The following is a 112,963-nucleotide window of genomic DNA, read 5'->3' on the forward strand; positions in this document are numbered from 1 at the left end:
AATCGGCCAGGGCATCCGGGTTCACTTCCGGAATGACCAGAGGCACATCGTCTTCATAACGGAAACAGGAGGTGTTATCGATGACGATACACCCCTGTTCGGCGGCGATAGGCGCCCACTTGGCGGACACCTCGGATCCTGCGGAGAAGAGGGCTAGCTCGACCTTGCTCCAGTCGAACTCTTCCACATCCAGAATATCGAGGTGCTTGCCACCAAAACGCACTGTGTCACCGGCGCTGCGGCTGGAGGCCAGGGGATAGAGGGTGGCGACCGGGAAGTTTCGCTCTGCCAGGATCTCGATCATGGCTTGACCCACGGCGCCACTTGCGCCCAATACCGCTACGTTAAACTGCTGGCTCATCATTCTCTCCTCTTAAATGATCAGGAGGGCTCTGAGCCCTCCTGCGGCAGGACGAGTCCTGCTTATCTATGACTGTAAATCGGTGGTACTTGTCATTCGCGCTGGCAAAAGCCAAACGCCCGGCATGGGGTCAGGGTTGGCAGTCAAATCCCAGTGCCACCAGGGCTGGGGATGCGGCAAAGGGACCGCTCAGACGCAGGGCCGACAGCTCACGCCGCTCCGGGTAGTCCTTTCGCTGACCATCGAAGCTGCCCTGAATGCCGAGTCGGTTCCGAAAGCGGGCATCATCGCGGCGCACATCGTAAATCAGATGGACCAACTGCTTGATCAGGCCCTGATCAAGCTCTCGTCCAGGCGTGAGCTCGCTCACCTCCGGGGCGGGCAGCAACTTGTGCAGATCCCCGCGCGGATTGCGTCCCGTCTGCTGGCAGAGAGCCTGATAGAGCATCCAGGTACCGCGCGCCTTGCCCTCCAGGCTGTAACCGGCAATATGGGGCGTGGCAAGCTCGGTATGCGCCACCAGCGCCGCCAGAATATGGGGCTCGTTTTCCCACACATCCATCACCAGCCGCAGCGGGCGTTCACCGCGCTGGCGGGTGAGCAGGGCCTGATTGTCCCACACCTCACCCCGTGACGCATTGATGAGGATCTGCCCGGCTGGACAAGCGGCTATGTGGGCGGTATCGAGCAGGTGGTAGGTCGCATCGGGCCCCTCAGAGGTGATGGGCACATGGAAGCTGACGATGTCGGCCGACAGGGCTGTCTGGTAGTCGACAAACTCGTGCCCCTCACCCGTCTGCGCCCTCGCCCGGGGGGGATCGCAGCGCAGCACCTTCATGCCGAGCGCTTCGGCCTTGCCCGCCACGCACTCTCCCGTGTTGCCCGCCCCTATCACGGCTAGGCTCATGCCCGCCAGGGTCAGCTCATAACGCTCGGCCAGCACCAACAGGGCGGAGAGCACATAATCCCCCACCGACTGCTTGTTGCAACCGGGGGCACTGAAGAAGGGGATATTGCGCGTCGCCAACAAGGCCTTGTCGATATGATCCGTGCCTATGGTCGCGGTGCCAATGAAGCTCAGCCGCGGGCAGTCGGCGAGCAGGCTGGCATCCACCCGGGTCACGGATCGCACCAGCAGCACGTCGGCATCCTGCAGATCCGCCGCGCTGATATGCCGCCCGGGCAAGGGGACCACCTCGCCAAATTCGGCAAACAACTCGCAGGCATGGGGCATATTTTCATCGACGACGATCTTCATTGGGCTCTCTTCATGTTCAAGACTGATGTGCGCAATCGGCCAGGGGCGCGCCATTCTAGCCCATACAGGCCAAGTGGTCAGACACTTATTCGTCTCTCTTCTGCCGCCACAGTCGCTTCGCCCCCCTGACCCGCACAGGGCAACTGACTGATGGTGCCCCTGATTTGTAACACCATGTTGTTGGCCGCCTCTCGCGACTTGACCGCCAAGCCGGGGCTGGCACAATGTCGCCTCTTTTTATCTGCCGCTCCACGGCACCGTTACGAGCCTTGTTATGTCGACGCACTCCTCTTCACTGCCGCGCAGCCAGGCGCTTGCATTCAGTGCCGCCCTGATCCTGCCGCTGGTGCTGCTGGTCTGCCTGCCCTGGCAGCCTTTTAGGCTCAATGCCCTGCAATCGGAGTGGTTGTGGTGGCCCTACGCCCTCACCCGTATGGTGGATATTCCCGGCCTCGCCATCAGTATCCTGGCCCTGCTGCTACTGACCCGCTACAAGCTGGCCCTGAGCCTGCCCGCCCTGCTGGCCTTGAGTGGCGCCCTCTTTGCCGTGCTCGCTGGCGACTGGGTCATCAAGAGCCTGATCAAGCACCTGACCCAGGAGCCGCGCCCCTATCTGCTCTGGCTGGAGAGCCAGCAGCTGATCCCCGCCATCGAGCAGTTCTACGCCAGCAAGGTCGAGGTGCGCAGCGAACAGGTACATGCGGCGAGCCAGCTGCTGGCCCTGCCCCAGTGGCTCGGCAACCACTGGCAGGCGGAGGTGAATTACGCCTTCCCCTCCGGGCACAGCATCGCCGCCATGAGCCTCGCCCAGTTCTTCGGTCTGATCTGGCTGGCCCGCGCGCCCCGCGGCGTCTGGCTGCTGCCGCTGTGGGCCCTCGCCATCGGCCTGTCACGCACCCTGATCGGCATGCACTGGCCGCTGGATGTGCTGGCCAGCGCCCTGCTCGGCAGCCTGACCGCCCTGTTTGCCGCCCGCTGGTGGCTACGCCACCACTGATCCCTCTCCAGATGCTGCACTAGGGCGCGGCGCATGCCCTGTCACAGACCTCACCCTGCATGGGTTGACGAGCACTCTGCTCGGCAACCTGACACGCTGTTTGCCGCACCGTCTGCGGGTGGCTACGCCACCACTGATTGCCCGTCGCCATCGGCGGCCCACACTGCGGCGAATATGAGCACGGGCACCCCTGGGTGCCCGTGCTCATATCAAACCATCCGTCATGGGGGGTCGGCTCACCCCTTGTTCTGCCCCTGCCAGCCTTCGGGGTATTTGTAGCCAGCGAAGCGCTTGGCGGCATAGGCCTTGAACTCGGGGGAGTTGTAGGCGGCGATCACATCCTTGGCGAACGGCTTGTCGGCATCGGCGCTCTTCACCACCACCCAATTGATGAAGTCGTAGCTGCGCTCGAGGAAGAGCCCCTCGCTGAACGGGATGCCGCTGGAGGCGGCGAAGTTGCCATTGATGACAGAGAAGTCCACATCCTCCCGTGAGCGCGGCAGTTGCGCCGCCTCCAACAGCACCAGCTTGATGTCGTGCGGATTCTTCACCACGTCGAACTCGCTCGCCTTGAGCGGGTTGATGCCCTCCTTCAGGGTCAGCCAGCCCAGATCCTGCAGCATCAGCAACGCCCGCGCCTGGTTGGTGGGATCATTGGGGATGGCTACTGTGCTCCCCTCTTTCAGCGCTTTCAGATCGCTCAGCTTGCCCGAGTAGAGCCCCATGGGACCGGTCGGCACCTGGGTGATGGGAGCCAGCGACAGTCCTCTATCCTTGGCGAAGCTCTCCAGATAGGGCTTGTGCTGGAAGCAGTTCACATCGAGGGAGCCATCGGCCAGGGCGAGATTCGGGCTCACATAATCGGTGAACTCCACCAGTTTCACTGTGTAGCCTTTGGCTTCCAGCTGCGGCTTGATGGAGTCGGTCACCATGTCGGCAAAATCCCCGACCGTGGTGCCAATCACTATCTCTTGCTTGACGGGAGCCGCCGCATCGGCGGCAGTGGCAGAAAAGGCGCTGCTGGCGGCCAGCAGGGCAAAGGCGGAAAGTGTGAAGAAGGAACGACGCTGCATGGGGACTCCTTGTCAAAATGATCATCGAAACGGTGGCCGGGTTGCGACGTCTGCCCTGCGAGCAGAATCACCACAACCATCTAGCCATCCAAATGGCTAATTAAGATCACCATAACAGAGCCTCCGCCCTTCGCCAAGCGACAAAATCGGCTGAGCTTGCGCAAAGATGGCGAGCACCAGTGCCGATGCCGAGGCGCGGTCCGTCACCGCTCCTCGCGCGAAAATCTTTGATAAGCCACACAATAATGATGAGCAGGATCTCGCCATCCCGGCCTCATCCGGCATAGGATGGTCATTTGGTGCCCTTCCGTCTGGGCGACGAGTAGCGCAGTCCGACCGTGCGGGCGCCATGCCCTCCATAGCAAAAAGCCCCGGCGTCATCGACACCAGGGCTTTGGGAATACACCGACGGATTGAACCGACAACGCCTTACTTGACCGCCTTGCTGGCGTTCTCCATCGCCTGCTTCTCGGCGGCGCCGAGGATGGCAGTCTGGCGATTTTGCTCTGCCAGGTAGCAGGTATCCTTGCTGATCCCCTGCGCCTGGCAGTCCGCCATGCGCTGGGCAGGGCTGGAACAACCGGCCATCAGACCAGCGACGGACATAAGCAGAATGATTTTCTTCATGGTGATTCCCATCGTTAAGTTAATCGCGGCGCACTCTTGAACAAGGGCTGGAACTGCTTTAATAACAAGATCTTCCCACTCGTTCGGCCGGATTCGTTGCCAAATTTGGCGACACTGGTCTTAGCACTGTCAGGTGCTTTTTCATGGCCCGACTCTAGCGCCGTCCGCCCGGTGCGTCACTGGCGCTCTGGTAACAATTTGTTTCTCTCTATATAAAAAGGGGTATCGCGCCGAGCCTGCTCGCCGCTCCCCATGCCGTTCGCGGGCCACCTAGCACGCGATCCCTTGCTAAGGAGTCACCATGTTGATCACCTCCACCACAGGCCTGCTGGTCGTCGATATTCAGGGCAAGCTGGCCCGCCTCGTCGAGGGGAGCGAGTCCCTCATCGCCAACACCGCCCGGCTGGTGCAAGGCGCCCGGGCGCTGGGCTTGCCGGTGATCTGGCTGGAGCAGAACCCGGACAAGCTCGGGGCCACGGTGCCCGAGCTGCAGCCGCTGCAAGCCGGGACACAGGTGCTGCCCAAGTTCAGCTTCGGCGCCCTGGGGGAGCCGCAGGTGGCGGCGGCGATCAGCGAAACCGGGGTGACCCACTGGCTGGTGTGCGGCATCGAGGCCCATATCTGCGTCTACCAGACGGTGCAGGGGCTGTTGGACGAGGGCGCCCAGGTATCATTGGTGGTAGATGCGGTGTCGTCGCGCACTGCCGCCAACAAGGCGGTGGCCGTCGATCAATTGGCGGCATTGGGGGCACGGCTCAGCTCGGTGGAGATGTGCCTCTATGAGTTGCTGGGGGATTGCCGCCATCCGGCGTTTCGCCAGATCCTGGCCCTGGTGAGATAAGCGCCATGATGGAGAGCATGGCGCCCTTTATATTTGGGCTGATCGCTTTCCAGGTCGCACTGGCGGTGAGCATGCTCGGCATGGCGCTCACTCGTCGCTATTTGGCTTGGCTCTGGGCAGGCGTCGTGATCTGCTACTTCCTCTGGTGGATCCTGCTCGGCTGCCCCGCATTCCTTCCTCACGAATGGCCTGGCCCTGATGGGACAGCGGGCTGAGGGGACACTTATTAATCTTTGAGTAAAAAGTTTGATGGCCCCCACAGATCCTGACGATGCTGCTTTTATGCACAGCACCTCTCCATCTATCTTCATTCGGCGCCCATTTGCTGGGCGTCAAATGGCAGCGATGGTGGCGTATGCCTGATCGGTTCCCATCGTGCACGGGATCGGCGCCGGCGTCATGGCCTTCCCTGCCCCCACTCAATGAAACAGCACAGGGATCAGCATGAAGACAGTGAAAGGACTCCTCCTGCTCGCCGCCATGGGACTGGCCGCCGAGGCACAGGGCGCCCGCATTGAAGCCACGGATCATCGCCTCAATTACGAGGGACGCATCGTACGCGACTGGGTCAAACAGGACGTGCGGCTCAACTGGCCGGCGACCCGGCTCACCTTTCGCTTCGAGGGACGGGAGCTCGCCATCGCCATGGACGGCCAGCAGAGCCAGTTCGATCTGCTGATCGATGACCAATTGCAAGGCGTCATCAAGACCGGCCAGGGCATGCACACCTATCCCCTGCTGCAGTGGCCGACGCCTCGCTCGGTCAAGGTCGAGCTGGTCAAACGCACCGAAACCTATGACGCCATGCTGACCCTGGACGCCCTGGTCACCGACGGAGTAGTGAGCGGCCTCTGGCAGCAAAAGCCCCACCTGCTGTTTGTCGGTGACTCCATCAGCGCCGGCATGGGCAGCGAGTCGAGCAAGCGCGAATGCAGTTGGGAGGAGAACCTCAACAGCTCCAACGCCAGGCTTGCCTTCCCGGCCAAAACGGCGGCGCTGCTCGGGGCCACCCATAGCCAGGTCTCCTACTCGGGGCTCGGACTCTTGCGCAACTGGGACGGCAACCAGCCCCAGCATGCCCTGCCCCATTATCTGGACAAGGCAGGCGCCGTCTATCAGGGGGGCACGGATTTCGAGAGTCAACACCCGGTGCTGATCGTCGTCGAACTCGGCACCAATGACTTCAGCTCCGAGCTGCAACCCCACGAACCCTGGCCGGATCAGGAGAGCTTCCAGCAGGCCTGGATCGATGGCTATGTCGAGCTGCTGCGGGATCTGCGCCAGCGCTACGACAGCCCCCCCATCATCCTGATGGGCCAGTATCTCTGGCCCCATGACCGGCTGAACCAGACCCTGATCCGGTTGCAGCAACAGCTCGCCCTGCTGGGGGATCCTCCCGTGCTGATCGAGCAGATGCGCTCCGACAACTCAGGCTGCCTCTGGCACCCGACCGCCGCCGAGCATGACGGCATAGCGGCGAGCCTGGCCGGGCTTATCCGCCAGCAAGGGCTCTTGCCTGAATAGAGATCCGGCTGGCAACCCATAAAAAACGGCGCCCTTGCGGCGCCGTTGTATCGAGAGCGGATTGGCTGACTTAGCCGGCCTTGTGCTGCTCGGCCAGATAGAGCCAGGTATCGACGACCGTATCGGGGTTGAGCGACACCGAGTCGATGCCCTGCTCCACCAGCCAGGCGGCGAAGTCCGGGTGATCGGACGGGCCCTGACCGCAGATGCCGACATACTTGCCCGCCTTGCGGGCGGCCTGGATTGCCATCGCCAGCAGCGCCTTGACCGCATCGTTGCGCTCGTCGAACAGGTGGGCGATGAGGCCGGAATCCCTGTCCAGTCCCAGGGTGAGCTGGGTCATGTCGTTGGAGCCGATGGAGAAGCCATCGAAGTGCTGCAGGAACTGATCCGCCAACAGGGCGTTGGAGGGCAGTTCACACATCATGATGACTTTCAGACCCCGCTCGCCACGGCGCAGACCATTCTCGGCCAGGATCTCGATCACCTGCTCGGCTTCACCCACGGTGCGCACGAAGGGGATCATCACCTCGACGTTGGTCAGCCCCATCACATCGCGCACCCGCTTCATCGCCTCGCATTCGAGGGCGAAACAGGGACGGAAGCTGTCGGCGATGTAACGGGAGGCACCGCGGAAGCCTATCATGGGGTTCTCTTCATGGGGCTCGTAGCCACGGCCCCCCACCAGATTCGCGTACTCGTTGGACTTGAAGTCCGACATCCGCACTATCACCCGCTCCGGCCAGAAGGCGGCGGCCAGGGTGGCGATGCCTTCGGTCAATTTGGCGATGTAGTACTCGCGGGGGCTCTCGTAGCCGGCGATCATCTTGGTGATGGTGGCCTGCAGCGCCGGGCTCTGCTTGTCAAATTCCAGCAGGGCCTTGGGGTGTACCCCTATCATGCGGTTGATGATGAACTCGAGTCGCGCCAGACCCACACCGGCGTTGGGCAACTGGGCAAAGTCGAAGGCTCTGTCCGGGTTGCCGACGTTCATCATCACTTTGATGGGCAGGCGCGGCATGTTGCCCACTTGTGTCACCGCCACCTCGAAGTCGAGCTGGCCATCATAGATGAAGCCGGTATCGCCCTCGGCGCAGGAGACGGTGATGAGCTGGCCCGGCGCAATGTGATCCGTGGCATCGCCACAGCCGACCACGGCGGGGATACCCAGCTCGCGGGCGATGATGGCGGCGTGGCAGGTGCGGCCACCGCGGTTGGTGACGATGGCCGAGGCCCGCTTCATGATGGGCTCCCAGTCCGGATCCGTCATGTCGGTGACCAGCACGTCACCGGGTTGCACTTCGTCCATCTGGCTGATGGAGCTGATGACCCGGGCCGGGCCCGCCCCTATCTTGTGACCGATGGCACGCCCTTCGATCAACACCTTGCCCGCCTGCTTGAGGGCAAAACGTTCGAGGGTGTTGGCCTCCTGGCGACTGCGTACCGTCTCGGGACGAGCCTGGACGATGTAGAGCCTGCCATCCTGACCATCTTTGGCCCACTCGATGTCCATGGGACGGCCATAGTGTTGCTCGATGATGAGCGCCTGCTTGGCCAGCTCCATCACCTCGTCATTGTTGATGCAGAACTGGTTGCGCTCCGCCTCCTGGGTATCTTCAATCTTGACCTGACGGCCATGACCCGCATCGCTGGAGTAGGTCATCTTGAGCAGCTTGGATCCCAAGGTCTTGCGCACCACGGCGGGGCGACCCGCTTTCAGGGTCGGCTTATGGACATAGAACTCGTCCGGATTGACCGCACCCTGCACCACCATCTCCCCCAACCCCTGGCTGCCGGTGATGAAGACCACATCGTTGAAACCCGATTCGGTATCCAGGGTGAACATGACACCGGAGGCGGCCAAGTCCGAGCGCACCATGCGCTGGATGCCGGCGGAGAGGGCTACACCCTTGTGGTCATAGCCCTGGTGCACCCGGTAGGAGATGGCGCGATCGTTGAACAGGGAGGCAAACACATGCTTGACGGCGGTCATGACGGCATCGATGCCGCGCACGTTGAGGAAGGTCTCCTGCTGGCCCGCGAAAGAAGCATCCGGCATGTCTTCGGCGGTGGCGGAGGAGCGCACCGCAAAGGAGGCCTCCAGCCCGGCACTGAGCTTGTCATAGGCGCTGCGGATGGCCTCTTCCAGCTCCGGCTGGAAGGGGGCATCGATCACCCACTGACGGATCTGGTTACCGGCGGCGCCGAGGGCCGCGATGTCATCCACATTCAGACGGTCGAGCAAGTCATGGATCTGATCATTGAGCCCGCTGCGCTCCAGAAACTCATTAAAAGCAAACGCCGTGGTAGCAAACCCACCCGGCACGGACACACCGGCACCAGACAGGTTGCTGATCATCTCGCCAAGGGATGCATTCTTGCCGCCGACTCGTTCTACATCTTGCATTCCGAGTTGTTCGTACCAAAGTACGTACTGTTGCATTTGCATGTCTCCAGGTTGGTGGGCCAGGGTGCCGGTGCACCATCTGTGCCTTGTTGTGTGCTTTTTTTGTTAGTTTGTGCTGTCGCCGCCCGCCGAGAAAACGTTTTCTTCTCCCGGTCAAAAAAATCCCCACGCAAGATTTGGGGATAGGCCGAATGACACAGACATTCTACAATGCGAACACAAAAAGGTAACGATTCAGGTTTGCAACCGAGTTCACAACTTGGAAACGGCAGATCGGTTGACAATAGTCGTTTGGTATCGAGAGATACTTTCTTCGCAGCAAGTAAAAAGGGAGCGGCCAGTGCACACCGTTTTTTATGTTTCAGATGGCACTGCCATCACCGCCGAGGTGTTTGGCCACGCGGTACTCAGCCAATTTCCCATGATCTTCGAGCAGGTCACCATCCCTTTCGTGGAGACCCTGGAGAAGGCGCGTCTGGTCCGCATGCGCATCGACGAGCAGTTCCGCCAAACCGGGGTTCGCCCCATACTGTTCCACACCATCGTCGACCCGCAGGTGCGTGAAGAGGTGCTCAAAGCCCACGCCAGCAGCCATGACTTTCTCAACACCTTCGTCAGTCCCCTGGAGCAAGAGCTTGGCATCAAGGCCACCCCGCGTCTGCATCGCACCCACGGCATGGAGAACCGCAAGCTCTATGACGACCGCATCGAGGCGGTCAACTTTGCCCTGGCGAACGACGATGGCATCACCACCAAGGAGTATGACGAGGCGGACATCATCCTCATCGGCGTCTCCCGTTGCGGCAAGACACCGACCAGCCTCTATCTGGCGCTGCAATTTGGCGTGCGGGCCGCCAACTACCCCTTCATCGAACAGGACATGCAGGCTCTGGAGCTGCCCGCCGCCCTCAAAGCCAATCGCCACAAGTTGTTCGGGCTGACCATCACCCCGGACAGGCTCCATGAGATCCGCAACCAGCGCCGGGCCAACAGTCGTTACTCCTCCCTGGAGCAGTGCCAGCAGGAGCTGGCGAGCGTCGAGCGCCTCTATCGCCAGGAGGCGATCCGCTTCCTCGATACCAGCGCCCACTCGGTGGAGGAGATCAGCGCCAAGATCCTCGAGGGCACCGGCATGCGCCGCCAGCTCTATTGAGAGCGGCGCTCATCCGCAACAAAAGTCAGCCCAGCTTGCCATGCAAAGAGCCCTGTTCCCGCCAACGCGGGTTCAGGGCTCTTTGTCATAGGGCTGGCCGGGGAAACACCCCGGGTTCCCCTCCCGTTGTCAGCTCTTGGGCAGGTTAAGCTCACGGTTACTCATCAGTTTGCCGTAGAAGGAGATCAAACCATAACCACCGCGCACCCGCTCCGCCAGCCAGATCCCCAGTCCAAGGCCGAGCAGGCCAGCCCCCGCCATCACCCAGGGCCAGCTGGCCTGGGCCAGGAACCCGAGGCACAACAAGACACCCAGGGCCAGCAACAGCAGCAGTGGCGCCAGACACAGCACTCCCCACAACAGGGCCATCATGACCCAGCCCACCATCTTCATCATCCCAGAACCCGCCTATCCTCGTCATAACAGTGATGGATACCGCTCTTGCCACTGATTGCCCTGCCCCACCTGCCACTGACATGGGCAGGCAAGGCGGGAGCGGATGCAAAAAGCCTCCAATGAATCTCACCACCATTAATCACGGATAGTGCAGAAGATCAAGATCGGCATAATCAGTTGACCAGATAGTGAGCAATGACCAGAAAAAGTGAGAAGAACCTCAAGAAAAGACTGATGAGAGGCGAAAAAGCCAGCGAATGATAGCAAAAACAGGTGCAACACGGGTCGTTTATCACTATTCTGCTGCGGTTGGTAGCCACCATGAAAAACAACAAATGGCACCATGTAACGAAATAAATACAGGTTACGTCAGCTTTTGGCTACGAAATGACGAAAGCGACGGACTGACGAATCAAAAGGACTCAGTATGGATCTTCAACCACAAGGCGATGAGCTCAAGCGCGGCCTCAAGAACCGCCATATCCAGCTCATCGCCCTGGGCGGCGCCATCGGCACCGGCCTGTTTCTGGGGATAGCCCAGACCATCAAGATGGCCGGCCCCTCAGTGCTGCTCGGCTATGCCATCGGCGGCTTCATCGCCTTCCTCATCATGCGCCAGCTCGGCGAGATGGTGGTGGAAGAGCCGGTGGCAGGCTCCTTCAGCCACTTTGCCTATAAATACTGGGGTGACTTCGCGGGCTTCGCGTCTGGTTGGAACTACTGGGTACTCTATGTGCTGGTCAGCATGGCCGAGCTCACCGCAGTCGGCATCTATGTCCAGTACTGGTGGCCCGAGATCCCGACCTGGATGTCGGCGGCCCTCTTCTTCGTGCTGATCAACGCCATCAACCTCACCAACGTCAAGGCATTTGGCGAGATGGAGTTCTGGTTCGCCATCATCAAGGTGGTCGCCATCGTCGGCATGATTGGCTTTGGTGGTTACCTGCTGGCCAGCGGCAGCGGCGGCCCCGAGGCGAGCGTGACCAACCTCTGGGATCAGGGCGGTTTCTTCCCCAACGGTATCAGCGGCCTGGTGATGGCCATGGCGGTCATCATGTTCTCCTTCGGGGGTCTGGAGCTGGTCGGTATCACTGCCGCCGAAGCCGACGATCCGCAAAAGAGTATTCCCAAGGCCACCAACCAGGTGATCTACCGCATCCTCATCTTCTATATCGGCGCCCTGGCAGTACTGATGTCCCTCTACCCCTGGGGCAAAGTCGTCGAGGGCGGCAGCCCCTTCGTGATGATCTTCCATGCCCTGGACAGCGATCTGGTGGCGACTGTGCTCAATATGGTGGTACTGACCGCGGCGCTCTCGGTCTACAACAGCTGCGTCTACTGCAACAGCCGGATGTTGTTTGGCCTGGCCAAGCAGGGCAATGGTCCCAAGGCGCTGCTCAAGACCAGCAAGAGCGGTGTTCCCATGGTCGCCATCTCCATCTCGGCGGGTGCCACCTTGCTGTGCGTGCTGATCAACTACCTGATCCCGGGCAAGGCCTTCGAGCTGCTGATGGCGCTGGTGGTGTCGGCCCTGGTCATCAACTGGGCCATGATAAGCCTCGCTCATCTCAAATTCCGCAAGGCCAAGCAGGCCCAGGGGATCGAGCCTAAGTTCAAGGCGTTCTGGTACCCCTTTGGCAACTACCTCTGCCTCGCCTTCATGGCGGGTATCCTGGTCATCATGTATCTGACCCCCGGCATCCAGATCTCCGTCATGCTGATCCCGGTCTGGATACTGGTGCTCGCCATCGGTTACCAGTTCAAACGCAAACGCCTGGCCGCTGCCGCCGTGAATCCGGCCTGAGACCAACACAGGCCCGACAAGAGGCCGAGTCAAACTTGCATAAAAGAGGCGCCCGGTGGGCGCCTCTTTCCTATCTCATTTGGCTGGTCGGCGAGCGATTGAAAGGACGAGCTGTAACGGCTGCATGGCCTCTCCTCTATTCGCCATCCCCTACCCGCCTGACCTCATAGATCACCCGACGCTTGGAGATGAGGCTGCTGCACCCCTGACAGAAATAGTCGACCGCACCGCATGCCTGCAGCCGCTCCAGCGGGGCGCCACAATCGGGACAACTGGCCTCAAAGCACAACTCGGCGTGACAGACCGGGCAGCGCTGTTCGCTATGGCGAGGATCCAGGGCCGCCGCACACGCGGGGCAACTGGGCGTGGAATCATTCATGGTGATGCTCCTGATAATATGAGTCTGGCTTGAGCCTGCCGCAGACCCGCTCCTTCTCTTATCAGCATGGCTGCTGCCGATTGTCAGGGTCAAGATAACATGGGGAGCGCCTGCGGGAATTGCACTGCATCAATGTAAAACGGCTGCCCTGAGGCAGCCGCGTTGTCTTACTTCTTCATCTTGAGCAGGCGCTTACGTTGCCGCTCCTGACTCAGGGTCATGGTGTTCTTCCTGCCCTCGAAGGGGTTGACCGACTCCTGGAACTCGACCCGGATCGGGGTACCCATGATCTTCAGGGACTTGCGGAAATAGTTGATCAGATAGCGCTTGTAGGAATCCGGCAAGTCATTGAGCTGGTTGCCGTGGATGACGATGCGCGGCGGGTTGTAACCACCGGCATGGGCGTACTTCAGCTTGACCCGGCGACCATTGACCATGGGCGGCTGGTGATCTTCCTGGGCCATCTGCATGATGCGGGTCAGCATGGCGGTGCTGGTCCGGCGGGTGGCGGACTGGTACGCCTCCTGGATGGATTCGAACAGGTGGCCGACCCCGCTACCGTGCAGGGCAGAGATGAAGTGCACCCGGGCGAAATCGATGAAGCCCAGACGACGGTCCAGCTCATTCTTGATGCTGGTCTTCACCTCGGTATCCAGACCATCCCACTTGTTCACCACCAGCACCACGGAGCGACCGGTGTTGAGCACGAAGCCCAGGATGCTCAAGTCCTGATCGGTGATGGTCTCGCGGGCATCGATCACCAGCAGGCAGACGTTGGCATCTTCGATGGCCTTGAGGGTCTTGATGACGGAGAACTTCTCCACCGTCTCATGCACCTTGCCACGACGACGCACACCGGCGGTGTCGATGATGACGTATTTCTGCTCATCACGCTCCATGGGGATATAGATGGAGTCGCGAGTGGTACCCGGCATGTCATAGACGATGACCCTGTCTTCACCCAGCATGCGGTTGGTCAGGGTGGATTTACCGACGTTGGGGCGACCGACGATGGCGAACTTGATAGGCAAGTCGGCAAAGGGGGTCTCCTTGGTGTCTTCCCGGGTGTCCAGATCACCGGCGGCTACCATGCGCAGCAGGGCTTCTTCATCGAAGTCCTCTTCTTCCTCTTCCTGCACATCGTCTTCACCGACCAGGGTTTCCAGGTGCGGGGCCAAAGAGAGCTCCAGCAGGCTCAGCACGCCGCGACCATGGGCGGCGGCTATCTGATAGACCTCCCCCAGGGCCAGGGAGTAGAACTCGGACACGGCGGAATCGCCATCGATGCCGTCGGTCTTGTTGGCGACCAGGAACACCTTCTTCTGGGCCTTGCGCAGGTGCTCGGCGATCGCCTGATCCGCGGCGGTCAGACCGGCACGGGCATCGACCATGAACAGCACCACATCGGCTTCTTCGATGGCCTGCAGGGATTGCTCGGCCATCTTCAGCTCGATACCCTCTTCAGTGCCATCGATACCACCGGTATCGACCACGATAAATTCCAGCTCGCCCAGCTTCGCCTGGCCGTATTTACGATCCCGGGTCAGGCCGGGGAAATCTGCCACCAGGGCATCCCGGGTACGGGTCAGGCGGTTGAACAGGGTGGATTTCCCCACGTTGGGGCGGCCCACCAGGGCTACTACAGGAGTCATAAAAGCCTCATTCTCAAGACGACAAAGGCTCCGGGTCCGAAGACCAGGAGCCGGATAATCAAAATATCGGACAGTTAGGGACGCTTAAGGGCGTACAACTTACCGTCACGGCTCTGTACATAGAGTACATCTTCATCCACCAGAGGGGCGGCATAGAGACCACTGCTATCGAGCTGCTGCATCGCCTTGATGGACCCATCGGTACGATCCAGCCAATACAGGTAACCTTCCACATCGCCCACCACCACATAGTCGCCAAAGACGACGGGGGCGGTGACGCTGCGATTTTCCAGCTGGGTGTTGGACCACAGCTCCAGACCGTTGCGACGGTCGATGGCAAACAGGTGACTGCGGCTGTCGGTCAGCACGATGGCATCACCGCTCACCGCCATGTCGCGATAACCGGAATATTTGCGCTTCCACACCTCGTCACCTGTCATCAGCTTGCGGGCCATCAACTGGCCGTTGTAAGCGATGGCATAGAGTTCATCACCGGCGATGAGCGGAGCGGCATCCACGTCCACCATGCGATCCAGCTCGGTGGCACCGCGCGGGTCGGCAACCTTGGACTGGCGCACCGGTTGACCGTTGCTGAGCAGGGCGATGCCCACCTTGCCATCGGCGCGGCCGTACAAGACGGCGCCATTGGTGATGACGGGGGAGCCCGTGCTGCGCAGGGTCAGCGGCGGCTGCTCTTCGGAGAGTGTCCATTGCAGCTTGCCTTCATCGCTATCCAGCGCGACCAGACGACCCGAGGTCGTCAGTACCACGACCCGGCCATCTTCGACCGCCGGGCTGGCAACCACTTCACCCGGCACTGTGGTCTGCCAGAGTACGGCACCGTCTTTTTCGTCCAGGGCATAGACCTGGCCGTTTTCGGAGCCGAGGAACAGCTTGCCATAACGAGACACCAGACCACCGGAGAGGCGGGCGCTGCGCTTGTCTGCGTTGACCGGCAGATCCGCCAAGTCCACGCTCCACAGCTCCTTGCCGCTCGCACGCTCGAAGGCGGTCACGTCACCGCCACGGGCGGCGGCATAGATGACATCATCCTCGACCGCCGGGCGCAGCTGGGAGTAGAAGTTGCCAATGCCATCGCCTACCGAGCTGCTCCACAGGGTATCTGCCTGGAAGCTGGATTCAACCTGGGGCAAGGCTGCCATGGGGTTGAGATCTTCATCCTTGCTGAACAGGGAACAACCTTGCAGCGCCACGGCGATGGCGGTACCCAGCGCTACCCGTTTGAGGTCACGTTTCAGATCACGCATCCGGCGCTCCTGCATTGACGTTGGCTGGCAGCGCCAGATCGTCCATCTTCAGCTTGAGCTCGGGGCTGGCTTGCAGACCACCGGCATCGGCCGCCGCCTGATAGGCATCGCGGGCCTCTTCCGGCTTGCCCTGCTTGAGCAACAGATCGCCGCGCACTTCGGCAAGCTGCGCCTTGAAGGCCTCGCTCTTGATCTTGTCGAGCTGAGCCAGGGCCTCGTCAAACTTGCCCTGATCGCCCAGCACCCGGGCCAGACGCAGGCCAGCGATGGGCTGTACGCTCTCGTCACCTTGCGCAACCACCTGGCTAAGCTGCTGCTCGGCCAAGTCCAGCTTGCCCGCCTTGACGGCGGCAGCGGCCAGCTGCAGGGCCGCCAGCTCACTGTAGGATTCCCCCTTGTGCTCGCCGATGAAGCTCTGCGCCTGGGTAAAGGCGGCATCGTCCCCCTTGGCCAGGGCCTGGGTCAGCTGGTTGTAAGCCTGAGAAGCTGTCTCCTTGCTCGTCTGCTGATATTCGTTGTAATAGCGCCAGCCAAACAGGCCGACCAAGCCGATGACGGTCCCGGCAATCACCGAGGTACCGTTCTCTTTCCACCAGCTCTTGATAACTTCAACCTGTTGATCTTCGGTGGTATAAACTTCCACGGCTTACTCTCCTTTGACTGCCAGCAGGGCAATGACGGCGTCGACCTTCAGGGTCTGTTGTTCCCCCTGGCCACGCAGATATTTGATGGTCACTTCCCCGTTTTGTGCCTCGGACTCGCCGAGGATCAGGGCAATGGACGCGCCGCTCTTGTCGGCACGTTTGAGCTGTTTCTTGAAATTGCCGCCACCGCAGTGGCTCATCAGACGAAGATCGGGCAACGCATCGCGCAGTCGCTCGGCCAACTGGAAACCAGCGGATGCTATCCCCTCGCCGACCATGGCCAGATACACATCCACCCCAGGGCGGATGTCGGCATTGAGCTCGAGGGTCTCGAGCATCAGCACCAGACGCTCTATGCCCATGGCAAAACCGACCGCCGGGGTGGCTTGACCGCCGAGCTGCTCGACCAGACCGTCGTAGCGGCCACCGGCCAGCACTGTGCCCTGGGCGCCCAGACTGCTGGTGACCCACTCGAATACGGTGAGGTTGTAGTAGTCGAGACCACGCACCAGCCGCTCATTCACTTCATATTGAATGCCGGCGGTATCGAGTAGCCTCTTGAGCCCCTCGAAGTGGGCCAGGCTCTCTTCGCCCAGGTGATCGAACAGACGCGGGGCACCCACCAGAATTTCCTGAACGCGCTCACTCTTGGAGTCGAGCACCCGCAGCGGGTTGCTGTACATGCGGCGCTGGCTATCTTCATCCAGCTCATCCTTGTACTGCTCCAGATAAGCAACCAGGGCATCGCGATAGGCGGCACGCTCTTCGCTCTGGCCCAGGGTATTGAGCTGCAGGCAGACATGATCCTGGATGCCAAACAGGCGCCACAAACGGTGAGTGAGCATGATGAGCTCGGCATCGATGTCCGGGCCATTGATCCCAAACAGCTCGACACCGAATTGATGGAACTGGCGATAGCGGCCCTTCTGGGGGCGCTCGTGGCGGAACATGGGGCCCATATACCACATGCGGCGTTCCTGGTTATAGAGCAAGCCATGCTCGATACCGGCACGGACGCAGCTGGCCGTCCCTTCCGGGCGCAGGGTGAGGCTGTCACCGTTGCGATCCTCAAAGGTATACATCTCTTTTTCGACCACGTCGGTCACTTCACCGATGGCGCGTTTGAACAGATGAGTCTGTTCGACGATGGGCATGCGCACTTCGCTATAGCCATAGCTGGCGACGACCTGACGCAGGGTCTGTTCCACTTTCTGCCATACCGGGCTCTGCTCCGGCAGGCAGTCATTCATACCGCGAATCGCTTGAATCTGTTTTGCCACGTTGCTACTCGAGAAAAAGACGTGAAATGTGGCCGCATTATAGGGATTTTCGACCCCGAGGTAAAATCGGGGCAGTTCCAGTGCGGCATGATGGCTGAACCGGCTCAGCGAGGCACCCAGGCCTTCTCTATCGGATCTGGCCAACCGGGATCAGCCGGGTGGTTAAGCCTTGTCTATTCGGATCTGGTTAGCGGGATCCAGCATGGCGGCACGGGCACGGATACGGCGCTCCAGCACGGGGATCAGATCCTTGTTGTCCAGGCGGTCGACCCGCAGGCCCCCCTCATAAAAGGCGCTCTTGTTGGCCGCCCCCGCCAGACCGAGGTCGGAGACCAGGGCTTCACCCGGACCATTGACCACGCAGCCGATGATGGAGACATCCATGGGGGTGATGATATCTTCGAGCCGCTCTTCCAGGGCATTGACCGTGCTTATCACATCGAACTCCTGACGGGAGCAGGAGGGACAGGCGATAAAGTTGATGCCACGGGAGCGAATGCGCAGGGACTTGAGGATGTCGAAGCCGACCTTGACCTCCTCCACCGGATCGGCCGCCAGGGAGATGCGCAGGGTGTCACCGATACCATCGGCCAGCAACATGCCAAGGCCGATGGCCGATTTGACGGCGCCGGCCCGAAAGCCACCCGCTTCGGTAATACCCAGATGCAGAGGCTGGTCTATCTGCTTGGCCAGCAGGCGATAGGCCCCCACGGCGAGGAAGACATCGGATGCCTTGACGCTCACCTTGAAGTTATCGAAGTTGAGACGATCCAGGTAATCCACGTGGCGCATGGCCGACTCGAGCAGTGCCTCTGCGGTCGGCTCGCCATATTTCTCCTGAATATCGCGCTCCAGAGAGCCCCCGTTGACGCCGATGCGGATCGGGATATTGAGGTCCCGCGCACAGGCCACCACGGCCCGCACCCGCTCTTCACTGCCGATATTGCCCGGGTTGATACGCAGGCAATCGGCGCCGTATTCGGCCACTTTCAAGGCGATACGATAGTCGAAGTGGATGTCGGCAATGATGGGGATATTGGTCTGCTGCTTGATGAGCTTGAAGGCTTCCGCAGCCTCCATGGTCGGCACCGAGACCCGGACCAGGTCGGCGCCCACCCGCTCGATGCGCTGGATCTGCTCGACGGTGGCGGCCACGTCTGTGGTCTTGGTGTTGGTCATGGTCTGAACCGTGATGGGGGCATCGCCCCCAACCGGTACATTACCCACCATGATCTGCTTGGATTTACGACGAATGATCGGGGATTGGTGAGCGGACATGGGTAGAGCTTACTCCTGCGGCAACGCGAACTTGGCGGTCCGGCCGTTGTTGTAACGGCTCATGTCGATGGACTTGCCTTCAAATTCAATCTTGACGGCCATGGGCGCACCAATGATGAACTTGAAGGGGGCTGTCCCGGCGAGGGTCAATTCATCATTGGCCTTCTTGAGACCGCTGAACAGGGTCTTGCCCGTGCTGTCTTTCACATCGAGCCAGCAATCGGCGGCAAAGTTCAACTTGAGTTGCGGCACGCTGGTCGCAGGTTCAGTCGCAGAGTCAGGCACAGTGGCCACCGCGTCGCTCACCACAATCTCTTCAACCGGGGCCGTGTTGACGGCTGCACTCGCCGTGGTGTTCTGGTCAACGGCGGGAGCAGCGGGCTCCACCTCGGCAACAGGCGCTGTCTCTGCGACAGGCAGTTCGCCCTGAGTCGCCTCATTCACGTCGGTTGCAACCTGTGGTTCGGCCGGTGCGCTGATCTCGCTGGCGGCGAGCGCGTCCTCCCCTGCAGAGCGCTTGGCCGTACTCTGCCACCACCAGGCGACAGACAAGCCGATCAGCGCCAGGATCACCAACCAGGTCACCAGCTTGAGGCGACTGTCATTGGCCTGCTGACGGGAGCGGCGCGAGAAGCTCTGCATATCAATGTTGTCCGGCGGCGTCAGTCCCAACTTGGTGTAGGCAGCCAGGACTGTCTCTTCCGGTACGCTGACCAGCTTGGCATAAGTGCGCAGGTAGCCACGGATAAAGGTGTGCGACGTGTTCTTATCGTAAGTATCTGATTCGATAGCCGCAATCAGGGTCAGACGAAGATGAAGGCGTGATGCAACCTGTTCACGGGTCCAGCCAAGCTGTTCGCGAGCGGCGCGCAGCAGCTGGCCTGGGCCTGCTGCCTGAGATTCGTCTTGAGAGTCGTGTTGCTGTTCAATAGTCATTGGCTAAGTAACGCTTGGCTTGTGGCGAAGAGGGAAAGCGCTGTACCAGCTCAGTCCCGAATTGGTGAAGTAATGCCGGTTTGTCCATCGACTGGGCGAGACGCAGTCTCAACCAGAGACTCTCTTCGTTCTCATCGGCCACGGCCGCAAAACGAACGAGATAGTCCTGCACATCGGTCAGCTTGTCATCTTTCATGGAAAGCTCGGCCAAGTCCAGCAATAACCTTGGATCCCGGGGATTATACCCCAAGGCAAGATGATAGTACTCGCTCGCTTTCTCTTTTCGATTGTTTTGCAATGCACAAATCGCCGCATTCTCATAGGTATTGGCCACCTTGACGTAGTCAGGTTGCGCAATCGCCTGGTTGAATGCCTTGTCGGCCTCGTCGAAACGGCCGCGATTGCAGAGGAAGGCCCCATAGTTGTTCATCGCGTCAGCATTGGTCGGATCCATGGCCAAGGCTTTCCGATAACTCGCCTCGGCCGACTTGTAATCCTGCACCTGCTGGAAGAAATAGGCAAAGCCAACCTGGATCTGGGCATTGTCAGGATCGTACTGCAGTGCCTTGTCCAGATTGAATTTTGCCTGTTCGGCATTGCCCTGACGCAAATATTGGAGGCCCAGATCCAGTCTGGTCTGGGCTGCCGCCTTGAGGTCGGGGCCAACTTCGCGTTGTGTCGAGTTCGGGCCAACGTAGCTAGTCTCGGTCACGCAGCCGGACAGCGCACAAAGCGCCGCCACCAGTATCAATTTACGTGTATCCATTTCCCTGACTATACAATGGCTTAGCGGTTAGACCATTTTGACGGAAATCCCTTCCTGTTGCATCCGATTTTTCATGGTGCGTTTGGTGCGATCGATCACCTCCCCCACCAGCTGGCCACAGGCCGCATCGATGTCCTCTCCCCGGGTCTTGCGCACTATCACGGTGAAGCCGTACTCCATCAACACCTTGGAGAAACGGTCGATGCGACTGTTGCTCGGCTTGCCAAAGGGGTTGCCCGGGAAGGGATTGAACGGGATCAGGTTGATCTTGCAGGGGGTGTCTTTGAGCACCTTGGCCAACTCGTGGGCCTGCTGCATGTCGTCATTGATATGATCGAGCAGCACATATTCCACCGTGACCCGGCCACCGTTGGCGTTGGATTTGGCCAGATAACGGCGTACCCCGGCCAGGAAGTTCTCGATATTGTACTTGTCGTTGATCGGCATGATCTCGGAGCGCAGCTTGTCATTCGGCGCATGCAAAGAGATAGCCAGCGCCACATCAATCTGGTCGCCCAGCATGTCCAGCGCGGGGACTACCCCTGAGGTTGAGAGGGTGACGCGGCGCTTGGAGATGCTGAAACCAAAATCATCCATCATCAGCTTCATGGCCGGCACCACGTTGGCCAGGTTGAGCAGCGGCTCACCCATGCCCATCATCACCACGTTGGTGATGGGTCGTTTGCCCCCCACCACCTTGGCGGCGCGCCATACCTGGCCGATGATCTCGGAGACCTTGAGGTTACGGTTGAAGCCTTGCTGGGCGGTGGAGCAGAAGGTACAGGCCAAGGCACAACCGACCTGAGAGGAGACGCACAGAGTCGCCCTGTCCCCTTCCGGGATATAGACGGTTTCGACCTCTTGATCGCCGACTTGCAGTGCCCACTTGATGGTGCCATCGGAAGAGCGTTGCTCGCGGCTGATCTCCGGAGCCCGGATCTCGGCGATGGTCTTGAGGCGTTCACGCAGCGCCTTGTTGACGTTGTTCATCTGATCGAAATCATCACAACCAAAGTGATAGATCCACTTCATTATCTGATCTGCCCGGAACGGCTTCTCGCCTAGCTCGACGAAGAAGGCACGCATGGCATCCCGATCGAGATCCAGCAGGTTGGTTTTTGTTTCGCTCATCAAAGGCCTCAGTCCACAAACTACAAAATTATTGCTGACAGTCGTCAGGGGGCGGCATTGTACAAATAATGTGTCCGCCTTTCCACCCGCAGCATACGGGGTTATCAGCCTTTTCGCCAAAAAACGAAAGGGAGCCGAAGCTCCCTTTGCTAAATGTCACTGCCGGCATCATCAGACGCGTGGGCAGATCTCGTCATCGCTGAAGAAATAGGCGATTTCACGGGCAGCAGAAGCCGGGGCATCGGAGCCGTGCACGGCATTGCGGTCAATGCTCTCGGCGAAGCAGGCGCGCAGGGTACCCGCCAGGGCATCGGCCGGGTTGGTGGCGCCCATGATTTCGCGATTGCGACGAATGGCGTCTTCACCTTCCAGCACTTGCACCATGACAGGACCGGAGGTCATGAAGGCTACCAGTGCGTTGTAGAAGGGACGCTCTTTGTGCTCGGCATAGAAACCACCGGCCTGCTCAGCGCTCATGTGGATCATCTTGGCTGCGACGATACGCAAGCCCGCGCTCTCAAAGCGGTTGTAGATGGCACCGATCAAGTTCTTGCTGACAGCATCCGGCTTGACGATAGAGAAGGTACGTTCGATAGCCATTAGATCTTCCTTAAACTACAGAGATTTATGATGAGAATTCGTGTTCGGCGGCGATTATACGTAAACAAAAACCGGAATAACACACAAAAAGGCAACTTTTTGTTAAACAAATTCATCGTTAAAACAACATGCCCGCCTATCTTGCCGCAGCTCAAGCACAAAAAACGTGCTCTTCCCCACGATATCTTGGTAAAGGCCGTAAAAGCTAGCGTCTCTTGCTGGCATCGCAGCCCGCTATCCGGCGACGACTGCGCCCTTCCTTCCGGCTAGCAGGCGGCTATTGGCTCAAAAATGGGTAGTGTGGCTCTTGCCAAGGCAAGAAGGCGCCATCATGGCGCCTTCTGATCACAGTGCTACAGGATCCCGCACTGGACGGTGCCTCAGCGGGTCTCTTCCTGCAGGGCACGGGCTATGGTGCGCATCCCCAGGGTATTGGCCCCCGGCGCCCACAGGCCATCGCCGTTCTCGTTGAAGCACGCGGCGAGATCGATGTGCAGCCAGCCCTGCCCCTCGTTGGCAACGAAGCGGGAGAGGAAACCGGCCGCGTTGGAGGCGCCACCCGGGCCGCCACCCGGCACCGGGCGACTGTTGGCAGTATCGGCATAGTGGGACGGACACTGCTGGCTATGCCAGGGTTCGAGCGGCAACGGCCAGGCGGCTTCCTGCTCGGATTCCGCATAGACCATGGCCCGGCTCACCAGCCCCTTGTCCAGGCCGAACAGGGCATTGTAACGCCCCCCCAGCGCCATCACCGCCGCCCCCGTCAGGGTGGCGCCATCGATGATAAGCGGCGCACCGGATTCACCGGCGAGCTGCAGGCCATCGGCCAGCACCAGGCGCCCCTCGGCATCGGTGTTCACTATCTCCACCGTGGTGCCGTTCTTGTAGGTCAGAATATCACCCAGCTTGTAGGCATGGCCCGAGACCAGGTTCTCGGCGCAGCACAGGATCAGCTTTATCCGCTTGTTCAGACCGCGCAGCATGGCCAGCGCCAGGGCGCCAGTGACGATGGCGGCGCCCCCCATGTCATGCTTCATGGTCAGCATGCCCTGGGAGGTCTTCATGGAGTAGCCGCCCGAATCGAAGGTGATGCCCTTGCCAACCAGGGCCGCCGCGACCGGGGCCTTGGGATCCTTGCTCGGGTTGAAGTCCAGCTCCAGCATGACAGGCTCGCGATCACTGCCGCGCCCGACCTGATAGAGGCCGACCCAACCCGCCTGGGCCAGGGCTTCTCCCTTGAGGATGCGATGGCTCACTCTGTCCGGTGCCAGTTCGGTAATAAAAGCGGCTGCTTCGACCGCCAAGTCCAATGGCCCCAACTGCTCGGGGGTGGCGTTGGTCATCTCGCGCACCCAGCGTCCGCACAGCCAGCGAGCCTCCAGTTCGGCCCTGTCCTCCTCGCTGCAGGTGGCCCATTGCAGTTCCACCTCCCGTTTCGGGGTCTGCAACCCTTGGGCGAAAGCCCACTGCTGCTCTCTGTCCCAGTGACCAGCCAGGCTGACCTTGTAGATCCCCTGGTTGCAGAGACAACGCGCCGCCTGCTGGACATCCTGCAGAGGGCTCGCACTCACCAGATGGATCTGGGCGCCATCGGCGCGGTGGGAGACAAGCGCGCCCTCACCCCATTCGGCGCTGGCAAATTCACGACTTAACCAGATGTTCATGCTGAAACCTCTTCGAGCCAACGTGCAATGGTGCGCAGGCCATGACCCTTGGCACCGGTGGCCCACAGATCGTTACCCGCTTTCTGATAGGCGCCCGCCAAATCCATGTGCAGCCACCCCTTGCCTTCGTCACGGACGAAGCGCGACAGGAAGGCGGCGGCCGTGGTGGCGCCGGCTGTGCCCTCGGCCGTGGCCACGTTGCTCATGTCGGCAAACGAGGAGCCGAGCTGGCCCTGGTGCCAGGTCTCCAGCGGCAGCACCCAGGCTTTCTCATGCTCCGCCTTGGCGGCAGCCAGGCCACGGGCATGTTCGGCCTCATCCAGGGCGAACAACGCATTGTAATCACGCCCCAGCGCCATCTTGGCGGCGCCAGTCAGGGTGGCGGCATCCAGGATATAAGGCGCGCCACTTTCGCCCGCCGTCAGCAGGCCATCGGCCAGTACCAAGCGGCCCTCGGCGTCGGTATTCTGGATCTCGACACTGATGCCGTTGCGATAGGTAAGGATGTCGCCGAGCTTGAAGGCGTGGCCGGAGACCAGGTTCTCGGCGCAGCAGAGGATGAGCTTGACCCGCTTGTCCAGGCCACGGGCGATGGCCAGTGCCAGACCCCCGGTTACCATGGCGGCGCCACCCATGTCCGATTTCATCGGCAGCATGCCATCGGATGACTTCATGCTGTAGCCGCCGGAGTCGAAGGTGATCCCCTTGCCGACCAAGGCCGCCGCCACCGGCGCGTCCGGGTTGCCAGTCGGGTTGTAATCGAGCTCCAGCAGCACGGGTTCGCGCTCGCTGCCCCGTCCCACCGACCAGATGCCGATGTGACCCGCCTCCTTCAAGGCTTCACCGCTGGTGATGCGCGCGGTCACCTTGTCACCGGCCAGACCGCGAATGAGCAGCAGGGCTGATTCCGCCAGGCTCATGGGGTAGATCTCTTCCGGGCAGCCGTTGGTCACGTCCCGCACCCAGGCACTCGCCTTGAGCAGGCCATCGAGGGCCTTGGCATCCTCGGCCGACTGCTCGCCGAACTCCAGCGCCCGCTCGCCCTTGGCGGCATAGAAACCTTGGGCAAAGGCGAAACGGCGCTCCAGATCCCAGGCTTCACCAGCCAGGCGAACCCGCTTGATGCCGGAGGACTCCAGGCGACGACCGGCACGCTGGATGGCGCGCAACGGCTCTTTATCAAGATGCACCAGGGTCTCATCGCCATTAAAACTCAACAAGGCACCCTCGCCCCAGTGAGCGGCGGCGGCCTGGGTGGACAACACTACATTCATCATCTCAGCCATCTCTCTTGCTTCCTTTTCTTTGGCATACTCTTTTTGGCAAATTGTCGGCTTCTCGCCCTGCAATCCGAACTGGCGGAACACGGAAAATCGGGCGATAAAAAAGGCCGTCCCCTTTCGGGTCACGGCCTTCACCATATCACTTTTATGTCAGGACTGACTGCATGCTCAATTAACCAGTGCGCAATCAGTGCCGCTCGGAGGCGAGGTTGAGGGTGTACTTGGGCAGCTCCACCACCAGATCCTCATCCGCCAGACGCGCCTGACAGCTCAGACGGGACTCGGGCTCCAGACCCCAGGCCTTGTCCAGCATGTCATCTTCCAGCTCATCGCTCGGCTCAAGGGAATCAAACCCCTCACGCACCACGCAGTGACAGGTGGTGCAGGCGCAGGACTTTTCACAGGCATGCTCTATCTCTATGCCATTGCGCAGGGCGATGTCCAATATGGTTTCACCGCTTGCCCCTTCCAGGGCAGCCCCTTCCGGGCAAAGTTCGGGATGGGGCAAAATGATCAGTTTTGGCATATCACACCTTGTTAACGTCTTGGCCAGTCAGCACCTTGCGGATGGAGGCATCCATGCGACGGGAGGCAAACTCGCCACTGGCGGCATCCGCCGCCTCGATGGCATCTTTGATTTGATTGGTTGTTCCTGTGGCACGCATGGCCAGCAGGTGGGCGATGGCCCCGTCGATTTGGCTGCGTTCGGCCGGGCTCAACAGCGCCTCACCATCCACGGCCAGCGCGGCATTGAGGCTCTCGATCACCCGGTCCGCGTCCACTTGCTGCTCGGCCAGCATACGGGCGGCCATATCCTGCTCCGCATGCTCGAAGGAGGCGGTCAGCATGCTGAGGATGTCATCCTCGGCCAGTCCGTAAGAGGGTTTGACCTGAATGTCAGCCTGAACCCCGGAGGATTTCTCCATGGCACTGACCGAAAGCAAGCCATCGGCATCCACCTGGAAGGTAACTCTGATATGAGCCGCGCCTGCCGCCATCGGCGGGATCCCGGTCAGAGTGAAGCGGGCAAGGGAGCGGCAATCTGCCACCAGTTCCCGCTCACCCTGCACCACGTGGATTGCCATGGCAGTCTGGCCATCCTTGAAGGTAGTGAACTCCTGGGCGCGAGCCACCGGTATGGTGGTATTGCGCGGGATCACCTTCTCGGCCAGGCCGCCCATGGTCTCGAGTCCCAGGGAGAGCGGGATCACATCCAGCAACAGCATCTCGGCATCGGGTTTGTTGCCCACCAGAATATCGGCCTGAATGGCGGCGCCGATAGCCACCACCTTGTCCGGATCTATGCTGGTGAGCGGCGTGCGGCCAAAGAAACTCCCGACTTGCTCACGCACCAGCGGCACGCGAGTTGAGCCGCCGACCATGACCACTTCCAGCACCTCATCGGCACTGAGACCGGCATCTTTCAGGGCCCGGCGACAGGCCAGCAGGGTCCGCTTGACCAGGGGCAGAATCAGTTCGTCAAACTGGCCGCGGGAGCATTCGCCCTGCCAGCCGGCGAAGGCACAGGAGACAGTGTCTGCATCGGTCAGCCCATGCTTGATGGCGGTTGCGGCATCGAGCAGTTCCCGTTGCAAGCGCGCATCCAGCTGCCCTTCCAGCCCGGCCCGGGCCTTGAGCCAGTCGGCAAGCAGGTGATCAAAGTCATCGCCACCCAGGGCGGAATCACCGCCGGTGGCCATCACTTCAAACACGCCACGATGCAGACGCAGTATGGAGATGTCGAAGGTACCGCCGCCGAGATCGTACACGGCAATCACCCCCTCCTGCCCCGAATCCAGGCCATAGGCGATGGCGGCGGCGGTGGGCTCATTGAGCAGACGCAGCACATGCAGACCGGCAAGACGAGCCGCATCCTTGGTGCCCTGGCGCTGGGCGTCATCGAAATAGGCGGGTACGGTAATCACGACGCCGTCGAGGTCGCCGCCCAGGGTCGCGGCGCCACGGGCGGCCAGCGCTTTGAGAATTTCAGCCGAGACCTGCACCGGATTGACCAGCCCCTGGCGAGTGAGGATCTGCGGTGATCCCTTGTCGCTTGCCACGAATTCGTAGGGCTGTTGACGGGTATCCAGATCCGCCAGCGCCTTGCCCATCATGCGTTTGACCGAAATGATGGTGTTCTGGGGATCCTGGGCGGCCTCGGCTTTCGCATCGAAACCGACCCGGATGCTGTCAGCCTGATAGTGGACGGCAGAAGGCAGCAGGGCGCGACCCTGTGCGTCATTGAGCGTATCTGCCTGACCGCTACGCACCGCGGCAACCAGCGAATTGGTGGTGCCCAGATCGATGCCGACGGCACGTTTATGCTGATGAGGCGCGGCGCTCTGGCCGGGCTCGGCGATTTGCAGTAATGCCATGGGGTATCACATTTCCAGCGTTAGAAGATCAATATTCGAACAGCGAGTCTTCGAAGCGCTCCAGCTCTTCGAGCAACTTGTCGACGAACTTGAGTTTGCGCACGCAATCGGCCGCCTTGAGATCCTCGCCCATGGCGAGCGTCTCGGTCAGCTGTTGCATCAGGTGGTGATGCTCCTGGTCGATTTCGCGGCGAAAATCCGCGATGGCCGTCTCAGGTTGCGCCTCGGACTTGAGGTCTGCGAGGCGTTCACGCCACTCCAGTTGCTGCATCAGAAACCCCGTATCTTGCAGGGTTTGCTGTTCGGCGCGAATGTCAGTGCCACGCAGGGAGAGCAGATACTCAGCACGGCGCAAGGGGGCTTTGAGGGTAGAGAAGGCATCATTGATGCGAGCGGCTTGCTGCACTGAAGCCAGCCGCTCCCGTTCGGGAGCGGTGGCGAAACGATCTGGATGGAACTGAGTTTGCAGTTGGCGGTAGGTATCCCCCAGCTGGCGGATATCAAGTTCGAACCCCTGCGCCAGACCGAACAACTCGAAATGGTTCATGAGGTACCCTTAGACACTGAAACTTTCGCCACAACCACACTCGCCCTTGGCGTTGGGGTTGTTGAACTGGAAGCCCTCGTTGAGGCCCTCCTTGACGAAGTCCAGTTCGGTGCCATCCAGGTGGGCAAGGCTCTTGGCGTCGACGATGATCTTGACACCCTCTTGCTCGAACACCTTGTCCCCGTCATTCAACTCATCGACGAATTCCAGCACATAGGCGAGCCCAGAGCAGCCGGTGGTCTTGACGCCGAGGCGCAGGCCCAAGCCCTTGCCCCGGTTGATCAGAAAACTGGATACCCGCTCTGCCGCGGATGCTGTCATGGTAATGGCCATACTGCTCTCCGGACCTTAAACGAGACCTTTCTTCTGCTTGTAGTCGGCGATGGCTGCCTTGATGGCATCCTCAGCCAGGATGGAGCAGTGGATCTTGACCGGTGGCAGTGCCAGTTCTTCGGCGATGTCGGTGTTTTTGATGCCAGCCGCTTCGTCCAGGGTCTTGCCCTTGACCCATTCGGTCACCAGGGAGCTGGAGGCAATGGCAGAGCCACAACCATAGGTCTTGAACTTGGCATCTTCGATGATGCCAGCATCGCTGATCTTCAGTTGCAACTTCATGACGTCGCCGCACGCAGGGGCACCGACCATGCCGGTGGCAATGCTGGGATCGTTCTTGTCGAAACCACCGACGTTACGGGGGTTTTCGTAGTGGTCTATTACTTTTTCACTGTAAGCCATGATTAACTCCTGCTAATTCCGTTGTAGCCATTGACCTTGAGGATCAGTGGTGTGCCCATTCGACCGTGTTCAGATCGACGCCGTCCTTGTACATCTCCCACAGGGGAGACATCTCGCGCAGACGACCGATGGAGCCACGGATAAGCTCGACTGCATAGTCGATCTCTTCTTCTGTCGTGAAGCGACCCATGGTGAAACGAATGGAGCTGTGTGCCAGCTCGTCGTTCAGACCCAGGGCGCGCAATACATAAGAGGGTTCCAGGCTGGCGGAGGTACAGGCTGAGCCGGAAGAGACCGCCAGATCCTTGAGTGCCATGATGAGGGATTCCCCTTCCACATAGGCAAAGCTGACGTTGAGGTTGCCCGGCACGCGCTGCTCGAGGTCACCGTTGATGTAAACGGCTTCCATGTCTTTCACCCCGTCCCACAGACGCTGGCGCAGGGCCATCATCCGCGGCGCTTCGCTGGCCATCTCTTCTTTGGCGATGCGGAACGCCTCGCCCATGCCGACAATCTGATGAGTCGGCAGGGTGCCGGAGCGCATGCCGCGCTCATGACCGCCACCGTGCATCTGGGCTTCCAGACGAACCCGGGGCTTGCGGCGCACATAGAGGGCACCGATGCCTTTGGGGCCATAGACCTTGTGAGCGGAGACGGAGAGCAGGTCGACCTTGAGGGCTTCGACATCGACCGGGATCTTGCCCGCGCTCTGAACGGCATCGACGTGCAGGAAAATCTTGCGCGAACGGCACAGGTTGCCGATGGCCGCGATATCTTGTACCACGCCGATCTCGTTATTGACGTGCATGATGCTGACCAGCACGGTGTCGTCGCGCATGGCGCCTTCAATCTGCTCAAGGGTGAACAGACCGTTGGGCAGCGGCTCGAGGTAAGTCACCTCATAGCCTTCACGCTCCAGCTGACGGCAGGTGTCGAGCACCGCTTTGTGTTCAGTCTTGGAGGTGATGATGTGCTTGCCCTTGCTGGCATAGAAGTGTGCTATGCCCTTGATGGCCAAGTTATTGGATTCAGTCGCACCAGAGGTGAACACGATCTCGCGGGGATCGGCACCAATGAGCTCTGCCACTTGATTACGGGCCAGGTCAACCGCCTCTTCAGCCTGCCAGCCGAAACGGTGAGAACGGGAAGCTGGATTGCCGAACAGGCCATCCATGGTGAGGCACTGCATCATCTTCTCTGCGACTCTGGGGTCAACAGGGCAGGTTGCCGAATAATCAAGGTATATAGGCAGTTTCATCTTTTTCTCCGTTACAGACCCACCACACATCGGTTGGCTGTGGAAAGCACGTTTATAGTTGGACTTTCAAGCTCACATCGCCGCGTTCTACCCGATCAACCAGGGACAACACGGTCTTCATCTGTTCATCTTGCTTGTCAGCAATGCGGCGTACATCTGTCTGCCCGACCAGTTCGGCCAGGGAGATATCACCGAGGAAACTGGAGATGCGCTCACTGAGATCGCGCCACAGGGAGTGGGTCAGACACTGGGTGCCACCGTGGCAGCCACCTTTCCCCAAGCACTTGGTGGCATCGACCGACTCATCGACTGCGGTGATCACCTGGCCGACCGAGATGGCCGCCGGATCCAGACCGAGTCGATATCCGCCGCCGGGGCCGCGCACACTGCTCACCAGACCATGCTTGCGCAGGCGGGCAAACAACTGTTCCAGATAGGAGAGAGAGATGCCCTGGCGCTCGGAAATATCAGCCAGGGGCACAGGCCCCTGATCAGCATGCAACGCCACGTCGAGCATGGCGGTTACTGCATAACGTCCTTTGGAAGTCAGTCTCATATCCGTTACCGTCTTGCGAACCAATTGGCAATAATGGTCACATACCCGACTAATTCAGTCAAGTATATAGTTGACCGTTTTAGTCGGGATTAATCCTGCGGTCTTGGTTTCTGAACCGACGTCAATATGCCGCGTAAGATGTTGAGTTCGACCGCCTCGGGACGGGCCCGATTGAACAGGCGACGCAACTTGTTGATCACCTGCCCCGGATGCTCTTCGCTAATGAAGCCGGTCTGCAGCAGTGTCTGCTCCAGATGGCGATAAAAGCCATCAAGCTGTTCACCACTCGGGTAGGCGACCTCGTTCATGGGCTCTGGGACCTGCTCCTGGCTCGCCAGCCAGTGCATGCGTATCTCGTAGCAGAGGGTCTGCACCGCCATGGCGAGGTTGAGGGAGCTATATTCGGGATTGGCCGGAATGGCCACATGGAAGTGGCACTTCTGCAGTTCGTCATTGGTGAGCCCCGTGCGCTCACGGCCAAAGACCAAGGCAACCGGATGCTGGTTCGCCTCCCTCACCAGCTGCTCTCCCGCTTCGCGCGGATCCAGCATGGGCCAGCTCAGAGTACGCGAACGCGCGCTGGTACCGATCACCAGGGCACAATCGGCGATCGCCTCATCCAGGGTCGCAACGACACGGGCATTGGCCAGTATGTCGCTGGCACCCGCCGCCAGGGCGTTAGCATGGCTATCGGGCAGCTCCTGGGGATCAACCAGTATCATATTGCTCAGGCCCATTGTCTTCATGGCGCGAGCGGCCGAGCCCATGTTGCCGGTGTGAGAGGTGTTTACCAAGACGATACGAATCTTATCCAACATGCCTGGTCAATCTTTCGTGAAAAATGGCGCGCAATTGTAACATAGCCAATCCCCCTTTTGGCATCGTAAATACCGATCCATTTCACGGTAAGCGGGAACTAATCCCCCAGGGAGTCGGGACTAACAAGATAGGGAGACGGTTCAGAGGTACGCCGGCATGTTGCCACGCAGGTTATACGAAAGTTTGCCAAGCGCTTATCTGGGCGGGGGGAGCCTGCTGCTACTGCTTGGCCATCACCCCCTGCTATGGGGGGCTGGCGCCCTGTTGTTTGGCTGTGGCGCCCTGATCTGGATGATGCGCTCCAGCTACAGGCGCACCGATCTGGTGGTCTATCCGCGACATAGCTGGTTTCGCCCCGAATGGCTCTATGAAGCGCAGCCCTTTCTCCTGCTCGGGCTGGCCATTGCCCTGGGCCAGCACGAGCAAGGGCGTTGGCTAGCGCTGCTTGCCGCTGGCTGGGCCCTGCGCTGCCTCTGGGCAAGACACTTGCATCGCCACCATACCCCGGGGCTGGTGTCACAACTGAAGCGCTGCACCTTGCGCCGTCGCCACCGTTTGTTCTGAGGCTCCCTTTCCGCGCTCGATGAAGTGCGCCAGATCCAGCAAGGGGTACTTGAGCAAGGCAGGCAGGTAGGCCAGGTCCAGGCTGTCTATCAGGTTCTTGAGCTCGAGGCCAAGTTCGGTATCCCCTTCAATCTTGAGGCGACGCTGGAAGAAGAGCGTGTCCGGATCTTCCTTGCGCGCCGCGATGAGGATGAGATCCTCGGCGCCACCGCTGAAGCTGACATCCACCCGAGGTGCCCCCTTGACCACCGCCAGCTGACCTTCGCGCAGGCTGATGAACCAGGACAGTGCCAGATCCGTCACCTCAACCTTCAGCCACTTGTCCGTCAGGAAGTCGAGATCCCCGTCCGCGATAGCCTCCCGAAACACCCGGGCCAGCAAGGGTTCCATCAACCTGCGCTGCAGGGTAAAGGGCACCAGCCCCAAAGGGCGGCGCAGCAGTTGGGGGGCCCGTTCGACCAGACGGTGCTGCAGTTGTTGAAACACGGTTCACTCCTCATGAGGTTTTCGGGCATTCAAGCACAGGTCGAGGAGATGGATCCTGTTGAAAATCAAACTTGTGCGCGGTTAACCCTCTCTGGGTAAAGCCACCGAAAACTGCCTCAGGTCAAAAAGCGTGACGACAACCCTGCATACAATCGGGACACTTTTGCGTGATCGGAGCACAACCGATGGAATTACTCTGCCCGGCAGGCAGCCTGCCGGCCCTGAAAAGTGCCGTGGATAACGGCGCAGATGCCGTCTATATCGGCTTCAAGGATGACACCAATGCCCGCCATTTCGCGGGGCTCAATTTCGATGGCGGCAAGCTGGAAAAAGCGGTCGACTATGTCCATCAACATGGCCGCAAGCTGCATATCGCCATCAACACCTTCGCCCACCCAAACCAGCATGCCAGGTGGCAACAAGCGGTAGACAGAGGGGTGGAACTCGGCGCCGATGCGCTCATCATCGCCGATCTGGCCGTGCTCGATTATGCCAGCCGCCGCTACCCCGAGATGGAACTCCATGTCTCGGTGCAGGCCAGCGCCACCAATGCCGCCGCGATCCGCTTCTATCAGCAAGGGTTCAAGGCGACCCGCATTGTGCTGCCCCGGGTGCTCTCCATGCATCAGGTCAGGCAGTTGTCCCGCGAGACCGACGTCGGCCTGGAAGTCTTCGCCTTTGGCAGCCTCTGCATCATGGCGGAGGGGCGCTGCTACCTCTCCTCCTACTTGACCGGGGAGAGCCCCAACACCGTCGGCGCCTGCTCACCGGCCAAGTACGTGCGCTGGGAAGAGACCCCAAAAGGGCTCGAGTCCAGGCTCAACGAGGTGCTGATCGATCGCTACGGACCCGGTGAAAACGCCGGCTACCCGACCCTGTGCAAGGGGCGCTTCGAGGTGGATGGCCAGACTTATCATGCCCTGGAGGAACCCACCAGCCTCAACACCTTGGGGTTGTTGCCCGAGCTGTTTGGTGCCGGCGTGCAGTCAGTCAAGATTGAGGGGCGCCAGCGCAGCCCGGCCTACGTCGAACAGGTCACCCGGGTATGGCGCGCGGCCATCGACAGCTACCTGAGCGATCCCGAGCACTACAGCGTCAAGCCCGAGTGGGATGCCCAGCTCGCCCGCGTCTCCGAGGGCAGTCAAACCACCCTCGGCGCCTATCACCGCAAATGGCAATAAGGAGAGGCCCCATGTCCCGCTCTCTCAGACAAGACGGCAATATCTTCCACTGCCAGCATGACGGCAAGGAGCACAACTAATGCAATTTTCTCTCGGCCCCCTGCTCTTCTACTGGCCCAAGACCGATACCCAGGCTTTCTATCAGGCCGCCATGGCCAGCGATGCCGACATCATCTATCTGGGCGAGACGGTGTGCAGCAAACGCCGTGAATTCAAGGTCGAGGAGTGGATAGCCCTCGCCAAGCAGGTCGCGGCGAGCGGCAAACAGGGGGTACTCTCCACCCTGGCGCTCATTTCGGCTCCGTCCGAACTCAAGGAACTCAAGCGGCTGGTCGACAATGGCGAACTGATGATAGAGGCGAACGATCTGGGCGCCGTACAGCTCGCCCGGGAGGCTGGCGTGCCCTTCGTCTGCGGCCCCGCCATCAACGCCTATAACGCCGAGGTGCTGCGCATGCTGCTCAAACAGGGCATGACACGCTGGGTGATGCCGGTGGAGCTCTCCCGCGACTGGCTGGTCACTCTCAACCAGGACTTGGCAACGGATCGCCAGCATTTCGAGGTGGAACTGTTCGGCCATGGCTATCTGCCGCTGGCCTATTCGGCCCGCTGCTTCACGGCCCGCTCCCTGGATAAACCCAAGGATGGCTGCGAGCTGGCCTGCATCCACTATCCGACCGGCCGCCAGGCCCTGAGTCGGGAGGGACAACCGCTCTTCAACCTCAATGGGATCCAGACCCAATCAGGTTACTGCTACAACCTGGGCAATGAACTTGGCGGTATGGCGGGTCTGGTGGATGTGGTGCGCCTCTCCCCACAAGGGATGGATACCCTGGATACCTTGGCCCAGTTCAGGGCCAACCAGCAGGGCCTGGCTCCCCTGCCCCTCTCGGGGGATCGCGAATGCAACGGCTACTGGCACCAGATCCCGGGCATCCGCCTGGCGCAATGAGCACGGCACCAACAACAATAAAGGCCTCGCAATGAGGCCTTTATGTTAACAGCGCAACTTAGAGCGCGGCGGGTTTGCCGCTTTGCTCGCCCTGGGGCTGACTGCCCGGGGGCGGCGACTTTCTCGCCATCAACTCCAGCTCCAGCAACGCATATCTGTGCTCGATGAAGTCATAGACGTTGTTGGCCAGCGCCAGCTTGAAGTAGCTGATCGCCTCTTTGCGGTTACCCTTGAACAGCTCGAACTTGCCGAGATAGAAGTAGGTCTCGCACAGGCGCTCGGCCAGTTCACGGTTGTCCTTGACCCCTTTCACCACGCTGCCCATCAGCTGGGTCGCATTGATCTGGCCGGTGTAAAGGCGCACCAGATCCCAGTTCCAGGCACCATCACCCTGCTTGTTCAGGTGATCCCGCAGATGGCTCATGGCCGTCGACTCGTCGAGTTTTCGCTCGGCCAGATAGAACCAGAGGGCCCGGTAGGGATCTTCGGGCTGGGCATCATAGAAACGCTTCATGTCCGAGACGGACAGCGCGGCTCTGTTGCCGTAATAGAGGGCGATGCCACGATTCAAATAGGCATAGTCATAATCCGGGGCCAGCTCCAGCGCCGAGTCGAATGCCTCATAGGCCTCGTCATAGTTCTGCTGCTGAACCAGATAGACACCGATAAAGTTGTAGGCCTCGGCAAAGTCCGGCTTCTCCCGCAAGGCGCGGTTGAAGTCGAGCCGGGCCAGGGAACGCAGTCCCACCCGATCGAACACCACGGCGCGCTCGTAGAACAGCTCGGCACGTTGCTCAGGAGTCAGCTCCATCTCACCCAGCATCTGTCCCAGACGGGCCAGGGCCAGTTCGCTCTGATAGGAAACCTGTAACGGCGTCGCCAGCACCAGCGATGTGGGCTGCGGTTGGGTAACTTTAGGGGGCTCTACCTGACTACTACTGCTGCATCCCCACAGGGGCAGCAACACCAGGACACCGAGCAGGTATCCCATCCCTTTACTGACGCTCAATGAACACTCCGACCCAGACCCTTGACCTGGCATATGGTAAAGAGGAAGCAAGGCTTTGTCATGTGGCTGGCCTGCTTCTCGACAAATAAATCAGGATTCGACAGGGTATCCAGCCTCGGACCAGCCCCGAAAGCCTCCATCGACGCTGACCACATGGCGATATCCCATCTTCTGCAGGGCATCGGTCGCCAATATGGAGCGAAAGCCGCCACCGCAGTAAAGGAAGAGTTCCGTATCAGGATCCGGGTAACGGAGCTCGATATCGCGCTCGATCACCCCTTTGCCGAGGTAACTGGCCCCCGGCAGATGACCCTTGGCCCACTCGCTCTCCTCGCGGACATCAATCAGGTGAAAGGTGCGCCCCTCATCCTGCCAACGTTTTATCTGGTGCACATCGGTTTCGGTAATCTGGCCACGAATGGCCTCAACCAAAGCGAGGAAACGGGGACTGTGTTGCATGGAAGGCTCCTTGCGGTCAGGAATGGCGGATCACGGCTGGCATGGGAGCCCGCCCGGAAGATAGCAAGCCATGACCATACGGGGGATGGGCGCATTTGTCACCCCCCTCCTTGTGCAACCCATAGCGCCGCTCAAAAAAAGAGAGCGCCCGGAGGCGCTCTCTTTCATCAAGGCTGTCGACCAGCAATCAGGGCATGATCTCTGGTAGATCGGCTCCTTCTTTATCGACTTGGGTCGGCAGCATGTGCTCCCGTTTGATGCCGAAGAACATGGCGGAGGCACTCGCCACATAGATGGAGGAGTAGGTCCCGAAGGCCACCCCGATCACCATGGCGATGGCAAAACCATGGATCAAGGGTCCGCCCTTGAGCAGCAGCGCCACCACCACCACGAAGGTCAGCCCCGAGGTGATGATGGTCCGGCTCAGGGTTTCGGTCATGGAGAGATCCATGATGTAGGGGGTATCTCCTTTGCGCACCTTGCGGAAGTTCTCCCGCACCCGGTCAAACACCACTATGGTGTCGTTCAGGGAGTAACCCACCAGAGTCATCAAGGCCGCCAATACGGTCAAGTCGAACTCGTACTGGAAGTAGGCAAAGATGCCGAGGGTGATGATGACATCGTGCGCCAGGGAGAGGATACCCCCCATCGCCAGCCGCCACTCAAACCGCACCGCCACGTAGGCCAGGATACAGAGGATGGAAGCCAGCATGGCCAAGGCCCCGTCTGTCGCCAGTTCATCACCCACCGAAGGGCCGACGAATTCGACTCGCTTGAGAATGGCGCCTTCATCAACCAGCTTCGCAGCTGCCAAGACTTCGTTGCCCTGTTGCTCCACCTTGACCCCCTCTTTCGGAGTCATGCGCACCAGTACGTCACGGCTGGAACCGAAGAATTGCAGGGTCGCCCCTTCAATCTTCCGCTCTGCCAGTGCTTCGTGCATCTTGTCCAGGCTCACCGACTGCTGGAACCCCACCTCGATGGTGGTACCACCGGTAAAGTCCAGCCCCCAGTTCAAACCCCGATCGAACAGGCAGAACAGGGCGAGTATCGTCAGCAAGGCAGAGAACACCATTCCCGACTTGGCAAAGCGCATGAAGGGGATGGGCTTTTCAAAATGTAGAATCTGAAACATGTCTCTTCCTTAGATCGGCAGCTTGTCGATGCGCCGTCCACCCCAGGCCAGGTTGATAATGGCGCGGGATACCGTGATGGCCGTAAACATGGAGGCGGTCAGACCTATACCCAGGGTCAGGGCGAAGCCCTTGATGGCCCCGGTGCCGATACCAAACAGGATCACACAGGTGATGAGCGAGGTGATGTTCGAGTCGGCGATAGTCGAGAAAGCGCGGTCGAAGCCCATGTGAATGGCTTGCTGCACCCCGCGACCATTGCGGATCTCTTCACGAATACGCTCGTAGATCAGCACGTTCGCATCCACCGCCATCCCCAGCGTCAAGACGATACCGGCGATACCCGGCAGAGTCATGGTGGCCCCCGGTATCATCGACATGATGCCGACGATCAGCACCAGGTTCATGGTGAGGGCCAGGTTGGCCACCCAACCGAACGCACGGTAGTAGATCCCCATGAACAGCACTATCACCAGCATGGCCCAGCCGATGGCTTCCATACCGTTGTCGATGTTCTGCTGACCGAGGCTCGGGCCTATAGTGCGCTCTTCCACTATCTGGATGGGCGCAATCAGGGCACCGGCACGCAGCAGCAGCGCCAGGTTGTGGGCTTCGTTGGCGTTGTCTATGCCGGTGATGCGGAACTGGCTTCCCAGCCGTGACTGGATAGTCGCGACGTTGATCACCTCTTCCTGCTTGCGGAACTTGCGCTTGCCGTCCGGACCGGGTTGACCCACCGGCTTGTATTCGATGAATACGGTGGCCATGCCTTTACCCACATTGTCCTTGGTAAAGTTGGCCATCTTGTTGCCACCCTGGCCATCGAGCTTGATGTTGACCTGGGGACGGCTGTACTCGTCGAAGCCCGACTGGGCACCGACAATATGGTCACCGGTCAGGATGATGCGTTTTTGCAGCACCACGGGGCGGCCATTGCGATCGGTATAGACCTTGGAGCTCGGCGGTACCCGGCCATCGGCGGCAGCCTGGGGATCGGCGGTCTCATCCACCATGTGGAATTCCAGGGTCGCGGTGGCGCCCAGAATTTCCTTGGCACGGGCGGTATCCTGGATACCGGGCAGCTCGACCACGATGCGCTCGGCACCCTGTTGCTGCACCAGCGGCTCGGCGACGCCCAGCTCGTTGACCCGGTTACGGATGATGGTGATGTTCTGCTCGAGAGCGTACTTCTTCACCTCCTTGATCTTGGCTTCACTCAAGGTAGCCAGGATCAGGAAGTCATCACCCTTCTGCTCGCTGTTGAAGGTCAGATCCGCATTCTGGCGGCGCAGATGGGCGATGGCCTTCTCTTGATCCGCTTCATCACGGAACAGGATTTCAACCTGATCGCCGCTGCGGCGCACCCCAGAGTAACGGATCTTCTGGGTACGCAGCTCGGTACGGAAATCCTGCACCATCTGATCTTGCTGCTTGACCAGCGCCTCGGCCATGTCCACTTCCATCAGGAAATGCACACCACCGCGCAGGTCGAGACCCAGCTTGAGGGGAGCGGCACCGATCGCCTCGAGCCAGGCGGGCGTGGACGGCGCCAGGTTCAGCGCGGTGACAAAGTCATCACCCAGCTTGGACGCAACCAGGTCACGGGCCTTGAGCTGATCTTCGGTATTGGTGAAACGGACCAGGATCTGGTCATGTTCGAAGGCGGCATGTTTGACCGGAATAGCGGCCTCATCCAGGATCGCTTTAACCTGATCCAGCGTCTTGAGCTGAACTTCGGCACCGCGACTGGCGGAGACTTGCAGAGCCGGATCTTCACCGTACAGGTTGGGGGCTGCATATAGAAAACCGATGGCGATCACGATGATCACCATCAGGTATTTCCACAGCGGATAGCGGTTTAACACGCTGTGCTCCTTGGGAGATTAAAGGGACTGGATAGAACCTTTGGGCAGAACGGCGGTGACGAAATCACGCTTGATGGTGACCTGGGTCTGATCGTTCAGGGCCAGTACCAGATAGTCGTTCTCGGTGGAGACTTTGGCGATTTTACCGACCAGGCCACCGGAGGTGAGCACTTCATCGCCCTTGGCCAGTGAGCTCATCAGGTTTTTATGTTCCTTCACACGCTTGGCTTGCGGACGATAGATCATGAAGTAGAAGATCAGGCCAAACACGGCCAGCATGATGATCATTTCCATGCCGCCACCCTGGGGACCGGCACCGACGTCTGCATAGGCCTTGGAGATAATGCTCATTTAACAACCTCTTATTGATATGGATTTAAGACACAACGCGCTGATACGTTGTTGTTATTACACGTTTTCTTCAGCTAATGGAGGCACGGCCTTCCCTTGCCGACGATAAAACTCAGTCACAAAGTCGTCTAATTTACCCTGCTCGATCGCGTCCCGCAAACCCTGCATCACTCGCTGGTAATAACGCAGGTTGTGAATGGTGTTCAAACGGGCACCTAATATCTCGTTGCACTTGTCCAGATGGTACAAATAGCTGCGGGTGTAGTTCTTGCAGGTGTAGCAATCGCAGTCCGCATCCAGGGTGCTGGTATCCTCGCGATACTTGGCGTTGCGGATCTTGACCACCCCGTCCGTGGTAAACAGATGACCGTTGCGGGCGTTGCGGGTCGGCATCACGCAGTCGAACATGTCGACGCCGCGGCGCACCCCTTCCACCAGATCCTCCGGCTTGCCCACCCCCATCAGGTAGCGCGGCTTGTCGGCCGGGATCCGTGGGCAGACGTGCTCGAGGATGCGATGCATGTCTTCCTTGGGCTCACCCACCGCCAGGCCGCCGACCGCGTAGCCGTCAAAACCTATCTCGAGCAGGCCGTCGAGGGAGACATCCCGCAGCGGCTCGTAGACGGAGCCCTGGATGATGCCAAACAGGGCATTCTTGTTGCCCATCTCATCAAACTTGTCACGGGAGCGCTTGGCCCAGCGCAGGGACATCTCCATGGACTTGCGGGCTTCTTCATAGGTCGCCGGGTACGGCGTGCACTCGTCGAAGATCATCACGATGTCGGAGCCCAGATCGTACTGGATCTCCATGGACTTCTCGGGGTCGAGGAAGATCTTCTCACCGTTGATGGGGTGACGGAAGTGCACGCCCTCCTCGGTGATCTTGCGGATGTGACCCAGGCTGAACACCTGGAAGCCACCGGAGTCGGTCAGGATAGGGCCCTGCCAGTTCATGAAGTCATGCAGATCCCCGTGGGCGCGCATCACCGCCTGCCCCGGCCGCAGCCAGAGGTGGAAGGTGTTGCCGAGCAGGATCTGGGCGCCGGTCTCGCGCACCTCTTCCGGGGTCATGCCCTTGACGGTGCCGTAGGTGCCGACCGGCATAAAGGCCGGGGTCTGCACAGTGCCGCGCTCGAAGACCAGTTGGCCGCGACGGGCGCGACCGTCAGTGGTTTTCAGTTCAAATTTCATCACTACCTCTATTCAGTCAGAGAAACAGTCTGACAGCAGGGAGCCCGACGGGCCCGATATGGGACTGAACGCGGCTCAGCCCCGGCGACGGGTGACGAACATGGCGTCCCCGTAGCTGAAGAAACGGTACTGCTCGGCCACGGCCGCCTGATAGGCCGCCATCACGTTCTCATACCCGGCGAAGGCACTGACCAGCATGATCAGGGTCGATTCCGGCAGATGGAAGTTGGTGACCATGGCATCGACCACCTGGAACTGGTAGCCGGGGAAGATGAAGATGTCGGTGTCACTGAAAAAGGGCGCCAGCGGCTTGCCCTGGGCCAGGGTCACCTTGGCCGCACTCTCCAGGGAACGCACCGAGGTGGTGCCCACCGCAATCACGCGACCACCACGGGCCCGGGTCGCGGCTATGGCGTCCACCACCTCCTGGGGCACCTCGGCATATTCCGAGTGCATGTGGTGATCTTCAATCTTGTCGACCCGCACCGGCTGGAAGGTGCCCGCTCCCACATGCAGGGTGACGAAGGCGGTCTCCACCCCTTTGGCCCGGATCTTCGCCAGCAGGGGCTCATCGAAGTGCAGACCCGCGGTCGGCGCCGCCACGGCGCCCGGCTTCTGGTTGTAGACGGTCTGGTAGCGCTCCTTGTCGGCATCCTCGTCGGGCCTGTCAATATAAGGCGGCAACGGCATGTGGCCGATGGCTTCCAGGATCTCCAGCACCGGACGGGAGTCCAGGAAGTGGATCTCGAACAGGGCGTCGTGGCGGGCACGCATCTCGGCTTCCACACCGCCATCGAGTATGAGACGGGTGCCGGGCTTGGGCGCTTTGGAGGCCCGCACATGGGCCAGCACGCTCTTCTCATCCAGGATGCGCTCCACCAGCACCTCCAGCTTGCCGCCGCTGGCCTTCTGGCCAAACATGCGGGCCGGAATGACCCGGGTGTTATTGAACACCAGCAGATCGCCGGGGTTGAGCAGGTCGAGTACGTCGACAAATTGGCCGTGGCGCAGGGCGCCGCTGTCGCCATCGAGTTGTAGCAGACGGCTGGCAGTGCGCTCGCTCATGGGATAGCGGGCGATCAGCGCATCGGGCAACTCAAAGGAAAAATCGGATACTTGCATCGTGACTACTTGGCTTGGCAATAGGATCGGCGGCTAGTCTAGTTATCCCCTCCTGGCATGGCAACCGAAAAGGCCAAAAACACAAGGGATACAAGGGGTACAGACCGACTTTGTGAACCAGGAACCGTTAATTCGGCTATCGCCTTTCCCCTTGACTCCGATCATGTTTCGCCCCTCGGCACTGGGCTAGGGTGAAGTGAACCACACAAGGTTGGCCCCAAGGAGGTTTGCATGATGACCCTGAGCGAGATAATGACAGAGCAGCCCTTCACCCTGGGGCCGAACAACAGCGTCAAACAGGCAATGGATCTGATGCAGCAGGAGCGGATCCGCCATATCCCCATCGTCAATGAGCAGCAACAGTTGCTGGGCCTGGTCACCCTCACCGACATACTGGCGACCCGCGAATCCAAACTGTTGCTGATTGACCCTGAGCGGGAGGCCGAATTTACCGACAGCGTGCGCCTCGAGGAGATCATGACCCGCAAGGTTTCGACCGTCAGCCCCCGTGCCGGCATCAAAGAGGCTGCCCTGTATCTGCAACGGCATCGCTATGGCTGCCTGCCGGTACAAGACAAGGGAGAGCTGATCGGCATCGTCACCGAGTCGGATATGATCACGGTGGCGATCAACTTGCTGGAGCTGATGGAAGATCGCGATCCCTCCCCCATCGGGGATACCACTGACGATCACTGAGTCAATCGCCCCATAATTTGGTAATAAAACTACAAAACACACCAAATTTGACGATCATTTCGCCACAAAGGCCTTAGTGACGCACATATTTGATATAAAAAGAACATAATGGGGTTGCAGTGTGACATGGATCACACTATTATTCCTCCCCTGCAATGTTTGCCGAGAGAATGCCAGTGGCGCGTGCAACCACCCTAGCGTTTTCTCATTGTCTGCAAGTTTGCACACCCCGTAGTGAGTCTTTATTTTTATTGCCATTCCTTTGTTTTGATACCCCGGCCCTGGCGCCGGGATTTTTTTATCTCCCCTCCCCCTGCCGTATCGCCAGACCCTTTGCCAGCGACAGGATCGATGCCGGCATTGACTCGCACCCGCTGAGGCAGCCCTCCTCAGCAAACCTCTACCGCTGCTCATCCAACCGCTCTTCCCGGCGCGACATCACGCCCACCTCACCATTCCCCTCCGACATGAGAGAAAGATGGATTGAACATCTGCCTTATCTTTATAAAACATATGTTTATTCTAAATTGATCGGTATATTCATCCTGGGTACAGGCAAGACGGTTAATCTAAAAAACAGATTTGTCCGATTCATAATTGCCGCTTTAACCGATTGGGGAATGGCCCTATCATCATCCCAGTCAACTAACCCAGGGTCGCAAATCGTTGCCCCAGGGACACACAGGAGCAAATAGATGTCTACCTATATCAATACTGAAATCAAGCCGTTCAACGCTACCGCCTACCACAATGGCAAATTCGTTCAGGTCTCCGACGCTGATTTGAAAGGCAAGTGGTCCGTGGTGTTCTTCTACCCGGCTGACTTCACTTTCGTTTGCCCGACCGAGCTGGGTGACCTGGCTGACAACTACGCCGAATTCAAGAAGCTGGGCGTCGAGATCTACTCTGTCTCCACCGACACTCACTTCACCCACAAAGCGTGGCATGACACCTCCGACACCATTCAGAAGATCCAGTATCCGATGATTGGTGACCCGACTGGCGCCATCACCCGCAACTTCGGCGTGATGATCGAAGAAGCTGGCCTGGCTGACCGTGGCACCTTCGTGATCGACCCGCAGGGCATCATCCAGATCGTTGAAATCAACGCTGGTGGCATCGGCCGTGACGCCCTGGAACTGCTGCGCAAAGTCAAAGCTGCCCAGTACGTTGCTTCCCACCCGGGTGAAGTGTGCCCGGCCAAGTGGCAAGAAGGCGATGCCACCCTGGCCCCGTCCCTGGATCTGGTAGGCAAAATCTAAGCCTCCCTCCTCCAAGACCGGCCCACTCAAGGGCCGGTCTGCTTTCTGGCCCAGTGCTTTCTGCATTCGGTGTTTTCTGTATCCCGTACTTTCTGTTTTCAGTAATGGCGCCGACCCGCAATCAGTAAGAAGGAATTCGACCATGTTAGATACCAACCTCAAACAACAACTCAACGGTTACTTGCAGTACATCGTCAATCCCATCGAGATCAGCGTGTCCGGCAATGACAGTGACAAATCCGCAGAGCTGCTGGCCTTAGGCCAGGAAATCAGCGAGATGTCCCCCAAGATTTCCATGACCGATGGCACTGCTACTCGCAAGCCTTCCATGAGCGTGGCACCACAAGGCCAGGCACCGCGCGTGCATTTTGCCGGCATCCCCATGGGTCATGAATTTACCTCCCTGGTGCTCGCCCTGCTGCAAAGCGGCGGCCACCCCTCCAAGGCCGATCCGGCCGTGCTGGAGCAGGTCAAGAACCTGAAGGGCGAGTTCCACTTCGAGACCTATATCTCCCTCTCCTGCCACAACTGCCCGGACGTGGTGCAGGCCCTGAACCTGATGGCCACCCTGAACCCCGGCATCACCCACACCATGATCGACGGTGCACTGTTCCAGGACGAGGTGAACGAGCGTCAGATCATGGCGGTGCCGAACGTCTATATGAACGGTCAGCCGTTCAGCCAGGGCCGCATCTCGCTGGAAGAAATCGTCGCCAAGCTCGATACCGGCGCGGCCGAGCGCAAGGCCGAAGAACTCAACGAAAAGGCCCCCTATGACGTGCTGGTGGTGGGCGGTGGCCCGGCTGGCGCTGCTGCCGCCATCTATGCCGCCCGCAAGGGGATCCGCACCGCCATCGTCGCCGAGCGTTTCGGTGGCCAGGTGATGGACACCGTCGGCATCGAGAACTTCATCTCCGTGCCCTACACCGAGGGCCCCAAGCTGGCCGCCAGCCTGGAGCAGCACGTCAAGCAGTATGGCGTTGAGCTCATCACCGAGCAGCGTGCCGCCGCCATCAGCAAAGACGGCTATGTGAACCTGGAGCTCGCCTCCGGTGCCACCTTGAAGAGCCGCGCCGTGATCCTGGCGACCGGCGCCCGCTGGCGCGATCTGAACGTGCCGGGCGAGCTCGAGTACCGCACCAAGGGCGTGGCCTACTGCCCCCACTGCGACGGCCCCTTCTTCAAAGGCAAGCGGGTGGCGGTCATAGGTGGCGGTAACTCCGGCATCGAAGCGGCCATCGACCTGGCCGGCATCGTCGAACACGTTACCGTGGTGGAGTTCGCCGACACCCTGCGCGCCGACGAGGTGCTGCAGAAAAAAGCCCGCTCCATGGGCAACATCGACATCATCATGAGTGCCCGCACCACGGAAGTGATCGGTGACGGCAGCAAGGTGGTCGGCATGGATTACGAAGATCGCACCACGGGCGAAATCAAGCATCTCGCGGTGGCTGGTATCTTCGTGCAGATCGGGCTGGTGCCAAACACCGAGTTCCTGAAAGGAAGCGAAGTGGCACTGACTCGTTTCGGCGAGATAGAGATCGACGCCAAGGGCGCGACCTCCCTGCCCGGCGTCTACGCCGCGGGCGACGCCACCACGGTGCCGTTCAAGCAGATCATCATCTCCATGGGTGCCGGTGCCACCGCCGCATTGGGGGCCTTTGATTACCTCATTCGCACGCCTGAGCCCACTCAGGTGCAGCAGGCTGAGCCTGCTCTGGCCTGAGCCCCGCCAACCTGATCGCAAACCGGTGCCTTGGCACCGGTTTTTTTATTTCCATTGTCGGACAACGTTGCCGACCCCATGATGGCAGCGCCCCTGTCAACCGCGCGGGCCGAGCCGCTTGCTCATGGCGATATTGGTCACCTCATAACCCAATCTGCGATAGAGGGCCAAGGCCGCTGGATTGTTGGCGAACACATTCAACCCAATGCTAATCAGCCCCAAGTCGCGGGCCAGAGGTTCGAGCAACTCGAAGGCTCGCTGACCATGCCCAAGACGCCTGGCTTGGGGCAAGATGGTGATGTCGAACACGAAGCCAGTACGAGTCTCCCCGGATCCCCGCAGGGCAAACCAGAGGCCCCCCACCGTCTCTCCTTCCCCGTCGAGGATTTCGAACAAGCGATGATCGGCAGTCTCCAACCCTTGAGGCAGCAGTGCCTCGTATTCGGCCTGGGCGCGTGCGAGCGCCCCCACCAGTGGCCAACGGCCGGTCGCCACATTCTCCTCGGCGTAATCACGCCAGGATTGCGCCACATAGCGCTCATAATAAGCCTGGCTCATGGCCACCAGCTCGGTCTTCATAATGGACTCCTCCATGATCTGTTAGCCTCCCTTGTGCCTGGGTTCCCCGTGGCATCAGGATCCCTCCCCCCTCGGTGTCACTGCTCGGTTCTGAGCCAGACGCTTTGTCAACGTCCGGCTAACTCGTCTGCCCATGGGGCTCGGCCAGCTCCACATCGGGTCTGGGCTCGAGCTCGGCGCTCATGGGCGTATTGGGTGGCACCGGCATAAACTGCTGGTGCTCCGCCAGGGGAACCGGTGCTCGCACCCGCTGGCGCCATATCAGAAACAGCGTCAACAGCGCACCACAGAGGCAGAAGTAGGCAAACAACCCTTGCGGGCCAAACAGGTGGATGGCAGTCGGCGCCAAGACGGGTCCTATCATGGCTCCCAGGCTATAGGCGAGCAGCAACCCCTGGTTGGCACTGAGTACCTGATCCGGCTTGAGCTCATCACAGGCATGACTGAGGCTCAGAGGGTAGATGGAGAACGCCAGGCCCCCAAACAGGAAGATGAGCCCGGTCATCAGCCACTGAGGCTGCGGGGCTGGCAGTATCACCATCAGCAAGGCGATGACGGAGAGCAAGGCGGCAAGGACCCCGATGATGAGTCGCCGATCGAAACGGTCCGATATGCGGCCTATGGGGTACTGCAGACACATGCCCCCCAGGATCACCACGGCCATCATGTTGGCAACCCGCTCGATGGGATAGCCACTGTCGGTGAAAAACAGCGGCAGCAACCCATAGATGGCCCCCAGAATGAGACCCGAGGTCACGCTGCTCCACATGCCCGCCGGGGTGAGGCGGAACAACTCGAGAAAGCCCACCTTCTGGGGCTGGATCATGGCTGGCATGGCCACCCGGGAGAGAGCAAGCGGGATCACGGAGAGGGAAGCGCCCATGGCGCACAGGGCGAAGGGCACCAACATCATGGGATCGATGACCTTGAGCAACAGCTGACCCGCCGCCAAGGCGCCATAGAGCAATATCATGTAGAGGGACATCAGCTTGCCCCGGTTGGCCGGGGTGCTGGAGACCAGCATCCAGGATTCGAGCACCACAAACAGGCCGCCGGTGGCAAAGCCTCCCAGCAGCCTGAGTCCGGCCCAGACCCAGGGATCGACAATGAGGCCATGCAGGATGGTCAGGGTGCAGATAAGGGAGGCATAGGCGGCGTAGGCACGGATATGGCCCACCCTGATGATGAGGCGGGCATTGGCGAAGGAACCGAGCACCAGTCCGGCGAAATAGGCGCCGGACACCAATCCTATGGCCTGCGCATCCACCTGCTCGGCCGAGAGCCGTACCGTCAGCAGTGTGCTCATCAAGCCATGACCCAGAATGAAGATCACCAGACTGATCAGCGGGGAAATCACCCCTTGCAACCGCGTTGCCACCATAAACAGGCCACCCTCATTTTCAAGCCAGAACCACACAGGCTACGGATAAATGGCGCAGGCTTCAACCCGCACGGCGCCACCCAGCTCGGTTGAACGGCCGCCATGGTTCACTCAGCCCCGGATAATCTGCCCATGGGCAGAGACAAGCTCGCCCGCGGCTTCGTTGCCAGCACCGCCTGTTTCAGACGCTGGTCGAGGGGGAGATCCCCTTGGTCATGACCCCATAGAGCAAGGCCAGCAGTGCCAACCCGAAGCCAAGGCAGCCCACCCCCATCCAACCCGCCTGCTGCCAGGCCAGCATGGCACCGCTGGAGCCCAGGGTGCCCCCCAGGAACATCGCCACCATGAACAGGGTATTGATCCTGCCTCTCGCCTCGCCCCTCAGTCCATAGATCAGGTGCTGATTGGCGATCAAGGCACTCTGTACCCCCAGATCCAGCAAGATAACCCCCATCGCCAACCCAAACAGCGAGTGCCATGCCTCAAAGAGGCCCCATGCCAGTACCACCAGCAGCGCCCCCGCCAGCACCACGGGCTTAGCGCCCACTCTGTCCGCCATCCGCCCAGCAAGCGGCGCGGCCAGCACGCCGACGATGCCGATCACCCCGAACAGACCGGCTGCCTCAGCCCCGAGACGGTACTCGGAATGGGCAAGATAGAATGCCAGCACCGTCCAGAATGCGCTGAACGAGCCAAACAGCAGCGCCTGGATCAGGCTAGCCCTGCGCAGAGAGGGCTCCTCCCGCCACAGGACACTCAGTGAACGCAGCAAACGTCCATAGCTCATGGTGGAACGAGGCAGATGCAAGGGGATCATCCTGGCCATCAGCACAGCCCCCAGCAGGGCAAGCGGCGCCCCCAGCCAGAACATGGCGCGCCAGCTGGCGTAAGCGGTAATGAAACCCGCCAGGGTACGACTCAAAAGGATGCCGCTTAACAGCCCGCTCATCACGGTGCCGACAATGGCCCCCCGCCTGGCTGGGTCGGCCAGCGCCACCGCGACCGGCACTATCTGCTGGGCCGCCGTCGCCCCCACCCCGAGTATCACTGACGCCACCATCAATCCGACGGCCCCCGTCGCCATCGCGGCCATCACCGAGGCGGCTGCAATCAGCCCAAACTGCCCCACGATGAGCCAGCGGCGCTCAAGTACATCCCCCAGTGGCACCAGAAACAGCAAGCCGGCGGCATAGCCCAACTGAGTCAGCATGGCAATCATGGGAATGGCAGGCTGATCGGGGAAATCCCGTGCCATCACCTCCAGCATCGGCTGGTTGTAATAGATATTGGCGACGGCCAGGCCACAGGAGAGCGCCATGGCGAAGATAAGCGAGCGGTTGATGGCAACCTTGGGCAAGGTTGTCGACCGGCTTGATGGCGATGATGTCATGACACTCTCCTGGTAGATGATGGGCACACCGTGGCGCGCACGAACCTGATGAAGAGAGCATAACGATGGCCAAGAGACTCCGGTAGACGAGTGATCGCCATAACACTTATTCCACCGAGGAATGGCCCTGTCCCTTGTCGGCTGTCCGCTGAAGGCCAGCCAAGGCGGCCACGAATGCCACAAACGCGCGGGACTTGGCGCTTGACTGACGACCCGCAGGAAGCAACGCCCACAATGAGAGGCGGGGAAGCTGCCACTCGGGGAGAACCCTGATCACCTCGCCACTGGCCAGCTCGGGGGCAAACATCCACTCGGAACCTATGCCTGGTCCCACGCCAGCTAGCACAGCGGCGCGAACACCCTCGGCGGCAGACACGGTCAGCCGCCCCTGGCCGGTAAACACAACCTGCTCTTCCCCACGGCAAAAGAGCCACTGCTGGCTCATACCGGGCTGGGGGCTATAGAGCACGAGTGGATGATCTTGCAGCTCTCGCGGGGATACGGGCAGACCTCGGCTCGCAAACCAGGCTGGCGTGCCCACGACGCTCATTGCGCAGTCAGCCAGCTTGCGAGCGACCACCCCGGAATCACTCTGCTCCCCCAGCCGCAGGGCCACATCGATACCCCCCGAAATGAGATCCACGTTGCGGTCATCGAGCTGGATCTCGATCGCCAGATTGGGATGGGCAGCCAGGAAAACCGGAAGATGAGGAATAATATGCAGGCGGGCAAAGGTCACGGGGGCGCTGATCCGCAGGCGGCCGCTCACACCGGTGCGGCATAGCTCAACCGCGGCTTCGGCCTCCCTGATATCATCGAGGATCTGCCTCGCGCGCAGATAGTAGGCCTCTCCGGCTTCGGTCGGTGTCAGGCCCCGAGTCGAGCGCAGCAGCAGTCGGCAACCCAGCTTCTCCTCCTGCTGTGCAATCAGCTTTGATATCGCGGGCTGGCCGAGATGGAGTCGACGTGCCACCGCCGAAAAAGAGCCCGTCTCCACCGCCAGCACAAAGGCCTCCATAGCCCCGAGTCTATCCATCTGTTATCCCCTTCTCGCACAGGCGCCGTGAGACCATGTATCTGATATGCAACGGCCATGGTCGCAGCCGAGTGTACCGCGAAACAGGGCCATGCCTAACAACCCTGGAGATAGATACAGACAGACTCGCTCACCGCCTTATGGTGACGCCTGACAAGCCCACTGCCGCTCAGCATGGGGACGGCGGCAAACAGACATAAAAAAGGCCGCTCGATGAGCGGCCTCTTGGCATGGTGTCAGCGCTTAGCTATCGCGGCGCTTACCAGCAAATTTACGATCTTTATTGAAGCCACCTTCACGGCGCTCTCCACCCTTGTTGAACGGGCGGTCACCGGCTGGACGACGATCCTTGTTGAAAGGACGGTCGCTGCGCTGCGGGCGTGGCGCTGTGTTGCTGCCGGCAGGCACTTCGGTATAGCGAGTGATCTGCAGCGGACGCTGGCAAACACGGGCCTTCTTGATCACTTCCAGTACATCGGCGGTCATGCCCTTGGGCAGGTCGACGGTGGAGAAGTCATCGGCGATGTCGATGTTACCGATGAAACGGCTCTCGATGTTCGCTTCGTTGGCGATGGCACCGACGATTTGACCCGGCTTGACACCGTGATGGGCACCCACGTCTACACGGTAGCGCTCCATCTCCACATCCGGGTTGTCTTTGAGCGGACGCGGCTCCAGGGACGGCATGCGACGGGCTGGACGATCGCCACGGTCACCACCATCACGGCTGCCGAAATCACGGCCACCGTCACGACGCTCGAAGTCACGACCGCTGCCAGCATTGAACTGCGGCTCAGGGATGGAGTCATCCAGCAGCAGCGGTTGGTCGCCCTGTACCAGCTTGGCCAGTGCGGCAGCCAGTTCCAGCGGATCGACAGAGTCTTCCTGGATCAGCTCGTTGACCAGGTTGTGGTACAGCTCAAGCTCTTCGCCCATCATGGTTTCCCGGATGCGCTCTTTGAACTTGGTCATGCGATGCAGGTTGATGTCATCGGTGCTCGGCATCTTCATCGGCTCGATGGCCTGACGCGTTGCGTGCTCGATGGCGCGCAGCATGCGGCGCTCGCGGGGAGCCACGAACAGGATGGCTTCGCCTTTACGACCGGCACGGCCAGTACGGCCGATACGGTGCACGTAGGATTCGGTATCGTAAGGGATGTCGTAGTTCACCACGTGGGTGATACGCTCAACGTCCAGACCACGAGCGACGACGTCGGTGGCGATCAGGATGTCCAGCTGGCCTTGACGCAGCTTGTCGACGGTACGCTCACGCAGTTTCTGCGGAATGTCACCGTGCAGGGCTTCACAGGCGTGGCCACGGGCGGCCAGCTTGCCAGCAAGCTCTTCGGCAGCGTTCTTGGTGCGTACAAACACCAGAACAGCCTCATAGGGCTCGACTTCCAGCAGACGGGTCATGGCGTCCAGCTTGTGCAGACCGGTTACCTGCCAGTAGCGCTGACGAATGGTCGGTGCAGTGGAGGTCTTGGAGACGATCTTGATCTCTTTGGGTTGCTTCAGGTGCTTCTGGGCAACGCGACGGATCTGATCTGGCATGGTGGCAGAGAACAGCGCAACCTGGCGACCGGCCGGGCACTGATCCATGATCCAATCCACGTCGTCGATGAAGCCCATGCGCAGCATTTCATCGGCTTCGTCCAGTACCAGTGCTTTCAGGCCGGAGAGGTCCAGGTTCTTGCGACGGATAAGATCCATCACGCGACCCGGGGTACCCACGACAACCTGAGCGCCACGGCGCAGGGCACGGGTCTGGGTTTCGTAAGAAGAACCACCGTAGATGGGCAGTACGTGGAAATCAGGCATGTGATGGGCATAGCGTTGGCACGCTTCTGCAACCTGCAGCGCCAGTTCACGAGTCGGTGCCAGCACCAAAACCTGGGTGTTGCGGTTACCAGCTTCCAGACGAGAGAGCAAAGGCAAAGCAAAAGCAGCGGTCTTCCCTGTACCGGTTTGCGCCTGCCCCAGCAGATCGTGTCCCGCCATCAGGTGGGGGATTGCTGCGGCCTGGATTGGTGACGGGCGCTCATAGCCCACGTCCTGCAGCGCTTTCAATACAGGCGCGGCCAGTCCAAGCTCACTAAAAAGGGGCAGTTGTTCGGTATCAGACATAGATTCTTCCAGATTAAGGCAGGCGGCTAAACACCGCGGAATAGCAAAAGGCGGCGATTATAGCGCCACTTTGTTCTGCTGTCTTGAAAAATGTGATAGGCCTCTCAAGACGTTGGCAATTATAGAGGGATCTTGCGACTATGGCTTGCTTATTTTTCAGCCATGGTGCGTGATAGCAGATCGCAATGCTCGCTAGCCCTTGTCCCGCTTGTGTTTGAGCACGGCAACCGTTAAACGGCTGGTACAGAGTAAACGTGCCCTTTCATCCCGAATTTCTATCTGCCACACCTGAGTCGTCGCGCCCAGATGCAACGGCGAGCAGCGCCCCGTCACTCTCCCTTCCCGCTTGGCACGCAGATGATTGGCATTTATCTCCAGACCGACGCAATAACTGTCGCTGCCAACCGACATATTGGCCGCCACCGATCCCAGACTCTCCGCCAAGACCACAGAGGCGCCACCGTGCAACATGCCAAAGGGCTGATGGGTGCGCGCGTCCACAGGCATGGTCGCTTCCAGCCAGTCGGGCCCGAAATCAGAATACTGAATATCAAGATGAGCCATCAGAGTGTTGGCCGATGTCGCGTTGAGCCGCGCCAAACTTAGGGGCTGTTGCCAGATGGCGGCTTTATCGTCGTTCATGAAATGCAGATCTCCTTAAATGAGGGTGGACCTCATGGGGGAAACAAGATGACGGATGCCCCCTGTCTGAGCGGGTCGGCATCCGCCTTACCAGGGGTAACTGATGCCGGGCCAGTCAGACCAGGCAACGTCTCGCCCTGGTAAACGGGGATGGTGCCACTGCCACACCTTGCCCAGCCAGGCACGTAGCTCGGCCTCCAGCACGGCGTCAGCGAGGGGCGCCTCGGCCACCTTCCAGAAGAAGAGCTCCACCTCCACCTCCGGCAGCACCGAGGGGTAGAGATAGACGCCGCCCCAGAACTCGGGCTCCCGACTCGGGCTCCAGAGGCCATAGGCGAAGGAGCGCTTGGCCAGGAACTCCGATTGCTGCCAGGCCAGATCCTCCTCATGCTGGCCGAGGCTGAACTGGGCGGAAGGCCAGATATCCTGGGGGCGAAACAGCTGATGCAACTGCTCCCGCTCGCGCAACATGGCCACGAACTCCACCACAGCCTGAGCCGGGTTGACCGGTAACAACAGAAAATCCGGGTGCCGCAAGGCTTGCGGCACCCGAAACCGCTTGGGCAAGCTCAGCATCAAAGTAATTCCAACAGCGCCTGCAGTGGATGTTTGAGTTTCTCCCCCTCCATCCGTTTCACCTGGCTGCGACATGAGTAGCCCGTGGCCAGACAGCGGCCCTTGGGTAGGCGAGAGAGCGGCTCGGCCCAGCTCAAGGCGTAGATCCCCTTGGAGTTGTCCACCTGTTTGGCATCGTGACCATAGGTGCCGGCCATGCCGCAGCAACCGACCGACACGGGCTGCAGGCGGGCGCCAAAGCGGTCAAACAGGGTGCTCCAATCGCCATGGGTAGTGGGCTTGGCGGTCTTTTCGGTGCAGTGGGCAAACAGATACCAAGGTTCAGCCGCCGTCGTCTCCTCGGACGCCTTGGGCTGCGGCGCAGGGATGGACAATAACCACTCCTGAGGCAGTAGTACCTGGAAGTCGCCACGGGCAGTACCCAGCGCCTTCACATACTCATCGCGATAGCAGAGTACCAGTGAGGGATCGACCCCCACCAGAGGCACATCGAGACGGGCCAGGCTGTTGAGGAATTGGGCGCTGTTGGCCGCGGTGCGGGCGAAGGCGCGCAAGAAACCTTTCACATGCTGAGGCTTGCCGTTGGGCAAGAAGGGCAGCAGATAGGGCTGATAGCCGAGCTTGGTCACCAGTCGGACCAAATCGCGCACCACGGGCGCATCGTAATAGCTGGTAAAGGGATCCTGCACGATGAGCACCACTTTTTGGCGCTGCTCGGCACTCATAGCTTCCAGTCCGGCCAGGTCGAAGTAGCGGGCACGGTCGTCGCGCAGCGCCTCGGCCAGGGTCGGGACACTCAGTAGCGGCACATCCACCATGCCGATGCTCTTGGCACTCAGACGCTGAGCCCACTCCTTCTCCAGGAAGAAGTTGACCAATTTCGGCACCTTGGCCAGCCAGGGGGTGTAGCTCTCGACGGTGCCGACGAAGTAATCCTTGGGGCCACGCAGGTAGCGCGCGTGGTAGAGCTGAATGAAACGAGCCCGAAAGCTCGGCACATCCACCTTGATGGGGCACTGGCTGGTGCATGCCTTGCAGGCCAGGCACCCCTCCATCGCCTCCATCACCTCGTGGGAGAAGTCATACTGGCCGCGAGCGCGGGCCAGGGTGTTGCGCGTCTTATCGATGATGGCCTTGATAGACAAGCCACCGCTTTGCAGCGCCACCTCTTGCGCGAGGGGATCGAAGCCCTGCTCCGCCAGCTGGCGCAGCCATTCGCGCATCAAGCCCGCCCGCCCTTTGGGCGAGTGGCGACGGTCGCGGCTGATCTTGACCGAGGGACACATGGGGGAGTCGGTCTCGAAGGTGAAGCAGAGGCCGTTGCCGTTGCAATCCATGGCGCGGGTGTAGCTCTCCCGCACCGCAATCGGGATCTGGCGGTCAAACTTGCCGCGCTTGGGCCCGTCAACTGACACAAGCGAAGCGCCGCTGCCATAAGGGATGCAGATCTTGCCGGGGTTGAGGCGGTTGGCGGGATCGAAGGCTCCCTTGACCCGCTGCAGCTCCTCCCACAGCTCGCCAAAGAAGGCGGGGCTGTATTCGGAGCGAAAACCCTTGCCGTGCTCCCCCCACATCAGGCCGCCATATTTGGCGGTGAGCGCCACCACCTGATCCGAGATGCGGCGCAGCAGCACTTCCTGTTCGGGGTCGCACAAGTCCAGGGCCGGGCGCACGTGCAGCACCCCCGCATCCACGTGACCGAACATGCCGTAATCGAGGCCATGACCATCGAGCAGGGCGCGAAACTCCATGATGAAGTCCGCGAGGGATTCCGGCGGCACGGCGGTATCTTCGGTGAAAGCCACCGGCTTCTTGCGCCCCTCGGCGTTGCCAAGCAGCCCCACGGATTTTTTGCGCATGCCATAGATGGTCTCGATGCTCGGCAGGTGGTCGCACAGCTGATAGCCGATGATGCCCGCCTCCCCTTTGGCCAGCAGCTCATCGATGCGTCGGCACAGCTCGGTCACCTTGATCTGGTGCTCGCCCTCGTCGGTGTCGGCAAACTCGACGATGTTGAGTCCCTGCAGATCCTTGCCGGGCACGTCCTGGATGAGGTCTTTCACCGAGTGCCAGATGATGTCGGCGCGAGCCAGCCCCAGCACCCGTGAGTCCACGGTTTCCACCGACAGGGCATGGGCCGCCACCATAAAGGGGGCATTGCGCAGGGCCGACGGGAAGCTGTCGTACTTGACGTTGACCAGGGTGCGATAGCGGGGAATGGGGGTGATGTTGAGGCGAGCCTCGGTGATAAAGCCGAGCGACCCTTCAGAGCCGCACAGTACCCGACTGACGTCCAGGGTATCTGTCTCAGGGGTATAAAGATGCTTGAGATCGTAACCGGTCAAAAAGCGGTTGAGCTTGGGGAAGATGGCCTCTATGTCGGCGCGGCGCTCGCGGCCGATGCGATAGAGGGTGCGATAGATCTCCCCCTCGCGGCTCTCGAGGGCCAGCTTGTCGGCGAGGCGGGCTCCCGTGACGGGCTCACTGGCCATGATGTCGCCGTTTTCCAGCACGGCCTTGAGGCCCAGCACGTGATCCGAGGTCTTGCCGTAGACCAGCGACCCCTGACCGGACGCATCGGTGTTGACCATGCCTCCCAAGGTAGCGCGGTTGGAGGTGGAGAGATCCGGCGAGAAGAAGTAGCCGTGGGGTTTGAGGTAGGCGTTGAGCTGATCCTTCACCACCCCGGCCTGGGCGCGCACCCAACCCTGCTCCAGATTAATTTCCATGATCTGGTTCATATGGCGGGAGAGATCGACGATAATGCCGCCGCCCAGGGACTGGCCATTGGTGCCGGTGCCGCCGCCGCGAGGGAAAAAACTCAAGGTGGCATACTCTGGCCCCTGAGCCAGCGTGAGCATGACTGCAATATCATCCGCGCTGCGCGGATAGAGAACCGCCTGAGGTACTACCTGATAGACGCTGTTATCCGTCGCCATCGCCAACCGGCTTGCATAAGACTTTTCGATATCACCACGAAATGCGCTTCGCCCTAGCAACTCAAGAAACTGCAGGGTTGTGGGTGACAAACTGTCCTGGTAATCGAGTCTCGGGATCATGAATCCTTGTTGCCTTCCATTGCTTGATGCCGGCATACCGGCGACTACGACGGCCCGACACGGCTGCGTTGGCCGAGTCGTGGGCGGTCAGCTCACATGTGGCGGCCAGTATATCAGCTAGAAAACCGCTTGCGATCGGCAATATTCACCATTTGAAAGGAGGATTGTTATGGCTCACCTCAGCCATGTTATCAGTACGTTTATCACCACCGAGAAACAGGCGCTGACCCTGTCACTGTTTGGCTGCATCAGCTTCGCCATCTTCGGGATCGGCTATGGCCTGTTCGCCGGTTCCAACGCCATCATGCTCGACGGCATCTTCACCCTGTTCAGCATGGGTATGACGGGCTTAGGGTTAATCACCGCCTACCTGGTGACCCGCCCCTCCGACGCGCGCTTCCAGTACGGCTACGCCCATTTCGAGCCCATCACCAACGTCATCAACGGCACCATCATCTTGCTGCTCTGTCTCGGCGCTCTCCATAGCGGCATCACCTCCCTGATGGAAGGGGGACGGGAGATAGACCTCGGTCACGCCCTCATCTATGCCGCCGTCTGCACCTTCTTCTGCGCCATCATTTACCGCGTCGAGGCGGCGGTGGCCGAGCGCGTCGATTCCGAACTGGTGCGGGTCGACTCCAAGGAGTGGCTGGTCGACACCCTGCTCAGCGCCACCCTGCTCATCGGTTTCGTGGTCGCCATCGGCCTCGACGCCCTCGGTTATGGCCACTACAACCGCTACATAGACCCCGTGCTGGTCACCCTGCTCGCCCTGTGCGCCACCCTGATCCCCATCAAGGTGCTCGGTCGCAACCTGCGGGAAGTGTTGAAAATCGCCCCCAAGGGGGATGTCTCGGCGCGGGTCGAGCGCGAGATAGACGCCCTGCGCCAGCGCCATGGCATAGAGTGCTACAGCCATCTGGCCAAGAGCGGCCGCCGCTTCGATCTCGAATTGAACATACTGGTGGCCCCGGATCAGGAGTGGCCCATAGAGCGCCAGGATGCCCTGCGCCAGGAGCTCTGGTCCCGCCTGGGCGATACCCTGGGGGATGCCTGGCTCTCGGTCTGCTTCACCCGCGAGAAACGCTGGCTCTGATCCGGCGCTTGCCATCCTGATGCAACGCGGGGCCCCGTCGCCCCGCGTGACAAGGGCCCCAAACAAAGCCCCAGGCAACCCGCCCCGCTGCCTCGCCCAGCGTCACGCTCGCCGCCCCTCTCCTGCCCGTTATTGCTCTGTTTTTTTTAATCTTTAAACCATTGACAGGGAAAACCGTTTGTCGAGTCCCTTGAATCAATAACCATTTCCAGTAGCACAAAATGTTACGAAAATTTCGTTGCTAAAATTAAGTAGGCCAGCTATTTATTTTCGCCAAGGACAAACGGCAGACTGCGCGCCGAAATACAGTGATGTTGTTATCCACCGAACAATAAAAACAAATACACTTATTCCACTTTGTTAAACAGTTAAGGTAAGTCCCATGAAAAAGGTGTTGATCACAGTATTTGCATTGACCATGGCGGGCACCGCCAGTGCTGCCCTTCCCCAGCTTAATTACGAGTGCCCGGGTAAGATCCAGATGCACAGCGATGAGGGTGGCCCCGTCTATATCAATGGCAAGGAGGCCAAGCTCAAGAAGTTCAACGACAACTTCTATGAGGCCAAGGGCGCGGGAGTCACCCTCTCCATCAGCAACACCGGGGGCCAGTACGATGTCTCTTACACCAGCAAGCAGGGCTCGGGCGTCTGCCAGCCGACTGCAGCTGCTGGGCAAGCTGCCCCAGCCAATAAAGCCAGCGCCGCCGAGACCGCCTGTCTGAAGGCCGTAGCAAGCAAGACTGGGACAGCCGTCAGCAAGCTCAATGTGCTCGAGGTACTGGATTCCGAAGCAGGAGTGGGTGTCACCATTGAGGTTCCAGGTAGCCAGGCGCCCTGGTCCTGCCTGAGCGACAAGCAGGGTCATGTGCAGGGCGCCGCCTCGACCGGGTCCTGAGTCGGCCACTGTGCCCGAGTGTGAGGCGGACACGCAGCATCGGGCTGGTTGGCTCACAACATGGGAGGCATTGCCTCCCTTTTTCACTCCTCACTGTCATCCTCATTGAGAGAGACGGAATATAATGACACCGGGAAACATACTCCTGCATGATTAAGAATATCTTTTCATGGGTTTAATTGATGCAGATCAACACTGCCTGTATCAGTGAGTGTATTCCAACGCTGAATGCAATACCCGGCGCCAATATAGTGTTCTATGTGAATGGGTACCGGTTGTTACATTGAGCTCTGCCCATATAAATAATTAATAAAGACTCCACGCTTATTCATACCAGGCGATGATGAAGCGCTCGCGCTCTGGGATCATGCGCTATCACGGCTCCCATTCTTGACCCCTATTATTGTCTTAAACGCAGCACTCTTTTGAAAATATGCTGGTTTATCTCAATGATATGCCGCGCTAGAGTGGCCCCATTCACCCGATGAGGACACCCGAATGAGCCACGATCCCCTGTTTTGTCCGCTGCGCCTCGGCCAGTTGCACCTGAACAACCGTATCGTCATGCCCCCCATGACCCGCTCCCGCGCCAGCCAACCGGGAGATGTGGCCAACGCCATGATGGCGACCTATTACGCCCAGCGTGCCGAAGCGGGTCTCATCATCAGCGAGGGCACCCAGATAGATCCCCTTGGCAAAGGCTACGCCTGGACTCCTGGCATCTATAGCCCAGAGCAAATTGCTGGCTGGAGACAGGTCACCGACGCCGTACATGCCAAGGGAGGGGTCATGTTCGCCCAGCTCTGGCACGTGGGTCGGGTGACTCATCCGGATAATATTGGCGGCGCCCAGCCCATCTCGGCTTCCGCCATCCGCGCGGCCGGGGTCAAGGTGTTTGTCGACAACGGCAGCGATACCCCCGGCTTTGTCGAGAGTGCCCTGCCCCGCGCCATGACTCAGGATGACATAGATGCCGTGGTCGGCCAGTTCCGCCAGGGTGCTCGCAATGCCATGCTGGCTGGCTTTGACGGCATAGAGTTGCACGCCGCCAACGGCTATCTCATCAACCAGTTCCTCGACTCCGAGTCCAATGACCGCACCGACGGTTACGGCGGCTCCCTTGAGAACCGTCTGCGTTTCCTCAAGGAGGTAACCGAGGCAGTCTGTGCCGAGATAGGTGCCGATCGGCTTGGGGTGCGTCTTGCGCCGCTCACCACCCTCAACGGCACCGTCGATGCCAATCCGCAAGCGACCTATCTTGCCGCCGCGACCCTGCTGGGGGAGCTGAATGTCAGCTATCTGCACATCGCCGAAGCTGACTGGGAAGACGCCCCCCTGATACCCGTCGATTTCAAGCAGGGACTCAGGGCCGCCTTCCCCAACACCCTCATCTATGCGGGCAAGTACGATGGTGCACGGGCACGGGCCGCCATCCATGAGGGCTGGGCCGATATGATAGGCTTCGGGCGACCCTTCGTGGCCAATCCGGACTTGCCGATCCGGCTGCGCCACGGTTATCCCTGGACGCCCCACGATCCCGCCACCCTGTTTGGTGGCGCCGAGCAGGGCCTCACCGACTATCCCGTCTACGGCCCGCAGGCTGAGCCGCAGCCCGCTTAACATGTTCAAATAGCAGAGGGCCCAGCGGGGCCCTCTTCGTTATGCCATTTTCCCCTCACCCGGGCCTCAGCTCAGACTGACCCCCTGGCAAGCCGCATAACCGAGGATGCTGCGAGTCAGCCGCGCCTTGGCTGCCAGATTGAGCCAGCTCGCCTCCACCGCGTTCAGACTGAGACGACACAGCTGCTCGCGGCTGGCACCGAGCGCCTCGACCAGGGCGCGCATGTTGGCGTCCATATAGCCCCCGAAGTAGGCGGGATCGTCCGAGTTGATGGTGACGCAGAGCCCCTGCTCGAGCAGGGTCAACACATTGTGGTTCGCCATGGAGGGGAAGACCCCGAGCCGCACATTGGAGAGTGGGCAAACCGTGAGGGGCAACCGGGTGTCGGCCAGAAAGCGCAACAAGTCGGAATCGTCGGCGCAGCGTACCCCGTGGTCGATGCGCCGTACCCCGAGCTGACGGATGGCCTGCCAGATGTAGTCTGCCGGCCCCTCCTCCCCGGCGTGGGCCACCAGCCCCAGTCCCAGCGCCTTGGCACGGGCAAACAGGCGGGTGAACTGCTCAGGCGGATACCCCAGCTCGGACGAATCGAGCCCGATCCCATGGATCCTGTCCAGCCAGGGGTCGGCCTCGGCCAGAGCCGTCAAGGCCGCCTCCTCCCCGAGGTGGCGCAGAAAACTCATGATAAGCCGGTAACTGATGCCCAGTTCGCCCTCACCACGCAACAACGCCGCCTCTATCCCCGCCAGCACCGTCTCGAATGGTACACCCCTGCTGGTGTGCGCCTGAGGATCGAAGAACACCTCGACATGCACCACCTGCTCACTCGCACAACGCTGCAGATAGGCCCAGGTGAGATCGAAGAAATCCTGCTCCTGGCGCAACACATCGCAGCCCTGATAGTAGAGGTCGAGGAAAGATTGCAAGCTGTCGAACTGATAGGCAGCCTTCAGAGTGGCCGCCTCGGTCCAGGGCAGGGTCAAGCCATTGCGCGCCGCCAGACGCAGCATCAGGGCGGGCTCCAGGGTGCCTTCCAGGTGCAGATGCAGTTCCAGCTTGGGCAAGCCCGTGATGAAGTCATCCATGATGTTACGTCCTTGAGTAAAGTAGTGGCTGGCCAGGTTTCATTAGGTGCCATGGCTGCCCGGCCAGCGACACAGACAACAGCGGAGGCAGCTTGGCGCAATTGCTGTCACACCTTGTCATCAAAGGGGCATATAATGGCGGCACAAAAAAGATAACCGATTGAAGACATTTAAGAATGTCTGTGCCTCATCTCTGCCCCTGCAAGGAGTTTACATGAAGAAAAACGTCATCTGTGATATCGACGGTGTCATATTGCACAACAACGATCTCATCCCGGGGGCCGATCACTTCGTCCATCGCCTGCTGGAGCAGGGCAGCAAACTCCTGTTCCTCACCAACTATCCGGCCCAGACCCAGAAAGATCTGCAGAATCGCTTCCGCTCCGCCGGCATCGACGTGCCCGAAGAGAGCTTCTATACCTCCGCCATGGGCACCGCCGATTTCCTCAAGCGCCAGGATGGCAAGAAGGCCTATGTGATAGGCGAAGGGGCGCTGACTCACGAACTTTACAAGGCGGGCTTCACCATCACCGACATCGACCCCGACTTCGTGGTGGTGGGCGAAACCCGCAACTACAACTGGTCCATGATGCAACTGGGCGCCAAGTTCGTGGCGCAAGGTGCCCGCTTCATCGCCACCAACCCTGACACCCATGGCCCCATGATGCATCCAGCCTGCGGCGCCCTCTGTGCCCCCATAGAGCGCATGACTGGCAAGAAGCCCTTCTATGTCGGCAAGCCGAGCGCCTGGATCATCCGCGCGGCACTCAACCGGATGGAAGCCCATTCGGATAACACCATCATCATCGGCGACAACCTGCGTACCGATATCCTGGCCGGCTTCCAGGCGGGACTGGAAACCGTGCTGGTCCTGTCCGGGGTGAGCAAGGTGGCCGACATCGATCAGATGCCGTTTAGCCCCAACCACATTTTCAACTCCGTGGCCGATATCGACATCATTTGAGGCAGTTGGCGGCGGTCCAGCGTACCGAGTCAAGGGCGCCGCCCGGAAAATGGTAATTGTATGGAACCTGTACTGATCGCCGTGGCTTTCGCCTGCGGCATGCTGGTCAACCTGATAGGCCTGCCTCCCCTGCTCGGCTTTCTCGCAGCCGGCTTCATCCTCAACGGCATGGGCTATGAAAACAGCCCGGCCCTGAGTGAGCTGGCGGATCTCGGGGTCACGCTGCTGCTGTTCACCATAGGGCTCAAGCTGAATGTGCGCACCCTGCTGCGCCGTGATGTCTGGGGTACCGCCAGCCTGCACATACTGCTCTCCACCTTGCTGTTCACCCTGGTACTCCTGGTGTGCAAGGGGCTGGGCATGGCCCTGGCCATGTCCCTTGGCTGGCAGCTCGCCGTGTTGCTGGGCTTTGCCCTGTCATTTTCCAGCACGGTGTTCGCGGTCAAGGTGCTCGAGGAGCGCAGCGACATGAATGCCCTCTATGCACGCCTCGCCATCGGCGTGCTGGTGATGCAGGACATTTTCGCCGTCGCCTTTCTCGCCATCTCCAGTGGCAAGCTGCCGAGCATCTGGGCGCTCTGGGTGCTGGGGCTGCCTCTGTTGCGCCCCCTGCTTTGCAAATTGCTGGAGCGGGCAGGTCATGGAGAGTTACAGGTGCTGCTTGGCATCTTCCTGGCCCTGGTAGTGGGCGCCGCCGGTTTCGAGGCGGTTGGACTCAAGCCAGATCTGGGGGCGCTGATCATCGGCATGATGCTGGCCTCCCACCCGGCCGCGGCGGGCCTTGCCAAGGCGCTGTTCAACTTGAAAGATCTCTTCCTCATCTGCTTCTTCCTGACCATTGGCCTCAACGGCCTGCCGACCCAGGACGCCATGTGGATAGCCTTTGCCCTGGTACTGGCCCTGCCATTCAAGAGCGCGCTCTACTATCTGGTCTACAGCGGTGCCCACCTGAGGGTGCGTACCGTGCTGCTCTCTACCCTGGCGCTAACCAACTTCTCCGAATTCGGCCTCATCGTGGCCGCCATCGCCGCCAAGGCGGGCTGGCTCTCCCATGAGTGGCTGATTGCGCTGTCGCTGGCACTGGCGGCCAGCTTCATGATCTCGGCCCCCCTCAACAGCCAGAGTGAACGCATCTATCACAGACTCGGCAACTGGCTGCGCGGCTTGCAGGCCCGGGAACTGCATCCGGAAGACAGGCCCATTGAACTCGGCGATGCCGAGGTGATCATCCTCGGCATGGGGCGCATCGGCCAGGGCGCCTACTTCGAACTGGAACACAAATATGGCCCCGTCATCCTGGGGGTGGAGAATGACGCCAGCAAGCTGCCGGCCCTGCGCGAGCGCAACATGAACGTCATCGAGGGCGATGCGACCGATACCGACTTCTGGGACAAGGTGCTCATCTCCAACCAGATCAATCTGGTGCTGCTGGCCATGCCCCACCATTCGGGCAACCTCTATGCCATCGAGAAGCTGCGCAGCCATGGCTTCACCGGCCAGATAGCCGCCATCGTCCGCTTCGAGGACGATATCGAATCCTTGCGCGAACAGGGGGTGGATGCGGTGTTCAACGTCTATGACGAGGCTGGCAGCGGCTTCGCCCGCCATGTCATCAAGGGGGTAAAAGGACCTGAGGATCTTGGCAAGGCGCGCTCGATCGTTTAGTTTACTTTTCCAACTGTTAAATAAAACGAACAAGGGGCCAGGATGGCCCCTGCTAGCCACCGCCATAGACCCGAGTCACTGCCAAGGAGGCACAATGCTGACCCTCAATCGATCCGAATACCCTGCGTTGACCCTTCATCAACCGGCGCGCTCTGCCAAGGGGGTTTCATGCTGAGCCTGAAAGATTGGACCCTGCTCGACCGCCAGAGCGTCACCCCCTCCTCCCTTCTCCCCTCAAGGGACAAAATCAAAGCCGGTCACCCTGAGCAGACACTCTGGAACCACTACTCGGATCCGAGCCAGCAGTTTCACGTCGGCTTCTGGTCCTGTGAGCCGGGCCGCTGGGCCATTCACTATACCGAGCATGAGTATTGTCAGCTGATCGAAGGGGAGGTGTGCATCCACGACACCCTGGGCGGCCAACTGCGCCTCTCCCCGGGGGATCAGTTCGTCATTCCGGCTGGCTTCGTCGGAGAGTGGGAGACCCTGACCCCTTGCCGCAAGCTCTATGTGATCTTCGAACCAACGGGTGGGTCAGCCCCCCAATAAACGAGCGGTGAAATGGCGTCAGGGACAGCGAAATCCAGCAGGGTGACGTATACGTCAACCAACTTGACGCAAAGGTCAGGTTCGCGGCTCATGGAGAAAGCGGCCAGAGCCCTGATTTTGTGCGGTGTTGCCGCTTGCAAAAGGTTTTGGCGCTAGGCATTGTGAAAGACGAGGAATGTAAATGGAATTTCGAGCCCAAACGTGGGGGGCTCAATAAAATCAAAGAGGATTTACATCAATGTGTTCAATATTCGGCATTCTGGACATCAAGTCTGACGCAGCCAGCTTGCGTAAATCGGCGCTTGAAATGTCCAAGCGACTACGTCATCGCGGACCCGACTGGTCCGGCGTCTACAGCTCAGACAAAGCCATTCTGGTCCACGAGCGGCTGGCCATCGTCGATCCGGGCAATGGCGCCCAACCCCTCTACAACCCGGCGCGCAGCCACGTGCTGGCCGTCAACGGCGAGATCTACAACCACAAGGAGCTGGAGCAAGAGCTCAAGGTGGACTTCCAGTTCCAGACCAAGTCTGACTGTGAGGTATTGCTCGCGCTCTACCAGGAGAAGGGCCCCGCCTTCCTGGATGATCTCAACGGCATCTTCGCCTTCATCCTCTATGACGCCGAGCAGGATGCCTACCTGATTGGTCGCGACCACATGGGGATCATCCCCCTCTATACCGGCCGCGATGAACACGGCAACTTCTATGTCGCCTCCGAGATGAAGGCCCTGGTTCCCGTGTGCAAGAGCGTGGAAGAGTTCCCGCCCGGACACTATCTGTGGAGCAAGGATGGCGAGCTGACCCAATACTATCAGCGCGACTGGCGCGAGTTTGACGTCGTCAAGGACAATCCTGCCTCGGTAGAGGAGCTGCGTGCCGCCCTGGAAGCGGCCGTCAAGCGCCAGCTGATGTGTGACGTCCCCTACGGCGTACTGCTCTCCGGCGGGTTGGACTCCTCGGTCATCTCGGCCATCACCAAAATTTATGCCGCCCGTCGCATCGAAGACGATGGCAAGAGCGAGGCCTGGTGGCCCCAGTTGCACTCCTTCGCCGTCGGCCTGGAAGGCTCGCCAGACTTGGCCGCCGCCCAGAAGGTGGCCGATCATCTGGGCACCATTCATCACCAGATCCACTTCACGGTGCAAGAGGGACTCGATGCCCTGCGGGACGTCATCTATCACCTCGAGACCTATGACGTCACCACCATTCGTGCCTCGACCCCCATGTATCTGATGGCACGTTACATCAAGGCGATGGGTATCAAGATGGTGCTGTCGGGAGAGGGATCGGACGAACTGTTCGGCGGTTACCTCTATTTCCACAAGGCGCCAAACGCCAAAGAGTTCCACGAAGAGACAGTGCGCAAGCTCGATGCCCTGCATCTGTACGATTGCCTGCGCGCCAACAAGTCCATGGCAGCCTGGGGCGTGGAAGGCCGCGTGCCCTTCCTCGACAAGGAGTTCATGGACGTGGCGATGCGCATCAATCCTGCCGCCAAGATGTGTGGCAACGGCAAGATCGAGAAACACATCTTGCGCCAAGCCTTCGAGGAGCTGTTGCCCCACGAAGTGGCATGGCGCCAGAAGGAGCAGTTCTCAGACGGTGTGGGTTACTCCTGGATAGACAGCCTCAAGGCCATGGTCGAGGTCGAGGTGACGGATCAGATGTTCGAGGCGGCGGCGTATCGCTTCCCCATCAACACCCCGCTCACCAAGGAGGCCTACTACTACCGCAGCATCTTCGAGGAGCACTTCCCCCTCGAATCTGCCGCGCGCTGTGTGCCCTACGGCAAGTCCGTCGCCTGCTCCACCCCCACGGCGCTTGAGTGGGATGCCAAGTTCAAGGAGATGGCCGACCCGTCCGGGCGCGCCGTGCTGGATGTGCATCAACAGGCTTACTAAGCCGGTGCCTATCCGCCCCGATAACGAAAAAGCGCAGCCAAGGCTGCGCTTTTTTATGGCTCCCGTTTGATGAAGCGGGAGCCCTGACCCAGCCTAGCGCCCCTGACAATACTCGCTGAAGGCGTCGATCACCTCGGCCACATCATCGTCGGTTATCTGCAAATGGGTCACCAGCCGCATCTCGCCATAGCCGGAGAAGAGAATGCCGCGCTCCTTCATGAAGGCCAGCAGCGCGCTGCTGTCTCCCTGGGTGAGCTGCAAGAACAGCATATTGGTCTGCACCTGGCTCACATCCAGCTTGATGCCGGGCAACCCGGCCAGCCCCTCGGCCAAACGGCGGGCCCGGCGATGATCGTCTGCGAGACGCGCGCACTGGTGCTCCAGGGCAAACTGGCCGGCGGCGGCGAGGAAACCTGCCTGACGCATGCCACCCCCCACCATCTTGCGCAGCCGTCTGGCACGCTGGATCAAGGCGCCATCCCCCACCAGTACCGATCCCACCGGTGCCCCCAACCCTTTGGAGAGGCAGAGCGAGACGCTATCAAAGGGGGCGGCAATCTCAGCAAGGGAGACCCCGCTTGCCACGGCGGCGTTGGCAACACGGGCACCATCCAGATGCAGCTTGAGACCATGTTCATCGACAAAATCACGGGCCTGACGCAGATACGCCAGGGGCAGCACCTTGCCATTGTGGGTATTTTCGAGGCAGAGCAGCCGCGCCTGGGCGAAATGGGGGTCATCGGGTTTGATGGCCTGTTTGAGATCGCTGAACGCCAGGGTGCCGTCTGCCTGCATGGGCACGGGATTGAGCGCCACCGACCCCAGCACGGCACTGCCCATGGCCTCATAGCGGTAGATGTGGGCGCCATTGCCAAGCAAGGCCTCTTCGCCCCGTTGGCAGTGAGACAACACCCCGAGCAAGTTGGACATGGTGCCCGAGGGGACAAAGAGCGCGGCCTCCTTACCCAGACGGGTGGCGGCATAGGCCTCCAGAGCATTGACGGCGGGATCCTCGCCATAGACATCATCGCCCACCTGGGCGTGCAGCATGACTTGACGCATGGCGTCTGTCGGTTGGGTTACCGTATCACTTCGTAGATCGATGTAGCGCATCCTGTCCCTCCAATGGCAAGAGCCTGACGTTAAGCCAGCTGAGCCCTGTTTGGCAAGGAGGATGGCCTATGAAAACCCTACTACCAGGACAGGTGATACCCTGCCAGCACCAGCCTGTCGCCCCGATGAATCGTTTTCACTCTGCAGATGGAAACCCTATTACCAGGGCAGAAGATGACCGGCCAGATCCTGAAACTGGCCCGAGTGCGCCGGCCCCAGTGTGCGAATGGCATCGAGCAGCAGTGGCGCAACCTCGGCGGGGGGACGCACCGTCTCGGCAGGCGGCATGGTCAACAGAGGATCGCGCAGGGGGGTATGCATGGGGCCTGGGTGCAGCGCCACCACCGCCGCCCGGGGGAAGCGCTCGCGCCACTCAAGCGCTAGCGTCTTGACCCCCATGTTGAGGGCCGCCTTGCTCATCCGATAGCTGTAGTGTTCCCCTTGCTGGTTGGCGGTCAGGCTGCCTTCGAGATCCGAGAGGGTGATGAGCAGGCAATCGCTCTCTGCCGTCATGCGCTGGCTCAGATAAGCGCCCAGCGCCAGGGTTGGCCAGGCATTGGTGCGCACACTCTCGCACAACCAGCGGGGATCGACCTCCTCTACCCGGCGCTCCGGCATGAAGTGCAGATCATGGAGCACTCCTATGGTGTTGATGATGACATTCGGCAACCTGTCAAAGAGGGTGAACAGAGCCTCGAACGCCAGGGGATCCACATCCAGCATGGGAAAGGTGGCGCCAGCCTCTATGCCAGGCGGCACATGACGCCCCGCCAGGACGAAGGGTTCATGGCGCCGCGTCAATTCAAGGGCCAGGGCCGTCCCCAGGCCACCACTTCCCAAGATAAGGTATTCCATTACCCACCCCATGCTCGTCGATTTCCCTTGGCTTTCAAGGGTAACAGATATCCCTGAACACGCCGTTCACGCCTCGTCCAGGTGCTTGCCAAATTGGCGGGCCATGGCGAGATCGAGAAAGCCATCGGCCCGCTTGTGGCTGCGCAGGAACTGGTAATAGGCGAGCAACCTGACCAGGGCCTCCTCATCCGGCAGGGCCATGGTCGCATCCTGCTCGCAGAACAGGGTCCGTGCACCCTGCAGCGCAAGCCTGTCGACCACTTCAGCCTGGCGATAGAGGTAACCGCAGCCGGTGGCCAGCCACTCCAGAGAGCAGTTGGCGGCCATGGCAATCTGGTTTGCCTTGGCAAAGCCGGGCTCGGCCCCTTTGAGATACTTGCGAATGAGCGCCTCGCCCAAGCCCACCTTGCGGGCGAAGGCGCTCACGCTCATCTCCCCCATCAACTCCCGCAATCGCGCAGCAAAGCCTTCCATATCTCTCCCAGTCAGAACCAAAGTACGAATGACGACGGGCGCTATTATTGCCTTGCCCGGGCGCAAGGGCCAAGATAAGCCCAGCATTTATCCCAAGGAGAAGACAATGACAGTATCCCGCCTGACCCTGCACCCCCAGGGGCCCGAATTCTCTCGCATCATCATGGGTTACTGGCGCCTGATGGAGTGGCAACTCACTCCGGCCGCCCTGCTGGATCTCATCAAGTACCACCTGGATCTCGGGGTCACCACCATAGATCACGCCGATATTTATGGCGGCTATCAGTGTGAAGAGGCCTTCGGCAAGGCGCTGCGCCTCGATCCCTCCCTGCGCACGCGCATGGAACTGGTCAGCAAGTGCGGCATCGCCCTTACCGCCAAGCCTGAACACGCCCTCAACCATTACAACACCAGCAAGGCCTACATCATCGCCAGCGCCGAAGCCTCCTTGCAGAAGCTGGCAACCGATCACCTGGACTTGTTGCTGATCCATCGCCCGGATCCCCTGATGGATGCCGACGAAGTGGCCGAGGCCTTTATCGCCCTCAAGCAGGCGGGCAAGATCAAGCACGCTGGCGTCTCCAACTTCACCGCGCGCCAGTTCGAGCTGCTGCAATCGCGTCTGCCCTTCCCCCTGGTCACCAACCAGTTGGAGATCTCCCCCCTCAACATGGATCTCACCCTGGATGGCACTCTGGACTTGTGCCAACAGTTGCGCATCAGCCCCATGGCCTGGTCTTGCCTGGGAGGCGGCAGCCTGTTCCACGATGGCCGCTTTGAGAATCTTCGCCATGAACTGGAGCGGATCCGCGAAGAGTGCGGCGCCCAGACCATAGAGCAAGTGGTCTACGCCTGGGTGATGATGTTGCCAAGCCGGCCGCTGCCCATCATCGGCTCGGGCAAGCGCGAGCGGATCGCCAGCGCCGTCGCCTCGGAGGCGGTGCACCTCAGTCGCCAGCAGTGGTTCCGCATTCGCAAGGCGGCCTTGGGCTACGACGTGCCCTGATCCTCATCGACAGGCTACATCAGGCACAAACAAAAACGGCATGGGGGAACCCATGCCGTTTTGCCTTATCGAAGCACCTCAACGATGACGCTGGGGGCGACCACGTGGTGCATCTGTCTTCGGTTTGGCCTGATTGACCGTGATGGTTCGTCCACCTATCTCGGTGCCATGCAAATCGGCGATCGCCTTCTCGGCCTCACCGTTTACCGGCATTTCAATAAAACCGAATCCCTTGGACTGACCGGTATCGCGGTCGATGATGATATCGACCTTCTCTACCTGTCCAAACTGGCTGAATACGGTTGTCAGTTCGTCGGCCGTCATCCGGTACGACAGATTTCCTACGTAAATCTTCATGCCATCCACTCTCGAGTCAGGGTGCCTTCTCTATGCAATCACCGACGCAGCAGCAGGGCACAACCGCTACGCCGGACTGGCCAGGGCATCATGTCCTGGCACTCCCCGCCTGACCACTCAAGCCATTGATCTCTCGAGTAAGTCCGGCGGCAAGTTCAATTCAAGTAACAGGCAGTATCTGAGCTTAACCCCAAATTGTCTAGAAATTAATCAGCCCGATTCGGCACCAATTTAGCCAATATTCGGCTCAGTGCCGAGTGGCTGTGCCAGGCCCGTTTAAAGCCAAATCGATAGATCCCCGGACTTATCTCGTGGGCCGTCTCACCAGTCAAACCCAATACCTCGGCGGCCTCATCGAGATCATCCGGGGCCAGAGCCAGGTCCAGACTGAAGGCGAGCCACTCCCCGTTATGACCGACCCGCCGTTCGCGATCCACCTCAACCAGCGCCCCTCGCGCTATCGCCTTGGCCCTGTCTTGCGAGCCGTTGATGAGGTAGAGATATTCTGCATCCCAAGCAAGTTCCGCCATGCGCCAGGCTTGCCAGTGGCGGGGCACCAGCATCATCAGCAGCACTATGCCGCCAAAGATGACGCCGACCCAGGGCAAAAGACCCATCTGGGGGTAGCCCTGCCAGAGCGCGACCCCGACCGCTCCCAGGCTCAACAGCAGCAGGCTCACCATGGCGGGATAGAAGCGCCCGGCCGGTGGCTGCAACCAGAAAATGCCATCCTTACCGACCAGCTCACTCGCTTTCATCATCTTGTTCCTCTATTCAGATCCCCTTCGAGGGGCGCATTGTGGCAATAAGGTTGGAGCCGATGCAAGGTCGTGGTCCCCACTGGCCCTGCCCCCCGCTCTATTGCTATGCTGGTGACGCTCAAAGGACACCCCTTTTCCCGTTCTCCGAGAGGGCATCATGCTTATCGCCACCCTGCTCCTGCTGACCAGTACCCTGCAACCCGAAGCCATTGGCGGTTATGCCGGGGGCTGCCTGAAAAACGGCATGGCCCTGCCGCTGACCGGCCCCGGTTATCAGGTGATCCGCACCAAGCGGCTACGCTACTACGGCCACCCCGAGCTGATTCAATACCTCGAGGGACTGGCGAGCCAGACCAAGATGGCCGGTTTGCCGGATCTCTACATCGCCGATCTCGCCATGGCCCGCGGCGGCCCCTTCAGCTCGGGTCACCGCAGCCACCAGACCGGCCTCGATGCCGACATCTGGTTTCGCATGGCGAACAAGCCTATCAGCCGCTGGGAGCAGGATGCCCCCAAGGAGTGGGCGCTGATCGATGAGCCAAGCTACCGAACCCTGCCGGGTCGCTTCGGTCCCCAGCAGATGACCCTGCTGCGCCTCGCCGCCCAATCCCCCGATGTGACCCGCATCTTCATCAACCCCGCGCTCAAGGCCGAGGTGTGCAAACGTGCACCGAGCGAGCCCTGGGTGCAGAAACTCAGACCCTGGGTCGGCCACTACAGCCACTTCCATGTGCGGTTGCGCTGCCCCATAGGCAGCCCTGACTGCCTGCCCCAGGCCCCCATACCGCCGGGCAATGGCTGTGGCGCCGAACTCAGCTCCTGGATCAAGGACAAACCGCAACTCCCCAAGACCTCGACCATCTACAGCAAGCTGCCGCAACTGCCTGGCCGTTGTGAGGGGTGAGCACAGGCTGTATGGTGTGCGGGTCAATATTGAAAAATCACTGGAGAACAACAAGATGGCTACGAGTATCTGGCGCCCCTTAGGTCGGGCCTTCCTGCTGCTGTCCCTGCTGCTGACCCTGACCGGTTGCGGCATGAATACCATTCCGACCCTGGATGAACAGGTCAAGGCGAGCTGGGGTCAAGTGGAGAACCAGTATCAGCGCCGCGCCGATCTGGTGCCGAACCTGGTCGCCACCGTCAAGGGCTATGCCAGCCACGAGCAGGAGACCCTCAAGGCAGTCACCGACGCCCGCGCCCGGGTTGGCAGCCTGCAGGTAAGCGATCCGGCCCAGCTCAAGCAGTTTGAGGCGGCCCAGAACCAGCTCAGCAGTGCCCTGTCACGGCTCATGGTGGTGGTAGAACGCTACCCGGATTTGAAGGCGGATCAACAGTTCCTCACTCTGCAAGCCCAGCTTGAGGGGACGGAAAACCGTATCTCGGTGGCCCGTCGCGACTACATCGAGGCGGTGCGCCAGTTCAACACCGAGCTGCGCACCTTCCCCGGGGTGATCTGGGCCAAACTGCTCTATTCGGATCTCGAACCCAAGCCAAGCTTTAGCGCCAAGCCAGGTGCCGATGAGGCGCCCAAGGTAAGCTTCGAATGAATTCGATGATGCGCTGGCTGCTGCCCTGTCTGCTGTTGTGGACGGCGGCGCTGCAAGCCGCCCCCACCTTCCCGGCCCTCAGCGGCCAGGTGGTCGACGAAGCCCATCTGATGTCGCGCAAACAGGCTCATCAGCTGACCCAGCAACTGGCTGCCTTTGAAAAACGCAGCGGCATCCAGCTGGTGGTGGTGTCAATCGACAGCCTGGACGGCAATACCATCGAAGAGTACGGCTATCAACTGGGGCGCCACTGGGGCATTGGCCAGAAGGAGCACAACAACGGTGTGCTGCTGCTGATCGCCCAGGATGAGCGCAAGGTGCGCATCGAAGTGGGCTATGGGCTGGAGGGCGCCCTGCCCGACGCCATCGCCGCCAACATCATCCAGACCCGGATCCTGCCTGCCTTCAAGCGCGGCGACATGGTGGCCGGCATAGTCGCCGGCAGCCAGGGCATCATGCAGGCCCTGGCCGGTGAATACAAACCGGTGGAGGTGACCAAGCAGCAGGACAAGCTGGGCGGCCCCTGGCTGTTCATCCTGATGGTGATAGTGATGATCGTGCTGCACAACCTGCGAGGCGGCGGCGGGGGTGGCTCCGGTGGCCGCCGTCGGGCCGCCTATCTGGCCGGTGGCTTCGGCGGTGGTCGCGCCGGCGGTGGTTTTGGTGGCGGCGGCTTCAGCGGCGGTGGCGGCAGTTTTGGGGGCGGTGGTGCCTCCGGTGGCTGGTAATCTGGGATACAAAGAGACAACGCAATGATTTCTAAACAGTTTTATCACACCTTGCAGGCCAAGGTACGCCAAGTCGAGCAGGCCACTGACGCCGAGTTGGTCACCGTCTTGGCCCCGGCCAGTGACGGCTATCGCTACATTCCGACCCTGTGGGCCGCGCTGCTGGCCATGCTCACTCCCTTGCTGGTGTTCCAGCTCGGCTTCTGGCTCGGCTGGTACGAAATACTGCTGACCCAGTGGGCTGTCTGGCTCGCCTTGACCTTGCTGTTTCACTGGACCCCCATCAAGATGCTGCTGATCCCGAAGAAGGTCCGCCAGCACCGGGCAGCCCTGATGGCGCGGTTGCAGTTTATCGAGCAAGGCTTGCATCGCACCCACGATAGACTGGGGGTGCTGATCTTCGTTTCGGTGGCGGAACACTATGTGGAGATCCTGGTCGATGACGGTGTCGCCAAGCACATAGACAATGCCCTATGGCAGCAGATCATCGACGACTTTACCGCCCGCATCCGCAAGGGCGAGGTCGAGCCCGGTTTCATCGAGTGTGTGACCCGCACCGGTGCCATATTGGCCGATGCCTTCCCGCCCACCAATGACAAGAACGAGCTGCCCGACAGCCTGATCATGCTGGATCAGCCATGAGGTGAGAAAAACACCTATCTCGGCATAAAAGCTGTACAAATGGAAAATGATATGAAAAACAAGGGGAAAAAGGGTTGACCCGCCACCCGCTTTCCCCTAAATTACGCCCCGTTGTCGCGGCCAAGGCCATGAACAATCCTGATGATTGAACAGGTAAACTAACAGTCAAAAATTTGGTGAGCTGTCCGAGAGGCTGCCCACCGGCGAAGTCGGTAAGAAAGCACGCGTAGCGTGCTCCGAAAGCCACTTCAAAGAAGTAAAAATTTGGTGAGGTGTCCGAGTGGCTGAAGGAGCACGCCTGGAAAGTGTGTATACGGCAACGTATCGAGGGTTCGAATCCCTCCCTCACCGCCAAATTATAAAAACCGACCTCAGGGTCGGTTTTTTGCTTTGTGGCATTGACGACTCTCGCCCGGCCAGGGGCGATGTCACCGCCTCCCCCTTCGCAGCTACCCGCTCAACCCTTGTCTCTTCTCTCCCGCCATATCACCGTCACCCAGCCAGTTCGGCACAACCCCATCCCCTTAATTCCTCATGATATTGCCGCCAAGGCCGAAACAGGATCCACAGCCAACTCGGTTTTACCTCTCAATAATGGTTCACAAGTTGGATATCATTTTGAAAAACTGATAGTTAAGTACCTACACTAGCCAGAGTTAACTACACAGGGGTCTGGATACATGAGTCTGATCGGTTTGCTGCTAGCCTTGATTGCCATATTGGGCGGCAACATGCTCGAAGGTGGCCATCCCAGCGCCCTGCTCAATCTGCCCGCCTTCCTCATCGTGATCGGGGGCACTGTCGGCGCGGCCCTGACCCAATTCCCTTTCTCCGTGGTTGGCAGAACCTTCAAGCGCTTCAAATGGCTCATCACCCCCCTTCGCCTCGACATGCAAGAGCAGGCTCAACTGCTGGAAACCCTGGCAGGCAATGCAAGGCGCAGCGGCATGCTGGCGCTGGAAGCCATGATCGACGACATCAAGGATCCCTTCTTGCAAAAAGGGGTGCAGATGATGGTCGACGGCTACGAGAAGACCAAGATCCACGAGGTGCTGGAAAACGAGATCGAATTCGAGCAGGAAGATCTCGAGCAGACCGTCAAGTTTTATGAAGCCATGGGGGGTTACTGTCCCACCATGGGGATCGTCGGTGCCGTGTTTGGCCTGATCCATGCGATGGGTTTGCTGGATGCCCCAGACCAGCTTGGGGGGGCCATCGCGGTGGCCTTCATCGCCACCATCTACGGGGTGGGCGCGGCCAACCTGATCTTTCTGCCATTTGGCAACCGCTACAAAGGATTTGCCCATCAGATCAGGCACTACAAGGAGATGACTCTGACCGGCATCCTCTGCATCCTGGACGGCGAATCACAGCAACGGCTGCAAGTGACTCTGGAACCCTATCTCGGAGGTCATGATGGCCAAGAAGAAAAAGGCTGAATCCCCGGAAAACCATGAGCGCTGGCTGGTCTCCTATGCCGATTTCATGACCCTGCTGTTCGCCCTGTTCGTGGTGCTCTACTCCTTCGCCATGACCAAGCAGTCGGAAACCCGGGTGTTGATCCAGGGTCTTATTGAGTCGCTCGGCAAGATCGGGCTCATCTCTCCTCCCGCGGGCTCGCCGGTGATGCAAGGGGGCACCGGGATCCTCGAGCCCGATCCCAGCATCACGCCGGCTGTCCCCCAAGCAGAGCCGGTACTGAGTACAGAGGCACCCACGGTGGCGGCCGATCCCTTCAACGAAACCATTGGCGCCTCGGAGAAAGCCAATGCGGCGGAGTCCTGGCCCCATAAGAGCAAGGAGCAGGAGTGGGCAACCACCACCAAACAGAAACTGGATCAGCAGCTCAAGAGCCAGATTGAATCCAAAGAGCTGGAGGTAGAGCAGCTCGGCAGCCAGCTGGTGATCCGTATCGGCGAGAAGAGCCTGTTCCCTGCAAACTCGGCCTTCCTCCAACCCCAATTCATTCCTCTGGTCAACAAGGTCTCCGATACCCTGGCAGATATCCCGGGGATGGTGGTGGTCACCGGTCATACCGATGATTCACTGACGGCGATAGAGCTTTATCGCAACAACTGGGAGTTGTCGGTGCTGCGGGCGGCATCCATAGTCCACACCCTGCTGACCAACCCGAAGATCGATGCCAGACGAGTCATCGCTCAAGGGGTGGCCGACACCCAGCCTCGCTTTGCCAATGACACCCTCGCACACCGGCAGGCCAATCGGCGCGTCGAGATAACCCTCTCACAAGGCAAGGCCGCCGAACGAACCCTCCCCCTCCTCACCCCCTGATAAAATGGGGGATCTTTGTTATGCCGCGCCCTATTTCTCCTGCCACCGACAACACGCCTCCGCGTTTCACGGCGATTAAAAGTCATTCTCGAATGAGAAGTTTGACCCCGGTTGCAAAAAGCAATTTCTCCTTTCCTTGATTAATAATTGACCTAATGAAATGACATGTAAATCAGTATGGAACTGGCATACTACGTAGCACCCTTGTTAAGTCACATGATTAATTCGGTTAGGGAAAACCTATATGTTTGCTGATGTTGCTGTCCAGCATTGGGCCTTTGCTGTTTATGTCATTGGGGCCATCTGCATCTGTCTGACCATGATAGGCGTCGCGGCCTTGCTGGGAGGGCGAGCCTATGGCCGTGCCAAAAACAGACCCTTCGAATCCGGCATCGATTCCGTCGGCAACGCCCGTCTGCGTTTCTCCGCCAAGTTCTACCTGGTCGCCATGTTCTTCGTCATCTTCGACGTCGAGGCGCTCTATCTCTTCGCCTGGTCCGTTTCCGTTCGGGAAAGTGGCTGGGTCGGTTTCATCGAAGCCACCATCTTCATCACCCTGCTGCTGGTAGGCCTCATCTACCTGTGGCGTATCGGTGCCCTCGACTGGGCCCCGAAGAAGCGCGTCCTGACTGACAAGAAGCCAGACTGATTTACCGATTATCCCTTTGAGGTTGCACCATGAAGTACACCCTGACCCGGATTGACCCGGATGCGCCCGTTGAGCGCTACCCCCAGGAACAGCGCCAGACCGTCGATGACCCGCTGGCGCAGCAGGCGACCCGCGGCATCATGATCGGGCGCCTCGAAGAGGTGCTGCAAGACACCGTCAACTGGGGCCGCAAGAACTCCCTCTGGCCCTACAACTTCGGCATCTCCTGCTGCTATGTGGAGATGTGTACCGCCTTCACCTCCCCCCATGACGTGGCCCGCTTCGGTGCCGAAGTCATCCGGGCTTCGCCCCGTCAGGCGGATTTCATGGTGATCGCCGGCACCCCCTTCATCAAGATGGCGCCTGTCATCCAGCGCCTCTATGAACAGCTGCTCGAACCCAAGTGGGTCATCTCCATGGGCGCCTGTGCCAACTCGGGCGGCATGTACGACATCTATTCCGTGGTGCAGGGGGTGGACAAGTTCCTGCCGGTCGACGTCTACATTCCGGGCTGCCCGCCCCGTCCCGAAGCCTTCCTGCAAGCCCTGATGCTGTTGCAGGACTCCATCGGCAAGGAGCGCCGCCCCCTCTCCTGGACGGTGGGCGATCAGGGGATCTACCGTCCCCAGATGCAGGCCGAGAAGGATCGCAAGCGGGAAGATCGCATCCAAGTCACCAACCTGCGCACGCCGGATGAGATCTGACCATGAAACTGACTCGAGAATTCCCAAGCAACTACACCATGGCCCAGGGGCAGACGGCGGATCACGCCGATGCCCAGGTGGTCGGCGAGCTGTTTGCCCATTTCGGCGCCGAGCGCTTCACCGTCCAGACCACCCGCACCGGGGTGCCTGTGCTCTGGCTCTCCCGCGATCTGCTGCAGGACGTGATGGGCTTCTTGCAAAAACTGCCCTCCCCGTTCGTGATGCTGTTTGATCTCAGCGCCACCGACGAGCGAATGCGCAGCCACCGCCACGGCCTGCCGGGCAGCGACTTCACCGTCTTCTACCACCTCATTTCCATCGACCGTAACGCCGATGTGATGCTGAAGGTGCCGCTGATGGAGAGCGATCTGCACCTGCCGACCATCAGCCGTCACTTCCCCAACGCCAACTGGTACGAGCGGGAAGTCTGGGATCTGATGGGCATCACCTTCGACGGTCACCCCCATCTCACCCGCATCATGATGCCCAAGAGCTGGCAGGGACACCCGCTGCGCAAGGACTACCCGGCCCGGGCCACCGAGTTCGATCCCTTCATGCTCGACGCGGTCAAGCAGGATCAGGAACAGGACAACCTGCTGTTCAAGCCCGAAGAGTGGGGCATGAGCCGGGGCAACGAGAACGAAGACTACATGTTCTTGAACCTCGGCCCCAACCACCCCTCCGCCCACGGCGCCTTCCGGCTGGTGCTGCAGCTCGATGGCGAGGAGATCCGCGACTGCGTGCCCGACATCGGCTATCACCACAGGGGTGCCGAGAAGATGGGCGAGCGCCAGTCCTGGCACAGCTACATCCCCTACACCGACCGGGTCGAGTACTTAGGGGGGGTGATGAACAACCTGCCCTATGTGCTGGCAGTCGAGAAGCTGGCGGGGATCACCGTGCCCAACCGGGTCGACATGATCCGGGTGATGATGGCGGAGCTGTTCCGCATCCAGAGCCACCTGCTGTTCCTCGGTACCTATATCCAGGACGTGGGGGCCATGACCCCTGTCTTCTTCACCTTCACCGACCGGCAGAAGATCTACACCATCATCGAGGCCATCACGGGCGCGCGCATGCACCCGGCCTGGTTCCGCATCGGCGGTGTGGCCCACGACCTGCCCACCGGCTGGGCCCGCCTCATCCAGGACAACCTGCTGAGCTGGCTGCCCAAGCGCCTGATGGAGTATGAGAAGGCCGCCATGCGCAACAGCATACTGCGCGGTCGCACCATAGGCGTCGCCGCCTACAACACGGCGCAGGCGCTCGCCTGGGGCACCACGGGCGGCGGTCTGCGCGCCACCGGCCTCAACTTCGACGTGCGCAAATGGCGCCCTTATTCCGGCTACGATCAGTTCGAGTTCGAGGTGCCGGTGGGCAGCAATGGGGATGCCTACGACAGAGCCACGGTGCGCATCGAGGAGATCCGCCAGAGCATGCGCATCATAGAGCAGTGCATGAAGAACATGCCGGAGGGCCCCTTCAAGGCGGATCACCCGCTCACCACGCCGCCGCCAAAAGAGCGCACTCTGCAGGACATCGAGACCCTGATCACCCACTTCCTGCAAGTGTCCTGGGGGCCCGTGATGCCGGCCGCCGAGTCCTTCCAGATGATAGAGGCGACCAAGGGGATCAACAGTTACTACCTGACCAGCGACGGCTCCACCATGAGTTACCGGACCCGGATCCGGACCCCGAGCTTTGCCCACCTGCAGCAGATCCCCTCGGTGATCCGCGGCCAGATGGTGTCGGATCTCATCGTCTACCTGGGCAGTATCGATTTCGTCATGTCGGATGTGGATCGTTAAGTTCCCGCCGCGCCCACGCGAGGGCGCAACGGGACAAGAAGAATAAACGACAGAAGGTTAAGTTCATGAGCCAGCAATGTCAGTGCAAGAATACATCGTCCCCAGCGGGACAGAGCGCATGCCAGAGCAAGGGGGACGCCCTAGTCCCAAGCCAGAAGGACGGCTTCGTCCTGAGCCAGGCCGAGCGCGATGCCATAGAGCATGAGACGCACCACTACGAAGATCCCCGCGCCGCCAGCATAGAAGCACTCAAAATAGTGCAGCAGGCCCGCGGCTGGGTACCGGACGGTGCCATCCATGCCATCGCCGCCGTGCTCGGCATCCCTGCCAGCGACGTGGAAGGGGTCGCCACCTTCTACAGCCAGATCTTCCGCCAGCCGGTCGGACGCCACATCATCCGTGTCTGTGACAGCATGGTCTGTTACATCAACGGCCATGAGCAGCTGCTGGCCGGCCTGAAAGAGGTCATGGATCTGGCCCCCGGCCAGACCTCCCCTGACGGCCGCTTCACCCTGCTGCCGGTCTGCTGCCTCGGCAACTGCGACAAGGGGCCGGCGCTGATGATAGACGACGATACCTACGGTGGGCTCGACGCCGTCAGTCTGCTGAAAACCCTGGAGGCTTACCCATGAGCCTGCAACCAAACAAGACACTCGCCTCCCTCGGCACCGCCAACCGCATCGCCCGTGCCCCCGAGACCCATCCCCTCACCTGGCGGTTGCGGGATGACGGCCAGCCGGTCTGGCTGGACGAATACCAGAGCAAGCAGGGCTACGATGCGGCCCGCAAGGCACTGAGTCAGATGAGCCCTGATGAGATCGTCGGCACCGTCAAGGACGCCGGCCTCAAGGGGCGCGGCGGCGCCGGCTTCTCCACCGGAGTGAAGTGGGGCCTGATGCCCAAAGACGAGAGCATGAACATCCGTTACCTGCTCTGCAACGCCGACGAGATGGAGCCGAATACCTGGAAAGACCGGCTGCTGATGGAGCAACTGCCCCACCTGCTGATCGAGGGGATGATCATCAGTGCCCGGGCCCTCAAGGCCTACCGTGGCTACATCTTCCTGCGTGGTGAATATGTCGATGCCGCCATCCACCTGCGCCGCGCGGTGATCGAGGCCAAGGCCGCCGGCCTGCTCGGCAAGAACATCCTGGGCTCGGGCTTTGACTTCGAGCTGTTCGTCCACACGGGCGCCGGGCGTTACATCTGCGGCGAAGAGACGGCGCTTATCAACTCCCTGGAAGGGCGACGCGCCAACCCGCGGGCCAAACCCCCCTTCCCCGCGATCGTAGGCGTCTGGGGCAAGCCGACCTGCGTCAACAACGTCGAGACCCTGTGCAACGTGCCCGCCATCATAGGCAACGGCGTGGCCTGGTATCAGGGGCTGGCGCTGCCAGGCTCGGAAGATCACGGCACCAAGCTGATGGGCTTCTCCGGCAAGGTGAACAACCCGGGTCTGTGGGAGCTGCCCTTTGGTATCACGGCGCGTGAGCTGTTCGAGAACTATGCCGGCGGCATGAAACCCGGCTATCGCCTCAAGGCGTGGCAACCGGGCGGTGCCGGCACCGGCTTCCTGCTGCCCGAGCACCTGGATGCCCAGATGTATGCCGGTGGCATCGGCAAGGTCGGCACCCGTATGGGGACGGGCCTCGCCATGGCAGTGGATGACAGCATCAACATGGTCGGACTCTTGCGCAACATGGAGGAGTTCTTCGCCCGCGAATCCTGCGGCTGGTGCACTCCCTGCCGCGACGGCCTGCCCTGGAGCGTCAAGATCCTGCGGGCCCTGGAGCGAGGCGAAGGCCAACCCGAGGATCTCGCCACCCTGGAGCAGCTGGTCAGCTTCCTGGGGCCGGGCAAGACCTTCTGCGCCCATGCCCCCGGCGCCGTCGAGCCCCTTGGCAGTGCCATGAAGTACTTCAGGTCCGAGTTCGAGGCCGGGGTCAAGGCCCCCCATGACAATCACAAGCTGTTCAAGGGTATCCAGCCCAATCTGCTGGGCGAACGCTGGTAACACGAGGCGTCATGCCTGCTGCGAGCCATGGATTTTATCTAATTTGATGTCAGGGAAGTTGTATGGCCACCATTCATGTAGACGGTAAAGAGTTCGAGGTAGACGGGGCAGATAACCTGCTGCAAGCCTGTCTGTCGCTGGGTCTGGACGTCCCCTATTTTTGCTGGCACCCGGCGCTCGGTAGCGTCGGCGCCTGCCGCCAGTGTGCGGTCAAACAGTATCAGAATGCCGACGACAAGCGCGGCCGCCTGGTCATGTCCTGCATGACGCCGTCCACCGATGGCACCTATATCTCCATCGAGGACGAAGAGGCGAAGGAGTTTCGCAAGACTGTGGTGGAGTGGCAGATGACCAACCACCCCCACGACTGCCCTGTGTGTGAAGAGGGTGGCGCCTGCCACCTGCAGGACATGACGGTGATGACGGGCCACAACAGCCGTCGCTACCGCTTCACCAAGCGCACCCACCAGAATCAGGATCTGGGCCCTTTCATCAATCACGAGATGAACCGCTGCATCGCCTGCTATCGCTGCGTCCGTTACTACAAGGACTACGCTGGTGGCGAGGATCTGGGTGTCTACGGTGCCCACGACAACGTCTACTTCGGCCGGGTCGAGGATGGCACCCTGGAGAGCGAGTTCTCCGGCAACCTGGTGGAGGTCTGCCCCACCGGCGTCTTCACCGACAAGACCCATTCCGAGCGCTACAACCGCAAGTGGGACATGCAGTTTGCCCCCAGCATCTGCCAGCAGTGCTCGGTCGGCTGCAACATCAGCCCGGGTGAGCGATATGGCGAGCTGCGCCGCATCGAGAACCGCTTCCACGGCGCCCTGAACCACTACTTCCTCTGTGATCGTGGCCGCTTCGGTTACGGCTATGTCAACCAGGCCGACCGCCCGCGCCAACCCCTGCTTCAGGATGGCAATGACAAGCTGGCCATCACGGTGGATGGCGCCCTCAACCGCGCCGCCGATGCCCTGCGCACCGCCTCCGGCATCATCGGCATCGGCTCGCCCCGGGCGTCACTCGAGAGCAACTTCGCCCTGCGCGAGCTGGTGGGCGCCGCCAACTTCTACGCAGGGGTCGAGCAGAGCGAATGGGCCTGCCTGCAGAAGATGCTGCATGTCCTGCACCAGGGCGGGGTACGAACCCCCAGCCTGCGTGACATGGAAGAGGCCGACGCCGTGCTGGTGCTGGGTGAAGATGTCACCCAGACGGCCGCCCGGATCAGCCTTGCCCTGCGTCAGGCAGTCAAGGGCAAGGGACGTGAAATCGCCCGCAAGCTGAAGGTGGACCTGTGGCAGGTCGCCGCGGTGCAGACGCTCGCTCAGAATGAGCGTTATCCGCTGCTCATCACCAGCCTGGATCAGACCCGTCTGGACGACGTGGCCGCCGATACCCTCCATGCCCCTCACGCCGATCAGGCCCGCCTCGGCTTTGCCATCGCCCACCTGCTCGACGGTTCCGCCCCTGCCCCGCAGGATCTGGACGCCGATCAGCTGGCTCAAGCGACCCGCTGGGCCGAGCTGCTCGGCAACGCCAAGAAGCCGCTCATCATCGCAGGCTCCGGTGCCCGCAGCCAGGCGCTGATCGAGGCGGCCAGCAACATAGCCCACGCCCTCAAGGGTCGTGCCCAGGAGGTGAGCCTGGCGCTGGTGGCACAGGAAGCCAACAGCCTGGGGCTGGTCATGCTGGCCGGGGCCGCCGCACCGCTGGAAGCTGCCCTCGAGCGCATCGAAGGGAGCGAGTCCCTTGCGCTGATCACCCTGGAGAACGATCTCTATCGCCGTGCTCCCCGCAACCGGGTCGATGCCGCCATCAAGCGCCTGCAGCATCTGCTGGTGGTGGATCATCAGGACACCCGCACCGCCCAGCAGGCCCACCTGGTGCTGCCTGCCGCCAGCTTTGCGGAGGCCGATGGCACTGTGGTGAACATGGAAGGCCGTGCCCAGCGCTTCTTCCAAGTCTATGCCCCCGCCTTCTACGACGCCGACATCCAGGTGCGCGAAGGCTGGCGCTGGCTGGCCGCGCTGCAAGGCACGCTGGACGGCAAGTCCCCGCGCTGGAGCAGCTTCGACGAGGTAAGTGCGGCCTGCGCCGCCTCTGCCCCGCTGCTGGCCACCATGGGCGAAGCCGCCCCCAATGCCGGGCTGCGTATCCGCGGCATGAAGCTCGCGCGCGAGCCGCACCGCTACAGCGGCCGCACCTCCATGCTGGCGGATCAGAACGTGAGCGAGCCCCGGGTGGCGCAAGACCCCGACTCCCCCTTCAACTTCTCCATGGAAGGCTACGCCGGTGCCCGCCAACCCCTGCAACAGGTGCCGTTTGCCTGGGCACCGGGCTGGAACTCCCCCTCCGCCTGGAACAAGTTCCAGGACGAGGTAGGTGGCAACCTGCGGGCTGGCGATCCCGGCCGCCGCCTGCTGGAACCGGGTGAGGACAACCTCGGCTGGTTCGACAGCATCCCGACTCCCTTCCAGGCCCAGGAGGCGCTGCAGGTGGTCAGTTACGAGCAGCTGTTTGGCGGCGAAGAGCTCTCCGCGCGCAGCCCGGTGATCCAGGCCCGGATGGCGCAGCCAGAATTGGTGCTCAATCCGGTCGATGCCGCCCGTTTGGCCCTTCATGCCGGCAATCTGGTGGCCTTCTCCTGGGGTGGTCACCACTGGCGGCTGACCCTGCGGATCAGCGAACGGTTGGCACCGGGTCTGCTCGGCCTGCCCCTTGGCGCCCATGGTCTGCCGACCGCGCTGCACCAGGCCTATGTGACTGACTTGCAGGAGGCCATCGCATGAGCAATGAGCTGATCGATCTGTTGCTGGAGGTAGGCAAAGCCTTGATCGTGCTGGTGGGGATTGTGGGGGCTGGCGCCTTCATGAGCTTCATCGAGCGCCGTCTGCTGGCGCTCTGGCAAGACAGGTACGGCCCCAACCGGGTGGGCCCCTTCGGCCTGCTGCAACTGGCGGCCGACATGGTCAAGATGTTCTTCAAGGAGGACTGGATCCCGCCCTTCGCGGATCGCCGGATCTTCGTGCTGGCCCCCATCATCGCCTTTACCGCCTTCATCCTGGCGTTTGCGGTGGTGCCCATCACCCCCACCTGGGGCGTGGCGGATCTCAACGTGGGGCTGCTCTACATCCTGGCCATAGCAGGGCTGGCGGTCTACGCCGTGCTCTTTGCCGGCTGGTCGAGCAACAACAAGTACTCCCTGCTCGGCAGCCTGCGCGCCTCGGCCCAGACCCTCTCCTACGAGGTGTTTCTCGGCCTCTCCTTGATGGGCATCGTCATCCAGACCGGCAGCTTCAACCTGCGGGAGATAGTGGAGGCGCAAGCCGGATTGTGGAACGTGATCCCCCAGTTCCTGGGCTTTATCACCTTCCTGTTTGCCGGGGTTGCCGTCACCCACCGTCACCCGTTTGACCAGCCGGAGGCCGAGCAGGAGCTCGCCGACGGCTATCACATCGAATACGCGGGTATGAAGTGGGGTCTGTTCTTCGTGGGCGAGTACATCGGCATAGTGCTGATCTCCTCCCTCATCGTGACCCTCTTCTTCGGTGGCTGGCACGGCCCCTGGTTGCCGCCCTTCATCTGGTTTGCCCTGAAGACCGCCTGCTTCATGGTGTTCTTCATCTTGCTGCGGGCCTCCCTGCCCCGCCCGCGCTTTGACCAGGTGATGTCCTTTGGCTGGAAAGTCTGCTTACCGCTTACCTTGCTCAACATGCTGGTAACCGGCGCCGTCGTGCTTATGAACGTGCAGTGAGGCACCAATGAAAATTACGAGCATTATCAAGGGTGTTGGCACCCAACTGCGCAGTCTGGGGATGGTCTTCTCCCATGCCTGGCGCCCCCGCGAGACCCTGAGCTACCCGGAGCAGCAGGTCTATGCCGCGCCCCGTTTCCGTGGCCGCATCGTGTTGACCCGGGATCCCGACGGTGACGAGCGCTGCGTGGCGTGCAACCTGTGCGCCGTGGCCTGCCCGGTCGGCTGCATCTCGCTGCAAAAAGCGGAGCGGGACGACGGTCGCTGGTACCCGGAGTTCTTCCGCATCAACTTCTCCCGCTGCATCTTCTGCGGTCTGTGTGAAGAGGCCTGCCCCACCACCGCCATCCAGCTGACGCCGGATTTCGAGATGGGCGAGTATCGCCGCCAGGATCTGGTGTACGAGAAGGAAGATCTGCTGATCAGCGGCCCCGGCAAATACCCGGACTACAACTTCTACCGCATGAGCGGTATGGCCATCGACGGCAAGCCCAAAGGGGATGCCGAGAACGAAGCCAAGCCCATCGATGTCAAGAGCCTGCTGCCCTAGGAGTCAATCATGGAACTGGCATTTTATGCCGCGGCCCTGGTCGCCGTTTACAGCACGCTGCGGGTCATCAGCACCAGCAACCCCATGCATGCGCTGCTCAATCTCATCATCTCGCTCATCGCCGTGGCCATGATCTTCTTCTGCCTGGGAGCCTCCTTTGCTGGCGCCCTGCAGGTGATCGTCTACGCCGGCGCCATCATGGTGCTGTTCGTGTTCGTGGTGATGATGCTGAACCTGGGCTCATCCCAGGATCAGGAGCGCAACTGGCTCACCCCCATGACCTGGGGTGGGCCTGCCCTGCTCTCCCTCATCCTGCTCGGCTTCCTGGCCTACGGCATCCTCGGGGTCACCGGCGGTGAGCTCGGGCAGACCGACGTCAGTGCGAAAGAGGTCGGCATCGCCCTGTTCGGCCCCTATGTGCTGGCGGTGGAGCTCGCCTCCATCCTGCTGCTGGCGGGTCTGGTGACCGCCTATCACCTTGGCCGTGAAGACAAGAGCGGGGAAGTGCTTTCCGTCCCCAAACCCACCGCTCGCCCATCCCAGGAAGGAGGTCAGCAATGAGTGGCATACCCATGGAACACGGTCTTCTGCTGGCCGCCATCCTGTTCTGCATCGGTTTGTGCGGTCTGCTGATCCGCCGCAACCTGCTGTTTATCCTCATGAGTATCGAGATCATGATGAATGCGTCCGCGCTGGCGTTCGTGGTGGCGGGTAGCCGCTGGGCCCAGGCCGACGGCCAGATCATGTACATACTGGTGATTTCTCTGGCGGCAGCGGAGGCCAGTATCGGCCTCGCCCTGTTACTGCTGCTCTATCGTCGTTACCACACCCTGAACGTGGACACTGTGAGCGAGATGCGCGGATGAGCCTCCTATATCTGACTTTCCTGTTCCCCCTGCTGGGGTGGCTGCTGCTGGCCTTCTCCATCGGCCGTCTCGGCGAGCGCAGCGCGGCACTCATCGGTGTCGGCAGCATAGGCCTGTCGGCCCTGACCACCCTCTGGGTCGGGTTCGACTTCCTCAATCACACCCCCGAGGGCGGCGTCTATACCCAGACCCTGTGGCAGTGGATGTCGGTGGGTGAATTCCAGCCCACCTTCCGTCTGGCGCTGGATGGGCTGTCGCTGACCATGCTGGGGGTGGTGACAGGGGTGGGCTTCTTCATCCACCTGTTCGCCTCCTGGTACATGCGCGGAGAAGAGGGGTATTCCCGCTTCTTCACCTACACCAACCTCTTCATCGCCAGCATGGTGTTCCTGGTGCTGGCCGATGATCTGCTGTTCGTCTACCTGGGTTGGGAAGGGGTGGGGCTGTGCAGCTACCTGCTGATCGGCTTCTACTACCGCAACCCGGCCAACGGCGCCGCCGCCCTCAAGGCGTTCGTGGTGACCCGGGTCGGTGACGTCTTCCTCGCCATCGGGCTCTTCGTGCTCTACCGCGAGCTCGGCACCCTCAACATCCACGAGCTGCTGGTGCGCGCCCCAGTGGTCTTTGCCGAGGGCTCCCCTGCCCTGTCGTTCGCCTGCCTGATGCTGCTCGGCGGCGCGGTCGGCAAGTCTGCCCAGCTGCCGCTGCAGACCTGGCTGGCAGACGCCATGGCGGGTCCGACCCCGGTCTCGGCACTGATCCACGCGGCCACCATGGTGACCGCCGGTGTCTACCTCATCGCCCGTACCCACGGCCTCTTCCTGCTTGCCCCCGAGATCCTCCATCTGGTGGCGCTGGTGGGCGCCATCACCCTGGTGCTGGCGGGCTTCGCGGCCCTGGTACAGACCGACATCAAGCGGATCCTGGCTTACTCCACCATGAGCCAGATAGGCTACATGTTCTTAGGCTTAGGGGTCGGCGCCTGGGAAGGGGCCATCTTCCACCTGATGACCCACGCCTTCTTCAAGGCGCTGTTGTTCCTCTCCTCTGGTGCGGTGATCATCGCCTGCCACCACGAGCAGAACATCTTCAAGATGGGGGGCCTGCGCAAGAGCCTGCCCCTGGTCTATGCCTGCTTCCTGGTGGGGGGCTCGGCCCTGGCCGCGCTGCCGCTGGTCACCGCCGGCTTCTACAGCAAGGACGCCATCCTCTGGCAGGTGCAGGCCAGTGGCCAGAGCGCCCTGTTGTGGGCCGGTCTGGTGGGGGCCTTCCTGACCTCCCTCTACACCTTCCGCCTCATCTTCATCGCCTTCCACGGCAAGGCACAGACACAGGCCCACGCCGGCCACGGCCTGGCGCACAAGCTGCCGCTGCTGGTGCTGCTGGTGCTCTCCACCGCCATCGGCTCCATGATAGTACCGCCGCTAGCCGGGGTACTGCCGGCCGGCCCCGGGGATCATATCGAAGAGGGACGCCACAGCCTCGAGATCCTCTCCGGCCTCATCGCCGTGGCGGGCATCACGCTCGCCGCCTTCCTCTTCCTTGGCGAGCGTCGCCTGGCAAAAAGCATCGCAAATAGTGCTCCTGGCCGCGCGCTCAGCACCCTCTGGTTCAACGCCTGGGGCTTTGACTGGCTGTATGACAAGCTCTGGGTCAAGCCCTACCTGCTGGTGACCCGCTTGCTCGGCAAGGACCCGCTGGATCGGATGATGAACCTGCCCGCCGTACTGGCACACAGCGGTCATCAGATGCTGGCCTGGACGGTGTCCGGCAAGTTGCGCTGGTACGCAGCCTCCATGGGGATGGGCGCCGTCCTGATCCTGGCGCTGCTGCTGCTCGGCTGATCCATGAGCCCAATATGTGTGGCAGGCCCGGGGCCTGCCCGACTAGAACCTAGACGAGAGCTGATATCGTGACCTTACTCTGGATCTTGTTAATTCCTTTTATCGGCGGCTTGCTCTGCTGGCAGATGGAGCGGCTCGGCGGACAATTCGTTCGCTGGGTAGCCCTGCTCTCCATGAGCGCCTGCCTGGTGCTCTCCGGTGCCATCTGGCTCGGCGGTGACTTCTCCCTCGCCAGCCCCGGCCTCCCCGTCTGGGCGGCCGAGTGGCAGCAACCCTGGATCCCCCGCTTCGGCATCTCATTGCACCTGGCGGTAGACGGCTTGTCGCTCCTGATGGTGATGCTCACCAGCTTCATCGGCGTGCTGGCCATCCTCTGCTCCTGGAAAGAAATCGTGCAGCGCATCGGCTTCTTCCACCTCAACCTGCTGTGGATCCTGGGGGGCGTGCTCGGCGTCTTCATGGCGGTGGACCTGTTCCTCTTCTTCTTCTTCTGGGAGATGATGCTGGTTCCCATGTACTTCCTGATCGCGCTCTGGGGCCATTCGGTTACCGACGGTAAATCCCGGATCAACGCGGCCACCAAGTTCTTCATCTACACCCAGGCGAGCGGCCTCATCATGCTGGTGGCCATCCTGGGACTGGTACTGACTCACCACGCCGCCACCGGCGTCTTTACCTTCAACTACCTCGACCTGCTCAACACCCCGATGAGCATTGGCGTACAGTGGCTGCTGATGCTGGGCTTCTTCATCGCCTTCGCGGTCAAGATGCCGCTGGTGCCGCTGCACGGCTGGCTGCCTGATGCCCACAGCCAGGCGCCGACCGCGGGTTCCGTGGATTTGGCGGGGATCCTGCTCAAAACCGCCGCCTATGGCCTGCTGCGCTTCACCCTGCCGCTGTTCCCGGAGGCCTCCGCCCAGTTCGCCCCCTACGCCATGCTCCTTGGCCTGTTCGGCATCATCTACGGTGCCCTGCTGGCCTTCGCCCAGACCGACATCAAGCGACTGGTGGCCTACACCAGTATCTCCCACATGGGTTTTGTGATGATCGCCATCTATTCGGGCAGCGAGCTGGCCCTGCAAGGGGCCGTGGTGCAGATGATCGCCCACGGCCTCTCCGCCGCCGGTCTCTTCATCCTGTGCGGCCAGCTCTACGAGCGGCTGCACACCCGGGACCTGCGCCTGATGGGCGGCCTCTGGGGTCGGCTGCGCTACCTGCCGGGGGTGATGCTGTTCTTCTCGGTGGCCTCATTGGGGATGCCGGGTACCGGCAACTTCATCGGCGAGTTCCTGATCCTCATCGGCAGCTTCCAGGTGGCCCCCATCATCACCATCATCGCCACCTTCGGCCTGGTGCTGGCCTCGGTCTACTCCCTCATCATGCTGCAACGGGCCTGCTTCGGTGCCCCCAAGGACGAGAGCGTCCTCAAGGGCCTGGACAGACGGGAGCTGGCCATGATGCTGACCATAGCCGGCCTCTTGGTACTGCTCGGGGTCTATCCCCAGCCGGTACTCGATACCGCCAGCAGCAGCCTGCTGAACGTGCTGCACTGGTATGCGCTGCCGGCTACAGGAGCACTGCAATGATGCCCTCTGTTTCTCTCTCCCTTTCCTTGTCCACACCGGGAGCCTTGTCATGACGTTTACCGCCGCCCAACTATTGGCCCTGCTGCCCCTGTTGCTGACCACGGGGGCCATGGTGGCCCTGATGCTGGCCATCGCCTGGAAGCGCTGTGATGACACCGCCTTCGTGGTGACCATCACGGGTCTGAACCTGGCGCTCTTCTCCCTGCCCATCGTCATGGCGCAAGGGGATCAGGGGGTCACTCCCCTGCTGCAAGTGGACAGCTATGCGGTCTTCTACATGGGGCTGGTGCTCATCGGCGCCCTGGCCACCTGTACCTTCGGTCGCTCCTGGCTCAAGGGCTACCCGGACAACCGGGAAGAGTTCTACCTGCTGCTGCTGATCGCCACCGCCGGTGGCCTGGTGCTGGCGGGTTCCCGCCATCTCGCGTCACTGTTTATCGGGATCGAAATGCTGACCCTGCCCATGTTCGGTCTGGTGGGTTATGCCTATCGCGAGCGCCACTCCCTGGAGGCCAGCATCAAGTACATGGTGCTCTCCGCCGCCGCCACCGCCTTCCTGTTGTTCGGCATGGCGCTGCTCTATGCCCAGGCAGGCAGCCTGAGCTTCAGCGATCTCGGCCTGACCCTGGCCCAGAGCCCGGCTCACCAGCCGCTGCTGATGGGAGGCTTTGGCCTGATGCTGGTGGGCTTTGCCTTCAAGTTGTCCCTCGCCCCCTTCCACCTCTGGACCCCGGATGTCTATGAGGGCGCCCCGGCACCTGTGGCCACCTTCCTCGCCACCGTCAGCAAGATAGCCGTGTTTTGCGTGCTGCTGCGCTTCTACCTGGCGGTGCCGGCCACCTCGGATCCCATGATCCACTGGCTGCTGGCGGCCATGGCGGTCATCTCCATCGTGGTCGGCAACCTCTTGGCGCTGATCCAGACCAACATCAAGCGGATGATGGGTTACTCCTCCATCTCCCACTTCGGCTACCTGCTGGCGGTGGTGGTGGCGAGCCGCCTCGGCCAGATGCCGGTGGAAGCGGCCGGTGTCTACCTGCTGATGTACCTCTTCACCAGCCTGGGGGCCTTCGGCGTCATCAGCATGATGTCCAGCCCCTATCGCGGCAAGGATGCGGACTCCCTGCACAGCTATCGCGGCCTGTTCTGGAAGCGCCCCTACCTGACAGCCGTCATGACGGTGATGATGCTCTCCCTGGCGGGCATCCCCATGACGCTGGGCTTCATCGGCAAGTTCTACCTCATCGGGGTGACGGTCGAGGCGCAACTCTGGTGGCTCTGCGGCGCCATAGTGCTCGGCAGTGCCCTGGGGCTCTACTACTACCTGAGAGTCATGGTCACCCTCTACCTGCGCGAACCCGGCATGCAGCTGCGCGATGCCAAGGCCGACTGGGCCTTCTCCTCCGGCGGGCTGGTGGTGCTGCTCTCCGCCATCATCGTCTTGGCCATGGGGATCTATCCCCAGCCGGTCATCAGCCTGGTGCAGGGCTTCCAGCACCTGGTACTCCACTAAACCGCTCCCCCCAGCGATAAAAAAACCGGCCAGTTGGCCGGTTTTTCATTGCTGCAGAGTATCTGGCGGGATTAGCCCAGACGCACCCGAGCGTTTCTGAACATCCGCATCCAGGCGCCATCCTCGCCCCAGTTGTCCGGGTGCCAGGAGTTCGCCACGGTGCGGAATACCCGCTCAGGGTGCGGCATCATGATAGTCGCGCGGCCGTCCGTGGTGGTGACCGCAGTGATGCCCGCCGGTGCCCCGTTCGGGTTGGCCGGGTACTGCTCGGTGACCTGACCGCGGTTGTCCACGAAACGCAGCCCCACCAGACCGCTGGCTTGCAACGCGGCAAAGTGAGCGGCATCGCGCAGCTCCACCCGTCCTTCCCCGTGGGAGACGGCGATGGGCATCACAGAGCCCGCCATGCCGGCGAAGAAGGCGGACGGAGAGTCCTGTACTTCCACCAGGCTGAAGCGCGCCTCGAAGCGCTCGGAGCGGTTGCGCACGAAGCGCGGCCACAGATCGGCCCCCGGAATGAGGTCACGCAGGTTGGACATCATCTGGCAACCGTTGCACACCCCCAGAGACAGGGTGTCGCCACGCTCGAAGAAGCGCTGGAACTGCTCGCGGGCGCCGTCGTTGAACAGGATGGACTTGGCCCAGCCTTCCCCCGCCCCCAGCACGTCGCCGTAGGAGAAGCCGCCACAGGCCACCAGACTCTGGAACTCTTCCAGCTTGATGCGACCGGACAGGATGTCGCTCATGTGCACGTCCACGGCAGCAAAACCGGCACGATCGAAAGCGGCGGCCATCTCCACGTGGGAGTTGACCCCCTGCTCGCGCAGTACCGCCAAACGAGGAGAGACCCCGCGAGCGATATAGGGCGCAGCCACATCCTCGGACGGATTGAAGCTCAAGGAGGCATGCAGACCCGGGTCGGTCGCATCCTGGCGAGCGGCGTGCTCCTGATCGGCGCACTCGGGGTTGTCCCGCAGGCGCTGCATCTGCCAGCTGGTCTCACCCCAGAGGGTGCGCAGGGCGGTACGACTGGCACGATAGACCTCTTGCCCGGCGCGGCTGAACCGCAGGCTGTCCTGGTCGTCGACGCTGCCGATGACATGGACGCAGGCGGCCAGGCCATGGCCCGCCAGCAGGGTCATGACGGCTTCCTTGTCGGCACGGCGCACCTGAATGACGGCACCCAGCTCCTCGTTGAACAGCGCGGGCAACAGCTCGCCACCGACGCGATCGAGCTGGATGTCGAGGCCGCAGTGACCGGCGAAGGCCATCTCGGTCAGGGTGACGAACAGGCCACCGTCGGATCTGTCGTGGTAAGCCACAATCTTGCGATCCGCCACCAGCGCCTGGATGGCGTTGAAGAAACCCTTGAGCTGAGTCGGATTGTCAAGATCCGGCGCGCTGTCGCCCAGCTGGCGGTAGACCTGAGCCAGGGCGGAGGCGCCCAGGCGCTGCTTGCCGTTGCCAAGGTCAATCAGGATGAGATCTGTCTCGCCGAGATCGGTACGCAGCTGCGGGGTGACGGTGTTGCGCACATCCTCGACCCGCGCGAAGGCGGTGATGAGCAGGGAGAGCGGCGAGGTGACGCTGCGCTCCTCGCCATCTTGCTGCCAGCGGGTCTTCATGGACATGGAGTCCTTGCCGACCGGGATGGTGATGCCAAGGGCCGGGCAGAGCTCCTCACCCACCGCCTTGACCGCCTCATAGAGACCGGCATCTTCGCCAGGGTGACCGGCGGCAGACATCCAGTTGGCGGAGAGTTTGACCCGCTTCAAGGAGCCGATGTGAGCCGGTGCCAGGTTGGTGAGCGCCTCGGCCACCGCCATGCGAGCGGAGGCCGCGTGGGAGAGCAGCGCCACCGGGGTGCGCTCCCCCAGGGACATGGCTTCGCCGTGATAGCTGTCATAGGTGGCGGCGGTGACGGCGCAATCGGCCACCGGGATCTGCCAGGGGCCGACCATCTGGTCGCGGTTGACCAGACCGGTCACGCTGCGATCGCCAATGGTGATGAGGAAGGACTTCTCCGCAACCGTCGGCAGGCGCAATACCCGCTCGGCGGCATCGGACAAGGTGATGCCATCGAGCATCAGGGCCTTGCCCTGGGCGGGCAGGCTCTGCACATCGCGGTGCATCTTGGGCGCCTTGCCGAGCAGCACGTCCAGGGGCAGATCGATGGGCTGGTTGTCAAAATGGGCATCGGAGAGCGTGAGATGCGGCTCGGCGGTGGCGGTACCGATGACGGCGTAAGGGGCGCGCTCGCGCTCGCACAGGGCCTTGAACAGCGCCAGCTTCTCCTGAGGCACCGCCAGTACGTAGCGCTCCTGGGATTCGTTGCACCAGATCTCCAGCGGGCTCATGCCCGGCTCGTCGCTCGAAATGGCACGCAAATCGAAACGACCACCGCGCTCACCGTCGTTGACCAATTCAGGCATGGCGTTGGAGAGGCCACCGGCGCCCACGTCGTGGATGAAGGCGATGGGATTCTCGTCACCGAGCTGCCAGCAGCGATCGATCACCTCCTGGCAGCGACGCTCCATCTCGGGGTTGTCACGCTGCACCGAGGCAAAGTCCAGATCCTCGGCGGACTGGCCTGAGGCCATGCTCGATGCCGCGCCGCCCCCCAGACCGATGTTCATAGCCGGGCCGCCAAGCACGATCAGTGCCGCGCCCACCGGGATCTCCGCTTTTTGCACATGCTCGCTGCGGATGTTGCCAAGGCCGCCGGCCAGCATGATGGGCTTATGGTAGCCACGCACTTCGACGCCATTGTGGCTCGGCACCAGCTCTTCGAAGGTACGGAAGTAGCCGAGCAGGGCCGGACGGCCAAACTCGTTGTTGAAGGCGGCGCCGCCGAGGGGCCCCTCCTGCATGATGTCGAAGGCGCTGACGATGCGGCTCGGCTTGCCGAAATCCTGCTCCCAGGGCTGTTCGAAACCGGGGATGCGCAGGTTGGAGACGGAGAAACCGACCAGACCGGCCTTGGGCTTGGCGCCGCGTCCGGTCGCACCCTCGTCGCGAATTTCGCCACCGGAGCCGGTGGCGGCGCCCGGGAAGGGAGAGATGGCGGTCGGGTGGTTGTGAGTCTCCACCTTCATCAGGATATCGACCCGCTCCTGGTGATACTGATACTCACCCTTGCTGCTCGGGAAGAAGCGGCCACCCTGGCTCCCTTCCATCACGGCGGCGTTGTCTTTGTAGGCAGACAGTACATAGTCCGGGGTCTGCTCGAAGGTATTCTTGATCATCTTGAACAGCGACTTGGGCTGGCGCTCGCCATCTATGGTCCAGTCGGCGTTGAAGATCTTGTGACGACAGTGCTCGGAGTTCGCCTGGGCAAACATATAGAGTTCGATGTCGTTGGGGTTGCGACCGAGCTTCTGGAAGTTCTCCACCAGATAGTCAATCTCATCCTCGGCCAGGGCCAGACCCAGGGCGATGTTGGCGGAAGCCAGGGCGGCGCGACCACCGCCCAGCACGTCCACCTGGGTGAAGGGGCGCGGGGCCTGATGGGCAAAGAGGGCGCTCGCCTGCTCGGGGGCGCTGAACACTGTCTCCATCATGCGGTCATGGAGCAGGGCCGTTATCTCGGCGTGCTGGGCCGCATCAAACTCGCCTTCCACGTAATAGGCAATGCCACGCTCGAGCCGCTTGACCTGGGTCAGGCCGCAGTTGTGGGCGATGTCGCTTGCTTTGGAAGACCAGGGGGAGATAGTGCCGGGACGGGGGGTAACGAGGAAGAGTTGGCCGCTGGGGGCGTGTTCGGGGATAGTCGGGCCGTAGCGCAGCAACCGTCCCAGTGTCGTTCGCTCCGCATCCGAGAGCGGCGCCGACAGCTCGGCAAAATGCACATATTCGGCATAGATACTGCTTATCTCGAGTCCTCTGTGCGCGAAGCTTTGCAGCAACTTGTTGATACGAAACTCAGACAGTGCAGGCGCACCTCGCAAGATTTCCATATGACCTTTCTCACCAAGTTTTAATGTGTGGGGGGATTTGAGACGCGCGTATTATAGGGATCCCTCCCCTGCCGGACAAACGTTTTTATCCACGGCGCCGGTGTGACTCGCCTCGGACTCTCTGGTATAAAGGAGCCTCTTTTTTGACAAATGCCGAATTTTTCAACAAGGGTACTCGCCTACTTGCGCCACATTGTTCGACTATTTCTCGCCGTGATCATGACGCTGCTCCTCGCCAGCTGTGACTTTCACACCCCCTCCAGCCAGCTGGAGCAGATCCGTCAGCGAGGCGAGATCCGGGTCGGGACCCTCTACGGGCCCACCTCCTATTACCAAAGAGACGACACCGCCTTCGGTTACGATTACGAACTGGCGCAATCCTTTGCCGACTGGCTCGGCGTCAAGCTGACCATCATTCCAGTCAACACCAGTGCCGAACTGGTCGGGCTGCTTGAGGGTGACAAACTGGACCTCGTTGCCGCCGCCATCGTCGTCACCCCGGAGCGCCGAGCCCAATTTCGCTTCGGCCCCGGTTTTTACCAGGTCTCCCCCAAGCTGGTCTATCGCAATGGTTCCCGGCGCCCGCGCAGCCTGGATGACATAGACGGCAAGCTGGTGGTGGCCCAGGGCTCGAGCGGTGAAGATCTGCTCAAGGAGTTTCAGGTATCCCACCCCACACTCAGCTGGCAAGCCGATCCCAAGTCGGACACCGAGGATCTGCTCAAGATGCTGGCCGAGGGGAAAATTGACTACACCATAGTGCAAAATACCGTGCTGGCACGCACCCAGCGTTACTACCCCGAGCTTGCCGAGGCGCTCACCCTCTCCGACAGCCAGACCGTGGCCTGGGTCATGAACCGCCTGCCCGATGACAGCCTCTATGCCAGCGTCATCGACTTCTTCGGCCAACGCTTCATGGATGGCGCCATCGCCAAGCTCGACGAGAAATATTTTGGCCATGTGCAGAACTTCGATTTTGTCGATACCCGCACCTTCCTGCGCCGGGCCAAGGAGCTGCTGCCCAAGTATCAGGAGCTGTTCAAGCAACATGCCCTGGAGATTGACTGGCGCCTGCTGGCCGCCATCAGTTATCAGGAGTCCCACTGGGATCCTGCTGCCCGCTCCTACACCGGGGTGCGCGGCATGATGATGTTGACCGAAAACACCGCCAAGGCCATGGGGGTGAACGATCGAACCCACCCGGAGGAGAGCATTGAAGGGGGGGCCCGCTACCTCAAGCTGATGGTCGACAAGGTGCCGGACTCGGTACCCGAGGACGAGAAGGTGTGGTTTGCCCTCACCGCCTACAACATCGGTTATGGCCACATGATGGATGCCCGCCGCCTGACCAAGCAGCTGGGCAAGGATCCGGACAGCTGGGGAGACGTCAAGGAGGTGCTGCCGCTGCTGCAACAGGCCCGCTGGCACAGCAAGGTTCGCTACGGCTATGCCCGCGGTGGCGAGGCGCGCAACTATGTCAACAACGTGCGCCAGTATTACCAGAGCCTGCTGTGGCTGGACAACGAACAGCAGAAGGCGCAACGGCGTGAGGCGCTGGACGAGGACGACAACGAGCCCGTCAGCGATGAGGCTTCTCACCCAAGTCCCATCGCCGAGGTAGTGAGCCGGATCACGGGGGTCGAACAAGGCTGAATCAAGCGTCTGTCTAAGCCCGCGCAAGCCTGCTATCATCCGGTCACATCGGAGCCTATCCGAAATTGTTTTTGTCCCTCACATCCTCAGGTCGAGATAGCAGACAGCACTTTCAGATGGGCTCCACCCTTAAGTTCCAATGATGTCACCGGACGGCCATCGGCCTGTCATGCCATTTAGGAGGAGACCAAGATGCAAAAACGTAGAAAGACTCGTCTGGTCAAAGCGACAAAGAGCGGCTGGAGCCCCAGGCGCAAACTCAAGCTCAATGACACCAAACGCAAGATCTGGCGCCGCAACCGCTCCTACACCCTGCTCATCGCAGAGTGAGCCCGCCAAACCGGACCAAGAATAAAGGCGCCATCAGGCGCCTTTATTCTGTGCTAAATCATCTCGCAAGCTTACCACCAGCCGAGCAGATTACGCCCCGCCAGGGCGCCCCACACCACCACATTCAGTGCCAGCACGAGGAAGACGGCGGCCGAGCCCAAATCTTTGGCCCGTCCAGACAACTCATGATGTTCTGAGCCTATCCTGTCCACCACCGCCTCTACCGCCGAGTTGAGCACTTCGACAATCACCACCAGCCAGCTCACCGCGATCAGCAGCAATATCTGGTTGAGATCCCCCCCGACCCAGAAGGCAAGCGGCATCAACAGCAGGATCAGCACCAGCTCCTGGCGGAAGGCGGCCTCGTTGAGCCAGGCTGATTTGAGCCCCTTCATGCTATAGCCGGTTGCATTGATGATCCGGGTCAGACCGGTCGCGCCAGGTTTTGCCACAAAAACTACCTCGGGTAGGGATGAAATGGCCTCACATCCTATCAGAGCCGCCCAAGGTTTCAATCGACAGGGTTTTGCTTTATTTTATCTCTTTGCTTTTTCGCCGCCTGTGGCTATGCCACCCACTCGAGACTTGAGTTTGTATGTCCATTCACACCGATGAATTGCGCACCCGGCGCCTGGAGTCCCTCATCACCCCGAGCGAACTCGCCGCCGCCTTCCCCATTACCGACAAGATCGCCCAGAACCTGCTCGATGCCCGCCGCGATGTCGAGGCCATACTGGCCGGCAACGACCAGCGTCTGCTGGTGGTGGTGGGTCCCTGCTCCATCCACGACCCCATTGCCGCCCTCGACTATGCCGCCCGGCTCAATGCCCTGCGCGACCAATACCAAGAGACGCTGTGCATCGTCATGCGCACCTATTTCGAGAAACCGCGCACCATAGTCGGCTGGAAGGGGCTCATCAACGATCCGCGCCTGGACGGCAGCTTCGACGTCAATGAAGGACTCAAGCTGGCGCGCAAGTTGCTGGCGGACATCAACGCCCTGGGTCTGCCCACCGCCACCGAGTTCCTCGATATGGTGACCGGTCAGTACATCAGCGATCTCATCACCTGGGGTGCCATAGGCGCCCGCACCACCGAATCCCAGGTCCACCGCGAGATGGCCTCGGCGCTCTCCTGCCCGGTCGGCTTCAAGAATGGCACCGACGGCAACACCCGCATCGCCATCGATGCGGTGCGCGCCGCCCGCCACAGCCACATCTTCTACTCGCCGGATAAAGACGGCAAGATGACCATCTACCGCACCGCCGGCAACCCCTATGGTCATGTGATACTGCGTGGCGGCCACAGGCCCAACTATGATACCGCCAGCGTGGATGAAGCCTGCGAGGCACTGGCCAAGGTCAACCTACCCGAGCGGCTGGTGGTGGATTTCAGCCATGGCAACAGCTTGAAGGATCATCGTCGCCAGCTGTTGGTGGCGCAGGATATCTGCGATCAGCTGCGCCGTGGCCGCACCGGCATCGCCGGCATCATGGCCGAGAGCTTCCTGGTCGAAGGCCGTCAGGATGTGGAGAACGGCTGTGCCGCCACTTTCGGCCAGAGCATCACCGATGCCTGCCTCTCCTGGGACGATACCGAGACCCTGCTGGCCATGCTGGCCGAGGCGGCCCAGGTACGCCTTGCCAAGCGGCAGGCCTGAGTGCTGATGACGAACGCCGACTGGCGGATAGTGCCCCTCGACGAGACGCTGCTGGCGCAGTGGGCAACCCTGCGCCAGCAGCTGTGGCCGCACCATGCACTCTCAGCCCATCTGCAGGAAGGTGCCGAACTGCTGGCCAATGCCCATCTCAATACCTTTCTGGTGCTGGATGAGCAGAGCCAGGCGGTGGCCTTTGCCGATGCGGCCCTGCGCCACGATTACGTGAACGGCTGCGAGAGCAGCCCGGTCGTCTATCTGGAAGGGGTCTATGTGCAGCCGGCTTCGCGCCGGCGCGGGTTGGCCCAGGCGTTGATTGCCCGGGTGGCGCAGTGGGGCCACGAGCTGGGTTGTCGCGAACTGGCCTCCGATGCCGCCATCGACAACCTCGCCTCACAGCAGCTGCACCAGCGACTCGGCTTTGCCGAAACGGAGCGGGTCGTCTTCTTCAAAAAGGCCCTCGGCTGACGCCAGGGCCTTGCTTGTTTCTCACAGACTCGGCATAAACCAGACCCGTCCCCCCGCCTCCAGCCGGTTGGTCCTGATCTGGAACACCCGCTCGAGCAGGGCCTCGTCGATAAGCTCAACCCCGCCCTCGCACACCATCTCCCCCCCTTGCAGACAGAGCATTCGATCGGCCCAATCGATGGCAAGATTGATGTCGTGAATGGCCATCACCACCAGCAATCCCTGTCGACTGACCGACTTGAGCAGGCGCAGCAGCGCCAGCTGGTGATGCAGATCCAACCCGGCCAGGGGCTCGTCGAGCAGCAGCAGGCGTCCCGCCGGATTGAGCCCGGGCCAGACCTGCAACAGGGTGCGGGCGATCAATACCCGCTGCTGTTCCCCCCCCGAGAGCCGGCTGAAGTCCCGCCCGAGCAGATGATCGAGCTCCAGGGCCTGGCACAGCGCTGCCATGGCCTCTCGGGCAGCCTGGCTGACGGCGCCGGACTCGCCAAGGCCCAGCGCCAGCACTGAGAACACCGGGGTATGAAACAGATGGGGTTGGCGCTGAGGCAGCATGGCCCGGCGTCTGGCCAGATCCGGCAGACTCAGGGAAGCCAGTGTGTCTCCGGACAAGGTGATGCAGCCCTCGGCGGGGAGCAGACCGGCCAGGGCGCCGAGCAGGGTCGATTTCCCGCTGCCATTGGGGCCAAGCAGGGCCACCAGCTGGCCGCCCTGCCAATCGAGGGAGAGGGGGGCCAACCGGCCCGCCAGGCTCAGTTGCCGGGCGCAGAGCAGCGCCTTGTCATCAACGGGGCTGATCATGGGATTGCCTGAGCAGAAGATAAATAAAGAGAGGCGCGCCGACCGAGGCGGTCACCACCCCAATGGGCAACTCCCCCGCCGCCAGCAGGGTGCGGGCACAGAGATCCGCCCCCAGCAGCAGGGCGCCCCCCCCCAGGGCGGAGGCGGGCAGCAAGAAGCGCTGATCGCTCACCCCGCACAGACGCAGCAGATGGGGCACCACCAGACCGACGAAGCCAATGACGCCGCACAGGGCCACCGCGAGCCCGGTCAGCAGACAGACCGCCAGCACCAGACGCACCCGCAGGCGATGCACATCCAGCCCCATCAGGCGGGCCTGGGTCTCCCCCAGCAGCAACTGCTGCAGCGCCCTGCCCTGGCGGATCAGCCAGAGCAGGGTCAGTGGCATCAACAGCCACCACCAGCCGAGCTGCTGGCTGCCATAAGCCAGGCTGCCCATCATCCAGAACATGAACTCGCGCACCGACCCGTCGTCGGCGAAATACATCAGCCAGGTCATCACGGCGTTGGTGAGTATGCCGATGGCCACCCCGAGCAAGAGCAGGCGAGCATGACCCAGATGGGCGCGGCGGGCGGCCAGCAGCAGCAGGAGCGTCACCAGCAAGGCACCGCCGAAGGCGGCCAGGGAGAGGGCCCAGCCCGGCAGCGCCATGTCGGCGCCCTTGGCCAGGGCCATGGCCAGCATGGCGGCAAGACCGGCGCCGCTCGACACCCCAAGCAGGCCGGGCTCGGCCACGGGGTTATGGAGCATCACCTGCAACACCGCGCCGCCGCAGGCCAGAGAGGCCCCCGCCAGCAGAGCGAGCAGGGCGCGAGGCAAACGCAGCTCCAGCAGAATTTGCTGCTCCAGCGGCCCCAGCGGTTGCCAGGGCAGCACCATAAAGGCGCCGACGCAGAGCGAGAGCAAAAACAGCAACAGGGTCAGGCAGAGCAGGCCAAGCAGCAGCCGCTGCTGCCAGCGGCGCTGACGGGCGATCAAGGTGGTAAACAAGGCATATCCCGGGCAGAGGTCTGTGGGTCAAACACCGAGGGTGCCGATATGGCCCCTCGTCATGGCCGTCATGATAGCAAGGCAGAGGGCCCCGTGGTCAAGGCGATGTCGCGGGCAGCACCGGAACCGTCGCCATCGGCGGGTAATAGCGAGCGACAATCCGGGCCAGCTCACCGCTTTTCACCGTCTCGGCCAGGGCCTGTTCTATTTTGACGCCCAGCGCCTTGTGCGGGGAGAGGCGGCTCATGGCCAGGTAGACCCCCTCCTGCTCTGGCGGGCGATAAGTCGTCTTGACCAGCCCCGCCGGGTTATGCCTGGAGAGGATGTAATCCATGTGGCAAGAGCCCGCGACCATCACCTGCAGGTGATCGCGCATCAGCATGCCCAACAGTTGCGTCTCGGTCGGCACCCCATGCTTGTCGAGCTGTTCATCATTGTCAAAACGGGCGAAGTGGGCTGACTTGAGCACATAACCTACCTGATGGGCGCCCAGATCCTGATAATTGCGGATCTGGCCCGCCAGATCGGGACGGGCGTAGAAGGCTGGCGGACAGGCGATGTAGGGCGGTGACAGATACTCCACATAGCGCTCGCGCTCTAGGGTCTTGGCAATGCTGAACACCATGTCGATCTCCCCCACCTCGGCATACCTCAATACCCGCCCCCAGGGGTAGATCTTGACGATGAATTGCAAACCGGTATGCCGCTCCAGGGCCTGGATCAGGTCGATGTCGATGCCGCTCATCCGACCCTGTTCATCCACCATGATGAAGGGGGGCCACTCACTGCTGGCCACGGTCAGGGTTCTCGATGGCGCAGCCATCAGGCCAAAGAGCGGCATCAATAGCCAGCAGCCCCACATCCATTTCAACATCGTACCTCCCCATCCATGATATCTATGCAAAGCGACTCATCATTCGCCCGGTTTATAATGGGACGCCAACTGCGCCAGCTCACCACTCGCCACCAGCTCGGCGAGGGCGGCCTGGATCCGCTCTTTTAGCGGCTGGGCCTTTGAATGTTTGCTCATGCCCAGATAGAGAGTGACGGGTTTATCCGGGCGGTAACGGGTCTTGATAAGGCCCGCCGGGTTGGCGAGACTCAGGGCGTAATCAACCTGGCAATCCGTGCCTATCATCAGCGGCAGATGGCCGCGTGAGACCATGCCGAGCAGTTGCTCCTCGGTGGGTACCCCATGCTTGTTGAGGCTCTTGTCTTCATCGAAGGGGCTGAAATAGCTCGATTTGAGCACATAACCCACCTCGTGATGGGCCAAGTCTCCATAACGGCGGATCTGGGCGGCAAGCAGCGACTCGGCATAGAAGGCCGGGCGGCACTGATAATACGCCGGTTGCAGATAATCGATAAAGGCGGTGCGCTCCGGAGTCTTGGCCAACCCTATCATGAGATCGACCTGGCCGGTTTGCATGCGCTGCAAGGCGCGTCCCCAGGGGAAACGCTCGACCTTGATGGGGATATCGAGATGGCGCGCCAGGGCCGCCAGAATATCCACATCCAGTCCCTCGAAGCGGCCATCGGCCCTGAGTATGCGAAACGGGGGCCAGACGTCGGTCGCGACCGTCAGACTGGCAGGCTCCCCCTCACCTTCCTGTGATCCTTGCGCTTCCTGCGCCAGACTGGCCCATATCAGGACAACAGATAGCCAGCTCCACTTGAACATTCCCTGTTTTCCTCGCTGAGATGGTTCGCTAAAAATACCTTGAAGAGGGGCTTATGGATATGACTCGACTGAGATATAACAGGCGCCATTGCGCCAAGGAGCCGCTCATGAGCCCCGTTTCGGTCCGCATAAAGTGGGTAATCTGCACCCAATCCCTCATGTCAAGGAGCCACCCATGAATCCTATTTTGACCAGCATAGGGCTGTTAATCTGCAGCAATGTCTTCATGACCTTTGCCTGGTATGCCCACCTCAAGGAGATGAACCACAAACCCTGGATCATCGCCGCCCTGGTGAGCTGGGGCATCGCCCTGCTCGAATACCTGTTCCAGGTCCCCGCCAACCGGATAGGCCATACGGTACTCAATGTGGGCCAGCTCAAGATCTTGCAGGAGGTGATCACCCTCACCATCTTCGTACCCTTCTCGGTCTTCTATCTCAAGGAGGATCTCAAGTGGGACTACCTTTGGGCCGGGCTTTGCATCATGGGGGCGGTCTTTTTTGTGTTCCGCGAGAAACTCATGAGTTGATAAGCAGATACAATCTGTTGGATTACTCACATCATTGACGGCTAAGCGAGACGAGTCATGGATCTGCACGAGATGCTGAAGCTATTGGCGAGCCAGGATGGCTCCGACCTCTACCTCTCTACCGGCGCCCCCCCCAGCGCCAAGTTTCAGGGGGTGTTGCGTACCCTCAGCGAGGCCCCGCTCGCCCCGGGCGAGGTGGCCGCCATCGCCGCAGAGATCATGGATCTTGAGCAAAAGCAGCAGTTCGACAAGGAGCTGGAGATGAACCTTGCCATCTCCCTGCCCCAGATTGGCCGCTTTCGAGTCAACATCTTCAAGCAGCGCAACGAAGTCTCCCTGGTGGCGCGCAACATCAAGACCGAGATCCCCCGCTTCGAGGACTTGAAGCTCCCCCCAGTGCTGCTCGATACCATCATGGAGAAACGGGGCCTGGTGCTGTTCGTCGGCGGCACAGGCTCGGGCAAGTCCACGTCGCTGGCGGCGCTGATCGACCATCGCAACCGCAACAGCGGCGGCCACATCATCACCATCGAGGATCCGGTGGAGTACGTGCATCGCCACCGCAAGAGCATCATCAACCAGCGCGAAGTGGGCGTGGACACCCGCAGCTTCCACGCCGCCCTGAAAAATACCCTGCGTCAGGCACCGGACGTGATCCTCATCGGCGAAATTCGTGACCGCGAGACCATGGAGCATGCCCTGGCCTTCTCGGAGACCGGCCACCTCGCCATCTCCACCCTGCACGCCAACAACGCCAACCAGGCGCTGGATCGCATCATCAACTTCTTCCCCGAGGAGCGCCGTCCCCAGCTGCTCAACGACTTGGGCAACAACCTCAAGGCCTTTGTCTCCCAGCGACTGGTGAAAACCGCGGATGGCGGGCGCCGGGCGGCGGTGGAGATCATGCTGGGCACCCACACCATTCGCGACATGATCAAACGCGGCGAGTTTGGCGGCCTCAAGGAGGTGATGGAGAAATCCCGCACCCTTGGCATGATCACCTTCGACGAAGCACTGTTCGATCTGGTGGTGGAAGGGGTGATAGAGGACGAGGAGGCGATCAAGAATGCGGACTCGCAGACCAACCTGCGCCTCAAGATCAAGCTGTGGCGTGACAAGGGGCAGATTGCCAATAGCAGCGACGCCAGCGGTTGGAGCCTGGAACCAGGCAAAGATGACAAGGACGAGCTGGACTGGACCTGAGCGCCACCGGCTGCCCTGGCAGATCAGAGACCAAGAACCCGCCGCTGGCGGGTTCTTTCGTTGGCATCCGGGACGGCGATACCGCCTAGCCGCGTTGCACCAGGCCGATACGGCCCGGCTCGCACCATTCGAATATCACCAGCTGCTGTTTGCCGCAGCAACTGCCGCCACACAGCTGGCTCTCCTGTTTGATGACGCGCCCCTTGCGCATCCAGACCCCGAGCATGGCCTCGACGGCATCTTCCGAGGTGTGGAAGTGACGGGCCAGATCCCGGCGACTGACCCTGTGCTCCCGGGCCAGATAGTCTCCTAATTCATGCAGTATCACAGCGCCACCACCCGGCGCGTCACTATGTCACCGCGCATGCGTCCCAGCCACCAGAGCAGCAGCAGGGAGCCGAGATAGAAACCTATCCAGGCCAGGCTCTGCTCGGGATGGCGTGCAAAGCTGGCCCCCTGATAGAAGAGCGTGGCGCCCATGAAGGCCATGTAGTTGCACCAGAGCGCGGTGTAGATAGCCCAGGGACGACCGGTTTCACGCACCAGGGCGCCCATGGCGGCGGCGCATGGCATGTAGAGCAGGATGAACAGCAGGTAGGCGAAGGCACCCGCCGCCCCGTCGAAGTGAGCCTGCATGTTGCCGTAGGTGGAGAGACTCACCTCTTGCTCCGCCGCCGCAACCCTGGCATCCCCGACCTCGCCGATATCTATCCCGAGGGGGTCGGCCGGGTTGATGGCCGCCAGATTGGCGGGGATGCTGGCCAGGGCATCTTGCACACTCTGCCACAGATCGTACTCGGCATCGGCGGCCTGCTCGCCTCCCCCATAGAGGCTGTTGAGGGTGCCGACCACGGCCTCCTTGGCGAAGATACCGGTGACGATGCCGACCGTCGCCTGCCAGTTATCCTCACGAATGCCGATGGGATGCAGCAGCGGTGTCACCCCCTGGCTCAGCTTGCTCAGCACCGAACTCTCCTGATCCTGATGGCCGAAGCTGCCATCCGTGCCCAGGGAGTTGAGCACGCTCAGCACCGCCACCACCAGCACTATGGTTTTACCGGCACCGAACACGAAAGATTTCAGCTTCTGCCAGGTCTTGATCCCCACGTTGATAGGCCGGGGCAGCTCGTAATCGGGCATCTCCATCAGCATGGAGTCACTCTTGCCGGGCAAGAGGGTACTGCGCAGCAGCAGGCCGGTGAGCACCGCCACCACAATGCCGACGAGATAGAGGCCGAACACCAGGTTCTGGCCAGATGCCGGGAAAAAGGCCACCGCGAACAGGGCATAGACCGGCAGGCGGGCGCCGCAGGACATGAAGGGGGCCATGGCCGAGGTCATCAGCCGTTCACGCTCGGAGTTGAGGGTGCGGGTTGCCATCACGGCGGGCACGGTGCAACCAAAGCCCATCAGCATGGGGACGAACGCCTTGCCGGGCAGGCCGAGGCGACGCATCAGGGCATCGACCACGAAGGCGGCCCGGGCCAGATAGCCCGAACTCTCCAGCACCGCAAGAAACAGATAGAGGCAACCGATGACGGGGATGAAGGTCGCCACCGTCTGCAGACCGGCGCCAAAGCCATCCGCCAATATGGCCCCCAGCCACTCGGGAGCATGGGCTAGCCCCAGCAGATGGTGGACTCCATCGACGAACAGGGCGCCCCCCAGGATGTCGAAGAAGTCGATGAAGGCACTGCCCACCTTGATGGCGAACATGAACATCAGATACATCACCAGCAAGAAGAAGGGGATGCCGACCCAGCGATTGAGCAGCACCCTGTCGAGCCACTCACTCTGGGCGGCGTTGAGCTTGCCCCGCTGCTGGCAGGCCTGCTGGCACCATTGGTGGATGTGACCGTAGCGCACGTCCGCCAGTTGCAGGTCGATATCCTGCTGACCCTGGGCACGGCGCACCAGATTGGCGGCCGCCGTTTGCTGACCTGGCAGCAAGGTCTGCGCCATCACGGGATCTTCTTCGAGCAGGCGCAGGGCGCGGCCACGACTCGCCAGCGGATGGGGGGCAAGCAGGCTCTCCAGTTCGCTGATGCCTGCCTCCAGAGGCTGGCCGTAATCGAGCTGCAGCGCCGCCTGGGGCGAGCCGATGAACTCATGGAGCCTGGCCTTGAGGGCGCGCACCTGAGCCGGGTTGTGGGCCGAGAGCGACACCACGGGGCAACCGAGCCGGGCACTGAGCAGTTGTTCGTCAACGGTGATGCGTCGCTTCTCCAGCAGATCCATCTTGTTGAGCACCACCAGCATGGGCAGACCCAGCTCACGCAGTTGCAAGGTCAGGTAGAGGGAGCGCTCCAGGCTGGCGGCATCGATGACGTTGAGCAGCAGATCAGGGCGTTGGCCCTGTACGAAGCCGCTGGCTATCTGCTCATCCAGGCTGGCATCCTGCGCCGCCAGGCTATAGATGCCGGGCAAGTCGGTCAGCCGATAATCCTGCTCCCCGACGCTGAAGCTGCCCATCTTCTTGTCGACCGTGACCCCGCTCCAGTTACCCACCTGCTGGCGGGCCCCGGTGAGGGCATTGAACAGTGAGGTCTTGCCGCTGTTGGGATTGCCGACCGTGACCAGATTGATGCTCATAGGCACTCCACCTCTATCTGGTTGGCCAGGCTTTTTTGCACTGAGAGGCAGATGCCCTGGCACTGGATCTGGAGCGGATCCCCCAGGGGCGCACAGCGCAGCAGGGTGACCTCCGATTGCGGCAAGAGCCCCATCACCATCAGCTTGCGGCGCAGGCTGCGATCCAGTGCATTCAAATCTGTGATACGAGCGCTCTGCCCCGGTGATAACTGCGTGAGAACCATGGCCAACCCCTAGGTGGAAACTGTGACGACTCTAAACAAGAACAATTCTCTTTTCTGTGGCCATTATAAGCTGTGACCTGCGCAACAATTTGCGTAAAATCAAACTTCGCTTAGCTAGTTGCAGAGTTCACCATGCATCAGGACAACAACAGCCGTCTGGTTTTCAGCACAGATGGCGGTGCCATTACCCCCAGCGCCCAGGCCAGCCCGGCCTCCCCCTTCCCCGCCGATGGGGTGGTGCGTATTCGCCGCGAGACCAAGGGGCGCAAGGGCGCCGGCGTCATCACCATTCATGGGGTGCCTGATGCGCAGCAAAAAGCCATCGCCACCCTGCTCAAGAAAAAGTGCGGTACCGGCGGCGGCTTGAAGGAGGGGATCATCGAGATCCAGGGCGACAAGCGCGATCTCATCCGCAGCGAGCTGGAGAAGGCGGGCTTCACCGTCAAGCAGGTCGGCGGCTAAGGTCGAGGCTGACAGGTTTCCCGATAGCAGAGCGCCGGATGTGCGATTTACCAGCCGGTCACCCTCATCAGGCTCTCACCTTGGCCAACCTCTTGTAATTACCGGGCATCTTTCCTAGAATGCCCGCTCCCATCGAGGGGGAGTAGTCGCTGACGGGCTAAAAGGCCCGCAGACGTTGATCAACATACTTGGTGCAAACTCACCATGGTCAGCGTGATCCGCAACGAGCAATGCCGGATTTGACAAGACCTTTGACGGGCCAGTGCCAATACCGGGGACGGATGGCGCAGGCTTGTCTCTGGTTTATAACAATTCCGTCCCCCGGTATCTTTATGGAAGCCCTGTTAACCTCCACCCTGAGCGTGGCCGTCGCCGAAATAGGCGACAAGACCCAGTTGCTCGCACTCCTGCTGATCTGTCGCTTTCGCAAGCCCTGGCCCATCATCGCCGGCATGTTTGCCGCTACCCTGCTCAACCATGCGGGCGCGGCCTGGATTGGCGAGCTGATCAGTCGCTGGCTCGATCCCAAACTGATGACCTATCTGGTGGCGGGAGCCTTTATCGCCATGGCGGTCTGGATTTTGGTGCCGGACAAGATGGACGATGAAGATAGCAAGCTCGACAAGTACGGCCCCTTCCTCGCCACCTTCGTGCTGTTCTTTATCGCCGAAATTGGCGACAAGACCCAGATTGCCACCGTGCTGCTGGCCGCCAAGTATGACTCGCTCACTCAGGTCATTGCTGGCACCACCATCGGCATGATGCTGGCGAACGTGCCCGTGGTGCTGCTCGGCAAGCTCGGCGCCGACAAGTTGCCCCTCAAAAGCATCCGGATTGGCTGCGCCATCCTGTTTATCACCCTGGGGATCAGCACCCTGATCGTCACCGCCTGATAGCCAGCGCCACTAAGATAGCCCTGATATAAGAAGACACAGGCCCCATCAAATGATGGGGCCTGTGTCTTTAACACCTCCCCTGCCAAGCACCATCTCGGCACATCCCGCCACGCTATCCCGTTCAACCCTGATCCCCTCTTGCCCACCCTGGTCTGTGTCTTGCCTCTCTCTGCGCCGAGGTCAGCCATCGGCAGCCCTTACCGGGACTCGCCATGGTGTTGGCGCCCCAGCCCTATGCCATAATGGGGCACGTTATTCGGAGCCATTCCATGCAGCATCACTCCCGCCGTCCCCTGCTCGACTGGGTCAAGCGAGGCCACCTCGCCCCAGCACAGCTGCCCGAGGCCCTTCGTCTGGCCGATTTGCCCCCCGCCCCCGCACGCTGGCAGGTGCTGTTCGATCGCCTCTTGCTGCTGCTCGGTTGCCTCTGCCTTGGCGCCGGTCTCATCTTCTTTGTCGCCTTCAACTGGCAGGCACTGGGGCGACTGCCGCGCCTGGGCCTGGTCGAGCTGCCCCTGCTCGCCATGCTGCTGGTGCTGTGGCGCGTCCAGCTCAGTGACGGCGCCCGTCAGGGGCTGCTCTGCTTGTGCGCCCTCAATCTCGGCGCCCTGCTCGCCCTGGTGGGCCAGACCTATCAGACCGGGGCCGATCCCTGGCAGCTGTTTGCGCTCTGGGCCATGCTGCTGCTGCCCTGGGCCCTGCTCGGCAAGAGTCCTCTGCTCTGGATCTTGAGCTGGCTGCTGGCCCAGCTCGCCCTGGTGCTCTACTGGCGGCTCGGCCTGTTCACGCTGTTCTTCTCCTTCGATGAGGAGGGGCTGGCCTGGTGCCTCACCCTGCTCAATGCCCTGCTCTGGGGAGGGCTCTGGAGCTTGCCTGCCCGCTACAAGGTGATGCCCGCTTACCTGCCCGCGCTGATGGCCGGGCTTGGGGTCACCCTGCTCGCCCTGCTCGCCCTGTTTGATGCCGCCTCTTCCTGGATCTGGCCGCTCTGGCTGCTCTGGCTCGGCGCCGCCTATGGCTGCTGGCATCACAGCTTCATCACCGGGCTCGCCATGGGTTGCCTCAGCGTCATCGTCGTCTTGCTGGCGGCGCTCGGCAAATGGATGGAGCCGGATGTGAATGGCTTCTTGCTGCTCAGCCTCGTCGCCATTGGCCTGTCGGTGGCCGCTAGCCGCTGGCTGCAACAACAGAGGAGTCGCCATGCTGCCAATCAGTAACCAGAGGGCCTCGGCCCGTTCAGTTTCCCTGCCTTGCCGGAGCCCCTATGTCCTCACAGCCTGAACTCTGGCAGATCCTGCGCTCGGCCAAGCTGGTCGAGGGGGATGAACCCCGGGATAACGAACCCCACTGGGCCAACCGCTTCATGCTGGGGGTGGTCGGCTGGCTCGCCGCCCTCTTCTTGCTGTTTTTCCTCTTTTTGAGCGTTGGCGATCTGATAGACAGCCCGGATCATGCCCTGGCCCTTGGCGCGACCCTGCTCGCCATGGCCCTGTTGCTCAATCGCAGTGCCCGCAGCGGCGATCTCTGGGATCAGTTCGTGCTGGCCCTGACCCTGGCGGCGGATGCCTGGCTGCTCTATGGCCTGATAGATAGGATGGACGTGCACGCCTTTGGCGCCTGGGCCGGGCTCTCGGCACTGGCGTTCGCCATCGCCTTCTGCTTTGAACACTGGCTGATCCGGCTGTTTCACACCCTGGCCGCCGCCCTGCTGCTGACCCTGGCGCTCGCCTGCCTCAGTTTGCAGATCCTGGCCCTGCCACTGGTGATGGCGCTGCTTTGCGCCTGCTGGCTCTGGGCACAGCGCCGTCCTCATCAACACGAGCGGTTCGAAGCCATGGCCTTTGGCCTGGCCCTCTCCTTGATCCTGCTTGGGCGCCTGCATCAGCCGTTGTTTGACGAAACCAGCGTGCTCGAGGAGCTGGGACAGTCGCGGCTGCCCCATTGGCTCAACCCGCTGCTGTGCGCGGCCTTGCTGCTCGCCCTGCTTCACCATCTGAAGCTGCCTCGCCGCCAGGGGCTGTTTGCCCTGCCCCTGGTGTTGCTGGCGGCGCTGATCCCCGGCATGGGGGCGGGCGCCCTGGTGCTGCTGCTCGGCTTCTACGCCGGGAGTCTGGGCATGATGACCCTGGCCGCTCTGCTGCTGCTCGGTTTCGGCTCGCTCTATTACTACGATCTGGCCCTGCCGCTGATGACCAAGTCCTGGCTGCTGCTCGGCTCTGGCACCGCCCTCTTGTTGATGCGCGCCCTGTTGCTGCGCCTTGGGAGACACTCATGAGAACCCTTGCCAGTTTGCTCTGTGGCCTCGCCATCTTGCTGGGCGTCAACGCCCAGGTGTGGCGTTTCGAGCACGCCATCGACAGCGGCGAACCCGTGTTGCTGCGTCTGGCCCCGGTGGATCCCCGCTCCCTGATGCAGGGGGACTATATGCGGCTCAACTACGAGATAGCCCGCCAATGGGCCCAGGCTCACCCACGGCAACCGGCGGGCAGCAGCCAGCTGGTGATCCGGCTAGACAACCAAGGCGTGGCCCACTGGCAGCCCCACGGGGATACCGGGAAACTGGCGCCGGACGAGCGGCTGCTCAACCTCGTTCGCCGGGAAGGCATGGTCAAGGTCGGGCCGGACGCCTACTTCTTCGAGGAGGGGCAAGGGGAGACGCTGACCGGGGCGGCCTATGGCGAGTTTCGCCTGCAGCCCGATGGCAGCAGCCTGTTGCTAGGTTTGCGCGATGAGCAGTTGCGCCCGCTGGGAGAGACCCGCGGCCGCTGGTGAGCCCCATGGCCCTCCCCGGGTCGAGGGGCCATGGCTGGCGAAATCCTGTGACTTGGCGACACTCAAGGTTGCCCCAGGCGCACAGGAGAAGGCCGCATGAGAGCATGGACCACCCCATTCAGTCTGCCGTTGATCATCTTCATGCTCGCCGCCCCGGCCTGGGCCACCACGCCGCTGGCGAGCCTCCATTACTTGAGCGAAGAGTATCGCCCCTACAACTACCTCGATGAGACGGGCCAGCCTGCGGGCCTCGCGGTCGAGCTGCTGCAACGGGTCTGGCAACAGACAGCAACGCCGCCCCAGCCTATCGCCATCATGCCCTGGGCCCGGGGTTACTACCTGCTGACCCAGAAACCCAATGTGGTGCTCTTCTCCACCGCCCGCACCGAGGCGCGGGATCCGCTGTTCAAATGGGCCTGTTCCATCGGCTACGCCGAGATAGTGTTGCTGGGTCTGACCCGGCGCGCGATCACCATCAACAAACTCGAAGATGCCCAGCAGTACAACATAGGGGCGGTGCGGGCCGACGTCGGGGAGCAGTTGCTGCTCAACAACGGCTTTGACGAACAGAAGGTGATAAGTGCCAACCGCCTGGGTCAGGCCATCAAGATGCTCGACTCGGGCCGGGTCGATCTGGTGTCGACCAACAAGACCACCGTCATGAGTCTGCTAAGCAGCCCAGGCGCGGATCCGACCCGCTATCAGGTGCGCTGGGTGTTGAGCTCGGAGCAGTTCTGCTACGCCTTTAGCCAGGGGGTCGATGATGCGGTGGTCAAGAGCTTCCAACAGGGCCTGACCCAGGTGCTGGCCAGCAGCGCATTTCAGCAGATCCAGCGCAAGTATTTCCCCGCCCCCTGATCCCTTCTTCAGCGCGGCCTCACCAGAGGCCGCGGCTCACAGAACCGCATATCGCCGACCAGAATTGCCCCTGACGTGAACGCCCAAGGCCCCTCGCCTTGCACCGCAAGACACGCCTTCAACCCGCCCCCTCATCCATGGCGCATTAACATCCGTCACGGGGCCGTTCAGCCAACGATTTACCCCTCAGGCCACCCCGGCTTGTGAGATGAAAAGGGACCTGGATGGCCCGAAGTTTGAACCAGCGCAAGAAAACCAGATATACCCGACCGGGATCGTCGCAATGCCGTGACTCCTGCCTGGCGGGCTCCGTAATATGGCCATGGGTGCCTGTTGGCCCTCTTTTATCCAGGGTCAGCGCACTGTGGCAGCGACAGCCAGGGGCGGTAGCGTGTCTGACGGATACGGCGCCAACAAGCGACGCGCATGGCACCTATGCATGGTGAAACGTCAGCAGCCCATGGCGCCCTCATCACAGTCAGGATTTTTCATTTGGTCGGGCTCAACATGCATTACCTAATCAAACCCTTGATGGGCATCGCCCTCTGTACCTTGCTGACGGCCTGCGGCGACGACAAGACCACGGGCAAGGCCTGCCTGGGGGGAAACAATGACGGGCTCGTAGAGAACATGCAGACCCAGTG

The 112,963-nt window shown here is 61.1% G+C and carries 109 protein-coding genes and 1 tRNA gene (2 of these 110 running past the window's edge); 53 read left to right on the forward strand and 57 right to left on the reverse strand.

What is annotated here, in order from left to right:
* Both M2367_RS10970 and M2367_RS10975 read right to left on the reverse strand, forming a co-directional pair.
* Nucleotides 1-361 carry the 5' end (the start) of an aspartate-semialdehyde dehydrogenase gene (locus M2367_RS10970; RefSeq protein WP_259236691.1) on the reverse strand. Its footprint begins 656 nt before the window's first position, so only the first 361 of its 1,017 coding nucleotides appear in the window; it begins with the start codon at nt 359-361; its stop codon lies beyond the left edge, outside the window.
* Nucleotides 362-491: 130 nt separating this feature from the next.
* Nucleotides 492-1,619: a 4-phosphoerythronate dehydrogenase gene (locus M2367_RS10975; protein ID WP_259236692.1), complete on the reverse strand. Its 1,128-nt coding sequence runs from the start codon at nt 1,617-1,619 to the stop codon at nt 492-494.
* A 274-nt stretch (nt 1,620-1,893) separates the two neighbouring features.
* On the opposite strand from M2367_RS10975, the gene M2367_RS10980 reads away from it, so the two are divergent.
* Nucleotides 1,894-2,616, forward strand: coding sequence for a phosphatase PAP2 family protein (locus tag M2367_RS10980; RefSeq protein ID WP_259236693.1), 723 nt, complete (start codon nt 1,894-1,896; stop codon nt 2,614-2,616).
* 236 nt (nt 2,617-2,852) lie between these two features.
* On the opposite strand, the gene M2367_RS10985 is transcribed toward M2367_RS10980, so the two are convergent.
* Both M2367_RS10985 and M2367_RS10990 read right to left on the reverse strand, forming a co-directional pair.
* The gene (locus M2367_RS10985) at nt 2,853-3,689 is read right to left on the reverse strand and encodes a MetQ/NlpA family ABC transporter substrate-binding protein (protein WP_259236694.1); all 837 of its coding nucleotides are present in this window, start codon (nt 3,687-3,689) and stop codon (nt 2,853-2,855) included.
* Between the two features lie 429 nt (nt 3,690-4,118).
* Nucleotides 4,119-4,316 (reverse strand): hypothetical protein, encoded by a 198-nt coding sequence (locus tag M2367_RS10990; protein WP_042652500.1) that lies wholly within the window; start codon nt 4,314-4,316, stop codon nt 4,119-4,121.
* Between the two features lie 301 nt (nt 4,317-4,617).
* Between M2367_RS10990 and M2367_RS10995 the strand changes: the two genes are divergently transcribed.
* The 3 genes from M2367_RS10995 (at nt 4,618) to M2367_RS11005 (ending at nt 6,681) form a co-directional block, all read left to right on the forward strand.
* Nucleotides 4,618-5,157 (forward strand): isochorismatase family protein, encoded by a 540-nt coding sequence (locus M2367_RS10995; RefSeq protein WP_224432702.1) that lies wholly within the window; start codon nt 4,618-4,620, stop codon nt 5,155-5,157.
* A 5-nt stretch (nt 5,158-5,162) separates the two neighbouring features.
* Nucleotides 5,163-5,372: a hypothetical protein gene (locus M2367_RS11000; RefSeq protein WP_224432701.1), complete on the forward strand. Its 210-nt coding sequence runs from the start codon at nt 5,163-5,165 to the stop codon at nt 5,370-5,372.
* A gap of 229 nt (nt 5,373-5,601) precedes the next feature.
* Nucleotides 5,602-6,681 (forward strand): SGNH/GDSL hydrolase family protein, encoded by a 1,080-nt coding sequence (locus M2367_RS11005; protein ID WP_259236695.1) that lies wholly within the window; start codon nt 5,602-5,604, stop codon nt 6,679-6,681.
* Between the two features lie 70 nt (nt 6,682-6,751).
* On the opposite strand, the gene ppsA is transcribed toward M2367_RS11005, so the two are convergent.
* The gene (gene ppsA / locus M2367_RS11010) at nt 6,752-9,124 is read right to left on the reverse strand and encodes a phosphoenolpyruvate synthase (RefSeq protein WP_042043771.1); all 2,373 of its coding nucleotides are present in this window, start codon (nt 9,122-9,124) and stop codon (nt 6,752-6,754) included.
* A gap of 304 nt (nt 9,125-9,428) precedes the next feature.
* Here ppsA and M2367_RS11015 point away from each other — a divergent pair, with 304 nt between their 5' ends.
* Nucleotides 9,429-10,241, forward strand: coding sequence for a pyruvate, water dikinase regulatory protein (locus M2367_RS11015; protein WP_042043770.1), 813 nt, complete (start codon nt 9,429-9,431; stop codon nt 10,239-10,241).
* Between the two features lie 129 nt (nt 10,242-10,370).
* On the opposite strand, the gene M2367_RS11020 is transcribed toward M2367_RS11015, so the two are convergent.
* Nucleotides 10,371-10,637: a hypothetical protein gene (locus M2367_RS11020; RefSeq protein WP_042043769.1), complete on the reverse strand. Its 267-nt coding sequence runs from the start codon at nt 10,635-10,637 to the stop codon at nt 10,371-10,373.
* A 427-nt stretch (nt 10,638-11,064) separates the two neighbouring features.
* On the opposite strand from M2367_RS11020, the gene M2367_RS11025 reads away from it, so the two are divergent.
* Nucleotides 11,065-12,441, forward strand: a complete 1,377-nt coding sequence (locus tag M2367_RS11025) for an amino acid permease (RefSeq protein WP_224432698.1) — start codon at nt 11,065-11,067, stop codon at nt 12,439-12,441.
* 136 nt (nt 12,442-12,577) lie between these two features.
* Here the strand turns inward: M2367_RS11025 and M2367_RS11030 are convergent, their stop codons facing one another.
* The 20 genes from M2367_RS11030 to trmJ all read right to left on the reverse strand — a co-directional run bounded on the left by M2367_RS11030 (nt 12,578) and on the right by trmJ (nt 31,611).
* Nucleotides 12,578-12,820 (reverse strand): zinc ribbon domain-containing protein, encoded by a 243-nt coding sequence (locus M2367_RS11030; RefSeq protein WP_042043767.1) that lies wholly within the window; start codon nt 12,818-12,820, stop codon nt 12,578-12,580.
* Nucleotides 12,821-12,987: 167 nt separating this feature from the next.
* Complete coding sequence (der, locus tag M2367_RS11035) at nt 12,988-14,472, reverse strand: ribosome biogenesis GTPase Der (RefSeq protein WP_042043766.1); 1,485 nt, start codon at nt 14,470-14,472, stop codon at nt 12,988-12,990.
* Between the two features lie 74 nt (nt 14,473-14,546).
* Nucleotides 14,547-15,740 carry an outer membrane protein assembly factor BamB gene (bamB, locus tag M2367_RS11040; protein WP_042043765.1) on the reverse strand — a complete coding sequence of 398 codons (1,194 nt, stop codon included), beginning with the start codon at nt 15,738-15,740 and terminating at the stop codon, nt 14,547-14,549.
* Nucleotides 15,733-16,383, reverse strand: a complete 651-nt coding sequence (locus tag M2367_RS11045; RefSeq protein WP_259236697.1) for a tetratricopeptide repeat protein — start codon at nt 16,381-16,383, stop codon at nt 15,733-15,735. The genes bamB and M2367_RS11045 overlap by 8 nt, the downstream gene beginning before the upstream one ends.
* Before the next feature lie 3 nt (nt 16,384-16,386).
* Nucleotides 16,387-17,664, reverse strand: a complete 1,278-nt coding sequence (gene hisS, locus M2367_RS11050) for a histidine--tRNA ligase (RefSeq protein WP_259236698.1) — start codon at nt 17,662-17,664, stop codon at nt 16,387-16,389.
* 162 nt (nt 17,665-17,826) lie between these two features.
* A complete protein-coding gene (gene ispG / locus M2367_RS11055; protein ID WP_042043762.1) occupies nt 17,827-18,942 on the reverse strand; it encodes a flavodoxin-dependent (E)-4-hydroxy-3-methylbut-2-enyl-diphosphate synthase in 1,116 nt (371 codons plus the stop codon).
* 9 nt (nt 18,943-18,951) lie between these two features.
* Nucleotides 18,952-19,878, reverse strand: a complete 927-nt coding sequence (locus M2367_RS11060; RefSeq protein WP_259236699.1) for a RodZ domain-containing protein — start codon at nt 19,876-19,878, stop codon at nt 18,952-18,954.
* Nucleotides 19,868-20,644: a type IV pilus biogenesis/stability protein PilW gene (pilW, locus tag M2367_RS11065; protein ID WP_042043758.1), complete on the reverse strand. Its 777-nt coding sequence runs from the start codon at nt 20,642-20,644 to the stop codon at nt 19,868-19,870. Before pilW ends, M2367_RS11060 begins: the two co-directional genes overlap by 11 nt.
* A 27-nt stretch (nt 20,645-20,671) precedes the next feature.
* Nucleotides 20,672-21,775: a bifunctional tRNA (adenosine(37)-C2)-methyltransferase TrmG/ribosomal RNA large subunit methyltransferase RlmN gene (locus tag M2367_RS11070; RefSeq protein ID WP_042043756.1), complete on the reverse strand. Its 1,104-nt coding sequence runs from the start codon at nt 21,773-21,775 to the stop codon at nt 20,672-20,674.
* A 171-nt stretch (nt 21,776-21,946) separates the two neighbouring features.
* On the reverse strand, nt 21,947-22,375 hold the full coding sequence (ndk, locus tag M2367_RS11075; protein ID WP_224432693.1) for a nucleoside-diphosphate kinase: 429 nt from the start codon (nt 22,373-22,375) through the stop codon (nt 21,947-21,949).
* Nucleotides 22,376-22,755: 380 nt separating this feature from the next.
* On the reverse strand, nt 22,756-24,039 hold the full coding sequence (pepB, locus tag M2367_RS11080) for an aminopeptidase PepB (protein ID WP_259236701.1): 1,284 nt from the start codon (nt 24,037-24,039) through the stop codon (nt 22,756-22,758).
* The gene (gene pepB, locus M2367_RS11085) at nt 24,036-25,325 is read right to left on the reverse strand and encodes an aminopeptidase PepB (protein ID WP_259236702.1); all 1,290 of its coding nucleotides are present in this window, start codon (nt 25,323-25,325) and stop codon (nt 24,036-24,038) included. Before pepB (M2367_RS11085) ends, pepB (M2367_RS11080) begins: the two co-directional genes overlap by 4 nt.
* 184 nt (nt 25,326-25,509) lie before the next feature.
* The gene (gene fdx / locus M2367_RS11090) at nt 25,510-25,848 is read right to left on the reverse strand and encodes an ISC system 2Fe-2S type ferredoxin (RefSeq protein WP_005907038.1); all 339 of its coding nucleotides are present in this window, start codon (nt 25,846-25,848) and stop codon (nt 25,510-25,512) included.
* A gap of 1 nt (nt 25,849) precedes the next feature.
* Nucleotides 25,850-27,697 carry a Fe-S protein assembly chaperone HscA gene (gene hscA / locus M2367_RS11095; protein ID WP_224432690.1) on the reverse strand — a complete coding sequence of 616 codons (1,848 nt, stop codon included), beginning with the start codon at nt 27,695-27,697 and terminating at the stop codon, nt 25,850-25,852.
* 28 nt (nt 27,698-27,725) lie between these two features.
* Nucleotides 27,726-28,244: a co-chaperone HscB gene (hscB, locus tag M2367_RS11100; RefSeq protein ID WP_224432689.1), complete on the reverse strand. Its 519-nt coding sequence runs from the start codon at nt 28,242-28,244 to the stop codon at nt 27,726-27,728.
* Between the two features lie 9 nt (nt 28,245-28,253).
* Nucleotides 28,254-28,577, reverse strand: a complete 324-nt coding sequence (gene iscA, locus M2367_RS11105; RefSeq protein ID WP_005907034.1) for an iron-sulfur cluster assembly protein IscA — start codon at nt 28,575-28,577, stop codon at nt 28,254-28,256.
* Between the two features lie 15 nt (nt 28,578-28,592).
* Nucleotides 28,593-28,979: a Fe-S cluster assembly scaffold IscU gene (gene iscU, locus M2367_RS11110; protein ID WP_005907033.1), complete on the reverse strand. Its 387-nt coding sequence runs from the start codon at nt 28,977-28,979 to the stop codon at nt 28,593-28,595.
* Nucleotides 28,980-29,022: 43 nt separating this feature from the next.
* Nucleotides 29,023-30,237, reverse strand: coding sequence for an IscS subfamily cysteine desulfurase (locus M2367_RS11115; protein WP_042043745.1), 1,215 nt, complete (start codon nt 30,235-30,237; stop codon nt 29,023-29,025).
* A 52-nt stretch (nt 30,238-30,289) separates the two neighbouring features.
* On the reverse strand, nt 30,290-30,793 hold the full coding sequence (gene iscR, locus M2367_RS11120) for a Fe-S cluster assembly transcriptional regulator IscR (RefSeq protein WP_042043744.1): 504 nt from the start codon (nt 30,791-30,793) through the stop codon (nt 30,290-30,292).
* Between the two features lie 89 nt (nt 30,794-30,882).
* Nucleotides 30,883-31,611, reverse strand: coding sequence for a tRNA (cytosine(32)/uridine(32)-2'-O)-methyltransferase TrmJ (trmJ, locus tag M2367_RS11125; protein ID WP_042043743.1), 729 nt, complete (start codon nt 31,609-31,611; stop codon nt 30,883-30,885).
* 157 nt (nt 31,612-31,768) lie between these two features.
* Between trmJ and M2367_RS11130 the strand changes: the two genes are divergently transcribed.
* Nucleotides 31,769-32,176: a hypothetical protein gene (locus M2367_RS11130; RefSeq protein ID WP_259236703.1), complete on the forward strand. Its 408-nt coding sequence runs from the start codon at nt 31,769-31,771 to the stop codon at nt 32,174-32,176.
* Here the strand turns inward: M2367_RS11130 and M2367_RS11135 are convergent.
* Complete coding sequence (locus M2367_RS11135; RefSeq protein ID WP_259236704.1) at nt 32,129-32,662, reverse strand: SCP2 domain-containing protein; 534 nt, start codon at nt 32,660-32,662, stop codon at nt 32,129-32,131. The two genes, M2367_RS11130 and M2367_RS11135, sit on opposite strands and share 48 nt — an antisense overlap.
* 185 nt (nt 32,663-32,847) lie before the next feature.
* On the opposite strand from M2367_RS11135, the gene M2367_RS11140 reads away from it, so the two are divergent.
* Nucleotides 32,848-33,843 carry a peptidase U32 family protein gene (locus M2367_RS11140; RefSeq protein ID WP_259236705.1) on the forward strand — a complete coding sequence of 332 codons (996 nt, stop codon included), beginning with the start codon at nt 32,848-32,850 and terminating at the stop codon, nt 33,841-33,843.
* Nucleotides 33,844-33,922: 79 nt separating this feature from the next.
* On the forward strand, nt 33,923-34,795 hold the full coding sequence (locus M2367_RS11145) for a U32 family peptidase (protein ID WP_259236706.1): 873 nt from the start codon (nt 33,923-33,925) through the stop codon (nt 34,793-34,795).
* Between the two features lie 58 nt (nt 34,796-34,853).
* On the opposite strand, the gene nlpI is transcribed toward M2367_RS11145, so the two are convergent.
* The 7 genes from nlpI to queA all read right to left on the reverse strand — a co-directional run bounded on the left by nlpI (nt 34,854) and on the right by queA (nt 41,925).
* Nucleotides 34,854-35,804, reverse strand: coding sequence for a lipoprotein NlpI (gene nlpI / locus M2367_RS11150; RefSeq protein WP_310504066.1), 951 nt, complete (start codon nt 35,802-35,804; stop codon nt 34,854-34,856).
* Nucleotides 35,805-35,894: 90 nt separating this feature from the next.
* A complete protein-coding gene (locus tag M2367_RS11155) occupies nt 35,895-36,263 on the reverse strand; it encodes a rhodanese-like domain-containing protein (protein ID WP_042043736.1) in 369 nt (122 codons plus the stop codon).
* A 187-nt stretch (nt 36,264-36,450) separates the two neighbouring features.
* Complete coding sequence (gene secF, locus M2367_RS11160) at nt 36,451-37,398, reverse strand: protein translocase subunit SecF (RefSeq protein WP_042043734.1); 948 nt, start codon at nt 37,396-37,398, stop codon at nt 36,451-36,453.
* A gap of 9 nt (nt 37,399-37,407) precedes the next feature.
* Nucleotides 37,408-39,261 carry a protein translocase subunit SecD gene (gene secD, locus M2367_RS11165; RefSeq protein WP_259236707.1) on the reverse strand — a complete coding sequence of 618 codons (1,854 nt, stop codon included), beginning with the start codon at nt 39,259-39,261 and terminating at the stop codon, nt 37,408-37,410.
* Between the two features lie 18 nt (nt 39,262-39,279).
* Nucleotides 39,280-39,612 carry a preprotein translocase subunit YajC gene (gene yajC, locus M2367_RS11170; RefSeq protein ID WP_005899993.1) on the reverse strand — a complete coding sequence of 111 codons (333 nt, stop codon included), beginning with the start codon at nt 39,610-39,612 and terminating at the stop codon, nt 39,280-39,282.
* Between the two features lie 57 nt (nt 39,613-39,669).
* Entirely contained in the window at nt 39,670-40,803 is a 1,134-nt protein-coding gene (gene tgt / locus M2367_RS11175) for a tRNA guanosine(34) transglycosylase Tgt (protein WP_042043732.1), read from the reverse strand.
* 75 nt (nt 40,804-40,878) lie between these two features.
* Entirely contained in the window at nt 40,879-41,925 is a 1,047-nt protein-coding gene (gene queA / locus M2367_RS11180; protein WP_042043731.1) for a tRNA preQ1(34) S-adenosylmethionine ribosyltransferase-isomerase QueA, read from the reverse strand.
* A gap of 231 nt (nt 41,926-42,156) precedes the next feature.
* Between queA and M2367_RS11185 the strand changes: the two genes are divergently transcribed.
* From M2367_RS11185 to ahpF, 3 genes are all read left to right on the forward strand, one after another.
* Nucleotides 42,157-42,621 carry a CBS domain-containing protein gene (locus M2367_RS11185; protein WP_224432679.1) on the forward strand — a complete coding sequence of 155 codons (465 nt, stop codon included), beginning with the start codon at nt 42,157-42,159 and terminating at the stop codon, nt 42,619-42,621.
* Between the two features lie 695 nt (nt 42,622-43,316).
* Complete coding sequence (gene ahpC, locus M2367_RS11190; protein ID WP_259236708.1) at nt 43,317-43,883, forward strand: alkyl hydroperoxide reductase subunit C; 567 nt, start codon at nt 43,317-43,319, stop codon at nt 43,881-43,883.
* Nucleotides 43,884-44,025: 142 nt separating this feature from the next.
* A complete protein-coding gene (ahpF, locus tag M2367_RS11195) occupies nt 44,026-45,609 on the forward strand; it encodes an alkyl hydroperoxide reductase subunit F (RefSeq protein ID WP_259236709.1) in 1,584 nt (527 codons plus the stop codon).
* Nucleotides 45,610-45,705: 96 nt separating this feature from the next.
* Here ahpF and M2367_RS11200 read toward each other — a convergent pair whose 3' ends face one another.
* From M2367_RS11200 to M2367_RS11235, 8 genes are all read right to left on the reverse strand, one after another.
* Complete coding sequence (locus M2367_RS11200) at nt 45,706-46,188, reverse strand: GNAT family N-acetyltransferase (RefSeq protein ID WP_259236710.1); 483 nt, start codon at nt 46,186-46,188, stop codon at nt 45,706-45,708.
* 118 nt (nt 46,189-46,306) lie between these two features.
* Nucleotides 46,307-47,569: an MFS transporter gene (locus M2367_RS11205; RefSeq protein ID WP_259236711.1), complete on the reverse strand. Its 1,263-nt coding sequence runs from the start codon at nt 47,567-47,569 to the stop codon at nt 46,307-46,309.
* A gap of 181 nt (nt 47,570-47,750) precedes the next feature.
* The gene (locus tag M2367_RS11210) at nt 47,751-48,959 is read right to left on the reverse strand and encodes an MFS transporter (RefSeq protein ID WP_259236712.1); all 1,209 of its coding nucleotides are present in this window, start codon (nt 48,957-48,959) and stop codon (nt 47,751-47,753) included.
* A gap of 106 nt (nt 48,960-49,065) precedes the next feature.
* Entirely contained in the window at nt 49,066-49,995 is a 930-nt protein-coding gene (locus M2367_RS11215; protein WP_259236713.1) for a LysR family transcriptional regulator, read from the reverse strand.
* Between the two features lie 243 nt (nt 49,996-50,238).
* Nucleotides 50,239-52,122 carry a DEAD/DEAH box helicase gene (locus tag M2367_RS11220; RefSeq protein WP_259236714.1) on the reverse strand — a complete coding sequence of 628 codons (1,884 nt, stop codon included), beginning with the start codon at nt 52,120-52,122 and terminating at the stop codon, nt 50,239-50,241.
* A gap of 192 nt (nt 52,123-52,314) precedes the next feature.
* Nucleotides 52,315-52,764, reverse strand: a complete 450-nt coding sequence (locus tag M2367_RS11225) for a hotdog fold thioesterase (RefSeq protein WP_042043722.1) — start codon at nt 52,762-52,764, stop codon at nt 52,315-52,317.
* A gap of 87 nt (nt 52,765-52,851) precedes the next feature.
* Nucleotides 52,852-53,340, reverse strand: a complete 489-nt coding sequence (locus M2367_RS11230; RefSeq protein ID WP_259236715.1) for a hypothetical protein — start codon at nt 53,338-53,340, stop codon at nt 52,852-52,854.
* Nucleotides 53,340-56,399: an FAD-binding and (Fe-S)-binding domain-containing protein gene (locus M2367_RS11235; protein WP_259236716.1), complete on the reverse strand. Its 3,060-nt coding sequence runs from the start codon at nt 56,397-56,399 to the stop codon at nt 53,340-53,342. The genes M2367_RS11230 and M2367_RS11235 overlap by 1 nt, the downstream gene beginning before the upstream one ends.
* A 169-nt stretch (nt 56,400-56,568) precedes the next feature.
* Between M2367_RS11235 and M2367_RS11240 the strand changes: the two genes are divergently transcribed.
* The 3 genes from M2367_RS11240 (at nt 56,569) to M2367_RS11250 (ending at nt 60,010) form a co-directional block, all read left to right on the forward strand.
* Complete coding sequence (locus tag M2367_RS11240; protein ID WP_042043718.1) at nt 56,569-57,495, forward strand: cation diffusion facilitator family transporter; 927 nt, start codon at nt 56,569-56,571, stop codon at nt 57,493-57,495.
* A 382-nt stretch (nt 57,496-57,877) separates the two neighbouring features.
* Nucleotides 57,878-58,390, forward strand: a complete 513-nt coding sequence (locus M2367_RS11245) for a hypothetical protein (protein ID WP_259236717.1) — start codon at nt 57,878-57,880, stop codon at nt 58,388-58,390.
* Between the two features lie 498 nt (nt 58,391-58,888).
* A complete protein-coding gene (locus M2367_RS11250) occupies nt 58,889-60,010 on the forward strand; it encodes an alkene reductase (RefSeq protein WP_259236718.1) in 1,122 nt (373 codons plus the stop codon).
* 66 nt (nt 60,011-60,076) lie between these two features.
* Here M2367_RS11250 and M2367_RS11255 read toward each other — a convergent pair whose 3' ends face one another.
* Nucleotides 60,077-61,096, reverse strand: a complete 1,020-nt coding sequence (locus M2367_RS11255) for an adenosine deaminase (protein ID WP_259236719.1) — start codon at nt 61,094-61,096, stop codon at nt 60,077-60,079.
* 214 nt (nt 61,097-61,310) lie between these two features.
* Between M2367_RS11255 and M2367_RS11260 the strand changes: the two genes are divergently transcribed.
* The 4 genes from M2367_RS11260 to asnB all read left to right on the forward strand — a co-directional run bounded on the left by M2367_RS11260 (nt 61,311) and on the right by asnB (nt 66,177).
* On the forward strand, nt 61,311-62,060 hold the full coding sequence (locus tag M2367_RS11260) for an HAD-IIA family hydrolase (protein WP_224432669.1): 750 nt from the start codon (nt 61,311-61,313) through the stop codon (nt 62,058-62,060).
* A gap of 60 nt (nt 62,061-62,120) precedes the next feature.
* A complete protein-coding gene (locus M2367_RS11265; RefSeq protein WP_259236720.1) occupies nt 62,121-63,725 on the forward strand; it encodes a cation:proton antiporter family protein in 1,605 nt (534 codons plus the stop codon).
* Between the two features lie 168 nt (nt 63,726-63,893).
* Nucleotides 63,894-64,274 carry a cupin domain-containing protein gene (locus M2367_RS11270; protein WP_259236721.1) on the forward strand — a complete coding sequence of 127 codons (381 nt, stop codon included), beginning with the start codon at nt 63,894-63,896 and terminating at the stop codon, nt 64,272-64,274.
* Nucleotides 64,275-64,512: 238 nt separating this feature from the next.
* Nucleotides 64,513-66,177 (forward strand): asparagine synthase B, encoded by a 1,665-nt coding sequence (gene asnB, locus M2367_RS11275; protein ID WP_259236722.1) that lies wholly within the window; start codon nt 64,513-64,515, stop codon nt 66,175-66,177.
* 93 nt (nt 66,178-66,270) lie between these two features.
* On the opposite strand, the gene ltaE is transcribed toward asnB, so the two are convergent.
* From ltaE to M2367_RS11290, 3 genes are all read right to left on the reverse strand, one after another.
* Entirely contained in the window at nt 66,271-67,290 is a 1,020-nt protein-coding gene (gene ltaE / locus M2367_RS11280; RefSeq protein ID WP_259236723.1) for a low-specificity L-threonine aldolase, read from the reverse strand.
* 159 nt (nt 67,291-67,449) lie between these two features.
* A complete protein-coding gene (locus M2367_RS11285) occupies nt 67,450-68,145 on the reverse strand; it encodes an SDR family oxidoreductase (protein WP_259236724.1) in 696 nt (231 codons plus the stop codon).
* A gap of 66 nt (nt 68,146-68,211) precedes the next feature.
* Nucleotides 68,212-68,619 carry a helix-turn-helix transcriptional regulator gene (locus tag M2367_RS11290; protein ID WP_259236725.1) on the reverse strand — a complete coding sequence of 136 codons (408 nt, stop codon included), beginning with the start codon at nt 68,617-68,619 and terminating at the stop codon, nt 68,212-68,214.
* 106 nt (nt 68,620-68,725) lie between these two features.
* Between M2367_RS11290 and M2367_RS11295 the strand changes: the two genes are divergently transcribed.
* Complete coding sequence (locus tag M2367_RS11295; RefSeq protein ID WP_259236726.1) at nt 68,726-69,625, forward strand: aldo/keto reductase family oxidoreductase; 900 nt, start codon at nt 68,726-68,728, stop codon at nt 69,623-69,625.
* A gap of 78 nt (nt 69,626-69,703) precedes the next feature.
* On the opposite strand, the gene M2367_RS11300 is transcribed toward M2367_RS11295, so the two are convergent.
* Entirely contained in the window at nt 69,704-69,982 is a 279-nt protein-coding gene (locus M2367_RS11300; RefSeq protein ID WP_083940371.1) for an RNA-binding protein, read from the reverse strand.
* Between the two features lie 206 nt (nt 69,983-70,188).
* Nucleotides 70,189-70,740, reverse strand: a complete 552-nt coding sequence (locus tag M2367_RS11305) for a hypothetical protein (RefSeq protein ID WP_259236805.1) — start codon at nt 70,738-70,740, stop codon at nt 70,189-70,191.
* A 160-nt stretch (nt 70,741-70,900) separates the two neighbouring features.
* Between M2367_RS11305 and mepA the strand changes: the two genes are divergently transcribed.
* The 20 genes from mepA (at nt 70,901) to nuoN (ending at nt 91,246) form a co-directional block, all read left to right on the forward strand.
* Nucleotides 70,901-71,647 carry a penicillin-insensitive murein endopeptidase gene (mepA, locus tag M2367_RS11310; RefSeq protein WP_224432662.1) on the forward strand — a complete coding sequence of 249 codons (747 nt, stop codon included), beginning with the start codon at nt 70,901-70,903 and terminating at the stop codon, nt 71,645-71,647.
* Between the two features lie 55 nt (nt 71,648-71,702).
* The gene (locus tag M2367_RS11315) at nt 71,703-72,293 is read left to right on the forward strand and encodes a LemA family protein (protein WP_224432661.1); all 591 of its coding nucleotides are present in this window, start codon (nt 71,703-71,705) and stop codon (nt 72,291-72,293) included.
* Complete coding sequence (locus tag M2367_RS11320) at nt 72,290-73,021, forward strand: YgcG family protein (protein ID WP_224432660.1); 732 nt, start codon at nt 72,290-72,292, stop codon at nt 73,019-73,021. Before M2367_RS11315 ends, M2367_RS11320 begins: the two co-directional genes overlap by 4 nt.
* Before the next feature lie 24 nt (nt 73,022-73,045).
* Nucleotides 73,046-73,663, forward strand: a complete 618-nt coding sequence (locus M2367_RS11325) for a TPM domain-containing protein (RefSeq protein WP_259236727.1) — start codon at nt 73,046-73,048, stop codon at nt 73,661-73,663.
* 266 nt (nt 73,664-73,929) lie between these two features.
* A tRNA-Ser gene (locus M2367_RS11330) sits at nt 73,930-74,017 on the forward strand.
* A 326-nt stretch (nt 74,018-74,343) separates the two neighbouring features.
* A complete protein-coding gene (locus M2367_RS11335; RefSeq protein ID WP_259236728.1) occupies nt 74,344-75,102 on the forward strand; it encodes a flagellar motor protein in 759 nt (252 codons plus the stop codon).
* Entirely contained in the window at nt 75,080-75,955 is an 876-nt protein-coding gene (locus M2367_RS11340; RefSeq protein ID WP_259236729.1) for a MotB family protein, read from the forward strand. The genes M2367_RS11335 and M2367_RS11340 overlap by 23 nt, the downstream gene beginning before the upstream one ends.
* A gap of 244 nt (nt 75,956-76,199) precedes the next feature.
* Nucleotides 76,200-76,604, forward strand: coding sequence for an NADH-quinone oxidoreductase subunit A (locus tag M2367_RS11345; protein WP_042043692.1), 405 nt, complete (start codon nt 76,200-76,202; stop codon nt 76,602-76,604).
* A 29-nt stretch (nt 76,605-76,633) separates the two neighbouring features.
* A complete protein-coding gene (locus tag M2367_RS11350; RefSeq protein ID WP_259236730.1) occupies nt 76,634-77,308 on the forward strand; it encodes an NADH-quinone oxidoreductase subunit B family protein in 675 nt (224 codons plus the stop codon).
* 2 nt (nt 77,309-77,310) lie between these two features.
* Nucleotides 77,311-79,116, forward strand: coding sequence for an NADH-quinone oxidoreductase subunit C/D (gene nuoC / locus M2367_RS11355; protein ID WP_259236731.1), 1,806 nt, complete (start codon nt 77,311-77,313; stop codon nt 79,114-79,116).
* Between the two features lie 65 nt (nt 79,117-79,181).
* Nucleotides 79,182-79,748 carry an NADH-quinone oxidoreductase subunit NuoE gene (gene nuoE, locus M2367_RS11360; protein WP_224432655.1) on the forward strand — a complete coding sequence of 189 codons (567 nt, stop codon included), beginning with the start codon at nt 79,182-79,184 and terminating at the stop codon, nt 79,746-79,748.
* Nucleotides 79,745-81,130 carry an NADH-quinone oxidoreductase subunit NuoF gene (gene nuoF / locus M2367_RS11365; RefSeq protein WP_259236732.1) on the forward strand — a complete coding sequence of 462 codons (1,386 nt, stop codon included), beginning with the start codon at nt 79,745-79,747 and terminating at the stop codon, nt 81,128-81,130. Before nuoE ends, nuoF begins: the two co-directional genes overlap by 4 nt.
* A gap of 62 nt (nt 81,131-81,192) precedes the next feature.
* Entirely contained in the window at nt 81,193-83,922 is a 2,730-nt protein-coding gene (gene nuoG, locus M2367_RS11370) for an NADH-quinone oxidoreductase subunit NuoG (RefSeq protein ID WP_259236733.1), read from the forward strand.
* Nucleotides 83,919-84,887 (forward strand): NADH-quinone oxidoreductase subunit NuoH, encoded by a 969-nt coding sequence (gene nuoH / locus M2367_RS11375; protein WP_005324240.1) that lies wholly within the window; start codon nt 83,919-83,921, stop codon nt 84,885-84,887. Before nuoG ends, nuoH begins: the two co-directional genes overlap by 4 nt.
* A gap of 7 nt (nt 84,888-84,894) precedes the next feature.
* Nucleotides 84,895-85,437 (forward strand): NADH-quinone oxidoreductase subunit NuoI, encoded by a 543-nt coding sequence (nuoI, locus tag M2367_RS11380; RefSeq protein ID WP_005324242.1) that lies wholly within the window; start codon nt 84,895-84,897, stop codon nt 85,435-85,437.
* A 9-nt stretch (nt 85,438-85,446) separates the two neighbouring features.
* Nucleotides 85,447-85,998, forward strand: a complete 552-nt coding sequence (gene nuoJ / locus M2367_RS11385; RefSeq protein WP_163137819.1) for an NADH-quinone oxidoreductase subunit J — start codon at nt 85,447-85,449, stop codon at nt 85,996-85,998.
* The gene (nuoK, locus tag M2367_RS11390) at nt 85,995-86,303 is read left to right on the forward strand and encodes an NADH-quinone oxidoreductase subunit NuoK (protein ID WP_041205926.1); all 309 of its coding nucleotides are present in this window, start codon (nt 85,995-85,997) and stop codon (nt 86,301-86,303) included. The genes nuoJ and nuoK overlap by 4 nt, the downstream gene beginning before the upstream one ends.
* Nucleotides 86,300-88,147, forward strand: coding sequence for an NADH-quinone oxidoreductase subunit L (nuoL, locus tag M2367_RS11395; RefSeq protein ID WP_259236734.1), 1,848 nt, complete (start codon nt 86,300-86,302; stop codon nt 88,145-88,147). The genes nuoK and nuoL overlap by 4 nt, the downstream gene beginning before the upstream one ends.
* A gap of 68 nt (nt 88,148-88,215) precedes the next feature.
* Nucleotides 88,216-89,733, forward strand: a complete 1,518-nt coding sequence (gene nuoM, locus M2367_RS11400) for an NADH-quinone oxidoreductase subunit M (RefSeq protein ID WP_259236735.1) — start codon at nt 88,216-88,218, stop codon at nt 89,731-89,733.
* Nucleotides 89,734-89,782: 49 nt separating this feature from the next.
* A complete protein-coding gene (gene nuoN, locus M2367_RS11405) occupies nt 89,783-91,246 on the forward strand; it encodes an NADH-quinone oxidoreductase subunit NuoN (protein WP_224432650.1) in 1,464 nt (487 codons plus the stop codon).
* A 71-nt stretch (nt 91,247-91,317) separates the two neighbouring features.
* On the opposite strand, the gene purL is transcribed toward nuoN, so the two are convergent.
* The gene (gene purL, locus M2367_RS11410) at nt 91,318-95,202 is read right to left on the reverse strand and encodes a phosphoribosylformylglycinamidine synthase (RefSeq protein ID WP_259236736.1); all 3,885 of its coding nucleotides are present in this window, start codon (nt 95,200-95,202) and stop codon (nt 91,318-91,320) included.
* A 150-nt stretch (nt 95,203-95,352) separates the two neighbouring features.
* Here purL and mltF point away from each other — a divergent pair, with 150 nt between their 5' ends.
* The gene (gene mltF, locus M2367_RS11415) at nt 95,353-96,855 is read left to right on the forward strand and encodes a membrane-bound lytic murein transglycosylase MltF (RefSeq protein ID WP_259236737.1); all 1,503 of its coding nucleotides are present in this window, start codon (nt 95,353-95,355) and stop codon (nt 96,853-96,855) included.
* Nucleotides 96,856-97,047: 192 nt separating this feature from the next.
* A complete protein-coding gene (locus tag M2367_RS11420; RefSeq protein WP_198135310.1) occupies nt 97,048-97,185 on the forward strand; it encodes a hypothetical protein in 138 nt (45 codons plus the stop codon).
* A gap of 71 nt (nt 97,186-97,256) precedes the next feature.
* On the opposite strand, the gene M2367_RS11425 is transcribed toward M2367_RS11420, so the two are convergent.
* On the reverse strand, nt 97,257-97,637 hold the full coding sequence (locus M2367_RS11425) for a diacylglycerol kinase (protein ID WP_042043671.1): 381 nt from the start codon (nt 97,635-97,637) through the stop codon (nt 97,257-97,259).
* A gap of 143 nt (nt 97,638-97,780) precedes the next feature.
* Here M2367_RS11425 and M2367_RS11430 point away from each other — a divergent pair, with 143 nt between their 5' ends.
* Nucleotides 97,781-98,845 (forward strand): 3-deoxy-7-phosphoheptulonate synthase, encoded by a 1,065-nt coding sequence (locus tag M2367_RS11430; protein ID WP_259236738.1) that lies wholly within the window; start codon nt 97,781-97,783, stop codon nt 98,843-98,845.
* Nucleotides 98,846-98,851: 6 nt separating this feature from the next.
* A complete protein-coding gene (gene aac(6') / locus M2367_RS11435) occupies nt 98,852-99,310 on the forward strand; it encodes an aminoglycoside 6'-N-acetyltransferase (RefSeq protein WP_259236739.1) in 459 nt (152 codons plus the stop codon).
* A 21-nt stretch (nt 99,311-99,331) separates the two neighbouring features.
* On the opposite strand, the gene M2367_RS11440 is transcribed toward aac(6'), so the two are convergent.
* The 4 genes from M2367_RS11440 to M2367_RS11455 form a co-directional block, all read right to left on the reverse strand.
* Nucleotides 99,332-100,111, reverse strand: a complete 780-nt coding sequence (locus M2367_RS11440; RefSeq protein ID WP_259236740.1) for an ATP-binding cassette domain-containing protein — start codon at nt 100,109-100,111, stop codon at nt 99,332-99,334.
* Entirely contained in the window at nt 100,095-101,102 is a 1,008-nt protein-coding gene (gene btuC, locus M2367_RS11445; RefSeq protein ID WP_042043665.1) for a vitamin B12 ABC transporter permease BtuC, read from the reverse strand. The genes M2367_RS11440 and btuC overlap by 17 nt, the downstream gene beginning before the upstream one ends.
* Before the next feature lie 97 nt (nt 101,103-101,199).
* Nucleotides 101,200-101,976: an ABC transporter substrate-binding protein gene (locus tag M2367_RS11450; protein WP_259236741.1), complete on the reverse strand. Its 777-nt coding sequence runs from the start codon at nt 101,974-101,976 to the stop codon at nt 101,200-101,202.
* A 39-nt stretch (nt 101,977-102,015) separates the two neighbouring features.
* Nucleotides 102,016-102,783 (reverse strand): ABC transporter substrate-binding protein, encoded by a 768-nt coding sequence (locus M2367_RS11455; protein WP_259236742.1) that lies wholly within the window; start codon nt 102,781-102,783, stop codon nt 102,016-102,018.
* A gap of 175 nt (nt 102,784-102,958) precedes the next feature.
* Between M2367_RS11455 and M2367_RS11460 the strand changes: the two genes are divergently transcribed.
* Together M2367_RS11460 and tapW are read left to right on the forward strand one after the other, a co-directional pair.
* Nucleotides 102,959-103,312 carry a DMT family protein gene (locus tag M2367_RS11460; RefSeq protein WP_224432643.1) on the forward strand — a complete coding sequence of 118 codons (354 nt, stop codon included), beginning with the start codon at nt 102,959-102,961 and terminating at the stop codon, nt 103,310-103,312.
* A gap of 57 nt (nt 103,313-103,369) precedes the next feature.
* The gene (tapW, locus tag M2367_RS11465) at nt 103,370-104,515 is read left to right on the forward strand and encodes a type IVa pilus ATPase TapW (RefSeq protein ID WP_259236743.1); all 1,146 of its coding nucleotides are present in this window, start codon (nt 103,370-103,372) and stop codon (nt 104,513-104,515) included.
* A gap of 85 nt (nt 104,516-104,600) precedes the next feature.
* On the opposite strand, the gene M2367_RS11470 is transcribed toward tapW, so the two are convergent.
* The 3 genes from M2367_RS11470 to M2367_RS11480 are packed head-to-tail and all read right to left on the reverse strand — an operon-like array spanning nt 104,601 to nt 107,331.
* On the reverse strand, nt 104,601-104,843 hold the full coding sequence (locus tag M2367_RS11470) for a FeoC-like transcriptional regulator (RefSeq protein WP_042042100.1): 243 nt from the start codon (nt 104,841-104,843) through the stop codon (nt 104,601-104,603).
* On the reverse strand, nt 104,840-107,107 hold the full coding sequence (feoB, locus tag M2367_RS11475) for a Fe(2+) transporter permease subunit FeoB (RefSeq protein ID WP_259236744.1): 2,268 nt from the start codon (nt 107,105-107,107) through the stop codon (nt 104,840-104,842). Before feoB ends, M2367_RS11470 begins: the two co-directional genes overlap by 4 nt.
* Nucleotides 107,104-107,331, reverse strand: coding sequence for a FeoA family protein (locus M2367_RS11480; RefSeq protein ID WP_042042097.1), 228 nt, complete (start codon nt 107,329-107,331; stop codon nt 107,104-107,106). Before M2367_RS11480 ends, feoB begins: the two co-directional genes overlap by 4 nt.
* Nucleotides 107,332-107,463: 132 nt before the next feature.
* On the opposite strand from M2367_RS11480, the gene M2367_RS11485 reads away from it, so the two are divergent.
* The 7 genes from M2367_RS11485 to M2367_RS11515 all read left to right on the forward strand — a co-directional run.
* Nucleotides 107,464-107,793, forward strand: a complete 330-nt coding sequence (locus M2367_RS11485; RefSeq protein ID WP_224432639.1) for a translation initiation factor — start codon at nt 107,464-107,466, stop codon at nt 107,791-107,793.
* A gap of 332 nt (nt 107,794-108,125) precedes the next feature.
* On the forward strand, nt 108,126-108,686 hold the full coding sequence (locus M2367_RS11490; protein ID WP_259236745.1) for a TMEM165/GDT1 family protein: 561 nt from the start codon (nt 108,126-108,128) through the stop codon (nt 108,684-108,686).
* Between the two features lie 272 nt (nt 108,687-108,958).
* The gene (locus tag M2367_RS11495) at nt 108,959-109,906 is read left to right on the forward strand and encodes a DUF2157 domain-containing protein (protein ID WP_259236746.1); all 948 of its coding nucleotides are present in this window, start codon (nt 108,959-108,961) and stop codon (nt 109,904-109,906) included.
* Between the two features lie 47 nt (nt 109,907-109,953).
* Nucleotides 109,954-110,964, forward strand: a complete 1,011-nt coding sequence (locus tag M2367_RS11500; protein ID WP_259236747.1) for a DUF4401 domain-containing protein — start codon at nt 109,954-109,956, stop codon at nt 110,962-110,964.
* Nucleotides 110,961-111,461, forward strand: a complete 501-nt coding sequence (locus tag M2367_RS11505; protein ID WP_042042091.1) for a GDYXXLXY domain-containing protein — start codon at nt 110,961-110,963, stop codon at nt 111,459-111,461. The genes M2367_RS11500 and M2367_RS11505 overlap by 4 nt, the downstream gene beginning before the upstream one ends.
* A gap of 96 nt (nt 111,462-111,557) precedes the next feature.
* Nucleotides 111,558-112,319 carry a substrate-binding periplasmic protein gene (locus tag M2367_RS11510; protein WP_404972775.1) on the forward strand — a complete coding sequence of 254 codons (762 nt, stop codon included), beginning with the start codon at nt 111,558-111,560 and terminating at the stop codon, nt 112,317-112,319.
* Between the two features lie 507 nt (nt 112,320-112,826).
* A protein-coding gene (locus tag M2367_RS11515) for a hypothetical protein (protein WP_042042104.1) crosses the window boundary here: on the forward strand, nt 112,827-112,963 show its beginning. It continues 139 nt past the right edge of the window; only the first 137 of its 276 coding nucleotides appear in the window; the start codon lies at nt 112,827-112,829; its stop codon lies beyond the right edge, outside the window.

This window comes from Aeromonas sp. BIGb0445 (genome assembly GCF_024809075.1).
Taxonomy (GTDB): Bacteria; Pseudomonadota; Gammaproteobacteria; order Enterobacterales; family Aeromonadaceae; genus Aeromonas; species Aeromonas rivuli.

What these genes read in the sequence shown, in the direction of transcription:
- M2367_RS11290 (WP_259236725.1), bottom strand. Translation starts at nt 68,619, where the DNA reads ATGGAAGGCTTTGCTGCGCGATTGCGGGAGTTGATGGGGGAGATGAGC.
- nuoJ (WP_163137819.1), top strand. Translation starts at nt 85,447, where the DNA reads ATGGAACTGGCATTTTATGCCGCGGCCCTGGTCGCCGTTTACAGCACG.
- tapW (WP_259236743.1), top strand. Translation starts at nt 103,370, where the DNA reads ATGGATCTGCACGAGATGCTGAAGCTATTGGCGAGCCAGGATGGCTCC.
- M2367_RS11260 (WP_224432669.1), top strand. Translation starts at nt 61,311, where the DNA reads ATGAAGAAAAACGTCATCTGTGATATCGACGGTGTCATATTGCACAAC.
- M2367_RS11480 (WP_042042097.1), bottom strand. Translation starts at nt 107,331, where the DNA reads ATGGTTCTCACGCAGTTATCACCGGGGCAGAGCGCTCGTATCACAGAT.
- ahpC (WP_259236708.1), top strand. Translation starts at nt 43,317, where the DNA reads ATGTCTACCTATATCAATACTGAAATCAAGCCGTTCAACGCTACCGCC.
- purL (WP_259236736.1), bottom strand. Translation starts at nt 95,202, where the DNA reads ATGGAAATCTTGCGAGGTGCGCCTGCACTGTCTGAGTTTCGTATCAAC.
- M2367_RS11495 (WP_259236746.1), top strand. Translation starts at nt 108,959, where the DNA reads ATGCAGCATCACTCCCGCCGTCCCCTGCTCGACTGGGTCAAGCGAGGC.
- M2367_RS11345 (WP_042043692.1), top strand. Translation starts at nt 76,200, where the DNA reads ATGTTTGCTGATGTTGCTGTCCAGCATTGGGCCTTTGCTGTTTATGTC.
- M2367_RS11020 (WP_042043769.1), bottom strand. Translation starts at nt 10,637, where the DNA reads ATGATGAAGATGGTGGGCTGGGTCATGATGGCCCTGTTGTGGGGAGTG.
- nuoC (WP_259236731.1), top strand. Translation starts at nt 77,311, where the DNA reads ATGAAACTGACTCGAGAATTCCCAAGCAACTACACCATGGCCCAGGGG.
- M2367_RS11485 (WP_224432639.1), top strand. Translation starts at nt 107,464, where the DNA reads ATGCATCAGGACAACAACAGCCGTCTGGTTTTCAGCACAGATGGCGGT.
- iscU (WP_005907033.1), bottom strand. Translation starts at nt 28,979, where the DNA reads ATGGCTTACAGTGAAAAAGTAATAGACCACTACGAAAACCCCCGTAAC.
- M2367_RS11025 (WP_224432698.1), top strand. Translation starts at nt 11,065, where the DNA reads ATGGATCTTCAACCACAAGGCGATGAGCTCAAGCGCGGCCTCAAGAAC.
- M2367_RS11500 (WP_259236747.1), top strand. Translation starts at nt 109,954, where the DNA reads ATGTCCTCACAGCCTGAACTCTGGCAGATCCTGCGCTCGGCCAAGCTG.
- M2367_RS11225 (WP_042043722.1), bottom strand. Translation starts at nt 52,764, where the DNA reads ATGAACGACGATAAAGCCGCCATCTGGCAACAGCCCCTAAGTTTGGCG.
- M2367_RS11325 (WP_259236727.1), top strand. Translation starts at nt 73,046, where the DNA reads ATGATTTCTAAACAGTTTTATCACACCTTGCAGGCCAAGGTACGCCAA.
- M2367_RS11240 (WP_042043718.1), top strand. Translation starts at nt 56,569, where the DNA reads ATGGCTCACCTCAGCCATGTTATCAGTACGTTTATCACCACCGAGAAA.
- M2367_RS11005 (WP_259236695.1), top strand. Translation starts at nt 5,602, where the DNA reads ATGAAGACAGTGAAAGGACTCCTCCTGCTCGCCGCCATGGGACTGGCC.
- M2367_RS11450 (WP_259236741.1), bottom strand. Translation starts at nt 101,976, where the DNA reads ATGTTGAAATGGATGTGGGGCTGCTGGCTATTGATGCCGCTCTTTGGC.
- nuoH (WP_005324240.1), top strand. Translation starts at nt 83,919, where the DNA reads ATGAGCAATGAGCTGATCGATCTGTTGCTGGAGGTAGGCAAAGCCTTG.
- M2367_RS11320 (WP_224432660.1), top strand. Translation starts at nt 72,290, where the DNA reads ATGAATTCGATGATGCGCTGGCTGCTGCCCTGTCTGCTGTTGTGGACG.
- M2367_RS11185 (WP_224432679.1), top strand. Translation starts at nt 42,157, where the DNA reads ATGATGACCCTGAGCGAGATAATGACAGAGCAGCCCTTCACCCTGGGG.
- M2367_RS11235 (WP_259236716.1), bottom strand. Translation starts at nt 56,399, where the DNA reads ATGATCCCGAGACTCGATTACCAGGACAGTTTGTCACCCACAACCCTG.
- nuoE (WP_224432655.1), top strand. Translation starts at nt 79,182, where the DNA reads ATGAGCCAGCAATGTCAGTGCAAGAATACATCGTCCCCAGCGGGACAG.
- asnB (WP_259236722.1), top strand. Translation starts at nt 64,513, where the DNA reads ATGTGTTCAATATTCGGCATTCTGGACATCAAGTCTGACGCAGCCAGC.
- bamB (WP_042043765.1), bottom strand. Translation starts at nt 15,740, where the DNA reads ATGCGTGATCTGAAACGTGACCTCAAACGGGTAGCGCTGGGTACCGCC.
- M2367_RS11140 (WP_259236705.1), top strand. Translation starts at nt 32,848, where the DNA reads ATGGAATTACTCTGCCCGGCAGGCAGCCTGCCGGCCCTGAAAAGTGCC.
- nuoG (WP_259236733.1), top strand. Translation starts at nt 81,193, where the DNA reads ATGGCCACCATTCATGTAGACGGTAAAGAGTTCGAGGTAGACGGGGCA.
- M2367_RS11430 (WP_259236738.1), top strand. Translation starts at nt 97,781, where the DNA reads ATGTCCATTCACACCGATGAATTGCGCACCCGGCGCCTGGAGTCCCTC.
- nuoN (WP_224432650.1), top strand. Translation starts at nt 89,783, where the DNA reads ATGACGTTTACCGCCGCCCAACTATTGGCCCTGCTGCCCCTGTTGCTG.
- M2367_RS11115 (WP_042043745.1), bottom strand. Translation starts at nt 30,237, where the DNA reads ATGAAACTGCCTATATACCTTGATTATTCGGCAACCTGCCCTGTTGAC.
- pepB (WP_259236701.1), bottom strand. Translation starts at nt 24,039, where the DNA reads ATGAACATCTGGTTAAGTCGTGAATTTGCCAGCGCCGAATGGGGTGAG.
- M2367_RS11350 (WP_259236730.1), top strand. Translation starts at nt 76,634, where the DNA reads ATGAAGTACACCCTGACCCGGATTGACCCGGATGCGCCCGTTGAGCGC.
- nuoI (WP_005324242.1), top strand. Translation starts at nt 84,895, where the DNA reads ATGAAAATTACGAGCATTATCAAGGGTGTTGGCACCCAACTGCGCAGT.
- hscA (WP_224432690.1), bottom strand. Translation starts at nt 27,697, where the DNA reads ATGGCATTACTGCAAATCGCCGAGCCCGGCCAGAGCGCCGCGCCTCAT.
- M2367_RS11270 (WP_259236721.1), top strand. Translation starts at nt 63,894, where the DNA reads ATGCTGAGCCTGAAAGATTGGACCCTGCTCGACCGCCAGAGCGTCACC.
- M2367_RS11200 (WP_259236710.1), bottom strand. Translation starts at nt 46,188, where the DNA reads ATGAAGACCGAGCTGGTGGCCATGAGCCAGGCTTATTATGAGCGCTAT.
- M2367_RS11205 (WP_259236711.1), bottom strand. Translation starts at nt 47,569, where the DNA reads ATGGTGGCAACGCGGTTGCAAGGGGTGATTTCCCCGCTGATCAGTCTG.
- ltaE (WP_259236723.1), bottom strand. Translation starts at nt 67,290, where the DNA reads ATGCGCTACATCGATCTACGAAGTGATACGGTAACCCAACCGACAGAC.
- mepA (WP_224432662.1), top strand. Translation starts at nt 70,901, where the DNA reads ATGCTTATCGCCACCCTGCTCCTGCTGACCAGTACCCTGCAACCCGAA.
- M2367_RS11145 (WP_259236706.1), top strand. Translation starts at nt 33,923, where the DNA reads ATGCAATTTTCTCTCGGCCCCCTGCTCTTCTACTGGCCCAAGACCGAT.
- M2367_RS11155 (WP_042043736.1), bottom strand. Translation starts at nt 36,263, where the DNA reads ATGCAACACAGTCCCCGTTTCCTCGCTTTGGTTGAGGCCATTCGTGGC.
- queA (WP_042043731.1), bottom strand. Translation starts at nt 41,925, where the DNA reads ATGCAAGTATCCGATTTTTCCTTTGAGTTGCCCGATGCGCTGATCGCC.
- nuoK (WP_041205926.1), top strand. Translation starts at nt 85,995, where the DNA reads ATGAGTGGCATACCCATGGAACACGGTCTTCTGCTGGCCGCCATCCTG.
- M2367_RS11245 (WP_259236717.1), top strand. Translation starts at nt 57,878, where the DNA reads ATGAAAAAGGTGTTGATCACAGTATTTGCATTGACCATGGCGGGCACC.
- trmJ (WP_042043743.1), bottom strand. Translation starts at nt 31,611, where the DNA reads ATGTTGGATAAGATTCGTATCGTCTTGGTAAACACCTCTCACACCGGC.
- M2367_RS10980 (WP_259236693.1), top strand. Translation starts at nt 1,894, where the DNA reads ATGTCGACGCACTCCTCTTCACTGCCGCGCAGCCAGGCGCTTGCATTC.
- M2367_RS11255 (WP_259236719.1), bottom strand. Translation starts at nt 61,096, where the DNA reads ATGGATGACTTCATCACGGGCTTGCCCAAGCTGGAACTGCATCTGCAC.
- M2367_RS10995 (WP_224432702.1), top strand. Translation starts at nt 4,618, where the DNA reads ATGTTGATCACCTCCACCACAGGCCTGCTGGTCGTCGATATTCAGGGC.
- M2367_RS11490 (WP_259236745.1), top strand. Translation starts at nt 108,126, where the DNA reads ATGGAAGCCCTGTTAACCTCCACCCTGAGCGTGGCCGTCGCCGAAATA.
- secF (WP_042043734.1), bottom strand. Translation starts at nt 37,398, where the DNA reads ATGTTTCAGATTCTACATTTTGAAAAGCCCATCCCCTTCATGCGCTTT.
- M2367_RS11340 (WP_259236729.1), top strand. Translation starts at nt 75,080, where the DNA reads ATGGCCAAGAAGAAAAAGGCTGAATCCCCGGAAAACCATGAGCGCTGG.
- M2367_RS11455 (WP_259236742.1), bottom strand. Translation starts at nt 102,783, where the DNA reads ATGTTCAAGTGGAGCTGGCTATCTGTTGTCCTGATATGGGCCAGTCTG.
- hscB (WP_224432689.1), bottom strand. Translation starts at nt 28,244, where the DNA reads ATGAACCATTTCGAGTTGTTCGGTCTGGCGCAGGGGTTCGAACTTGAT.
- M2367_RS11070 (WP_042043756.1), bottom strand. Translation starts at nt 21,775, where the DNA reads ATGAGCGAAACAAAAACCAACCTGCTGGATCTCGATCGGGATGCCATG.
- fdx (WP_005907038.1), bottom strand. Translation starts at nt 25,848, where the DNA reads ATGCCAAAACTGATCATTTTGCCCCATCCCGAACTTTGCCCGGAAGGG.
- feoB (WP_259236744.1), bottom strand. Translation starts at nt 107,107, where the DNA reads ATGAGCATCAATCTGGTCACGGTCGGCAATCCCAACAGCGGCAAGACC.
- ahpF (WP_259236709.1), top strand. Translation starts at nt 44,026, where the DNA reads ATGTTAGATACCAACCTCAAACAACAACTCAACGGTTACTTGCAGTAC.
- mltF (WP_259236737.1), top strand. Translation starts at nt 95,353, where the DNA reads ATGCCGAATTTTTCAACAAGGGTACTCGCCTACTTGCGCCACATTGTT.
- pilW (WP_042043758.1), bottom strand. Translation starts at nt 20,644, where the DNA reads ATGGATACACGTAAATTGATACTGGTGGCGGCGCTTTGTGCGCTGTCC.
- M2367_RS10990 (WP_042652500.1), bottom strand. Translation starts at nt 4,316, where the DNA reads ATGAAGAAAATCATTCTGCTTATGTCCGTCGCTGGTCTGATGGCCGGT.
- M2367_RS11210 (WP_259236712.1), bottom strand. Translation starts at nt 48,959, where the DNA reads ATGACATCATCGCCATCAAGCCGGTCGACAACCTTGCCCAAGGTTGCC.
- yajC (WP_005899993.1), bottom strand. Translation starts at nt 39,612, where the DNA reads ATGAGCATTATCTCCAAGGCCTATGCAGACGTCGGTGCCGGTCCCCAG.
- M2367_RS11215 (WP_259236713.1), bottom strand. Translation starts at nt 49,995, where the DNA reads ATGGATAGACTCGGGGCTATGGAGGCCTTTGTGCTGGCGGTGGAGACG.
- ppsA (WP_042043771.1), bottom strand. Translation starts at nt 9,124, where the DNA reads ATGCAACAGTACGTACTTTGGTACGAACAACTCGGAATGCAAGATGTA.
- M2367_RS11030 (WP_042043767.1), bottom strand. Translation starts at nt 12,820, where the DNA reads ATGAATGATTCCACGCCCAGTTGCCCCGCGTGTGCGGCGGCCCTGGAT.
- iscA (WP_005907034.1), bottom strand. Translation starts at nt 28,577, where the DNA reads ATGGCCATTACCATGACAGCATCCGCGGCAGAGCGGGTATCCAGTTTT.
- der (WP_042043766.1), bottom strand. Translation starts at nt 14,472, where the DNA reads ATGACTCCTGTAGTAGCCCTGGTGGGCCGCCCCAACGTGGGGAAATCC.
- M2367_RS11335 (WP_259236728.1), top strand. Translation starts at nt 74,344, where the DNA reads ATGAGTCTGATCGGTTTGCTGCTAGCCTTGATTGCCATATTGGGCGGC.
- ispG (WP_042043762.1), bottom strand. Translation starts at nt 18,942, where the DNA reads ATGTCCGCTCACCAATCCCCGATCATTCGTCGTAAATCCAAGCAGATC.
- M2367_RS11130 (WP_259236703.1), top strand. Translation starts at nt 31,769, where the DNA reads ATGTTGCCACGCAGGTTATACGAAAGTTTGCCAAGCGCTTATCTGGGC.
- iscR (WP_042043744.1), bottom strand. Translation starts at nt 30,793, where the DNA reads ATGAGACTGACTTCCAAAGGACGTTATGCAGTAACCGCCATGCTCGAC.
- M2367_RS11440 (WP_259236740.1), bottom strand. Translation starts at nt 100,111, where the DNA reads ATGATCAGCCCCGTTGATGACAAGGCGCTGCTCTGCGCCCGGCAACTG.
- pepB (WP_259236702.1), bottom strand. Translation starts at nt 25,325, where the DNA reads ATGGCTGAGATGATGAATGTAGTGTTGTCCACCCAGGCCGCCGCCGCT.
- M2367_RS11505 (WP_042042091.1), top strand. Translation starts at nt 110,961, where the DNA reads ATGAGAACCCTTGCCAGTTTGCTCTGTGGCCTCGCCATCTTGCTGGGC.
- M2367_RS11220 (WP_259236714.1), bottom strand. Translation starts at nt 52,122, where the DNA reads ATGTCTGATACCGAACAACTGCCCCTTTTTAGTGAGCTTGGACTGGCC.
- nuoL (WP_259236734.1), top strand. Translation starts at nt 86,300, where the DNA reads ATGAGCCTCCTATATCTGACTTTCCTGTTCCCCCTGCTGGGGTGGCTG.
- ndk (WP_224432693.1), bottom strand. Translation starts at nt 22,375, where the DNA reads ATGGCTATCGAACGTACCTTCTCTATCGTCAAGCCGGATGCTGTCAGC.
- M2367_RS11295 (WP_259236726.1), top strand. Translation starts at nt 68,726, where the DNA reads ATGACAGTATCCCGCCTGACCCTGCACCCCCAGGGGCCCGAATTCTCT.
- M2367_RS11300 (WP_083940371.1), bottom strand. Translation starts at nt 69,982, where the DNA reads ATGAAGATTTACGTAGGAAATCTGTCGTACCGGATGACGGCCGACGAA.
- M2367_RS11420 (WP_198135310.1), top strand. Translation starts at nt 97,048, where the DNA reads ATGCAAAAACGTAGAAAGACTCGTCTGGTCAAAGCGACAAAGAGCGGC.
- nuoF (WP_259236732.1), top strand. Translation starts at nt 79,745, where the DNA reads ATGAGCCTGCAACCAAACAAGACACTCGCCTCCCTCGGCACCGCCAAC.
- M2367_RS11285 (WP_259236724.1), bottom strand. Translation starts at nt 68,145, where the DNA reads ATGGAATACCTTATCTTGGGAAGTGGTGGCCTGGGGACGGCCCTGGCC.
- M2367_RS11315 (WP_224432661.1), top strand. Translation starts at nt 71,703, where the DNA reads ATGGCTACGAGTATCTGGCGCCCCTTAGGTCGGGCCTTCCTGCTGCTG.
- M2367_RS11510 (WP_404972775.1), top strand. Translation starts at nt 111,558, where the DNA reads ATGAGAGCATGGACCACCCCATTCAGTCTGCCGTTGATCATCTTCATG.
- M2367_RS11060 (WP_259236699.1), bottom strand. Translation starts at nt 19,878, where the DNA reads ATGACTATTGAACAGCAACACGACTCTCAAGACGAATCTCAGGCAGCA.
- M2367_RS11305 (WP_259236805.1), bottom strand. Translation starts at nt 70,740, where the DNA reads ATGAAAGCGAGTGAGCTGGTCGGTAAGGATGGCATTTTCTGGTTGCAG.
- M2367_RS11000 (WP_224432701.1), top strand. Translation starts at nt 5,163, where the DNA reads ATGATGGAGAGCATGGCGCCCTTTATATTTGGGCTGATCGCTTTCCAG.
- M2367_RS11460 (WP_224432643.1), top strand. Translation starts at nt 102,959, where the DNA reads ATGAATCCTATTTTGACCAGCATAGGGCTGTTAATCTGCAGCAATGTC.
- M2367_RS11250 (WP_259236718.1), top strand. Translation starts at nt 58,889, where the DNA reads ATGAGCCACGATCCCCTGTTTTGTCCGCTGCGCCTCGGCCAGTTGCAC.
- M2367_RS10985 (WP_259236694.1), bottom strand. Translation starts at nt 3,689, where the DNA reads ATGCAGCGTCGTTCCTTCTTCACACTTTCCGCCTTTGCCCTGCTGGCC.
- M2367_RS11230 (WP_259236715.1), bottom strand. Translation starts at nt 53,340, where the DNA reads ATGCTGAGCTTGCCCAAGCGGTTTCGGGTGCCGCAAGCCTTGCGGCAC.
- tgt (WP_042043732.1), bottom strand. Translation starts at nt 40,803, where the DNA reads ATGAAATTTGAACTGAAAACCACTGACGGTCGCGCCCGTCGCGGCCAA.
- M2367_RS11265 (WP_259236720.1), top strand. Translation starts at nt 62,121, where the DNA reads ATGGAACCTGTACTGATCGCCGTGGCTTTCGCCTGCGGCATGCTGGTC.
- M2367_RS10975 (WP_259236692.1), bottom strand. Translation starts at nt 1,619, where the DNA reads ATGAAGATCGTCGTCGATGAAAATATGCCCCATGCCTGCGAGTTGTTT.